The sequence below is a fragment of the Sorangium sp. So ce124 genome (genome assembly GCF_051525235.1).
GTDB classification, from domain to species: Bacteria; Myxococcota_A; Polyangia; order Polyangiales; family Polyangiaceae; genus Sorangium; species Sorangium atrum.
In genome coordinates this window covers 5,035,368-5,150,710 of sequence record NZ_CP150312.1, presented here as the reverse complement: position 1 = coordinate 5,150,710, position 115,343 = coordinate 5,035,368, and the positions used below count along the sequence as shown (strand labels likewise).

75 protein-coding genes (2 of these 75 cut by a window edge) are annotated in these 115,343 nt (G+C 70.6%); 41 read left to right on the top strand and 34 right to left on the bottom strand.

The genetic code is table 11. The annotated features are described in order from the left end of the window. The 4 genes from WMF19_RS19225 to WMF19_RS19210 all read left to right on the top strand — a co-directional run. On the top strand, nt 1-953 hold the 3' portion of the coding sequence (locus tag WMF19_RS19225; protein WP_437900429.1) for an ABC transporter permease. 106 nt of this gene lie to the left of the window's left edge; only the last 953 of its 1,059 coding nucleotides appear in the window; its start codon lies beyond the left edge, outside the window; it ends in the stop codon at nt 951-953. Then, nucleotides 950-1,999 (top strand): galactofuranose ABC transporter, permease protein YjfF, encoded by a 1,050-nt coding sequence (yjfF, locus tag WMF19_RS19220; protein WP_437900428.1) that lies wholly within the window; start codon nt 950-952, stop codon nt 1,997-1,999. The genes WMF19_RS19225 and yjfF overlap by 4 nt, the downstream gene beginning before the upstream one ends. A gap of 172 nt (nt 2,000-2,171) precedes the next feature. Next, the gene (locus WMF19_RS19215) at nt 2,172-4,547 is read left to right on the top strand and encodes a family 43 glycosylhydrolase (protein WP_437900427.1); all 2,376 of its coding nucleotides are present in this window, start codon (nt 2,172-2,174) and stop codon (nt 4,545-4,547) included. Between the two features lie 424 nt (nt 4,548-4,971). Beyond that, the gene (locus WMF19_RS19210; protein WP_437900426.1) at nt 4,972-6,204 is read left to right on the top strand and encodes a zinc-binding metallopeptidase family protein; all 1,233 of its coding nucleotides are present in this window, start codon (nt 4,972-4,974) and stop codon (nt 6,202-6,204) included. Here the strand turns inward: WMF19_RS19210 and WMF19_RS19205 are convergent. Continuing rightward, nucleotides 6,158-6,976 carry a hypothetical protein gene (locus tag WMF19_RS19205; protein ID WP_437900425.1) on the bottom strand — a complete coding sequence of 273 codons (819 nt, stop codon included), beginning with the start codon at nt 6,974-6,976 and terminating at the stop codon, nt 6,158-6,160. The genes WMF19_RS19210 and WMF19_RS19205 overlap by 47 nt on opposite strands. A 451-nt stretch (nt 6,977-7,427) precedes the next feature. Between WMF19_RS19205 and WMF19_RS19200 the strand changes: the two genes are divergently transcribed. Then, on the top strand, nt 7,428-8,348 hold the full coding sequence (locus WMF19_RS19200) for an SGNH/GDSL hydrolase family protein (protein ID WP_437900424.1): 921 nt from the start codon (nt 7,428-7,430) through the stop codon (nt 8,346-8,348). Between the two features lie 45 nt (nt 8,349-8,393). Here the strand turns inward: WMF19_RS19200 and WMF19_RS19195 are convergent, their stop codons facing one another. The 3 genes from WMF19_RS19195 to WMF19_RS19185 form a co-directional block, all read right to left on the bottom strand. After that, nucleotides 8,394-9,536: an aromatic ring-hydroxylating oxygenase subunit alpha gene (locus WMF19_RS19195; protein ID WP_437900423.1), complete on the bottom strand. Its 1,143-nt coding sequence runs from the start codon at nt 9,534-9,536 to the stop codon at nt 8,394-8,396. An 11-nt stretch (nt 9,537-9,547) separates the two neighbouring features. Continuing rightward, complete coding sequence (locus WMF19_RS19190; protein ID WP_437900422.1) at nt 9,548-9,688, bottom strand: hypothetical protein; 141 nt, start codon at nt 9,686-9,688, stop codon at nt 9,548-9,550. Between the two features lie 79 nt (nt 9,689-9,767). Further along, a complete protein-coding gene (locus WMF19_RS19185; RefSeq protein WP_437900421.1) occupies nt 9,768-10,763 on the bottom strand; it encodes a latent transforming growth factor beta-binding protein in 996 nt (331 codons plus the stop codon). A 793-nt stretch (nt 10,764-11,556) separates the two neighbouring features. Between WMF19_RS19185 and WMF19_RS19180 the strand changes: the two genes are divergently transcribed. Next, nucleotides 11,557-13,218, top strand: coding sequence for a hypothetical protein (locus tag WMF19_RS19180; protein ID WP_437900420.1), 1,662 nt, complete (start codon nt 11,557-11,559; stop codon nt 13,216-13,218). A 215-nt stretch (nt 13,219-13,433) separates the two neighbouring features. Here WMF19_RS19180 and WMF19_RS19175 read toward each other — a convergent pair whose 3' ends face one another. Together WMF19_RS19175 and WMF19_RS19170 are read right to left on the bottom strand one after the other, a co-directional pair. Further along, nucleotides 13,434-14,732: a sialate O-acetylesterase gene (locus WMF19_RS19175; RefSeq protein ID WP_437900419.1), complete on the bottom strand. Its 1,299-nt coding sequence runs from the start codon at nt 14,730-14,732 to the stop codon at nt 13,434-13,436. Between the two features lie 231 nt (nt 14,733-14,963). Continuing rightward, a complete protein-coding gene (locus WMF19_RS19170) occupies nt 14,964-15,638 on the bottom strand; it encodes a universal stress protein (protein ID WP_437330029.1) in 675 nt (224 codons plus the stop codon). Nucleotides 15,639-16,045: 407 nt separating this feature from the next. Here WMF19_RS19170 and WMF19_RS19165 point away from each other — a divergent pair, with 407 nt between their 5' ends. After that, nucleotides 16,046-16,837 (top strand): CBS domain-containing protein, encoded by a 792-nt coding sequence (locus WMF19_RS19165; protein WP_437900418.1) that lies wholly within the window; start codon nt 16,046-16,048, stop codon nt 16,835-16,837. Nucleotides 16,838-17,740: 903 nt separating this feature from the next. Here WMF19_RS19165 and WMF19_RS19160 read toward each other — a convergent pair. The 3 genes from WMF19_RS19160 to WMF19_RS19150 form a co-directional block, all read right to left on the bottom strand. Continuing rightward, entirely contained in the window at nt 17,741-18,487 is a 747-nt protein-coding gene (locus tag WMF19_RS19160) for a hypothetical protein (protein WP_437900417.1), read from the bottom strand. Between the two features lie 95 nt (nt 18,488-18,582). After that, nucleotides 18,583-19,953 (bottom strand): hypothetical protein, encoded by a 1,371-nt coding sequence (locus WMF19_RS19155; protein ID WP_437900416.1) that lies wholly within the window; start codon nt 19,951-19,953, stop codon nt 18,583-18,585. Then, nucleotides 19,953-21,392, bottom strand: a complete 1,440-nt coding sequence (locus WMF19_RS19150) for a LysM peptidoglycan-binding domain-containing protein (RefSeq protein ID WP_437900415.1) — start codon at nt 21,390-21,392, stop codon at nt 19,953-19,955. Before WMF19_RS19150 ends, WMF19_RS19155 begins: the two co-directional genes overlap by 1 nt. A gap of 567 nt (nt 21,393-21,959) precedes the next feature. Between WMF19_RS19150 and WMF19_RS19145 the strand changes: the two genes are divergently transcribed. From WMF19_RS19145 to WMF19_RS19135, 3 genes are all read left to right on the top strand, one after another. Beyond that, nucleotides 21,960-22,370: a CBS domain-containing protein gene (locus tag WMF19_RS19145; protein ID WP_437900414.1), complete on the top strand. Its 411-nt coding sequence runs from the start codon at nt 21,960-21,962 to the stop codon at nt 22,368-22,370. Nucleotides 22,371-22,569: 199 nt separating this feature from the next. Then, nucleotides 22,570-24,303 (top strand): acyl-CoA carboxylase subunit beta, encoded by a 1,734-nt coding sequence (locus WMF19_RS19140; protein ID WP_437900413.1) that lies wholly within the window; start codon nt 22,570-22,572, stop codon nt 24,301-24,303. A gap of 2 nt (nt 24,304-24,305) precedes the next feature. Further along, entirely contained in the window at nt 24,306-27,218 is a 2,913-nt protein-coding gene (locus WMF19_RS19135; RefSeq protein WP_437900412.1) for a biotin/lipoyl-containing protein, read from the top strand. Nucleotides 27,219-27,243: 25 nt separating this feature from the next. On the opposite strand, the gene WMF19_RS19130 is transcribed toward WMF19_RS19135, so the two are convergent. Beyond that, nucleotides 27,244-32,925, bottom strand: coding sequence for an AAA family ATPase (locus tag WMF19_RS19130; RefSeq protein WP_437900411.1), 5,682 nt, complete (start codon nt 32,923-32,925; stop codon nt 27,244-27,246). A 640-nt stretch (nt 32,926-33,565) separates the two neighbouring features. Here WMF19_RS19130 and WMF19_RS19125 point away from each other — a divergent pair. The 3 genes from WMF19_RS19125 to WMF19_RS19115 all read left to right on the top strand — a co-directional run bounded on the left by WMF19_RS19125 (nt 33,566) and on the right by WMF19_RS19115 (nt 36,515). Continuing rightward, entirely contained in the window at nt 33,566-34,687 is a 1,122-nt protein-coding gene (locus tag WMF19_RS19125) for an ATP-binding protein (protein ID WP_437900410.1), read from the top strand. Nucleotides 34,688-34,870: 183 nt separating this feature from the next. After that, nucleotides 34,871-35,437 carry a hypothetical protein gene (locus WMF19_RS19120; protein WP_437900409.1) on the top strand — a complete coding sequence of 189 codons (567 nt, stop codon included), beginning with the start codon at nt 34,871-34,873 and terminating at the stop codon, nt 35,435-35,437. Between the two features lie 160 nt (nt 35,438-35,597). After that, a complete protein-coding gene (locus WMF19_RS19115) occupies nt 35,598-36,515 on the top strand; it encodes a fibro-slime domain-containing protein (RefSeq protein WP_437900408.1) in 918 nt (305 codons plus the stop codon). A 243-nt stretch (nt 36,516-36,758) separates the two neighbouring features. Here the strand turns inward: WMF19_RS19115 and WMF19_RS19110 are convergent, their stop codons facing one another. Then, entirely contained in the window at nt 36,759-37,118 is a 360-nt protein-coding gene (locus tag WMF19_RS19110) for a hypothetical protein (protein WP_437900407.1), read from the bottom strand. A gap of 328 nt (nt 37,119-37,446) precedes the next feature. On the opposite strand from WMF19_RS19110, the gene WMF19_RS19105 reads away from it, so the two are divergent. Then, complete coding sequence (locus WMF19_RS19105) at nt 37,447-38,967, top strand: hypothetical protein (protein ID WP_437900406.1); 1,521 nt, start codon at nt 37,447-37,449, stop codon at nt 38,965-38,967. An 88-nt stretch (nt 38,968-39,055) separates the two neighbouring features. On the opposite strand, the gene WMF19_RS19100 is transcribed toward WMF19_RS19105, so the two are convergent. Continuing rightward, nucleotides 39,056-39,922 carry a hypothetical protein gene (locus WMF19_RS19100; RefSeq protein WP_437900405.1) on the bottom strand — a complete coding sequence of 289 codons (867 nt, stop codon included), beginning with the start codon at nt 39,920-39,922 and terminating at the stop codon, nt 39,056-39,058. A gap of 454 nt (nt 39,923-40,376) precedes the next feature. On the opposite strand from WMF19_RS19100, the gene WMF19_RS19095 reads away from it, so the two are divergent. Continuing rightward, entirely contained in the window at nt 40,377-40,769 is a 393-nt protein-coding gene (locus WMF19_RS19095) for a hypothetical protein (protein ID WP_437330015.1), read from the top strand. Here WMF19_RS19095 and WMF19_RS19090 read toward each other — a convergent pair. Next, nucleotides 40,766-42,256 carry a flavin-containing monooxygenase gene (locus WMF19_RS19090; protein WP_437900404.1) on the bottom strand — a complete coding sequence of 497 codons (1,491 nt, stop codon included), beginning with the start codon at nt 42,254-42,256 and terminating at the stop codon, nt 40,766-40,768. The two genes, WMF19_RS19095 and WMF19_RS19090, sit on opposite strands and share 4 nt — an antisense overlap. 164 nt (nt 42,257-42,420) lie before the next feature. Beyond that, on the bottom strand, nt 42,421-44,739 hold the full coding sequence (locus tag WMF19_RS19085; protein ID WP_437900403.1) for a nitric-oxide reductase large subunit: 2,319 nt from the start codon (nt 44,737-44,739) through the stop codon (nt 42,421-42,423). A gap of 96 nt (nt 44,740-44,835) precedes the next feature. Between WMF19_RS19085 and WMF19_RS19080 the strand changes: the two genes are divergently transcribed. Further along, on the top strand, nt 44,836-45,591 hold the full coding sequence (locus tag WMF19_RS19080; protein WP_437900402.1) for a VOC family protein: 756 nt from the start codon (nt 44,836-44,838) through the stop codon (nt 45,589-45,591). A 155-nt stretch (nt 45,592-45,746) separates the two neighbouring features. Further along, nucleotides 45,747-47,108 (top strand): PQQ-dependent sugar dehydrogenase, encoded by a 1,362-nt coding sequence (locus WMF19_RS19075; protein ID WP_437900401.1) that lies wholly within the window; start codon nt 45,747-45,749, stop codon nt 47,106-47,108. A gap of 72 nt (nt 47,109-47,180) precedes the next feature. Here the strand turns inward: WMF19_RS19075 and WMF19_RS19070 are convergent, their stop codons facing one another. From WMF19_RS19070 to WMF19_RS19055, 4 genes are all read right to left on the bottom strand, one after another. Next, nucleotides 47,181-48,284 (bottom strand): alpha/beta hydrolase family esterase, encoded by a 1,104-nt coding sequence (locus WMF19_RS19070; RefSeq protein WP_437900400.1) that lies wholly within the window; start codon nt 48,282-48,284, stop codon nt 47,181-47,183. A gap of 457 nt (nt 48,285-48,741) precedes the next feature. After that, on the bottom strand, nt 48,742-51,654 hold the full coding sequence (locus tag WMF19_RS19065; RefSeq protein ID WP_437900399.1) for a TIM-barrel domain-containing protein: 2,913 nt from the start codon (nt 51,652-51,654) through the stop codon (nt 48,742-48,744). 434 nt (nt 51,655-52,088) lie between these two features. Then, nucleotides 52,089-53,192 (bottom strand): glycoside hydrolase family protein, encoded by a 1,104-nt coding sequence (locus WMF19_RS19060; RefSeq protein WP_437900398.1) that lies wholly within the window; start codon nt 53,190-53,192, stop codon nt 52,089-52,091. Nucleotides 53,193-53,215: 23 nt separating this feature from the next. Then, nucleotides 53,216-54,544 (bottom strand): DUF2403 domain-containing lipoprotein, encoded by a 1,329-nt coding sequence (locus WMF19_RS19055; RefSeq protein ID WP_437900397.1) that lies wholly within the window; start codon nt 54,542-54,544, stop codon nt 53,216-53,218. 820 nt (nt 54,545-55,364) lie between these two features. Here WMF19_RS19055 and WMF19_RS19050 point away from each other — a divergent pair. Next, nucleotides 55,365-56,891 (top strand): hypothetical protein, encoded by a 1,527-nt coding sequence (locus WMF19_RS19050; RefSeq protein WP_437900396.1) that lies wholly within the window; start codon nt 55,365-55,367, stop codon nt 56,889-56,891. A gap of 59 nt (nt 56,892-56,950) precedes the next feature. Here the strand turns inward: WMF19_RS19050 and WMF19_RS19045 are convergent, their stop codons facing one another. The 6 genes from WMF19_RS19045 to WMF19_RS19020 form a co-directional block, all read right to left on the bottom strand. Further along, entirely contained in the window at nt 56,951-58,222 is a 1,272-nt protein-coding gene (locus WMF19_RS19045; RefSeq protein WP_437900395.1) for a PEGA domain-containing protein, read from the bottom strand. Between the two features lie 8 nt (nt 58,223-58,230). Next, the gene (locus WMF19_RS19040; protein WP_437900394.1) at nt 58,231-60,996 is read right to left on the bottom strand and encodes an FG-GAP repeat domain-containing protein; all 2,766 of its coding nucleotides are present in this window, start codon (nt 60,994-60,996) and stop codon (nt 58,231-58,233) included. A 2-nt stretch (nt 60,997-60,998) separates the two neighbouring features. After that, the gene (locus WMF19_RS19035; protein ID WP_437900393.1) at nt 60,999-62,768 is read right to left on the bottom strand and encodes a serine/threonine-protein kinase; all 1,770 of its coding nucleotides are present in this window, start codon (nt 62,766-62,768) and stop codon (nt 60,999-61,001) included. A gap of 125 nt (nt 62,769-62,893) precedes the next feature. Beyond that, nucleotides 62,894-66,214 carry a protein kinase domain-containing protein gene (locus WMF19_RS19030; RefSeq protein WP_437900392.1) on the bottom strand — a complete coding sequence of 1,107 codons (3,321 nt, stop codon included), beginning with the start codon at nt 66,212-66,214 and terminating at the stop codon, nt 62,894-62,896. A 30-nt stretch (nt 66,215-66,244) separates the two neighbouring features. Further along, nucleotides 66,245-67,699, bottom strand: coding sequence for a sigma 54-interacting transcriptional regulator (locus WMF19_RS19025; RefSeq protein WP_437900391.1), 1,455 nt, complete (start codon nt 67,697-67,699; stop codon nt 66,245-66,247). Between the two features lie 63 nt (nt 67,700-67,762). Further along, nucleotides 67,763-69,190 carry a hypothetical protein gene (locus WMF19_RS19020; protein WP_437900390.1) on the bottom strand — a complete coding sequence of 476 codons (1,428 nt, stop codon included), beginning with the start codon at nt 69,188-69,190 and terminating at the stop codon, nt 67,763-67,765. A 482-nt stretch (nt 69,191-69,672) separates the two neighbouring features. Here WMF19_RS19020 and WMF19_RS19015 point away from each other — a divergent pair, with 482 nt between their 5' ends. Next, nucleotides 69,673-70,320: a histidine phosphatase family protein gene (locus WMF19_RS19015; protein ID WP_437802689.1), complete on the top strand. Its 648-nt coding sequence runs from the start codon at nt 69,673-69,675 to the stop codon at nt 70,318-70,320. Here WMF19_RS19015 and WMF19_RS19010 read toward each other — a convergent pair. Further along, nucleotides 70,289-71,299, bottom strand: a complete 1,011-nt coding sequence (locus WMF19_RS19010; protein ID WP_437900389.1) for a phosphotransferase family protein — start codon at nt 71,297-71,299, stop codon at nt 70,289-70,291. The two genes, WMF19_RS19015 and WMF19_RS19010, sit on opposite strands and share 32 nt — an antisense overlap. A 252-nt stretch (nt 71,300-71,551) precedes the next feature. Between WMF19_RS19010 and nhaA the strand changes: the two genes are divergently transcribed. Then, nucleotides 71,552-72,961, top strand: a complete 1,410-nt coding sequence (gene nhaA, locus WMF19_RS19005) for a Na+/H+ antiporter NhaA (RefSeq protein ID WP_437900388.1) — start codon at nt 71,552-71,554, stop codon at nt 72,959-72,961. A gap of 31 nt (nt 72,962-72,992) precedes the next feature. On the opposite strand, the gene WMF19_RS19000 is transcribed toward nhaA, so the two are convergent. Beyond that, nucleotides 72,993-74,732 carry a DUF389 domain-containing protein gene (locus WMF19_RS19000; protein WP_437900387.1) on the bottom strand — a complete coding sequence of 580 codons (1,740 nt, stop codon included), beginning with the start codon at nt 74,730-74,732 and terminating at the stop codon, nt 72,993-72,995. 136 nt (nt 74,733-74,868) lie between these two features. Next, nucleotides 74,869-77,148, bottom strand: a complete 2,280-nt coding sequence (locus WMF19_RS18995; protein WP_437900386.1) for a bifunctional alpha,alpha-trehalose-phosphate synthase (UDP-forming)/trehalose-phosphatase — start codon at nt 77,146-77,148, stop codon at nt 74,869-74,871. A gap of 479 nt (nt 77,149-77,627) precedes the next feature. Here WMF19_RS18995 and WMF19_RS18990 point away from each other — a divergent pair, with 479 nt between their 5' ends. Then, nucleotides 77,628-78,086, top strand: a complete 459-nt coding sequence (locus WMF19_RS18990; protein WP_437329989.1) for a hypothetical protein — start codon at nt 77,628-77,630, stop codon at nt 78,084-78,086. Nucleotides 78,087-78,104: 18 nt separating this feature from the next. On the opposite strand, the gene WMF19_RS18985 is transcribed toward WMF19_RS18990, so the two are convergent. Beyond that, nucleotides 78,105-79,415: a hypothetical protein gene (locus WMF19_RS18985; RefSeq protein ID WP_437900385.1), complete on the bottom strand. Its 1,311-nt coding sequence runs from the start codon at nt 79,413-79,415 to the stop codon at nt 78,105-78,107. A 233-nt stretch (nt 79,416-79,648) separates the two neighbouring features. On the opposite strand from WMF19_RS18985, the gene WMF19_RS18980 reads away from it, so the two are divergent. From WMF19_RS18980 to WMF19_RS18950, 7 genes are all read left to right on the top strand, one after another. Next, the gene (locus WMF19_RS18980; RefSeq protein WP_437900384.1) at nt 79,649-81,226 is read left to right on the top strand and encodes a CotH kinase family protein; all 1,578 of its coding nucleotides are present in this window, start codon (nt 79,649-79,651) and stop codon (nt 81,224-81,226) included. 223 nt (nt 81,227-81,449) lie between these two features. Then, the gene (locus tag WMF19_RS18975; protein WP_437900383.1) at nt 81,450-84,191 is read left to right on the top strand and encodes a TonB-dependent receptor domain-containing protein; all 2,742 of its coding nucleotides are present in this window, start codon (nt 81,450-81,452) and stop codon (nt 84,189-84,191) included. After that, a complete protein-coding gene (locus WMF19_RS18970) occupies nt 84,191-85,534 on the top strand; it encodes a hypothetical protein (protein WP_437900382.1) in 1,344 nt (447 codons plus the stop codon). Before WMF19_RS18975 ends, WMF19_RS18970 begins: the two co-directional genes overlap by 1 nt. A gap of 2 nt (nt 85,535-85,536) precedes the next feature. Further along, nucleotides 85,537-86,625, top strand: coding sequence for a TRAFAC clade GTPase domain-containing protein (locus WMF19_RS18965; RefSeq protein WP_437900381.1), 1,089 nt, complete (start codon nt 85,537-85,539; stop codon nt 86,623-86,625). A gap of 7 nt (nt 86,626-86,632) precedes the next feature. Next, on the top strand, nt 86,633-87,355 hold the full coding sequence (locus WMF19_RS18960) for a hypothetical protein (protein ID WP_437900380.1): 723 nt from the start codon (nt 86,633-86,635) through the stop codon (nt 87,353-87,355). Nucleotides 87,356-87,587: 232 nt separating this feature from the next. Then, nucleotides 87,588-88,448 (top strand): SDR family NAD(P)-dependent oxidoreductase, encoded by an 861-nt coding sequence (locus WMF19_RS18955; RefSeq protein ID WP_437900379.1) that lies wholly within the window; start codon nt 87,588-87,590, stop codon nt 88,446-88,448. A gap of 267 nt (nt 88,449-88,715) precedes the next feature. After that, complete coding sequence (locus WMF19_RS18950) at nt 88,716-89,144, top strand: hypothetical protein (protein ID WP_437329976.1); 429 nt, start codon at nt 88,716-88,718, stop codon at nt 89,142-89,144. Nucleotides 89,145-89,176: 32 nt separating this feature from the next. On the opposite strand, the gene WMF19_RS18945 is transcribed toward WMF19_RS18950, so the two are convergent. Next, nucleotides 89,177-89,761, bottom strand: a complete 585-nt coding sequence (locus WMF19_RS18945) for a histidine phosphatase family protein (RefSeq protein ID WP_437900378.1) — start codon at nt 89,759-89,761, stop codon at nt 89,177-89,179. Between the two features lie 331 nt (nt 89,762-90,092). On the opposite strand from WMF19_RS18945, the gene WMF19_RS18940 reads away from it, so the two are divergent. Further along, complete coding sequence (locus WMF19_RS18940) at nt 90,093-91,412, top strand: hypothetical protein (protein WP_437900377.1); 1,320 nt, start codon at nt 90,093-90,095, stop codon at nt 91,410-91,412. Nucleotides 91,413-91,441: 29 nt separating this feature from the next. Here WMF19_RS18940 and WMF19_RS18935 read toward each other — a convergent pair whose 3' ends face one another. Then, the gene (locus WMF19_RS18935) at nt 91,442-92,377 is read right to left on the bottom strand and encodes a LysR family transcriptional regulator (protein WP_437900376.1); all 936 of its coding nucleotides are present in this window, start codon (nt 92,375-92,377) and stop codon (nt 91,442-91,444) included. A 104-nt stretch (nt 92,378-92,481) separates the two neighbouring features. Between WMF19_RS18935 and WMF19_RS18930 the strand changes: the two genes are divergently transcribed. The 6 genes from WMF19_RS18930 (at nt 92,482) to WMF19_RS18905 (ending at nt 98,102) form a co-directional block, all read left to right on the top strand. Continuing rightward, nucleotides 92,482-93,504 carry a zinc-dependent alcohol dehydrogenase family protein gene (locus WMF19_RS18930; protein WP_437900375.1) on the top strand — a complete coding sequence of 341 codons (1,023 nt, stop codon included), beginning with the start codon at nt 92,482-92,484 and terminating at the stop codon, nt 93,502-93,504. 738 nt (nt 93,505-94,242) lie between these two features. Next, nucleotides 94,243-95,442, top strand: coding sequence for an AAA family ATPase (locus WMF19_RS18925; RefSeq protein ID WP_437900374.1), 1,200 nt, complete (start codon nt 94,243-94,245; stop codon nt 95,440-95,442). Beyond that, the gene (locus tag WMF19_RS18920; protein WP_437900373.1) at nt 95,439-96,197 is read left to right on the top strand and encodes a hypothetical protein; all 759 of its coding nucleotides are present in this window, start codon (nt 95,439-95,441) and stop codon (nt 96,195-96,197) included. The genes WMF19_RS18925 and WMF19_RS18920 overlap by 4 nt, the downstream gene beginning before the upstream one ends. A gap of 241 nt (nt 96,198-96,438) precedes the next feature. Further along, the gene (locus tag WMF19_RS18915; protein WP_437900372.1) at nt 96,439-97,536 is read left to right on the top strand and encodes an AAA family ATPase; all 1,098 of its coding nucleotides are present in this window, start codon (nt 96,439-96,441) and stop codon (nt 97,534-97,536) included. A gap of 18 nt (nt 97,537-97,554) precedes the next feature. Next, nucleotides 97,555-97,788: a hypothetical protein gene (locus WMF19_RS18910; RefSeq protein ID WP_437900371.1), complete on the top strand. Its 234-nt coding sequence runs from the start codon at nt 97,555-97,557 to the stop codon at nt 97,786-97,788. Beyond that, the gene (locus WMF19_RS18905; protein WP_437900370.1) at nt 97,785-98,102 is read left to right on the top strand and encodes a hypothetical protein; all 318 of its coding nucleotides are present in this window, start codon (nt 97,785-97,787) and stop codon (nt 98,100-98,102) included. The genes WMF19_RS18910 and WMF19_RS18905 overlap by 4 nt, the downstream gene beginning before the upstream one ends. Nucleotides 98,103-98,630: 528 nt before the next feature. On the opposite strand, the gene WMF19_RS18900 is transcribed toward WMF19_RS18905, so the two are convergent. Both WMF19_RS18900 and WMF19_RS18895 read right to left on the bottom strand, forming a co-directional pair. Beyond that, on the bottom strand, nt 98,631-99,245 hold the full coding sequence (locus WMF19_RS18900; RefSeq protein ID WP_437900369.1) for a hypothetical protein: 615 nt from the start codon (nt 99,243-99,245) through the stop codon (nt 98,631-98,633). After that, nucleotides 99,242-100,012, bottom strand: coding sequence for a hypothetical protein (locus WMF19_RS18895; protein WP_437900368.1), 771 nt, complete (start codon nt 100,010-100,012; stop codon nt 99,242-99,244). Before WMF19_RS18895 ends, WMF19_RS18900 begins: the two co-directional genes overlap by 4 nt. 644 nt (nt 100,013-100,656) lie before the next feature. Here WMF19_RS18895 and WMF19_RS18890 point away from each other — a divergent pair. From WMF19_RS18890 to WMF19_RS18880, 3 genes are all read left to right on the top strand, one after another. Beyond that, nucleotides 100,657-102,498, top strand: a complete 1,842-nt coding sequence (locus WMF19_RS18890) for a tetratricopeptide repeat protein (RefSeq protein ID WP_437900367.1) — start codon at nt 100,657-100,659, stop codon at nt 102,496-102,498. A 312-nt stretch (nt 102,499-102,810) separates the two neighbouring features. Further along, nucleotides 102,811-106,455, top strand: coding sequence for a DISARM system SNF2-like helicase DrmD (gene drmD, locus WMF19_RS18885; RefSeq protein ID WP_437900366.1), 3,645 nt, complete (start codon nt 102,811-102,813; stop codon nt 106,453-106,455). Further along, nucleotides 106,452-110,624, top strand: a complete 4,173-nt coding sequence (locus tag WMF19_RS18880; RefSeq protein WP_437900365.1) for an Eco57I restriction-modification methylase domain-containing protein — start codon at nt 106,452-106,454, stop codon at nt 110,622-110,624. Before drmD ends, WMF19_RS18880 begins: the two co-directional genes overlap by 4 nt. A gap of 24 nt (nt 110,625-110,648) precedes the next feature. On the opposite strand, the gene WMF19_RS18875 is transcribed toward WMF19_RS18880, so the two are convergent. Further along, the gene (locus tag WMF19_RS18875) at nt 110,649-111,152 is read right to left on the bottom strand and encodes a hypothetical protein (RefSeq protein ID WP_437900364.1); all 504 of its coding nucleotides are present in this window, start codon (nt 111,150-111,152) and stop codon (nt 110,649-110,651) included. Nucleotides 111,153-111,162: 10 nt separating this feature from the next. Then, the gene (locus tag WMF19_RS18870; RefSeq protein ID WP_437900363.1) at nt 111,163-111,888 is read right to left on the bottom strand and encodes a hypothetical protein; all 726 of its coding nucleotides are present in this window, start codon (nt 111,886-111,888) and stop codon (nt 111,163-111,165) included. Between the two features lie 238 nt (nt 111,889-112,126). Here WMF19_RS18870 and WMF19_RS18865 point away from each other — a divergent pair, with 238 nt between their 5' ends. The 3 genes in view from WMF19_RS18865 to drmA are tightly spaced (at most 49 nt apart) and all read left to right on the top strand, a layout consistent with a single transcriptional unit that may run on beyond the window. Further along, nucleotides 112,127-113,398 carry an AAA family ATPase gene (locus tag WMF19_RS18865; RefSeq protein ID WP_437900362.1) on the top strand — a complete coding sequence of 424 codons (1,272 nt, stop codon included), beginning with the start codon at nt 112,127-112,129 and terminating at the stop codon, nt 113,396-113,398. Continuing rightward, the gene (locus WMF19_RS18860; RefSeq protein ID WP_437900361.1) at nt 113,395-114,069 is read left to right on the top strand and encodes a hypothetical protein; all 675 of its coding nucleotides are present in this window, start codon (nt 113,395-113,397) and stop codon (nt 114,067-114,069) included. Before WMF19_RS18865 ends, WMF19_RS18860 begins: the two co-directional genes overlap by 4 nt. Before the next feature lie 49 nt (nt 114,070-114,118). Beyond that, nucleotides 114,119-115,343: the 5' portion of a DISARM system helicase DrmA gene (gene drmA / locus WMF19_RS18855; protein WP_437900360.1), read on the top strand. Its footprint extends 2,150 nt past the window's final position; 1,225 of the gene's 3,375 nt are visible here — the first part of the coding sequence; the start codon lies at nt 114,119-114,121; its stop codon lies off the right edge, out of view.

Below are 115,343 nucleotides of genomic sequence, written 5' to 3'. Positions count from 1 at the left end.
AGTTCTTCGCGATCACGGTCAAGGACGGCCACCTCTACGGCAGCGTCATCGACATCCTGAACCGCGCATCGCCGCTCATGATCATCGCCATGGGGCTCACCCTGGTGATCGCCACCCGCGGCATCGACATCTCCGTCGGCGCGGTCGTGGCCATCTCCGGCGCGGTCGCGGCGGTGCTGATCGGCGGCGAGCTCTCGCCGAGCGGCGGGACCGGCATGGCGGACGCGACGCGTGTTCCGCTGCCGATCGTCGTCTGGAGCGCGCTGGGCGTGGCGCTGGCGCTCGGCATGTGGAACGGAGCGCTGGTGTCGCTCTTCGGCATGCAGCCGATCATCGCGACCCTGATCCTCCTCGTCACGGGGCGAGGCATCGCCCAGCTCATCACGGGCGGCCAGATCATCACGATCTACTACAGCCCGTATCACTTCATCGGGAACGGCTTCCTCCTGGGGATCCCGGTCTCGCTGTTCATCGTGGCGGCCGTGAGCGCCGTCGTCTGGCTGCTGACCCGCAAGACCGCGCTCGGCATGTTCATCGAGGCGATCGGCGTGAACCCGGTCGCCTCGCGGCTGGCCGGGATCCGCGCGCGCACGATCACCTTCGCCTGTTACGCCGTGTGCGGCCTGTGCGCCGGCATCGCCGGGCTCATCGTGAGCTCGAACGTCAAGAGCGCCGACGGGAACAACGCGGGCCTCCTCTTCGAGCTGGACGCCATCCTGGCCGTGGTCCTTGGCGGGACGTCGCTCTCCGGGGGCAAGTTCACGCTGGCGGGGAGCGTCATCGGCGCCCTGATCATCCAGACGCTCACCACCACCATCTACTCCGCCGGTGTGCCGCCGGAGGTCAACCTGGTGGTGAAGGCGCTCGTCGTCTTCCTGATCACCATCGTGCAATCGCAGAAGGTCAGGGATCTCATCGCAAAGCAACGGACGAGGAGGGTGGTCACACCATGATCGACACCGCCGCCGTGACCGGACGGAGCGGCACCATCGCCGCGACCGGAGGGAGCGGCACCACCACTGCGACCGGGCGCTCCGTCCGGATCGACCCGAGGCACCTGCCGCTCGCGGTCACCTGCAGCCTGTTCGTGCTCATGTTCTTGGCCGGGTCGTACCTGTTCAAGGGCTTCTTCTCGCTGCAGGTGTTCCTCAACTTCTTCATCGACAATGCGTTTCTCTTGATCAGCGCCATCGGGATGACCTTCGTCATCCTCTCCGGCGGGATCGACCTCTCGGTCGGCTCGGTCATCGCGCTGACAACGATGATCTCGGCGTCGCTCGTCGAGAAGCACGGCTTGAGCCCTGCGGTGGTCATCCCGCTCGTGCTGGCGATGGGCTCGGGCATCGGCCTCGTCATGGGGGTCGTCATCCAGTACTTCAAGGTGCAGCCCTTCATCGTCACCCTGGCGGGCATGTTCCTTGCGCGCGGGCTCTGTTACCTCATCAGCATCGACTCCATCACGATCCACAACGGTTTCTACGTCGACGCCTCGTCGCACCGCATCCCGTTCCTGTTCGACACCTCGATCACCTGGAACGTGGTCATCGCGCTCGCGCTGTTCGCCGCGGCCATCTACATCGCCCACTACACGAGCTTCGGCCGCACCGTCTATGCGATCGGCGGCAGCGAACAATCCGCCCTGCTCATGGGCCTGCCGGTGCCGCGGACCAAGGTGCTCATCTATACCTGGAGCGGATTCTGCTCGGCGCTCGCGGGCGTCGCCTTCACGTTCTACATGGTGTCCGGCTACGCGCTGCACGCCGGCGGAATGGAGATGGACGCCATCGCCGCCGTCGTCATCGGAGGGACCCTGCTGACCGGCGGCCATGGTACGGTCGTCGGCACCCTGTTCGGTGTGCTCATCTACGGCACCATCCAGACCCTCATCATGTTCGAGGGCACGCTCAGCTCCTGGTGGACCAAGATCGTCATCGGCCTGCTCCTCCTGGTCGCCTGCCTGCTCCAGCGCATCTTCGAGCGACGCGCCCGTACGGCGTGACAAGAGGGGGATGAAGGGCGTTCCTTCCGCCAGGGTCCGTGTGGCGCCGATAGGCACTTTCGTGCCCGTTCATTGATCATTTCGGCAGCCCCCGGGAATTCAAGGGTCCACAACAAGGAACTGAGAGGTCATCGTGCGCTCTTATGCAGCAGGGATTATCACTTTCGTTGGATTGATCGCGATCGGGTGCGGCTCGGACGAGCCCAATCCCAGCCCGGCGGGATCTAGCACCTCGTCCGGGCCAACCTCGACAAGCTCCGGGGGTCAGGGCGGAGCCGGAGGTGGAACCGGCGGCGACGGCGGCGGCGACGGCGGCTCCGGGGGCACGGGTGGCTCTCCGAACGCCGGCGGCGGTGGGGCGGGCGGCGACGGCGACGCGGCCTTCGAGGTGACGACCTACCAGAACCCCGTTCTGCCCGGTGATCACCCGGACATGAACATCTACCGGGAAGGCGACGACTTCTACCTGGTCGGGTCGAACTTCCACATGATGCCCGCCTTCGAGATCCTGCACTCGACGGATCTCCTCCACTGGGAGCGCATGAACCGGGTGGTCCACTCCACGGCTCCCGCGCTGGAGGCGCAGCTCGGCCCGGGCCAGGGCACCTGGGGCGGCTTCATCGTCAAGGCCGGCGATGTGTACCGGGTCTATTACTCCATCGGGGCCACCCAGCATTTCTCCTCGGCGCCGAGCCTCGAGGGCCCGTGGTCAGAGCCCACCAAGGTCGACATCTTCCCCTACACACCGCCCGGCAGCGAGACCTCGTACGAACGAGGGACCGGCTCCGACAATTCGGTGTTCGTCGATCCCGACAGCGGCAAGACGTACATGATCATCAAGAATGGTCTGTGCAAGTGGGACGCGGAGCACCCCAACGACTTCGGCATCAACCTGGTCACGGAGATCGATCCCAAGACCGGGATGCTGCTGCCCGAGTCGAGCGTCGACATGAGCTTCGTCAACTGGGACCAGGCGACCGGCGGCTGCGGCGACTTCACCAATGCTGACTGGAGCAAGTGGGCCGAAGGGCCGACGATGGCCAAGCGCGGCGACTGGTACTACTACTTCGTCTCGACGCACACGGCCTGCGGCGGCCAGCTGCACGCCTGGGCGTCGAAGAAGCTTGTCGGCAGCACCCCCGAGGACTGGACGTGGCTCGGCTATGTCCTTACCGGCGAGGAGCCGTACGCCGGCGTCCAGCACATCACGTCGCCCATCGGGCTGGAGGACGGCTCGTGGTGGGCCTTTGCCCACTCGTACGACTGCAGCAACGTGGGCACCGACGACACCAAGACCTCGAAGAACGGCGACTGGCAGGGGCTTGGCCGCGAGGGGCTGCTGCTGGAGGTGACCTGGGTCGACAAAGAGGTGAACGGGAAGACGATCCCGGTCCCGCGATTCCCGACCAAGAAGGGCGATCTGTCCGCGCCCAAGCTGCCGCAGAGCGGCGTGCCCTTCCTGCTGCCCGTGAACGACGATTTCTCGTCGGCCACGATCAACTCCGCGTGGACCACCTACGGCGCGTCGGAGGACAAGTACTCGGTGGTGGATCGCCCGGGGTGGCTGCGGATCACGCCGGGGACCGGAGGGACCACGTTGGTCGTTCAGAAGGACACGCTGCACTCGAGCAGCATGGTCGCGAAGGTCGAGTTCACGCCCGCGGCCGACGGGGACGCGGCCGGCATCCGCGTGGGCAACGGCTACTGGCAGGACGAGCAGGTGCTTTCCTGCCCGACGTGGATGACCGACAGCGAGAAGTTCAGGCTCCCCGCCATCATGGACGTCTCGGTGGCGCGGGTCATGGAGGGCGAGGAAGACAGGATTCGCTTCTCCTTCCGGTCGCGCTCGGTGCAGGCCCCGGCCGAGGCGGGGGCCGCGTACAGCGAGCTCGCCGAGCCGGTCGTGGTGGGCGCGTCGGTCCCCGCACCCGCCGGGAAAGCGGTCTGGCTGAAGCTGGTCCGCTCCGAGCACAAGGCCACGGGCTGGTTCAGCACGGATGGAGTCGAATGGACCCAGGTAGGCGCGGAGATCGACATCTCCGCGCTCGACGGGTTCTATGCCATGGCTCACACCTGGATTGGCAACCAGGCCGGCATGTTCGCGACCAACAACCGTGCCTACTTCGACCTGTTCACCTACCGTGACGGATTCACCCCGATCCCGGCGGCGGAGGCGGACCAGCAGTCCGGCGCCCAGGTCGTGTCGAGCACGTCGGCGGGATCGGTGCTCGGTGATCTGGAGAGCGGCGATTGGGCCATGTTCGGGAGCGTCGACCTCGGCAGCGGGGGTGTAAAGTCGAAGGCGATCGCGCTGGAGGCCTCGAGCGCCGGGGCCGGCGGCACCGTGGAGGTCTGGATCGATCCGCTGGCAGGCGGCTCGATGATCGGCACCTGCGCCCTCCCCGGTACCGACGGCTGGGAGAAGTGGAAGACGACGACGTGCAACGTGGCGCCCACGTCGGGCACGCACGAGGTCTACTTGAAGGTGAAGGGCGGCCAGGGCGAGCTCGTGCGCCTCGCATCCCTGCGGTTCGTTCCCACCAAGTGACCTGTCCACCACGGGTGGCAAAAGGCCATCGGCGGCGTCGTCGACGGCGGCCCCCTCCCCGGCTGGCCTGACGCCAGGGGCAGCGACGGAGCTGCCCCTGGACCTCACCTCCAAGACATGTGGCGCGGTCCTGTGCGCCTTCGGGAGCCGGCAAGGGGCGGGCTCAAGCCGAGCTACCTGGGTCCGCCGGAGAGCTACCGCGCGACGCGGTAGCGCGGCCCTGGCCAACCTGGGTCGGGCCCACGGCATTCTTGCCACACTGAGACACTCCGCGACGTCCTCGACGTTCGCACGTTCGCGCACGGCTCGACAGCGCGCTGAGCTGCGCTCGTGGCGCGAGCGTCGGGCCGCACGCCTGGCATACGGCTTGCGACCCTTGCGATCGCGAGCCGGGGCCGACACGATCGAGGCCGCTCGACCCACCATGACCAATCGCTTCGACAGTCTGATCGCGCGCCTGCGCAGCGCATGGAAGCGGACCAAGCAGCCCACCGCGCCGCGCGCTTACCGCTGCCAGTGCGAAAGGCCGGTGTTCTTCCGCAACAGCGAATGCCTGGCCTGCAAGACGCCGCTCGGTTACGAGCCCGAGCGCGCCCAGGTCGTGCCGCTCAAGGCCGGCCCGACCGAGGGCGCCTGGCAGATCTGGCACGACACGGCGGACCCGCCGCGGCTCTACAGGCGCTGCGGCAACTTCGACCTGGCGTCGGGCTGCAACTGGCTGATCCCGGCGGGGGCGGAGGCGCCCGCGCTCTGCGCCGCGTGCCGGCTCAACCGCACCATTCCAGATCTCTCCGTCGCCGAGCACCAGACGCAGTGGCGCCTGCTCGAGACGGCCAAGCGGCGGCTCGTGTCGCAGCTCCTGGCGCTGAACCTGCCGGTGAAGTCCAAGATCGGCGAGGACCCGGAGCGCGGCCTCTGCTTCGACTTCCTCGCCTCGCCGCCCGACGGGCCCAGGGTGATGACCGGCCACGCCGACGGCGTGATCACGCTGAACATCGAGGAGGCGGACGACGCCACGCGCGAGCGCACCCGCGCCGCGATGCGCGAGCCCTACCGCACGCTGCTCGGGCACTTCCGGCACGAGGTCGGCCATTATTACTGGGACCGCCTGGTGCGCGACACCGGGTGGCTGGCGCCGTTCAGGGAGCTGTTCGGCGACGAGCAGCAGGACTACGCCGCCGCGCTGAAGGCCAACTACGAGCAGGGACCGCCGGCCGACTGGCAGCAACGCTTCGTCAGCGCCTACGCCAGCATGCACCCGTGGGAAGACTGGGCCGAGACCTGGGCCCACTATCTCCACATGGTCGACACCGTCGATACGGCGCTCAGCTTCGGCATCGACGCCGACGAGGTGGAGCTCGACGTCGAGCCATGGGGCGCGGACGCGCTGTGGCGCCCGGACGACCGAGGGGCCGAGACCTTCCTGGGCTTCTTGAACGCCTGGGTAGAGCTGACGGCCGTGCTCAACGAGATGTCACGCAGCATGGGCCAGCACGACTTCTACCCGTTCGTGCTGCCGCGCCCCGCCGTGGCGAAGCTGCAGTTCATTCACCTGGTGGTGAACGGGGCCTCGCCGGCGGAGGACTCACCGGCAGAGCGCTCGCCCGCGCCTACCGTCCGTACAGGCGCTGGAGCCGCTTCACGAACTCCGGCTTGAACACGCCGTCCACGCGGATCGAGTACCGGAAGAACGGGTCCGGCTCGACCCCGTGGTAATCCATGTCGTTGAACCAGTAGATGGGCGCGCGCACGACCGTGCGCTCCTCCCCCTCCCTGTCGCAGAGATAGAACCGCTTGTCGCCGCGCGGGTCGAACGAGATGGACTGCGCCGCGCCGATCGCGCTCCCCGGCTCGGTGTCCCGGTGCGCGGGCGCGTGATCGTTCGCCTCGAGGCCGAAGATCACGCACCGCCCGATCTCGACGAACGGCAGGCCCCGGATGAACTCGACCGTCCGGGGAAACACCGTTCTGGCCTCCGCCGAGAAGTCCTTGCCCGCGCCCGAGTGCTTGTCTTCCCAGCGGTCGTTCTCGAGGAGGTGATAGCAGACCTTCCAGGGAAAATAGACGCCGTAGCGGTACTTCAGGTACAGCATCTGCGCCCGCGTGAGCGGATGATCGGTCTCGTCTCCGAACGTGTACTCGCCCCGCCGGTCGGGATCGAAGGCGGACGGGTCGTCGCCGAGCGCGATGAAATCGCAGAACTCGTCGCGCGAGAAGCCTTCGATGACCTCCCCGTAATCCACGTACGGATCGTCGTGCACCCAGGGCGCGACCACGCCCATCCACTTCAGGCTGCCGCCGGTGTACGAGGGCTCGACGCGGCAGAGGCCGCGCACGATCTCGCGATCGAGCTCGGGGAAGCACGCCGTGTCGAGCAGCGGCGACAGGTCGATGTACGGGCGGCCCCACAGGCCGCAGAGCTTGCTCATGCCGTCCTCGCTCCGAGCGGTACCTGCGCGCGACCATGCCGTCAAACGTCTGGCGGCCGTGCACGTTCGCGAGCGGGCCGCCGATCCACGGCCGCGGTCGACCGCCGGACGGCATGGACGCGTGGCGCGGGCGGGAGGCCGAGCGCTCGGGCGTGAAGCGCTCGGGATCGAACGCCGCGGGAGCCTCCCAGGAGGATGGGCCGTGGCGCAGACATCGAGTTCGACTCTCGCCCGAATTGTTCAGTCCACCGACATGAACGTGACGTCTCGGATCGAGGCATAGGCGAGTATGCCTATACATCGAGTCAGCTGGCTTGGGTACGAAGTCGTGGCAGTCACCTGCATCGGGCGAACGCGGCTCCTTCGATGCACGGATGAATCGTCAACACAAGGCAACGCGAGTCCTTCGCCGCTTGAAACCTCGGCGCCAAGCGGACACTGGAGAAATAAAATGAGATCGACACGTCGTCACATCGCTACGAAACTGAGCGTTCTCGGTCTCCTGAGCATCGGCATCTGGGCCTGTGGTGAGGCGAACGACGGTGGTACGTCCTCGACCGGCGGAGGCGGCCCTGACGGGGCCACCGGCGGCGCGGGGGCCACGGTCACGGTCGGCACGGGCGATACGGGCACTGGCGGCGCCGCAAGCTCGGCAGCCGTGAGCACCTCGAGCAGCAGCAGCAGCAACAGCAGCAGCAGCGCGAGCACCGGGGAGGCCAGCAGCACGGCCGCCGGCGGAGAGACGGGCGCCACGAGCGGGGGCTCGGACCCGGGTGAGTGCGTCAAGGGCCAGACCAAGGGAAATCAGGTCGCGGTCATCGGAGAATCATTCATCGCCGCGACTCACGGCATCACGCAGCAGATCGAAAAGCAGGCCAAGGCCAACGGCTCCCTCGGCGCGAACGAGCGCTATATCGACAACTCGGTCAGCGGCACGACGTTGGCCAACGATCAGATTCCCAGCCAGTACCGCAAAGCCGCGGAGAACGGCATGATCAAGTACGTGCTGATGGATGGGGGCGGGAACGACTGCTTGTTGAGAGGGGACGGCGACGCAGCCCTCGCGGCGGCGGAGTCGCTGTTCGAGACCATGGAGAAGGACAACGTCGAAAAGGTCCTCTATTTCTTCTATCCAGACCCCATCGGAAACCAGTACGCGTCGCTCAAGACCTGCCTCGATGCGCTCCGGCCGAAGATGAAGGCACTGTGCGACGGGCTCACGGCGCCGAAGTGCTACTGGTTGGACCTTCGTCCGACCTGGAACGGACACAACGAGTATACGCAAGACGGAATCCACCCCACCGCTGCCGGTAGCGTCGCCACCGGAGATGCGGTTTGGGAAGCGATGAAGACCAGCTGCGTCGCGCAGTGACGAGCGATCGACGTACGGGCGATCCCTCCAGGCCGCAGAGCCTGCTCATGCCGTCTTCGCGCGGAGCGCCGCGAGGTACCTCCGCGCGACCATGCCGTCGAAGGCGTGGACGCCGTCTTCCACCATGGCGTACGTCGAAGGGGCGTAGCCCGGCGCGCGGATCCCGCGCTGCTGGCGCTCGCAGATGGCGCGGTCTTCCCGGTTCACGGCGTCCCAGAAGGCGAACACGTCGCCCGGATCGAAGCCTGGCGTGAACGCCGCTGGGTGGAAGTGCGTGTCGGCGATCACGAGCGTCCGCTCGGGCGCGCGCGGGGCGAGCCGGTACGTGAGCAGGTAGTCGGGCTGGAGGCTCGTGAGCAGGCTCGGAAAGAGCATGGCGTCGCGCACGCGCCGCCGCTCCGCCTCGGGGACGATGAGCGGCCGCGCGCCGGGCGTGGCGCCGACCGAGACCGTGTCGGCGCCGGGCGCGAGGTCCATGATGCCGCCTAGCCACGGGCCGCCCCGGCCCCAGGACACGGCGTCGTCACACGGGGTCAGCCGCTCGAGCGCGGGGTGCACGCGCGGGAAATGGTGGGACTCCTGGAAGTTCTCCACGCAGAGCTTCCAGTTCGCGGCGACCTCGTACTCCACCCGCCTGCCCCGCCGGAGCGAGCGCAGCCCGGGGCGCGAGAGCCACGGCGGCGCCTCGCCGATCGCGCTCTCGAGCGGCGGCGCGCCGGGATCGAGCGTCACGAAGAGGAAGCCGAAGAGGGCGCCGGCGCGCGCCGGGAGGAGCCCGTGCGCGCTGCGGTCGAAGCCGGGCGGCGCGTGGGGCGCGGCGCGCAGCGCGCCGGAGAGCTCGTAGGTCCAGCCGTGGTACGGGCACTCGAGGTGCGAGAGGCGGCCGCACGGGCCGTCGAGCAGCGTCGCCGCCCGGTGGCGGCAGACGTTGTGGAACGCGCGGATCTCCAGATCGGCGCCGCGGACGACGACGACGCCCGCCGGCGTGAGGGGGGCGACCAGCCACTCTCCGGGGCGGGCGATCTCGTCCTCGCGGCCGACGCAGAGCCAGGAGCGTCCGAAGATCTCGGCCTGCTCGAAGGCGAAGACGTCCTCGTCCCAGTACGCGCGCGCGGGCAGCGGCCGGGCGCTCTGGAGCGGCGCGAGCACCGCGTCGAGATCGGCAGGGGCGAGAGGGAGCTCCGGCAAGGCGGGCGATGCTACCAGAACGAGGGCGCGGATCGCGCCGCCCGGGCGCGGTTCAGGGGGAACGGCTGCGCGTCGATGCCGAAGGCCAGACGCGCGGCGCCGAGGTCGACGACGCAGATCTGGCCTTCAGCGTCGACGCAGGGCGGGCGCATGTCGCCCGCGCACGTCTCGGTGATCCCGCGCGTGGCGACGCCGCTGACCGTCTCATTGCCTCCGCGGCGACGGGACAGATCATGGATTGCACCCGAAGATGCTGGCGTTGCCGCAGGAGTAATAACACTCATTGCAGTTCACGCACCGGTCGTAGTTGGCATACAAATTCCTCCCGGCCGGATGGGCGTCCATGCACGCGCGGAAGCAAGCGTCGTCGTCGTCCGCGCAGGTGACGACGCACCTGGTGAACCCGATGCAGTCGTCGTCGAGGATGCATGTGTCGAGCTCATCGGCGCAGCTCCCCGCGTTCGCGCACCCGATACACCCCTTCGAGTCGTCCCCGCACTCGTCGAGGTCGTCACAGGTGAGGGGGGCACTGCAGTCGGCGGTGTCCGTGCCCGCCTCGCAGAGTCCGGTGCCTCCGGGCTCGTCGCACTCGCCGTTGTCCGTGGTAGCGCACGGCTCGTCTACCGCGCAGTCCGCGACGTCCGTGCCCTCCGCGCAGAGCCCGGTGCCCTCGGGCTCATCGCAGGTGCCGTTGTTCGTCCGGGAGCAGGTCGTGGCCGCGCAGTCCACGACGTCCGTGCCCTCCGCGCAGAGCCCGGTGCCCTCGGGCTCATCGCAGGTGCCGTCGCCGGTCGAGGGACAGGAAGAGAGGCAGTCGGCTCGATCGGTCCCAGCAGGGCATTTGCCGGTGCCCTGGGGCTCGTCGCAGATGCCGTCACCCGCGCTGGGACAGCGATCCGTGGAATCGAGACAGTCCAGGAGGGCCTCCTCATGGACGTCGCAGACCTCGGCCAGGTGATGACCGTCCACGCACCGGCCTTCCAGCCGGACACAGTCGATGTACGCCGTATACTCGTCCTGGCAGCGCTCCTCGGACCGCTCGGCGATGGCGCCCTGCTCGGCCTCGCACAGGCCCTCTTGGTCGTCGGAGCAGCCCTCGCAGGCGCAGCGGGCCTCGCAGACCGTCCCGTGGACCGGCTCGGTCTTGCCACCGTCGCCCCCCGAGCTGGCGCAGGCCGCGAATAGACCGGCGATCGCTGCTGTGATCATCACGTGTCGGACACGCATGGGGTCTCCTCATCCTCTGGCTGAAACGAGAGGTCGTCCGCCGAGGCGCAGGGCGTCGACGCGACGCAGCAAGAGCGAGATGACATCGCTGGCACGGAAAGCACCAGGGCACCCTTCACTTGCGCACACCGCGCACGACCGCCTTTCTCTTTGGCTGTGACTGTAAAATTCAATTCCGAAGAAAACGGCTACCTATACCAGCTTCGATGGCGGCCGGTCAATCACATGGCGAGGCGACGCTCGGACCTGCAGCGGGCGGAGCAGCGGCCGCCACTGCGCTCGGGGCGATAGGGGCGGAACGACCGGAGCCTCGCGAAGCTCGGAGGTGCGCTCAGGCTCGCTGACGAGCTGAGGAGCAGCCACCCGAAACTTCACGGACATCGGGAGGCGCGCTCTGGCTCGGCGAGGCGGTGAGGAGAGGAGAAAGGCGCTGGGTGGCAAGGAGGGCTCGTCAGAGGGGTGGAACGGGTAGAAACGAGTGGAGATGAGGGCGTCGCGACCTCCAAAACGCGCTCCACAAGCGTGTAGCGGACGCGACAATCGCGCGCGATCGCCCGTCGAAAAGCTGCTGCGCTCGTCGTTGACCCGGGGCGAGGATGAGCGTGGACGAGGTAGGATGGGGAGAGAGCGCGGGCGCCCTTCGCCCGAAAGCGCCGAAAGGGAGTAAAGAGGCGTTGGCATCCGCGCCGTTTCGACAGAAGATGCGTGCGCGCTTATCGCGCTGCGGCACCTCGCCTCCGACGGCCGGCGCCGCGTCACTGGACCCCTACCGGCTGGAGAGCAGCGGATGAAGATGCGATCTTTGGTGTGTCTCTTCGTTCTTGGCCTGATGACGACGACGGCGTGCGGCGATGACGAGTCGCCGGTCATCGGGACTGGGGGCGGCGGGGGTGCAGGCGGCACGGGCGGCGAAGGCGCCACCTCGGCCAGCAGCACGACAGGAACCGGCGGCAACGATACAGGCGGCGGCGGTGCGGGCGGCACCGGCGGCAGCGACACGGGCGGCGGCGGTGCAGGCGGCACCGGCGGCAGCGACACGGGCGGCGGCGGTGCAGGCGGCACCGGCGGCGGCGACACGGGCGGCGGCGGTACGGGCGGGGCCACCACCTCGACCTCGGCCTCATCGAGCAGCGCCTCCACGACGTCGGCCTCGGCCACCACCGGCGCTGGCGGCGACGGCGGCGGCAGCGTCTCCTCGACCTCGGCCGCATCCACCACCGGCGCTGGCGGCGACGGCGGCGGCAGCGTCTCCTCGACCTCGGCCGCATCCACCACCGGCGCTGGTGGCGACGGCGGCGGCAGCGTCTCCTCCACGACCTCGGTCAGCGCGGGCGCTGGCGGCGACGGCGGCGGCAGCGTCTCCTCCACGACCTCGGTCACCACGGGCGCTGGCGGCGGCGGCGTCACCTCCACGACCTCGGTCACCACGGGCGCCGGCGGCGACGGCGGCGGCGGCGTCACCTCCACGACCTCGGTCACCACGGGCGCCGGCGGCGACGGCGGCGGCAGCGTCTCCTCCACGACCTCGGTCACCACCTCGACGACCTCCGTCACCACCGGGGGCGGCGGCGGCGAGCCCGGCGCCGACGGCGCTGCCTGCGCCACCGACACCGAGTGCGCCAGCGGCTTCTGCCTCAATGAGACGGAGTTCGGGTTCCCTTCCGGGCACTGTACCGCCGAGTGCGAGGCGGACAGCGACTGTGCCGGCGGCGGCGTCTGCATCTACATCAACGCATCCCTCAGCCTCTGCGTCGCCGAGTGCGAGACAGCGGCCGACTGCCGCGACGGCTACATGTGCGACGTCGACTCCACCTGCTGGCCGAACTGCACCAGCGACGCGCAGTGCCCGGAGGTGGGCACGTGCGACACGGAGTCGGGCGGCTGCTACCCCCCGCTCGAGACGAGCCCGGACGGCAGCGCTTGCACGCTCGACAGCGAGTGCACCGGCGACTTCTGCATCACCGAGGCCCTGAACGGCTGGCCGGGCGGCGCCTGCTCGGGCGTCTGCGACACGGACAGCGACTGCAACGGCGGTGCCTGCATCGAGAACACCAGCGGCTTCCGTTTCTGCGTCGCCGACTGCGCCACGTCCGCAGACTGCCGAAGCAGCTATTCGTGCCGGGGTGGCCTCTGCATTCCGGAATGCACCAGCGACGATGAGTGCACGGAGCCGGGCTTCACCTGCAGGGTGGAGGTGGGCAGCTGCGCGCCGCCGCCCGGCGAGGGCGCCGACGGCGCCCCTTGCACCACCGACGGCGACTGCGCCGGCGGCTACTGCTCCCCCGAGGAGGCCGGCTGGCCTGGCGGCTACTGCTGGGGCCTCTGTGACGACGCGACCCCCTGCGCCGGCGGCGGGGTCTGCACAGTGGACGGCTACTGCAACAGCGATTGCGCGACGTCGGCCGACTGCCGCGACGGCTATGAGTGCACGGCGGACGGTTGCTTCCCGCAATGACTCGTCGACCCGGGGTGATCGCAGGCTGGTCCGCACGATGTGACGACGGACCCCTGCGGCTCCCCTGAAGCGATGAACCTCCGCGCCGCCATGAGGCGACGACGAGGCCTCTCCCACGAAGCGCGGCGCGGCTGCTCCACCACGGTGGCGCAGCCGGCGCGCGCGCTCTCTCCACCGCTCTACCTGTTTCCACGAGGCGCCGTTCGGTGCTCAGCTCAGCCCTGCCCGCGCGAGCGGCGCAGGCGCAGGCGCGCGAGCGCGACGAGCGCAAGCGCTGCCGCTGCTCCGGGGCCCTGGCCGGCGGTGGTCCGGCAGCCGCAGCCGCCGCTCCCGCCGGTGATCCCGGGCGCGACTCCGCCCGAGCTGGCCGCGGCCTCGGCGCTGCCCGTCGCCGCGGTGCTCCCGCTCGATCCGGTCGTGGCGCCCCTTCCCCCCTCGCCTGCGCCCCCGGCGCCGCCCGCCGCTGCCGTGCTCCCGCTCGATCCGGCCGTGGCGCCCCCTCCCGTGGCGCCCTCTCCCGTGGCGCCCCCTCCCCCTGCGGCCGCGCTCCCGGCGCTGCTCGCCGATGACGCGCTCGACGAGCCCTCCTCGCGGACCAGCGCGAGGTACGCCTCGGCGAAGCGCTCGCCGAGCAGCTGGTACGAGGCCGAGTCGAAGTGATACGCGTCGTCGGGGGCTCGCACGGCGAGGTCGTCGGTGTCGACCCACGCGACCCGCGGGTCCTCCTCGGCCACGGTCACCTGCGCCGCGCGCACGGCGTCGATGTTGGCCTCTTTGCCTGCGGCGATGGGCCCGCCGTTCGCGGGGTAGAGGTTGTCGCTGACCCTGCCGAGCACGACAGGGAGCCCGGGGACGCCGAGGTCCTCGCGGATCGCCCGGATGAAGCCGCGCAGCGTGTCGCCGTACGTGAACGCGGCCGACCACCCCGCCTCGTTCTCGCCCTGCATCCAGACGAGCGCGGCGATCTCGTACGGTTGCCCCTCCGACTCGAGCCGCGCCAGGGCGCCGTCGAGGCGCGTCACCTCCTCGGGGTAACGGAGGGCGCGGTCGCCCTCGTAGGTCGCGGAGTCCAGCTTGCCGAGGAGCGCGTGGTAGAGCTGGGATTTGTAGAGCACTTCGGGGTCCGGCGCGAGGCCGCGACCCCAGTGATCGACGAGGTTGGTGCCCCCCTGCGCCATCTTCACGATCGCGATCCGGTGCTCCGGGTACGCCGCGGCCATCGCGCGGCCGAACGTGATCTCGGGCCCGTAGCGGCGGGCCTCGCCCTTCGGCTCGAGCGGCCCCCAGTCGGCGCTCGTCGCCTCGGCGTACGCCCCTCCCTCGCGCGCGTCCGGATTGTAGTGGTCGTACCAGATGTCCGGCTGGCTCTGGAGCTCGACCGGGAGCTGGCGGCCCACGCCGTAGCCGACCATGTTCGACTGGCCCGCGAGGACGAACACCTTCACTGGCTGCGCGATCGCCGGAGCGGAGAGGGACAGCACGAAAGCCGCCAGGGCGATGCAAGACCGCTTCATGGCGCTGTCTATCCCCCGCGCGCGGTGGAACGTCAACACGGCGGGATCGCGATCGACCGGAGAGAGCGCGCCGCGCGCCGGCGCCGAGGTGATCGAGGAGCGAGCGCGGCGAGACCGCGACTCACGAGGATGGAAGCCTCGTTTGGCAGGCGCACGCCTGCCCTCCTCAGGATACGTGTCGGGCGTTTGTGTGCCTGACGGACGCGCGGTCTCGTCGAGCTCGCCTCGCGGTCACGCCCCTTCGGGCGTCGCCTGATAAGCCGCGCTCGACGGCGCGTAGACCCCGTTGGTCGCATACGAGTAGCGGTGCGGCCGGATGTGGTGCTCGGCGTGGCGCGCGCACCAGAGCGCTGCGCCGCCCGTCTCTTGCCGGTGCTTCACGCACTCCGGGCAGGGCGGCTCGATCTCGGGGACCCGGCCGGCGGTCGCGTGATCCTTCGGCCGGACGATCCACACGGGGCAGCGCGCGAGCCTGGAGACGCGCTCCGCGACCGAGCCGAGGAGCAGCCGTTCGAGCCCGCGGTAGCCGTGCGAGCCGACGACCACGAGGTCGGCGTCCAGGTCGGCGGCGAGCTGGGCGATGTTCTCGGCGGCATCGCCGCGGCGGAAGTGGACGACGACGCGCTTCAGCCGCCCGCCGTCGAGCTTGTTGCCCATGGCGCTCACGCGCTCGCTCGCGCGCTGCTGGAGCTGCTGGAGCGCCACGTCGGGCTTGGTGGCCACCACGGGCACCCGCGAGAGCCCGACGCCGACCCAGCTCTCGGGCTCGACGTAGACCGCGTGCACCTCGGCGTTCTCGCGACAGCAAGCGGACTCGAGCGCCTGATCAAGCGCGCGGTTGCTCGGCTCCGAGAAGTCGATCCCGACGACGACGATGAACCGATTCGTTGCGTTTGCGCTCGACATGACAGCCTCCTCAGCCTCCATGCGAGGCCCGACCAGCGGTCGCCTCGCTCTACCCAACTGCCCTTCTGCGCAATGTCCAGCACACCGCATGCCAGGCGCGCCGGGCGCCGGAGAGAAGGGTTTCGCGCGCGCCGGATCCCTCGCACGAGCTGGGCTCTTCCCGCGAGCTGGGCGCTCCGCGCGAGCCGAGAGCGAGCTCCTCTCGCCGCGAGCGCTGCGGGCGGGCGCCCCGCGAGGCAGCCCGCGGCCGTTTGCGCCGCGGCGCAAACGGCGCGCGGAGGCGCAGACGTGACCGCGGCGTACCAGGGCCGCCGCCGCCCGCAGGCGATCTCGCGTGCGTGGCACGAACGGTGCTCATCCCACAGCACACCTCGAGCGAGGGACGCAGAGGCGAACGGGAGACGACGATGACAACCCTTGGACCCACCGGCGGAGAGCACCAGCTCCGGCACCACACGATCCGCAGCGCGCACATCGTTGGAGACGACGGCGAGGAATCGGTCGTGGCGACCGTCTACTGTCCGTTGCGGGAGCGTTCGACGACGGCGCGAGAGTGCGAGTCGTGCCGTCGCTTCCACGCGCTGCACTTCGACAAGAGCTCGCGCACGACGTCGGTCGTCTGCCATACCAGCCACGCGGCGCCTGGCACGGCGGAAGCGGATCCGCTGCGCAGCGTTGGCGTGGACGTGCCCGTGAATCCGGAGGCGCCGCTCGCCGAGATCATGACCAAGGACGTCATCTGCATCCGATCGGAGGTCTCCCTCGACGACATCACGGCCCTGCTCGTCCGCCACGAGATCAGCGGGATGCCGGTCGTGGACGCGGCGGGCAGGCCGGTCGGCATGGTGTCGCGGGCCGACGTGCTCCGTGCAGCAGAGGAGCGCGGCGACACCGAGGAGTCGCGGCCGGTGACCTCGCGGTCGGGCGAGGTCGCGCCGCTCGAGATGAGCCAGGGCTTCCATGTCTACGAGCCCATCAGGGTCACGGCGCGCGACGTGATGACGCCCGTGGTGGTGCAGCTGCACGAGAGCGCCAGCATCCGGCAGGCCGCGTCGCTCATGGCCTACGAGGGCGTGCACCGGCTGCCGGTCGTCTCGGACGACGGCAAGGTCGTCGGCATCCTGTCGTCGCTCGACGTGCTGCGGTGGTTCGGGCGGTGCTGCGGGTACCTGATCCCTTCGGCGCGCAAGCGGGCCTGAGGGGCGAACGCAAGGCGCTGGAGGAGGCCGTCTGTCGAGCACTCTGTTCAGCTGGAGAATGTCCAGTTCGCCGCACGAGGCTCACGAGCGATTGTCCCGGCGTGACGACAGTTCCGGGGCGGCTCAGCCCCTTATCTCCAGTGCAGGCATCCAGGGCCTCTCCACGAGCCTGTGCGCCAGAAACCTGAGCTCCAGCTCCTCCGGCAGGCACGGCTGAAATTTCGACGGCGGCTCTCGAGCGCACGAGGCCGCCTGCCGTACCGCGTCCGCCTCGCTGATGGCGCCGGGCGCGAGCAGCTCACGGGCGGTGAGCGCGCGATCGCGAACCGTGGACGCTATCACGGGGTCGGGAGGGCCCAGGGACGGCCGCGTCAAAGCGGCCGGCGAGCGCCTCGGTCGACCGCGCAGCGGACGCCTGAGCTCGCCTGACCCTGGCATTGAGCCGCGCGCGACCTCGCTGGACGCGAGGCTCCTCTCTCTCTCCACGCGCGCGAGCGTCGCCGCGGTCGTCATCGTGACGAGCTCCGCGACGGCACCAGGAAGCGCGCCGCCATGCTGCAGGGCCTGCCTGGTCACGCCTGAAAGCGAAGAATCATACAGGAGTGCCTGCGGGGGTGCTGTCGGAGTAGAAAATCAACCACATCAGTCAACGGAATCGGCCTCGATCGTTGTGCAACATACAGCACTGCGTACGCTGGGGCACCTTTTTGTAGCTCGGCGTACAATCTTCTGTCCCGCGGAGCTCCCGCGCCTCCCCGCGCACGCGAGACTGCCTGATTTCCCGCGCCGGGGTCCAGCGCCGCAGGGCGACTGGGCGCGTGGCTGAGGTTGCAGGTGGCTCCGGCAACCAGAACTGGATTCGGATGACGGGATTGCCCGGCGCGGCCGGGCTACTCGAACCCATCACGGCACGCGGCGGAGCGCGCCGCGCTGCCAGACGTACCGGCCGCGGGTGTTGCAGATACGCCGGTAGGTGGCACGCGCGCGCTGCAAGGAGGCGCTATTCCAGCCGGAGGCGCCCGGGAGTGGCTTGTTCACGGCGATCGAGGGGTGGTCGCACGAGGGGGTCGTCCCCGCCGTATCATCGAATCGGATCGAGCTTCCCTCGACGCGAAGATCGAGCACCACCGAGCAGGGGATCGGGGCGCCCGGCGCGCACTCGTCGAGCATCGCGCCGGTGGGGACGTCGATCACAGCCTGGAGCACGCCGCCTCGCGCTGCGTAGAGGACCGTGTGCGTCACGACGGGCGCCGCTTCGGATTCCGGCTCGCGCGCGCGAGAGCACACCATCAGCTCGACCTCCGACAGGCTGAGCGCCTGGTGGCACGAGCACACGTTGAGGCGCTGAGGCGGGCTCGTGGCGAGGGTCGACCAGCACGAGGCATCGGGACGCCACGCGGCGCCGCGGGCCGCCAGCCAGGCATCCTGGTCGAACGGCCTGCCAGCCGGCGCGCTCGGGCCGGCGGCGGCCGCAGGAGCGGGCGAGACCGACCCTGCATCGCCGAGCGACGACGGCGGCGATCCCGATCGAGGAGCCCCGGTGGTGCCGGGGCCTGCAGCATCGAGGTCGTTCAGCCCACCGCCGCCCGCCGACGCGGCTCCAGAGGGCGAGGCCGGCGCCGCCAGCGCGCTCGCCGACGAGGGGAGCACCCCCGCCGAAGCATCGCCCTGGGGAAGGCGCTCTCGATGGCAACCCAGCTGCCCCGGCGCGAGCGCAGCGACAACGAGCGAAACGAGGGCGCGCTTCAAAACAGGGAGTCCTGCAAGAACTGTTGCAGAAAGGTCAGGGCGAAGGGACCGGGGAGAGCGACGTAGCCGCCGAAGACCGCAAACTGATGCCATACGTCGGCCCTCTCGCGCAAGTGTGGGTAGGCGGTGATCACATGATCCCAGAGCGGGTTGCTGCCGGCCTCGTAGGCCTTCTTGTTCGGTGGCGTCGCGGTGACCCGCGGCACAGGACCACCTGCGAGCTTCTCGATGCTGATCCGGATCCCCTCGTTCGCCGTGAGCTGATAGCCCCCGGTCATCCGCAGCACCGTGTCGCTCCGCGAGTTGAACCACTGGATCGCGGCGCCTGCGCTGGAGGGTGTACCCCGCGCATCGAACGCGTACACCTCCGAGACGCGCTGCTTGTTGCTGGCGAGGGCGGCCCACATGGACAGCCCGCCGGCGCTGTAGCCCGCAACGCCGAGGCGGCCGAGCCGGATGGCCCCACGGCTTCTCCCGAGGCGTTGCTCAGCCCAGAGCAGGCGGAGCGCGCCACCGGCGAGGACAGGAAGCGACGCGCCGGTCGCGGCGCCAAAGTCGGAGCCGCTCGGCCAGGGGTGAAGGATCACCACGGGCTTCCCACTCCGGGAGAGTGCGTCCTCGAAGCCTGCGCGCAGCCATACATAGGGTCTGTTGCCGTCGCTGGGGTCGGGGCGAAACACGTCGCGCCTCCAAACATCCGCGTGCGGTTCATCCACCGGCTTGAGCAGATAGCGGTTGAGCCCGAACATCTCGTGATCGGCCTCGTCGACGCGGGTATACTCGTAGCTCTCGGGCCGGAAGAACACGACGCAGCCGACCCCGGGCGCAGGCGGCGCTGCGCACGCGGCGGGGACGGTGGCAAACCAGATGAGCGGCTTGCCACCGGTGTATCCGAGGGCGACGAGCTCGGGATCGCCCGGCTGATGCTCGGCCGCGTACTCGGACGCGAACCCGGCGTACGCCATCCAGAACGGCGTGATGTTCACGAACTCCGTCCGGATCTGCGCCAGCGCGGCGCCATTCACGTTCGCCATCACCTTCGTGTCCACGAGAGGGTGGCTCTTGACGTACGCGGGGATGTTCGCCGCCTCCAGCATCGTTCCCCCCGCGACCACATCGTAAGGCTGCTCCACCTGGAGCACGGGGTGGCTCATCGGGCCCACGCGCCCGACCGCGCCGAACGAGGCCGTGAACGTGGCCTTCAGGACGACCCGCGCCGTCCCATCGGGGATGTCGAACTCGCGCACGCCCCGGGACATGGACGCGAGCGGCAGCGGCGTCCCGCCGGCCTCGAGCCGCACGTCGGCCCCCGCCTCGGGCAGTAGCGCGTGCCCCGCGTTCGGCCAGATGACCCTGAGCTTCAGCATCAGACCTGCTCCGTCTCCTGGAACACGGGATCCACCTTCCCCTCGATGGCCAGCTCGACCATGGTCGACCGGTAGACGAGTTCTTCGACGAACGGCGGCGGCGCGTCCAGGCTCGGCGCAGGCAGGTCCAGCGGGATGCTCTCGAGGAAGCGCCATACCGCGTCCAGGCGCGCCAGGAACAGCGCCTCATGGAGCGTATCGATCGCCGCGCGGAGCCACTCCGGTGGAGCTGGCGCGGCGGGCGCCGACGCATCCGGCGGCGGCGCAGGGCTGGCCGGCAGCGCGACCCACTCCGGGATCGCCTCGGCCGGCATGACGAGCGTGTCCCCGGGGAATATCACGTCGGGCGATCGCCCTGCGTAGCGCTCCTGGTTGAGCGCCCAGATCTCCCTCCAGCGGGCGCCGTCCCCGAGGTAGCGGGCCGCGATCCGCACCAGCGTGTCACCGCTCTGGACGACGTACACGTCGGGCGCGATCCACAGCCCGGCATCGATCGGCGGCGGGGGGATCGGCGGCGGCGGTGCTGGCGAGGGCTCCGGTGCTATCCCCTGCACGACGGCCTGAGCGCCCGTCGCGGCGGAGTGGAGCGCGAGCATCGCGCGCTCCTCGGCGACGGTGAGCTGCCATGGCCCCGCCGGGTCGACCAGGGACAGCGCGGCCCACGGGGATGCCTGGGCGATATGAACGAGGTCGGTGCGCGTCACGAGCAGGAGCTTCTGGGGCTCGGCATCCGGCAGGCTCACGGCGTCGCCGATGCGGCTCGTGACGCGCACGTGCCACGTGTCCCCCTCGGGCAACGGCGCTGTCCGGCGCAGGCCCTGCTCCCGACCGGCAAGCGCCATGACGAGCTCATCGGCGCTGGCGATGGCGGCGCTTCCCCAGCCCGCCGGCACGCCGTCGACGCGCACGCGCCCGCTTTCGTCCGTTCTACGCACGACCTCCCCTGCGGGTGTGCTCACCCGCATGCTCACATCAGCGATCGGGGTCTCGAGCTCGTCCAGCAGGACGATCTCGTAGAATGAGAGCTCGGTCCCCGCCCCGGGAGGTGGGGCCGGCCGTGACCTTGCCGGTCCACCGTGCGGCGCGCGGGCTTCCCGGCCTCGGGGCGCGGCGGACACCGGGGCGCGAATCTCGCGCAGCGCGACGAGCTCTCCGTACTCCAGCGCCCGGCATACCCGCGCGGAGATCCGATCGCGGAGCGCTCGCTGGTCCTCCTGGTGCAGGCTGGACCAACCGCCGAGGGTGAGCTCGCAGTATACCTCCTGAAGGACATAGAGGTTCTCGTTCAGCCGAGCCTCGATGGCGGACGACGCAGCCAGGGGCGGGACGGGCTCGAGATGGTCCCTCGATGGATCGTCGGGCGCGTGATGCGCGCGCACGAGGTAGATTCGCCGGCCGAAGTCCGAGACCGGCCATCTCCTGAGCCAGGAATTCGTCATAATCGGGGGCGATGAGGTGCCTAGTATGGCTTCTATCAAGCTGTCAGGAATATGTCGAGCTCTGTGAGCCCGGTCAGGAGAGACGGTGGCGCGCCGGCAGGCCGGCCTTCTGCGCGATAGAGCGCCAGCAGGTCGCGCGTCCACGTTGATCGTGCCGGCTTCAGGCGCTCCTGGACAAGGAGGATCACGGAGAGCAACTGTCGGAGGATGAGGCCATCGAAGCAGAGAGGCTCGTCGATTTTGCCGAGTTGCTCGAGCTGCTGCGGCTCCGCGCGATCCAGCCGAGCTCCCCTGGCGCGACGGTGGCCCGCCCTGCGGCGTCGTCTGGCCTGGCGAACGCCCTGCGCTCGCGCGCAATCGCCGCAAGCGCGCCCTCGCCGGCGGCCGAGAGGCCCGCATGTCGCCGGCGCGGCGCAGGCGGTGCATCCAGCCAGGGCAGCTCGCCGGCCGCGCTGACGACCGCAGCGAGACGCCGAGCTCCGCCCGGTGGTCCGCGTCTTGCTAACGATCTCGCGGACGCCCAAAGTGCTGGGATCGTCACGGACGTCCAGCTCCAGGGGAGGCACCATGAGCTCTTCCACCATTCGCATCCAGGACTGCATGACCCAGAGCCCCCACTCGATCGGCGCCGAGCAGAAGGTCGGCCTCGCCCGCGCGCTCATGCGCGGACATCGCATCCGGCACCTGCCGGTGCTGAGCGGCGGCCGGCTGGTCGGCATCCTCTCCGAGCGGGACATCTACTGGATAGAGACGCTCAAGGAGCAAGAGGGCGATGAGCTCGCCGTCAGCGAGGCCATGTCGCCGTGCCCCTACGCCGTCGCGCCGAGCGCGCCGCTCTCCGAGGTGGTCCGCGAGATGGCCGAGCACAAGTACGGATCGGCGGTGGTGCTGAACGGCGCGCAGGTCGTCGGCGTCTTCACGACGACCGACGCGCTCGCCGTGCTGGCCGCGCTGCTCACCGAGAAAGCGATCTCCTGACGGCGAGCCGGTCGAGCTGGGCGCGGGCTGCCCGTGCGGGGTGAACCCGCATCGCAGCGTGGGGTTGCAGACCCGGACCGCGCAGCGCCGCGGGGCGTGCCCCGTGCCGCGCCCCACATGCCGGCGCCGGGGCGCGCCTCGCCGGGCTCGCGAGGTGCGCCTCCCGATCCTGCCATGATATAGAGCGCCTCGCCCGTCCATGAGCCCTCTTGATCACAACGATGTCGCCGTGAAGCCCTCCGCCCTCGTGCCCTCGCTCGACGATCCGCTCGACGAGGGAGCCGGGGCGCCGGCCGCGCCCGCGTCGGCGTACGACGCGGCGCTGCGGGAGGCCGAGGAGCTCCGCAGGCGCCCCTATGTCTCCGCGGGCCCCGAGAACATCATCCGGCAGCACAGCAAAGGCCGGATGACGATCTGGGAGCGCATCCGGGTGCTCACGCCCGAGCCGCCGCGGGTCGTCTTCGAGAACTGGGGCCCCAACCTGGACGGCGCCTCGCTGGTCACCGCGATCCTGCGCATCGGCAGCCGCGACGTGGCGCTGTACGGCCACGATTTCACCGTCCGCGCCGGGTCCATGGACGCGACGAACGGCCGCAAGCTCGCGCGGCTGTTCCAGCTCGCGGGAGAGCGGGGGATCCCGCTCATCGGCCTCAACGACAGCGCCGGCGCCTACGTCCCCGCGGGCGTGGGCGGGCTCGACGGCTACGCCGAGGCGTTCGCGGCGCTGCGCAAGATCAGCGGCGTGGTCCCGAGCATCATGTGCATGTTCGGGTTCAACGCGGGCGGCGGCTCCTACTTGCCGCGGCAGGGCAGCTTCGTCATCCAGCCGGGCGGCACGTTCTTCGGCCTGACCGGGGCGGCGGTCGTCAAATCGGTCCTCGGCGAGGTGGTGTCGCCCGACGACCTCGGCGGCCCGTGCGTCCACGGCGCCTCGGGGGTGGCCGATCTCACGGTGCCAGACGAGGTGGGCGCGCTGCGCACCACCGTCCGGCTGCTCGGTTACCTGCCGAGCAACAACCGCGAGAGCGCGCCTTTCCAGCGGACGAGCGATCCGGTGGGCCGGGAGACGACCGAGATCGACACGCTCCTCCGCAGGACGATCTCGTCGCCGACGGGATACAACACGCCGCTCGATATCAACATCATCATCCAGCGCATCTGCGATCACGGCGACTACTTCGAGGTGCAGCCGCAGCGCGCGCGCAACACGATCACCGCGTTCGGGCGGGTCGGCGGGCGCGTCGTCGGCTTCGTGGCGAACAACAGCGCGGTGGCGTCGGGCCAGATCGACGTGGCGGCCGCTTACAAGAACGCTCGCTTCATCCGCTTCTGCAACCTCTACAACATCCCGCTCCTCTTCATGGAGGACACCACGGGGTTCCTCCCGGGCAGGGAGCAAGAGGCGATGGGCATCGTGCAGGCCGGCCGGGCCATGCTCGACGCGATCATCGACGTGCGCACCCCGCGCATCCTGCTGCTCGTGCGCAACGCGTTCGGCGGCGCCTATGCCTCGTTCAACAACTACGCGACCGGCGCGGACGTCGTGCTCGCGCTCCCCACGACGCGCGTCGCGGTGATGGGCCCTGCCGGCAAGGAGTTCGTCTACAAGGACGAGCTCCGCAAGGTGCGCGCGCAGGCGAGCGCCAGGGAGAAGGCCGGCGTCAAGGAGCGGCTCGGCCGCGGCCTCGACGAGGCGAAGGCGAAGGCCGAGGCCCGCGACGAGGCCGCGGCGTGGCTGAAGGCGAGAGAGGCCGAGTTCGGCGCGCGGTACGAGCGGGAGCTCATGAACCCGCGCGAGGGGCTCAGCCTGGGATCCATCTCGCGGCTCGTGATGCCGCGCGAGCTCCGCTCGGTGATCGCAGAGAACCTCGAGTTCCTGCTGCGGCACTACCAGCCAGGGCCGTTCACCGGTGTTCAGCGGGAGTTCCATTGATCATGGATGGATTCGAGACCAGGCGAGGTTACGACCGCAACCCGAGGGTGGCGCGCGACCGCAGGCTCCGCCGCTCGGGCTCGGCGTGGGCGCGCTCCTTCGCCGCCGACGACGTGCGGCCGCTGATCGTCTGCCGGGGCCCGATCCGGAAAGAGGCGATGGATGTCTTCGCCCAGATGGGGATCGAGCATTACGGCATCCTCCTGTCGGAGAAGGACTCGATCGTCTACACGCACGCCCTGGCGCCGGAGCTGCGCTGCATCCACCCGGCGCACGTGCACCGGGTGAAGGACTATACCGGCGCCACCAAGGACGAGCGCGTCAAGCTGATGCAGGAGATCGTCGCGATCGCCCGGGCCGGCGGCTATACGCACGTGTTCGCTGGCTACGGCTTCATGGCCGAGGACGAGGAGTTCGTGCGCACGCTCGAGCAGGCGGGGCTCGTCTTCATCGGCCCGCGCTCGTCGGTGCAGCGCGCCGCCGGACTCAAGGACGAGGCGAAGCGGACGGCGCTCGCGACCGCGGTCAGCGTGACGCCCGGCATCGACGACGCGACCCGGCGGATCGTGCTCCGCAAGTGGCCCGATCACGCGGCGCTGCGCGCGGCCGCGGCAGACCGCGGGCTGCTCGGCGAGGGCGCCGCGGGCGCGCGGCTCTCCGACGGGGTCCCGCTCGCCGAGGCGGCGGACGCGCTGCTCGCGGCGGCGTACGCGCGGCGCGTGGATCTCTACACGACCGACGAGCTCTGCGAGGAGCTCGAGCGGGGCGCGGCCGAGCTGCTCGCTCGCCACCCGGGGCGGCGGATCCGGCTCAAGGCCATCGGCGGCGGCGGCGGCAAGGGGCAGCGGCTCCTCGCCGGCATCGCGCCCGACGCGGCGGCCCCCGAGGCCGCGGCGCGGGCGGCCGAGGTCCCAGCGCTGGCGCGGGAGGTCCTCGCGGAGGTGAAGGCCGCGGGCGTCGGCGACAACAAGAACATCCTGCTCGAGCTCAACGTCGAGGAGACGCGGCACAACGAGATCCAGCTGATCGGCAACGGCGCGTGGTGCGTCGCGCTGGGCGGGCGCGATTGCTCGCTGCAGATGCACGAGCAGAAGCTGCTCGAGGTCGCGATGACGCAGGAGGGGCTGCTCGAGGCGATCGAGCGGGCGCGCGCGGCCGGCGAGGCTCCGCTCGCGGCGTCGCTCGAGCGCGAGCTCGCGTCGCTCGCCCGGATGGAGGCCGAGGCGGAGCGGTTCGGGCAGGCGGTCGGGCTGAACTCGGCCTCGACGTTCGAGTGCATCGTCGAGGGGGATCATCACTACTTCATGGAGGTCAACACCCGCATCCAGGTCGAGCACCGGGTGTCGGAGCTCTGTTATGCCCTCCGCTTCGAGAACCCGGCCGATCCGGCCGACGCGTTCGAGGTGACCTCGCTCGTCGAGTGCATGGTCCTCCTCGCGCGCCACGGCGAGCGGCTGCCCCGGCCGATCCGCGTCCGGCGGGAAGGGTCCGCGGTGGAGGCGCGCCTCAACGCGACGAACGGCGCGCTGGAGCCCCACGCGGCCGGCATCATCGTGTCCTGGAGCGATCCGCACCCGCACGAGATCCGCGACGATCAGGGCATCTGCGTGAAGAACCCCGACACGGGGGTGTTCATGCATTACCGGGTCGCAGGCGCCTACGACAGCAACATCGCGCTCCTCGTGACCTACGGCGCCTCGCGCGAGGAGGCCTACCAGCGGATCTGCGAGATCCTGCGCACGACGACGCTGCGCGGCAGCGATCTCCACACGAACCTCCAGTTTCATTACGGGCTCGTGCACTGGTTCCTCGCGCGGAGCGTGTGGGCGAAGCCGACGACGCGCTTCGTGGTCCCGTACCTCACGCAGGTCGGCCTGCTCGCGGTGGAGCTCGGGGGGCTCGACTTCGACGCGATGTGGGCCGAGCTCGGCGCCCGTCACGAGCGCCGCCTCGCGGCGCGGGCCGGGGCCACGGACGCGGCCGGCGGAGGAGCGTTGAAGAAGGTCTTCACGCTGAAGGACACGCTGGTGCGCCGCCCCGTGGAGAAGATCTGCGCGGAGCCGCACCTCCTGTCGGCGTGGCTCAGCCGGAACATGGGGTCGTTCGAGATCCGGTCTGGGCGGGTGCGCTGGCTCAAGAACCCGATCGAGGTGCTCGCGGACACGTACTGGCTGCTCAACATGACGCCGCAGCCGCAGGCGCCCGCGGCCCATGTGATCTGGGATCACGACCAGGAGGTGCTCTCGCGGGCGCTCGGCTTCTACCGGCGCGTCGGCGAGCGGATGGGCCAGGCGGGCGGCGCGCCTCCGTGGCCCGAGCTGCGAGCGCACCTGTCCCGGGACACCGCGCCTCACGGCCACGACGCCGAGCTCTGGCGGCGGGTCCGCGGCTCCCACCTCGGCTTCCAGGCGGGCCTGGAGCTCCTCGACGCGCTGGTCCTCGCGGGGGATGCCGCGCGCTTCTTCGAGCTCCGCGCGCGGGAGGACGGCACGGTCGCCATCCCCGAGCGCCTGCTCGATCGCGAGCTCTCGGCCCGCATGCGCAAGGTCCTCGCGCCGCCGCCCGCCATGCGGGCCAACGAGATCGTCGCGGTCACCGGCGGCATGTTCTACGCGCAGGAGGCGCCGGACCGGCCTCCGTTCGTGACCAAGGGCAGCCATTTCGCTGCCGGCGATCCGCTCTACGTGATCGAGGTCATGAAGATGTTCAACAAGGTGCTCGCGCCGTGCTCCGGCACCGTCGAGGAGGTGCTCATCGACGGCGGCGAGGGGACGATCGTGCAGAAGGGCCAGCCGCTCTTCCGCGTGAAGCCCGACGAGGTGCTCGTGGAGGAGGACTCGGCCGAGCGCGCCCGCCGCCGGCGCGAGGCGACGCTGCGGTACGTCGACGCGATCTTCGACGCCGAGGGCACCTGAGGCCGCTGCGAGCAGGACAGCCTGCTCACGCCGCGGGAGGCGGGGGCAGCGGCCCTGCGCAGGGGAGCTCGACGATGAAGGTGGCTCCGGCGCCGGGCTCGCAGTCGCACCGGATCGAGCCGCCGTGGTCCTCCACGATCTTGCGGCTGATGTACAGGCCGAGGCCCAGCCCGCCGTAGTGCCGCTCCGAGACGGCGCGCTCGAAGCGCTCGAAGATGCGGCTGCGCTGCGCCGGATCGACGCCGATGCCGTGGTCCCGGACCGCGAGCCGGGCCACGCCGTCCGCGGCGCCCACGGCCATCTCGATGGGCTTGCCGGCGCCGAACTTGATCGCGTTGCCGAGGAGGTTGGTGACGACCTGGTCGAGGCGCGACCGATCCCAGCGCCCCACGACCGGCGCATCGGCGCGGATCGAGATCGAGCAGCGCGCCCTCGCCAGATCGGCCTCGAAGCGCGCAGCCACCGCGCGGACGAGGGCCGCGAGGTCGACGTCGCCGAGCTCCAGCGCGCGCGGCCTCGACTCGATGCGCGAGACGTCGAGCAGATCGTCGATGAGCCGGGTCAGCCGGGTGGTCTGCCGCGAGATGCGCTCGAGCCGCTGATCCATGACCTCAGGATCCACGGGGCGCCCCGCGCTGACCGCGCGGCGAAGGGACTGCACCGAGAGCGTGAGCGAGGTCAGCGGCGTATTCAGCTCGTGGGACGCGACGGAGAGGAACTCGCTGCGGGCGCGGACGGCCTCCTGGGAGGCGCGGTAGAGCCGGGCGTTGTCGATCGCGATCGCCGCGCGGTGCGCGACCTCCTGCGCCAGCTCGAGGTCGGCGCGCCCGTAGCGGCGCCCCGGCGCGCCCGAGGCGAGGGTGAGCGCCCCGAGCCTCTGCCCGCGCACCGCGAGCGGCACCGAGAGCCTGGTCCGCGTACCGAGCTCCCGGAGCAGCCGAAAGTGCTCGTCGTCGACGCACATCGTTCGCAGGATCTCGTCGGGAAGCTCCGGCATGAGGAGCGGCTCGCCGGTGCGGAGGACCGTGACCGACGGGTGGGGTGAGCCCCAGCGCGGCGGATATCGGAGGTGAAGCTCCTCGAGGACAGGCGCCTTCTCGAGATCCCCATGCGCGCAGGCCAGGCGGCGGAGCTCTCCGTCTTCCACGATATCGATCGCGCACCAGTCGGCCAGGCCCTGGACGCAGATCTCGCCGAGTCGGGCGAAGGTCACCTCGTAGTCGAGCGATTCCGACAGGACGACGCCCGCCTCGGCGAGGAACGCGGATCGGCGCTCGGCCTCCTCGGCAGCCGCCCTCGCCGTCCGCTCCTTGGCGAGGAGCCGCGCGTTCTCCAGGGAAATCGCCGCTTGCGTGGCGAGCAGCTCCAGGGCGGCGAGCCGATCGGGGGTGAAGGCGCCGGCGAGCAGGTTGTTCTCGAGGTAAAGCAGCCCGACCACCTCGGCCTGCCTGAGGATGGGCATGCAGAGGACCGACCTGGGCCGGCTCCGAGCGAAGTAGCCGTCGCTCGCGAACTTGCGCGCGTGGGCGGCGGCGTCGCTCAGGATGACCCGCTCCTTGGTCCGGTTCGCGTAGTGGATGAGCGACGCGGGGACGCGCAGAGAGCCGTCCAGCGGCTCCGGGCCGAGGAGGGTCGTCGTCGCCCCGCGCTCGCCGAGGCTCGCCTCCGCTTCGATCGAGAGGCCGTGGTCCTGGCACAGGAGGAGGCAGGCCCTCTCCGCGCCGCCCTGCTCGAGCACGATCCGGAGCAGCGTGCGCAGGAGCTCGCCGAGCACGATCTCACCGGAGATGGTCTGCGAGGCCTTGGTCACCGAGGAGAGATCGAGCTGATCGGAGTCCACCGCGACGGTGGCGGTGGGCGGGGGAGACCGCCGCTCGACGAGGTGGGGATTCTGCCGATCGAGCTGCCTCACCTTGCCGTGGGCGCCCCAGCGGGCGTAACAGGCACGGGCATTGCCGAGGTACAGCTCGGCGAACTCATCGAGCCCTCGCGCCCGGTAGAACCGGGACGCGACCTCGTAGGCCACCGCTTCGTTGTGCACCAGGCCATTGTCGCGCGCCGAGCGGATGGCCTCCTCGAAGAGGCGCTCGGCGTCGAGGTGGCGGCCCTCGATCCGGGCGACCTCCGCCTGAACGAGGGCGTAACGGTCCTGGAAGTTCTCTGCGCAGTGCTCTGCCCAGAAGGACAACTTCCGCAATTGCACCTCGAGCAGCGCTGCGAATTGCCGTTGTTCCACGGCAGGCGCGTCTGCGTACATCGCCGTCAGCGTGAGCGCGTAGTAGAAGTGGTGCGTCGCCTCGTTCGCCAGGGCCATCACCTCGCGCAGCATCGGCGCAGCGAGGGCCGCGGCCTGCCGCGCCTCGGCATATCGTCCATCGATGAACGCCGCGACCTGCTTCATGATGTGAAAGAAGGCGACCCCGATCCCGAAGCCAGCCCTCTCCATCGCGAGGACACACTCCACCTCGTCATAGGTATCGTCGTTGAAGCTCGTGGGCGCTCGTGTCGCCCCCTTCAGGCTCGCTGCGAATTGCTCCTCGGTCCGGAGGAGGCGGCGCGCCAGGTCGTGGTGGCTCTTCTCGGCCAACGACGCGTACTTCCGCGAGGCCTCGATGAGTTGCTCGATCGAGCCGCCGCTCTCCACGACGAGCCACACCAGGTTGAAGGAGGCATAGCCAGCAAAAACGAAATCCCCAACATCGACACAAGCAACATAAGCCTGCTCCATCATGGGGAGGAGCGTCGCGAAGCGCATGCGCCAGACGCAGGCGAGCGCCGCGTGGTGAAAGAGCAGCCTCCCCTTCAGCGCCAGGCCGTTGAACCTCTCGTTCAGCCTGAGCGCCATCTCGGAGAATTGACACCCCCATGAGATGTCGCCGTACCTCGACACCAGCAGGGCGGCATAACAACTGTAGACGAAAGCGGACTCTTCGCAGTTTCCGTGCTGCAAGGAGAAGCTCAATGCCTTGGCGATGACCAGGGGCCAGTACGCCGGTCGCGTGCTGTACGTCGGAGCCATCGCCTCGACGAGCAATCCGATGATGGCCCGCACGCGCTCGTCGGTGGTCGTCGGTGCGAGCGCGAGGTCGGCGATGGCGCGGCCGCGCAGGAGGATGGGGACCCTCTGGAGCTCGGCCTCCACCGCGGCCTGGATCTCGTCTTCGGACTCCGGGAAGGTCACCCCGAAGAGGCGCACCGCCTCGAACATGGTGCTCACGGCGTCGCCGAGCCGCCCGGCGATCTGATAGAGGCGTAGACGGAGCCGATGGGCCTTGGCGCGGTCGAGCGGTGAGCGTGCGCGCACGAGGATCAGGTCGAACAGAGCGTCGGCCCGCTGGAAGTCACCGATGAGGCACTCGCATTCGGCGAGATCCAGGTGGATCGCGAGCGTCTCTTCGTACTGCCTGCTCCAGGCGTCCTCGGGCAAGAGGGATGAAGCCTGGGCGAGGTAGCTCCGCGCACACGCATAGGCGATCGCGGCCTTCGCCTTCGTACCTGCCAGGAAGTCGAGCCGGCAGAGCGCCTCCTTTTCGCGTGGATCGGTGATGAGATGGGCGCCGCGGTTCCACTGGTTCGCGACGTCGAAGATCCGCTCCGCGATCGCGTCCTCGGGCAACCGCGACGCGAGGAGCCGGCCGATCCGGAGGTGCTCTGCGGCCCGTTGCTCCTCCGGCACCAGCGAGTAGGCCGCCTCCTGGACGCGGTCGTGGAGGAACTTGCAGGTGCCGTCCAGGTCGAGGACCAGCCCCGCCCGGATGGCCTCCCAGAGGTCCGCCCGCGTGCCCTCTTCCAGTCCGCCGTGGACCATCGCGAGGAGCGCGATCTCCGCGGTGTTCCCCAGACATGCGAGCTGTTTCAACGCCTCCTGCGTCGCGGGGGGCAGCCGCCGGAGCTTTGCGACCATCAGGTCGACCACGTTGTCGGTGAAGCCCTTCTCGCGGATCCTCGCGACGTCCCACCGGAACCGGCCGCTCCGCTCGTCGCGCTCGATCAGGCGCTCTTCGTGGAGCGCGGTGAGGAACTGGATGGCAAAGAAGGGATTGCCCGCCGTCTTGTCCTGGATCAGCTCGGCGAGCGGCGCGGCGTCCTCGGCGGCGCAGTGGAGGGCCTCGCCGACGAACGTGGCGAGCGCCGCGGGCGGGATGGGACCGAGCACGATGTCCGAGACGCGGGCGCCCGCCCGCCGCACCTCGGAGAGGCTCCGCAGGAGCGGGTGAGAGGCGGACACCTCGTTGTCGCGGTACGCGCCGATGACGAGGACGTCCCGCACCTCCGCGCGCGTCAAGATCTCCTGGAGCAGCCCGAGGCTGGCCGAGTCGGCCCACTGCAGGTCATCGAGGAACAGCGCGAGGGGGTGCTCGTGCCGGGCGAACACCCCGATGAAGCGCTGGAACACCCTGCGGAACCGGTTCTGCGCTTCGACCGGCGGCAGATCCGGGGCAGGCGGCGGCCGCCCGATGGCGAGCGCGATCTCCGGGATCACGTCGACGATGAGCTGGGCGTGGATTCCCAAGGCCTCGATGAGCCGCCGCCTCCAGGCGGCGATCTGCGCCTCGCTCCCCGCGAGGATCCAGCGCACGAGCTCCCGGAAGGCCTGGATGAGCGTTGCATAGGGGATGTCGGGCTTGTGCTGGTCGAACTTCCCCGAGATGAAGAAGCCCCCCTGCCGCACGACCGGCGCCTCGACCTCGTGGACGAGCCCGCTCTTGCCGATGCCGGAGTACCCCGAGACGAGCGCGAGCTCCGGTGTCCCCGACGCCGCCACGCGGTCGAACGCCCCCTTCAGGACGGCGATCTCCGCGTCCCGCCCGTAGAGCTTCTGGGGGATCTGAAGCTGATCGGACACGTCGCGCTCCCCCGGTGTGAACGGCTCGATCGTCCCGCTCTGGGTCCACTCGGCGAGGCACCGCTCCAGATCGCGCAGGAGGCCGCGGGCGCTCTGATAGCGGTCCTCGGGCGTCTTGGAGAGGAGCTTGAGGACGATCCGAGCGACGGCGTCGGGCACCTCGGGGGCGACCTCCGAGGCGCTCGGCGGGGCGTGCGCGACGTGACAGTGGACCCACTCGACGGGGTCATTCGCCTCGAAGGGGAGCCTCCCGGTGAGCATCTGAAAGAAGGTGACGCCGAGCGAGTAGAGATCGGCGCGGCGGTCGATCGCCCGGTTGGTCCGCCCCGTCCGCTCCGGCGCGAGATAGGGCAGCGAGCCCTCGATGAGGCGCGCCGGCTGCGTGGGCCGGTGCTCCCGGGGGAGACGGGACGCGAGGCCGAAGCCGGTGATCTTCACCTCGCCGCTCGCAGGGATCACAAGGATGTTCTGGGGCTTCAGGTCCTTGTGGAGGATGTCCTTTCCGTGGATCTCCGCGACCGCGCCGGCGATTCGGACGGCGACCGGGAGGAACCGAGCCATCGGCATCGGCTCGCCGAGCAGGCCATCGAGGGAGTCAGCGCCGTCGTCCTCAAGGACGAGGGCGAGCATCCCCTGGTACGTCTCGAGGGCAAGCGGCCGGACGACGGCGGGGGTGTCGAACAGCGCTCCGATCTCGTACTCGCGCCTGAGCTGCTCGATCTCCTTCGGTCCGCTGCGCCGCGGGTCGAGCGCCTTGAGGAGGACCAGGTGGCCGTCGGCGTCCCTCCGCGCGCGATGAACGACCGCCCTCCCCCCGCCGAAGAGCGTCTCGAGGATCGTGTACTGTGCGGCCGGAGTCATGGGTGAGGACCTGAGGGGCGAAGCTCCACGTCGCTCGGGGCCCGTGCGGGGTCATGGCTGCGGCCGCCGGCCCTCTGAACTCCTCTCCGGCAGGGTGGCCCGGTTGGGCGGGGCCATCCGCAAGGCACGCCGCGCGAAGATCGAGCGGCTCGGGCTGCACCATGTAGGAGGCGATTGTACTCTTCAATGCAGGTGAGGGAGGGCAACAAAAAAAATGGACATGCCAGCCGGCCTACGCTGCTGCACGGCGCTCGTGCCGGCGCCCCGGCGACGAGCCGACCAAGAGGTCACGGTTGTCAGCCGCCTCTCAGCGACGACAAGTTCGGCGAGCCCAACGAGGCTGGTGGCTTCACCGATCGTCGCAAGGCCGCCAAACCGCCGCGCGAGCGCCCGCGAGCGTGCCCGGCCGGTTACAGGGTCCCCTGCCTCCCCTGCGCACCAGCGTGCCATACCGCCCTCGGTCGAGACGCGGTAGTCATCATGCCGATGTTCGCCGCTCGACCAGGCCTACCAATGCTCAGGCCGCCAGGCCGCCCCCGGACACTCGGCCGTTCATGTCGCCCGAGCACGCCGGGCAGCTCGGCTTGCCGCTCGATGATCCCTCCGACCGGCGCTCCCTGAAGAGATGATGCGCCCCTCTGTGTCATTGCTCAAAGCGACGCTCGAGTCGGCGGCGGATGGGATACTGGCCGTCGATCTCTCTCGGCGCATCGTGCTCTTCAACCGCCGTTTTGCGGAAATTTTCCTCATTCCGGACGAGGTCCTGGCCCGCCGGGGCGACGCGTACGCGTTGGATTTCGTGCGCGATATCATGCGAGATCCCGATGGGTTTCGGAGCAGGATCGAAGCCATCTACGCTCGCCCGGACGCGACCAGCTTCGATGTCTTCGAGCTCAAGGACGGGCGGCTCATCGAGTGCTACTCGCTGCCCCAGTACCTAGCCCGGGCCGTGGTCGGGCGGGTCTGGAGCCACCGCGACGTGACGGCGCGAGTGCGCGCGGAGCGGCAACGCGACCGGCTCCTCTTGGAGGAGCGGCGGGCGCGCGCCGAGGCGGAGGAGGCGGTCCGCCTGCGCGACGAGTTTGTCGCCATTGCCTCTCACGAGCTCCGAACACCGCTCACGAGCCTGCAGCTCGTCGTGCAGGGCCTGGAGCGATGGCTCGCGCCAGGGATGGACGTCGAGCGCGCGCGCTCGGCGCTGCTCCGATGCAAGCGGCAGATCCGGCGCCTCGCAGCCCTCGTCGACGGGCTCCTCGATGTCTCCTGCATCCAGGCGGGGGGGCTCGATCTCAAGCTGAGCGAGGTCGATCTGCGCGAGGTGATCCGCGATGCCGCCGCGCAAGTCGCGGACCAGCTCGCGCAGGAAGGCATTGAGCTGATCGTGCAGGCGGAGCGGCCAGTGGTCGGCCGCTGGGACGGCGACCGGCTGGAGCGGGTGGTCACCAGCCTGCTGGCCAACGCCATCAAGTTCGGCGGAGGGAGGCCGATCCAGATCGCGCTCGCGTCGGATGGTCGAATCGCCCGCCTGTCGATGACCGACCATGGGATCGGCATGGATCAAGAGACGCAGTCGAAGCTGTTCGAGCGATTCGGGCGCGGCGTTTCGGTGAGGCACTACGGAGGGCTGGGGCTCGGCCTCTACATCGCTCGCACCGCCGTCGAAGCGCACGGTGGTCGGATGTACGTGGAGAGCGAGCTAGGGCAAGGAGCGACCTTCACGGTCGAGCTGCCGCTGCCGCAAGCTGCGCCTGAGTCACCCTGAGGCGGGTGGGTCACCGCAGCGTCCCCCGAGGCCGCGCGCGCCGAGGCGCCGCGCCCGGGGCCGCCGGTCAAGGAGCCCGAAGCCGCGGCTCGCGCCTGGCCGGGCCCGTCGCTGCCGCCCAGGGCGCTGGCCTGCCCCCGCGGCATGCGGTACCCTTATTGCCGAGGGGGCTCGCGCGATGGGATGACCGACGAACCCAGGGTGAAGGGGGTGGCGTTTCGCTCCGTCTATGCGAGCTTTGGCAAGCTGCGCGGCGAACCTGTCCAGAAGCTCAGCCTCGATGCGATGTGTGAACCGCTGCGCGACGGCATCCGCTATGGCAGCCTCGTCTCCACCGGATGGTACCCGATCGCCTGGTACAAGGACCTGTTCCAGGCCATCCGGCGCGCCAGCGGCGAAGGCAAAGAGCTCATCCACCAGATTGGCCGCCAGTGCACCCACGACGACATGAGCGGCATCTACAAGGTCATCGCGGGCCTCATCTCCCCTTCCACCCTCTTCTCCCTCGGCCAGCGCGTCTTCTCCAACTACTACTCCGCCGGCCACGTCCGGGTCCTCGAATCCCGCCGCGGCTTCACCCGCGCTCTCTGGATCCGCTGCCAGGGCTTCGATGAGAACATGTGGACCGAAGTCATCGGCTCCTGCGAGCAGCTCCTCGTGATCGGCGGCGCCAACCACGTCCGCCAGCGCATCATCGCCGGCGGCGGCGACAACGACGATCACCTCGAGTTGACAGCACACTGGAGCTGAGGCTCGCGTCCAGAGCGTCCGTGAAGCGATCACGGCCACGCAAGCGCGACGTCGCCGAGCGGGGGCGCCGCCTCGTCGGCAGGGCCCCTGCAGGCAGCGCCCCATGAAACGACGCGTTCACATGAGTTTGCCTGAAGGATCGGCAAGCTCGGAGGCATCCATGCGACAGGAGACGATCTCGATGAAGCTAGCCCAGCCCACGGCGGCCACCCGCGCGAGCACCCCTCGATTCCTGGCCGTCCTTCTCTCGACGGGCACGGCGCTCGCGGGGTGCACCACCGAGATCGCCGTCATCGGTCGCGACCTCGGCGCCACGACCTCGTCGTCGCCCGCCTCGTCCTCGTCCAGCGCCGGCGGGGCTGATCCCGGCATCCTCGATCCCGGCGCCGGCGGCGACTCCGCCCAGGGCAGCGCCGGCGCTGGTGGGGACGAGCGTTGCGAGCCGAAGCTCGCGGGGGTGGTGCGCGACTTCAAGGCCTTCGACTCGGACGGCGGGCACCCCGACTTCGAGTACTTCGCGGGCGACGGCCTGAAAGGCATCGTCAAGCCCGAGCTCGGCCCCGACGACAAGCCGGTCTATGCGCATGAGGGCGGCACGGAGCACACGACCGGGCCCGAGGCGTTTTATCAGTGGTATCACGACGACCCGACGGTGAACGTACGGATTCCGTACGTCGTCCCTCTCACAGTGAGCGAACGAGGCCTCGGAGAATTCGCGGGATCGCAGTTCTTCCCGATCGACGATCAGGGGTGGGGTAACGAGGGGCGGGAACACAACTACGGCTTCACCTACGAGCTCCACATGACGTTCGAGTACCGACCGGGCGGCGTCTTCTGGTTCATCGGCGACGACGATCTCTGGGTGTTCGTCAACAGGCGCCTCGCGATCGACCTGGGCGGGCTCCACGTCTCGACCCCGGCGCAGCTCGATCTCGACGCGAACGCCGAGGAGCTCGGCATCGAGCCCGGCAAGGAGTATCCGCTCGACTTCTTCTACGCGGAGCGCCGCGGCGGCGGGTCGAGCTTCACGATCATGACGTCGTTCAAGTTCACGAACTGCGATCCGATCCTGAGGTAGCGCCGAGAGCGCGCTGCGCGCCGCGCGCCAGCTCAGGAGCTCGTCCGGGCCTGGGATCGGGTCGATCATTAGATCTCTCGGCGGGGCTCCCCTCCTCACCGTGAAGCTCTGATGATGGCACCATGAAGTTCGCGGACCTCTGTCGGCGCAGGCGACCGGCGCGAGCGCCTCCAGGGCGGCGACCCCCCCTCGCCGGCCGCCCTGTGCACCTAGCCGGGATCGATCAGGAAGACCCCACGCTCGTCACCATGTCGCGTAGACCGGGCTCGAATCCGTATAGCAGCCGTCGCCGTGATTGTAGCAGGCCGCGACCCAGTTCTGGCAGGCCCAGAGGGCGTCGGATCGCGTATGACCCCACCAGATCGTGACACGGCCGACTTCCTTCCAATACCCCCACCACTGCTTGCAAACCCATGTGGATTCAAGCGCTTGTTGCGCGGCTCCAACCGCCTCCGCCGCGTCGGGGTCGATCGCGTCCGCTGACTCGGGCTGGGTCTCCTGCTCTCCATCGCCTTCGAGGGGAGCCTCGCCGACGCAGCCGCCGAGCACGGCGGCGGCGCCTAGGAGCGTGAGCGAGAGGACCACCTTGCTGAACAAGCTCATCTTTTCATTCTCCTGGGAGTTTTTTCTGGAGGGGACCGTTCGCATCCAGGTCTCCCTCGCGTCTGGTGGATGCTCCGGTGGCGGGCCGTCCTTCACCAAATCGTCTGCGGTCGTCTCTTCATCGCCAGTCCCCCTCCCTCTCCGCCCAATGCACCGCTCGATCCGGCGCCGGCCGGCGACGATGGCTCAGAGTCATGAGGTTGGATGACACCTGCGTCTCTCGCCTCCTACGTCGGCGTGATGGGCCCGTGACGATGCGGAAAATTGCGCGGCTCAGGGCTTGACCTCGCGGCCGACCCTCCGGCAGACTGCCGCGCCTCGAGCACCTATGCCGCACAAAGTCTGCGTCGCCGCGCCGTTCGCGCTGGCGTCCGCCTTGCTCCTCCATGCCGAGGCCGTCCGCGCGTCGGGCGCGCTGGAGATCACCGGCGCTCCCACGAGCGCCAACGGGCTGAACGCACGGGTGCTCGCGCGGGGACCCGAGGCCGCGTTCTTCAACCCGGCGCTCCTGCCGTACGCGGCGGCGACGACGCAAGCGGGCTTCTTCGTGCTCGTCACGCACGGCGACATCACCCTCGCCCCGCGCCCCCCTGGCGTCGACGTGCCCGAGTCGGTCTACGATGGCCAGATCCGGAATCCGGACGGCTCGACCTCTCGTCTCACCCACCGGCCCATGCCGGGGTCGAAGCTCCCGAGCCCGCGGGCTGACACGCGCGACCGGCAGACCAACACGTACGCGACCCTCGGGTTCGTGAGGCCGCTCTACGAGGACCGCCTCGTCCTGGGCTTCTACGCCCTGCTGCCGCTCAGGAGCTTCCAGGAGCAGCGGGCCTTCTTCGCCGACGAGCGCGCGCAGTACTTCTCGAATCGGCTGGAGTTCGAGCTGCTGGGAGATCGGTTGTCGGTCACCAGCCTGGCCGTGTCGATGGCGGGCCGGATCACCCGCTGGTTATCCGTGGGGGCGGGGGTCGACGTCACGATCGGCACCAGCGCGCGGACCGCCGTCCACGTGCCCGACGCGAGCGACCAGCGGACCGCCCTCATCAACCCCGACGTGGAGGTCGAGAGCGTCTTCGCTCCTTACTTCGCCTTCGCGACCAGCCCAGCCCCCTGGCTGCGCCTCTCGGCCACGCTCCACCTCGCCTCGGCGTCGGACACCGACGGCGAGAACAGGATCCGCTTCTGGAACTACACGTATCCCGAGGGCGAGAGCTCGGTCCCGCAGGCCTATCGCTTGACGCTCGGCCACCAGCCGACGCGCGTCAGCGTCGGGGCCTCGGTCACGGGCCCGCCGAGCGAAGACCGAGGGGGCGAGCGCGCCGCGCGCTCGAAGGGCCCGGCGCTGCCCTCCTGGGAGATCGGCGGGCACGCGCTCCTGACGCGGTGGTCGGAGTACCGCGATCGGCACGCCGAGGCCCCGCCCGACCCGTGGTCGAGCACGGTGTCCGTGGGGCTCGGCGGCGCGGTCGTGCTGGGGAGCCGCAGGCTCTCTGCCGACGTGGCCTTCACGCCGTCTCCGGTGCCGGACCAGACCGGCAGGACCAACTACGTCGACAACGCGCGCCTCGCGGTCGCCGCCTCGTTCGAGACGCCGGTGTCGCTCTTCGGCGCCGACTTCGGGGTGGGCGCGTTCCTGCACGGCCAGCTGCTCGTGCCGCGGGAGGTGTCGAAGAGCCCGTCCGCCAGGAATCCCGTGTTCGACGAGGTCCCCGACAACCTGGTCGACATCGTGAGCGGCGAGCCGCTCGACGGCATCGACGGGCTGCAGACGAACAACCCAGGTTATCCCGGCTTCTCCAGCGGCGGGTGGCTGGCCGGCGCCGGCTTCATGCTGCGGTTGCCCGAGTGAGCCACACAGCGAAGCCGGCGTCCTCTTGATGGATCGGTGACCCGGCGGCGCTGGGTCACGAGGCGCGCCGCGACCGCCGGGAGGGGCTTTACTGGAAGAGCGTGTCGCCCCTTTCCTTGATCCAGGCGCAGTCCGCGTCGTCAGGGGTACGGACCATCACGAAGGTGCTGCTGCACTCCTCCGGATCGGGATACGTCCTCGAGGCGGCCATGGTCGCCTTGAGGCTCGCAGGATCCGTTTCGAGCACGCTCTGCTCCGACACGAACCCGAGTCGACCCTCGATGCGGTAGGTCGCGACCGCCACGCCGTCGAGCTCGGTCCGCGCCCGCTCGGCCACGTACACCGACCCGTCGATGAGCCCCTGGAGCTGAACCGTCATGCCCGGGTGTCCATCCTCGTCCTGATCGACGACGCGAGCGTCCGCCGGATCCGTGGGCAGCTCGTCCTGAGCCGGGTCGTCGAGCGCCGCGCCGATCACCTCGTGGAGGGGCCCAAGCTTGTAGCGGAGCCCCCCTTCGCCCGCCGCGAACGTGCCCTCGCGGGTCACCGGCGCGAGCGCCCCGCGGAAGCTGTCCGGGATGACGGCGTGCACGATCGCGTCCGGGTCCTCGGTGTAATGGTCGCAATACGTGCCCTGCAAGGAAATGGCGTCTCCGCGCTGCTGCTGCGTGATGAGCATCACGCTGACGATGCGCGTCTGGAACGGCGGGAGCCCCTGCGCCTGCGTGAGCTGCGACCCGATGGCGCGGTACGCCCACGTGCCGGAGACATCCGTGACGTCCGGCGCCGCGGTCGGAGCGCAGCCCGGCGATTCCCCGCCCGCACCACCTCCCGTCCCCGCGGAGCCCGTGCTCGTCGTGGCGCCCGTCGTCGTGGCGCCCGTGTCGTCAGCAGGATCCGATCCACAACCCAGGAGGGGCAAGGCAAGCAATCCAACGAACAGGTTGTACCTCATTCAAAGCTCCATCCATCGCTGGCCCGCGCGTCGAGGCGGCCGTGAGGATGGCCGCTTTCGGTCGTCCATGGCCAGCTCGTCTGCGTTCGGACGACCGGCGCGGTTGTTAGCATGAGCGCGCGCGCTGGAGGTGCGCCGACGCGCCTGCTCCGCATTTTTTCCGCCGCATCCCGATGCGCTCTTCGGTGGGGCCTGGGTCGGGTTTTCACTCGGCGCCGCCGGGCGTCATGGCTCTCCGTCTTCAGCTCTCTTTCCCGATTCCATTCTCCACTTCACGGATGTCTATCACACGATGAGGGTCGCGATCGATCGCGTATGTGCGCGGCATGTGGACGGATCGGATCCGGATATTATATGATGAGCGTCGGCGTGGCCTCGCCGGCGCGAGTGGACGCCTGCGTGGTCCTGCGCCCATCTCGACTCGATTGCACCAGTACCACATCGGGGGGACGATATGACGTACATCAGGAGACACACGGCGCTGCTGGCAATATCGGCCACGACCGGGATCATGGGCTGCATCACGACATCCGGATCGAGCGACGAAGCGACGGGGGCGAACGAGGAGATCGTCGAAGAAGCCTCGAGCGCCCTCACCCGGGCGCCCATCTACGTGGGGCCGAATGTCTTTGTCCGGCGTGTCTTTCTGCGCTTCACCCCCAACGCCGACGGCCCGGTGGCCATGGCCGTTCAGGTCGGCGCCATGGTCAGCCTCGTCTGCCACACGAGAGGCGATTATGTGAATGGCAACAACCTCTGGTACAAGCTCGACAATGGCTACTACGTCCCCGACGCGGCGGTATGGACGGGCACCAACTACCCTGTCGAAGCGCCCTGTGCAGACTAGAACAGCGTTCCCCAAGTTCGTTCCTGGTCCCCTCGCCTAGAGAAGACCATGGTGCCGTCGTCCACCGGACCGAGCTTCATCGCGAGCAGATCGAGGACGTAGTTCTGGCGGAAGTACCACGGCGCCTTCGATCCCTGCTTGGGCAGGTGGTCCGCCGAGCGCTGCACGTAGCCCGACGTCAGGCCGAGCAGCGGCCGAGGATCGGGGACGGATTCGTCATGGCGCGGCAAGCACTGCCGGTAGCCGTGGCGATCCATGTGGTTGAGCAGCCGGCAGACGTACGTCGAGGCCAGCTCCGCGCGGAGCGTCCACGAGGCGTTCGTGTAACCGAGGCAGAGCGCGAAGTTCGGGACGCCGCCCAGCATCAACCCCTTGTAGATGAACGACCTGCCGGGATCGAGGACGTCGCCGTCGACGTCGATGCGTATACCGCCGCAGAGCAGGAGCTCCAGGCCCGTCGCCGTCACGATGATGTCCGCCTGGAGCTCCTTGCCCGACTCGAGCAGGACGCCGTTCTTCGTGAACGTCCGGATGCTGTCGGTGACCACCGAGGCGCGCCCCTCCGTCACCGCACGGAAGAGATCGGCGTCCGGCACGAGGCAGAGGCGCTGATCCCACGGATCGTAGTGAGGATTGAAGTGTGTATCGATGTCGAAGTCGGGCGGCAGATGCCTGGCGACGCCGCCGCGGAGCATCCGCCTGGCCAGCCCCGGCGCGCGTTGACAGATCTGGTAGATGAGCAGGCTGAGCGCGACGTTCTTCCAGCGGGCGACGCGGTGGGCCATCCGCTCCGGCAGGTGCTCGCGGATCGCGTTCGCCATGGGATCCTCCGAGGGCAATGAGGCGATGTAGCTCGGTGAGCGCTGGAGCATCGTCACATGCGCTGCGTCGGCGGCCATCGCGGGCACAAGCGTCACGGCCGTGGCGCCGCTGCCGATGACGACGACGCGCTTGCCCCGGTAGTCGAGATCCTCCGGCCACTGCTGGGGGTGCACGAGCTGTCCCTGGAAGTCGTCGCGGCCGGGAAAGCTGGGCGTATACCCGCTCTCGTAGCGGTAGTAGCCGCTGCAGATATAAAGGAAGCTGCAGGAGTAGCGGACGAGCTCCTCGCCTGGGCCGACGTCCACCTCGACGGTCCACCGCGCGTGCTCCGAGGACCATGACGCGGATCGAACGCGGTGATTGAACCGGATGTGCCGGTCGATGCCGAGCTCCCGGGCCGTGTCGCGCACGTAGTCGCGGATCGACCGCCCGTCCGCGATCGCCTTGGCCTCCTTCCAGGGGCGGAAGGAATAGCCGAGCGTGAACATGTCCGAGTCCGAGCGGACTCCAGGGTAGCGGAAGAGGTCCCAGGTACCGCCGATCGCGCTGCGCCCCTCGAGGATCGCATACCGCTTGCCCGGGCAGCGCGTCTGGAGGTGGTAGCCGGCGCCGATGCCGGAGAGGCCGGCGCCTACGATCAGGACGTCGAAGTGCTCGGTGGACATGCTGGGTTCCCGGAGGCGAGCGCCGTGGCGCTCCAGGACCCGAGCATAGCGTGGCGGTTCACGGCTGAGCTCGGCGCCACGCGCACATTTCGGGGCGCCGCGCGGCGGCGGCGCGGCGGTGAGGAGGCGCGTCAGCGCGCAGGCGGGCGCTGGCGCGCGGTTGATCAGGCCGCCGGTACGCCGCTCGCGGCCGGCGTGGCCATCCCTGCCGCCTCACCTTCCGACGCGGGCTTAGCCGAGGCAGCGCCCGCCGGCCGCCGGATGAAGAGCCCCGCGACGAACGCCACGAAGGCCGCGACGCCGACGATGAACAGGCTGTCTCCGACGAACCGCATCCAGCGCAGGGCCTCGAGGACCGGCTGCTGCAAGAACTCCGCGCTCCGCGCGTACCACAGCCCGCGCTCGACGCTGGCCCACGCCTGCGCGAGCCCGATCGGCAAGAGGCTCAGGAGGATCATGAGGCCGAGGCCGCCGTTCATCCCCCAGAACGCCACCCGGAGCCGCGCCTCGTTCCACACCGCATCGGGGCGCAGGCGGCGGAGCATCACCAGCACGAGGCCGAGGGACAACAGCCCGTAGACGCCGAAGAGGGCGGCGTGCGCGTGCACGGGGGTCGTGTTGAGGCCCTGCATGTAATAGAGGGCGATCGGCGGGTTGATGAGGAAGCCGAACACGCCCGCGCCCACGAAGTTCCAGAACGCGACCGCGACGAAGAACTGGATGGGCCAGCGATAGGCCTGCATCCACCCGCTCCGGTGCTGCATCTGCCAGGTCTCGCGCGCCTCCATCCCGACGAGGACGAGGGGCACCACCTCGAGGGCGCTGAAGCTCGCGCCGACCGCCATCACCGAGACCGGCGTGCCGCTGAAGTAGAGGTGGTGGAACGTGCCGGGGATGCCCGAGATGAGGAAGATGCAGGTCGACAGGATCGCCGCCCGCGCCGCGCTGTCCGGACGCACGAGGCCGAGCCGGGTGAACAGGAACGCGATCGCCGCGGTGGCGAACACCTCCATGAACCCCTCGACCCAGAGGTGGACGACCCACCAGCGCCAGTACTCCATGACCGACAGGTGGGTCTTCGCGCCGTAGAAGAGCCCCACGCCGTAGAACATCCCGATGGCGACGGTGGCGCCGGTGAAGAGCAGCACGATGTGCCGGCTCATGTCGCGCCGGGCGAGCGCGGGCCAGAGCGCGCGCAGCATCAGGAAGAGCCAGAGCGCGAGCCCGCCGAAGAGCGCAATCTGGAAGGCGCGGCCGAGGTCGACGTACTCGTACCCCTGGTGCCCGAACCAGAACGAGGTCTCGAGCGAGAAGCGCTGCTTGATCGCCAGCCACTCTCCCGCGAGCGAGCCGAAGACCACGAGGACGAGCGCCCCGAAGAGGACGTTCACGCCGAGCCGCTGCCCCCTCGGCTCACGCCCGCCCACCGCCGGCGCGAGGAACAGCCCCGTCGCGAGGAACGCGGTCGCGATCCAGAAGACGCCGAGCTGGACGTGCCAGGTGCGCGTCACCGCGTACGGCAGGATCTCCCCGAGCGGCAGCCCGAAGACCTCGTTCCCCTCGACGGTGTAGTGCGCGGTCAGCACGCCGAGCGCGACCTGGAGCACGAGCAGCGCGACCACCACGACGCAGTACTTCCCGACGGCCCGCATCGACGGGGTGAGCACCCACCCCGCGAGCGGATCGCGCGCCGGCGCAGGGTCGGACGGCTCCTCGCTACGGCGGAACGCGTGGTACCAGACGAGCGCGCCGATCCCGGCGAGCAGCAGGACGATGCTCACGATCGACCAGATCACGTTGGCGCTCGTGGGGACGTTGCCGACGAGCGGCTCGTGAGGCCAGTTGTTGGTGTAGCTGGCGCCGGTGCCAGGGCGCTCCGCGGCCGCGGCCCACGAGGTCCAGAAGAAGAACGCCGTCAGCTTGTCGCGCCGCCCGGCGTCGGGGACCGCGGCCGTGTGCAGCGCGTAGCTCTCGCGCAGGCCGGCGAGGCTCGGCTCGTCGCCGAAGAGCGCGCGGTAGTGCGCCGCGGTCTCCTCGATCGCCAGCGCGCGATCCTCGGAGACCGTGAGCGCGCCGGTCGCGGCGTCATAGCCATTCTGGCGCATCGTCCGCTGGAGCCGCGCCTTGAGGGCGGCCTGCGCCTCGTCCGGGAGCGACGCGAACGGCGCGCCGTGCTCTCGCTGGCTCCAGAGCGCGAGCTGCGCCTCGGCCTCGCGATGGAGCCAGTCCGCCGACCAGTCCGGCGCCTGGTAAGCGCCGTGCCCCCAGACGCTGCCGACCTGCTGTCCGCCGATGCTCTGATAGACCAGCTGCCCGTCCAGGATGTCGTCCTTCGTGAGCAGCACCCGGCCGGACGGCGTCTCCACCCGCTCGGGGATCGGCGGGGCCTTGCGGTACACCTCCCGGCCCGTGAAGCCGAGTATCAAGAAGCCAGCGGTGATGACGGCGGCGAGCGCCAGCCAGAGTCGTCGTAGGTTATGCATAGCGACCTCGTTGTTCGCGTGAGCCCCGGCGCGCCCGCGCCTCCGCGGCGCGACATCGGGAGCTCCGGCCGTGACGCCGGCCATGAAGCAGGCGGCGTGCCTCGCGCGTGCCCCGTTGTTTTCGCGGCGCGCGGCCATGCGCCGGAGGCGGTGGGGCGCACCGTTTGCACGAAGGCGCACCCGCGGCTCGACCTCCTCTGCCAGGCCGAGGCGCCAGGAAGCGTCGCCCCGGACACCGCGGCGGCGCGCGCGAGCCGGCTCATCAGCGCGCGCGAGCCCAGCGCCGAGCGGCTCGGCCTGGTCGCCGCCGCTCGCCGGCGGGCGGCGTCGCGGGCGCCGGGCGCGAGCCTGGGCCTACCGTCGCGCCGGGGCCTCCGGCTGGGGTATCCTCGGCCGCGCGCGCCGCTCCCCTACCCCGGCGCCGTCGCGGAGGCCCTCCCCATGTTCAAACGCATCGCGCACGTCTGTCTCAACGTGAGAGATCTGCAGCGCTCGGTCGATTTCTACGGCAAGCTCGGGTTCGCCACCAAGTTCAGCTTCACCCGCGAAGGCGCGCCGTTCGGCGCGTACCTCGAGATCGCCGACGGCAACTATGTGGAGATGTTCGAAGACCGGAACCTCGGCGAGGTGGTCAATACCGGGATCGCCCACTTCTGCCTCGAGACCGACGACATGGACGCCGTGATGGCGACGCTGAAGAGCCGCGGCGTCCCGTTCACCGAGAAGAAGCTCGGCTGCGACAACACGTACCAGATCTGGCTGGCGGACCCCGACGGCAACAAGTTCGAGGTGCACCAGTACACGCCGACCAGCACGCAGTACACCGGAGGGGTGATCGAGGCGGACTGGTAGCCGCCGGCCACAGGGCGGCAGCCGGGGTTGGATGGGGGGGCGCTCCCTCGCGTGCGCGTGGCGAGGAGCGAGGAGCGAGGAGATCGGCGGGCTCATCGGTGCAGAGGAGCGGTGGAGCGGTGGACAGAGGAGCAGCCGAATGGCAACCAGAGTCCATGGACAACCGACGATCATGCCGCCGGTGGGCCCGGCGCGGCGCGGCTCAGGTGCTCCTGGTCGGCGCCGGCGCGGGCGCGCTGGCCTCCTGCTCCCCCAAGCGAGCCGAGGTCACACCGCAGCCAGCGCCCACCGACAGGATCCTCACGGGCGCCGACGCGCTGGGCGACTGGACAACGGACGCGCCAGGCGTAAAGCGCAAGATCACCGTCGCCGACCTCCCCGCGCCCAACGAGGGCGAGTCGGCGAACAACAGTCCGAGCAAGGCAGATCGTCCAGCCGGTGTGTTCCCCAAAGTCCCGTCGGGATTCACCGTCACCGAGCTCGCCACGGGTCTGGAGAAGCCGCGCGTCGTGCAGGTGGCGCCGAACGGCGACGTGTTCGTCGCCGAGAGCGCGGCGGACCGGGTGCAGGTGCTCCGGGACACGGACGGCGACGGCAAGGCCGACCTCCGCAGCGTCTACGCCGAGGACCTCAACCGCCCCTTCGGCATCGCCTTCTATCCGAGCGGCACCGAGGCGCCGACGCACGTCTACATCGCGAACACCGACAGCGTGGTGCGGTTCCCTTACAAGGCGGGCGACACCAGGGCCAGCGGCCCGGCCGAGGCGCTTGTCACCAACATCCCCTCGGGCAAGGAGGCCGTGGGCGGCGGCGGCCACTGGACCCGCGATATCGCGTTCAGCAAGGACAACCAGCGAATGTTCGTGTCCGTGGGCTCCCGCTCCAACGTCGATGACGACGACGACGAGATCCGGCGCGCGTGCATCCTGGCCTTCACGCCCGGCGGCAAGAACGAGGCGCTCTTTGCGTCAGGCATCCGCAACCCGGTCGGCCTGGCCATCGAGCCGGCGACGGGCGCGCTCTGGACCAGCGTGAACGAGCGCGACGAGCTGGGCGACAACCTGGTCCCCGATTACGTGACGCGCGTGCAAGAGGGCGGCTTCTACGGCTGGCCCTGGTACTACCTCGGCGCGCACCAGGATCCGCGGCACGAGGGCAAGCACCCCGAGCTCCGGGACAAGGTCATCGTGCCGGACGTGCTGATCCAGTCGCACTCGGCCTCCCTCGACCTGTGCTTCTACACGGGCCAGCAGTTCCCTGCCGACTACCAGGGACACATCTTCGCGGCGGAGCACGGCTCGTGGAACCGCTCGCGGCGCACCGGGTACAAGGTGATCCGCATCCCGGTCAAGGATGGCAAGGCAGCGGGGTATTACGAAGACTTCATGACAGGCTTCGTCACGAGCACCGGCGACGTGTGGGGTCGCCCGGTCGGCGTCGCGGTGGCCAAGGACGGCGCGCTGCTGGTGACCGACGACCAGAGCAACACCGTGTGGCGGGTGGCCTACGGCAAGTGAGACCGTGATGTGGTGCGGCCGGCGGGCACCGGCCAGGGTCAGAAATCGTGAAGAGGCAAATTCGACTAGCAATCAGAATTGCGTGATGAATTTCCACGCCTCGGGGGCGTTCCAGCTCGTCGATTGCCCGGGGTCCTTCGGCTCCCAGCCGTGCGGGCCGTCGAACACGCAGTACTTGGTGGGGTGACCTGCGGAGCAGCCCTTGTACTCGGTACACCTGTGGGGCTGGCCAGCTGCCGGGAAGGTGGTCGCCGACGGCTCCTCCATGCAGCCGTTGACCTTCGCGAATTCGGCTTGTTTGACGCGACCGCTGGTCGGCATGGGGGGGCCGCTGCTGTCACCGCTGGCTTGCGACGCGTAGTAGGCGATCGGCTTGGTCAACGTCGCCGTGCAGGAGCCCGTGAGATCTGCTCCCGAAAAGAAGGCGACGCCTCGGAACACGTCCGCGCGGGTGCAGGCGAGAGCCAACGACATCGCTCCCCCGAAGCTGAAGCCGGTGGCGAAGATCCGAGTTTTGTCGATGCAGAGATCTCCCTCGATCTCCTCCAGGATCGCGTCCGTCAGCTCCACGTCCGACTTGCTCCAGGAACCGGCGCCGTTCGCGGCGTCCGGCGCGACGAAAATGGTGGTCGCTCCAGTGTCGAGCGTCGCCATCGTGAAGTAGTTCCGGTTCGCCACCGACATGGCGGAGGATCCGGACTCCGCGAAGGCGAACACGAGCCGATACGGCGTGTCCTTGTCGTAATCGCTCGGCACGCGAAGGATGTACTTGCGAGAGGCGCCGCCGAACGAGATGTCGATCGTGCCGTTTTGCAGAGTCTTCGCTTTGCCGCAGCCAGCGCTCTTGACCGCGTCCGTTCCTGTCGCGCCGCCTGCGCTGCCGCCGGCTTGACCGCCACCACCGCTCGCCCCCCCCATGCCCGCGCCACTCGCGCTGCCGCCCGCGCCGCCGCTGGCACCGCCGGAATCGGAGCCACCCGCGCCCGCGGAGCCGGGCTGGCCACCGCCCGAGGTGCTGCCCGCGCTCGCGGCGTTACCACCGGCGCCCGCCTGCGCTTGGCCGCCCGCGCCTGCGACCCCCGGTTCTTCCGACGGAGGGGTGCTGCTCGACGAACAAGCAACACCCGAGAGTGAGAACAGGGCGAGGACCAGGGAGGAGCAACGGGCACTTGTCATCGGTAACTCCGCGCGCGCGAAGGGCGCGACTAGGACTCGACACTAGCTCATGGCCTCGCGACCAGCAATGGATTGAGGCGCGCCGGTTCATTTATGAAGCGACAGCTCAAAATAGGCGCGTCACCATATCGGCCGCGAGCGCGCAGGTATAAAGAAGCCGGATCGCTGCGCGAGGAAGCGTAGCGCGGCAGAGCGAAAGGGTGGGACCGCGAGCGTCGTGATGGCTCGGTCCTGGGTCGAATGAGCGTGGTCCGGGCGGCGCCGCGCGCGTTAAGCGGCGCATCGGCGTGCCGTGGGCACACGTGTCCGTCCGGGCCTTCGATGGCGCCGATCCCCTGGCCATTCATTGCCAAGGCAGCGCCAGGGGGCGTCGCAGGGCTCGAGTCTGCACAATCGAAGTTGTTGTGCATCCCCTCCCCTTGATCGTGGAAGCGGCGACTCCGCGCTTGCCAGCGGCTCACAAACGAACGGTGACCGCCTTCCCGTCGTACGTCACGGTGGAATCGGGCGTGGGCGTGTCCGTCGTCGAGAAGCCGACCGCCTTGCCATCGGTGACGAGCACCACCTGGAACGTGCGCTTCGCCGGCATGCCCTCCCACGCGCCCTGGCGCGCCCCGATGGTCAGCGCTCGCGCCGCGTCGTCCCAGGTCAGCTGGATGAGCGAGAATGCACCGCGCTCGTAATCGGTGCTCGTCCCCTGGTCCTCGTACAGCGTGAAGGTGCCGCCAGCGCCGCCATAGACCAGCAACGTGATGGGATCGGCCGCCTGCTGATCGACGTATTCCTGGACCGGTCCGATGGGGACGATCGAGCCCGCGCGCGCGTAGACGGGAATGGCGTCGATGGGCGCGGGGGCGGCGGCGATCGTCGTGCCTCCCGCGTAACGCATGCCCGTCCAGAAGTCGTACCAGGCCGGCGCCTGCGGCAGGTACACGGACCGGCTGGTGGCGCGGTAGGTGGTCACCGGTGACACGAGCAAGGCCGGCCCGAACATGTACTGATCGGCGATCGCGCGCGCCCGCGTGTCGGCACGGAAGTCCATCACCAGCGGGCGCATGATCGTCCCCCCCCGCTGGGTCGCCATGCCAGCGAGCGCGTAGACGTACGGCAAGAGCCGGTAGCGAAGGCGATCGAACTTGAGCTCCGCGAGGTACGCCGGCGCGTTGGTGTCGGCGCCCATGCTGTAGATCTCGCGCCGGGCGGCCCGCTGAGTGCCGGAGACGAGCGGCGCCTGGCCGTGGACCCGCAGGATCGGCGCGAAGGTCGCCATCTCGAACCAGCGCGCGTTCAGCTCGCGCCACTCGGCGAGATCGGCGGCCGCCGGCGTGCCGGCGGTGAAGCGCGCCGGCGGGGCGTACCCGCCCGCGTCCATGGTCCAGTAGGGAAGCCCCGAGATCGAGATCCCCAGCCCGGCCGCGATCTGCTTGCGCATCGCCGTCCAGGTAGAGGTGATGTCCCCCGACCAGACGACCGCACCATAGCGCTGCTGCCCCGCGAAGGCGCTGCGGGTGAGGATCAGCGGGCGCCTGTCGGGGGCAGCCGCGCGCTGCCCCTCGTAGATCCCCTGGCTGTGCATCAGCGAATAGGCGTTCAGCACAGCCGCGCCCTGACCGAGCGCCGTCGGGGTCATGCGGCTCTGGGCGCTCGCGAGGTGGGTGGCCGGGCTGGTCTTGCCCTCGACGTCTTCGTCGATGTCGGGCTCGGAGCCGTCGGCCCACCAGCCGTCGACCCCCTTCGAGAACAGGGCGTCGTTCACCTGGGACCAATAGGCGGCGCGCGCCTCCGCGCTGAAGGCGTCGTAGTAGGTGAAGACGTTCCCCTGGAAGTCGCGCTTGCCGTCGGTGATGTTCCGCTTGTAGAGCGCCCCCATGCCGTCGAGCTCGGCGTAGTTCGCCGTGCCGGTCACGAACTTGGGCCACGCGGAGATCAGCAGGTGGGCGTGGTGCTGATCGTGAATCGCGGCTGTCCAGGCGGCGGGATCGGGGAAGCGCGTCCGGTCGAACTGGTGCGACCCCCAGGTGCCGTCCGGCCAGTACTGCCAGTCCTGCACGATCACATCGATGGGGATGTGCCGGGACCGGTACTGCTGGAGGACGTCCAGGCTCTCTTGCTGCGACTGATAGCGATCGCACGACTGCCAGAACCCGAAGGCCCACTTGGGCAAGAGCGCCGCCGGCCCCGTCAGCGTGCGGTAGCCCGCGATCACGCCGTCGAGCTCGGGGCCGTAGACGAAGGTGTAATCGATGCCGTCGCCGACCTCCGACCAGAGCGAGATGTCGCGCGACGCGGGCGGCGGCTTCCAGAGCAGGCTGGCGATGCCGACGTCGATGTCCGCGGTCCACTGCAGGTGCACGGTGACCTTCTGACCGGCGTCGAGGTGCACGCGCGCCACGTCCGTCGACGGCAGCCACCCCTGACGCCAGTGGTCGATCACCCGCTGGCCATCGACGTCGAGGCGGATCGCCCCCGATGAATACGTGTAGAACAGGTAATCGCCCGCCGTCGTCGCCTGCACGGTCGTGGTGATGTCGGCGCTCTTGCTGGCGGCGGCGGCGAGCAGGTCGTCGTGATCGGCGTAGGCCACGCCCGGAACGTGCTGGGCGCGGTCGAGGTCGCCGAAGCGCGTGAACGAGGTGTTGTCCCAGAGGATCCCCCAACCGCGGCTCGACACCAGGAAGGGAATGAACACCTCGGTGTTGTACTGGTGGAAGTCGAGGTCGTAGCCCTTGATGTCCACGAGCCCCTGCTGGTGCTGGCCAAGGCCGTGGAGGGACTCGTCCGCCGCCGGCGTCCACCTCTGGTGCACGTTGTGGGTCGCCTGCCCTTGCACGGTCGCGGTCGTCACCGCGCGCCCGTTCGGCACCTCTGCCAGCAGCGACGCGCCCGAGGGATCGGTGAACGACACCGCGCCGGTCGCCTTGTCGACGCGGGCCGAGAGGGCGCTGGTGGAGAGGACGGTTTCGACCGCGGTCGACGTCACCTCGACGGCGGTCTTCTCGCAGCGGCGCGGGCCCGTCGCCGGGGTGGACCGCGAGAAGAAGGCGGTGTCGCCCGTGGGGGAGAAGGCCACCCGCACGATGTTCGGCGCGCAGGCCTCGAGCCGCAGAAGCCCAGCGCCCACCGGGACAGTGACCTGCTGCTCGGCGGGCGCGCCGCCGTCGCCGGCGCCGCCTTCCCCCCCGGCGCCCCCGTCTGAACCCGCGGGACCACCGACGCCGTCGCCGCCCCCCGGCGCCCCGGCGCCGCCACCACCGCCGCCGCCTCCGCCACCACCACTGCTGCTGCTACTGCCACTGCTGAGGGCGCCGTCCGCGCCGTCCGCGCCGCATCCCGCAGCCCCGGCGCCGAGGAGCAGGATGACCGCCGCCACCAGGCAGCGGGGGCGAACGCACCGTGCACGGCGCTCGTCACTCGAGCTGAAGGGCGCAAGAAATATCATAAATACGTGGATTGTTTCACGTTTGGCAGCACCCAGCGAACGATGGATCCGGTTCAGACGCTCTGACGCGCCAGCCGATCGGCGCGTCAGAGGCCCTGAGCTCAAGCCCCCGCGGCCGCCCTCGTCGCCCTCCTCGGTGAGGTCGTGGGCCGAATGTGAACGTTCACAAATCGGATGTCAATTCCAAACGGCGCGCCAGCGACCAGCCACGCGCCGATGGCAGACAAGCCCCCTCCGGAGCATCGCGTCAAGACAGGCGGGCACCGGCACGCGTGCAGCCAGCGGCAAGCTGCACATCGGCAACCACAACGGCTGCGGGAAATCGCCACCGACGCAGCGACCGTGGCCTGCCCGCCGCATCACTCTCACTCCGTCGAGGCCTCGCACGCGCGCTGCGGCGCGCTCACGTAGGCCTGACCGAGCTCGTTGAGCTCGCCGTCGTCGCCGAGCAGGCTCGCGTGCCGCACGTTGTCGGCGCGGCCCGAGAACCACGCGTACCTCGCGATCCGAGGCTCGTTCTCGAGGTACGCCAGCGCGTCGACGAGGAACTCCTTCTGCTCGGCGAGGGAGCCCGCGCTGTCGCACGCGAACTCCGTGAGCCAGAGGGGCTTGTCGAACCGCGACTTGTACGTCTCGACGTGGTTGATGAGCCACTGGGCCTGGTTGTCGCCTTCTCCCTTGCAGCCGGTGTAGATGTGGATGCCGATGTAATCGACACGGCACCCGCTGCACGCGGCGAAGAAGTCGTCCAGGTACTTGAATGGATCGGTCTCCTGGCAATCGCCGCCGCAGAAGTTCACGGCCGGCGACACGAGCGCGAGGCCGCGGGCGTCGGCCACCGCTTCGACGTGCGGCCAGAGCGCCGCGGCCTCGGCCGCGGAAAGATTGGCCTGAGCCCCGAAGTTCGGCTCGTTGAACCCGAGCAGGAACCTCGCCCCCTCCGGGATCTCGGAGGCGATGCGGTCGGCGGCGGCGCTGTCGAGGTTGCCCCCGCCCCACACCATCGGTACGTACTCGACGCCAAGCGTCCTGTAATAGTCGGGCCGGACACCCTCGTCCGGCACATGGGTCCAGTTGTACCACCAGGACACCGCCGGAGAGAGGACATCCATGTCGGCCTTCGAGTGATAGCCATACGCGAGGCCGCGCTTGCAGCCCGTCGGCTGAGCGCCGCCGCTGCCGCTCGAACTGCCCGCGCCGTTGCCGCTCGAGCTGCCCGCGCCGGCGCCGCTCGAGCTGCCCGCACCGCTGCTGCTCGCGCTGCCCGCGCCGGCGCCGCTCGCGCTTGCTCCACCGCTGCCGCTCGCGCTGCCCACGCCGGCGCCGCTCGCGCTGCCCACGCCGGCGCCGTTCGACCCCGACGACGCCTGTGTCTCGTCGTCGCTGCCAGAGCACGCCGGCACGCCGGCGAAGGACGCGAGCGCGGCGATGACGATCCACCGCACCGGAAGCTGACGGAAATTGTGCATGGTGTTCCTCGGTTCCATGGGGCTCACTCCGGCAGGCGCATCGAGAGCATGGCGTCGATCGCGCCGCGCGAGAGCCCGCCCGGCAGAGCGGGGAGCATCTCGGCAGCGGCGGAGGGGATCCTCTCGGGGTGAATGACCGCGACCTGGATCGTGCGCTGCGCCTCATCGAGCAGGATCATGAAGTAGCGATCGCCGATGGGCCGGCGCCACGTCGGGCAGCCGTCCGATGCCCCGCCGGCCTCGATGACGGGCCCCTCGTCGTAGGCCTTTTGCGCGCACGCATCCACGACCTCCACGTCCTCGGCGAGCTCGTCGCGATCACAGCCGCTCCCGCAGACGCTGCCGCCGACGTGCCCCTCCTGGTACGAGCGGACACCGGTGCTCATGAACTCGCGGTTGCTGTACTCGTTGTTGTCCATCACGACCTCGAACACGTTGATCTCGCCGCAGCCGTCGCCGACCGTGCCCGTCTTCGAGTAGCAGTTGCAGAGCCCGTTCCACTTGCGGCCACCGTCGCGGATGAGCTCGGACGCGACGAACGCGACCCACGGACCGGAATGGCCCTGCCCTCCGCCGTCGCATTTCTCGACGCCCGCGTCGTCGAACGTCATCGACGCCAGGAAGACGACGAGCTTCGAGCCCGCCCAGCCGAGGTGCATGACGCCCGGATCGTCGGGACAGTAATAGTCCTTGCCGTCACCGCACGCGAAGGGCCTGTCCTGCGTGAAGTACGTGACACAGTCCTTCTTCGTCAAATCACCCGTGAAGTCGGCGGACGTGGCCTGCCCTTCCGTGACGAGCAGGTTGGAGCCAACGCCGTCCTTCGCGTCCCACGACGAGACCATCTGCCAGGCGGCCGGGTCGCTGCCGGGCTGGTAGACGGCGAGCTGCTTCACGCGGATGGCCTTCATGATGAGGGTCATCTCCTCATCGAACGGGGCGAGCTTGTCGCTCGTCGCGTGATGCTCTGTCATGCAGCAGTGCCCGCCCCAGGTGTCGTCGCCGTCCTTGTAGTCGCACGCGGGGTCGCCCGGCTCGCGGTCGATGCGGCGGGGCCACCAGCCGGGCGCGCCGATGTTCGTGAACGTCATCGTCCCGCCGCGCGTCGGCGTGCTCGGCTCGGGCACGTGGGGTCCGAGACCCCCGCCGGCGCCCGTCGTGCCGGTGGACGGGCCTGCACCGGAGCCCGTCGTGCCGGTGGACGGGCCTGCGCCGGCGCCCGTTGGGCCGGTGGACGAACCTCCGCTCGCCTGGCCACCCTCGCCGCCCTGTCCTCCGGCATCACCTCCGTCACCGCAGGCGCACGCGAGGAGGACGAGGGCAGCCTGCACGAACGACGACGAGCGCTTCATGCCCGTGACTGTCTCCGGCGCGCGCGCGTTCCGTGATGGAAAACGGAGGGGTCAGCGCCGATAGGTCATCGAGAGGCCCACATGGGCGCCGTTCGGGCCCGATCTGCGCAGATCGCACGCAGTCGAGCCATGACCCATCCTGGAGCGAGGCCGCTCGAGCAGACATCCGCATGGGCTCCGCCCTCGCGTCCGTGCTCCACGAAAGCCCGCCTGACGCTACGCAGCGCCCTGGTGCGCCTCGACGCTGGCGCGCTCGTCGAGCTCACGCTCAGAGCCTCGCTGCCGACGCACGCAGACGCTCGTCGAGCTCGATGAACTCGCACGCTCGCACACAGGGCTCATGAAAAGAGATTGGCTCGAGTCGCCTCTCGCAAACCCGCCCGACGGGGGGGGGGCGGAGACAGCAAAGTCGACTCCGAACATCTCCCGCGAGAGGGGCCATCCGGTGGTGGAGCACGTTGGCCGAAGGCGGGATCTCTTGAACCGCCAGGACGCCAAGAGACGCCAAGAGACGCCAAGAAACCACAAAGTTTGGCGTCTCATGGCGTCCTTTCGATTCCATTGTTCGGGCAGGGTGGGGTATAAGCACCTCACCACCGGCCATTGCTCCCCCCTGCCTGGTCAATGCGGCCCGGGCGGCGAAGCCCATCGCGCCGGGCTCATCGGTCCCGTTGATTCGAGAACGTTCGATCGTCGGACTTTTTACCTGCTAGAGTGCGCGCGGGAATATCGGTCTCGCAATCCATCCGGCTCGGGCAGCAGGGGGGGAAGCGAGGACGGAATTCTTGTGTTGTGATTTTTCTTGCTGAGCAGGAGGCCCATGAACCAGCATGTCCGATGCGCCCTTTCGGCGTTGCTTGCGACGGTGTCGGTGAGCGTGCCAGTGCCGCTCCGGGCGGATGTGACCATCTCGGATGATGTGTCGCCCGCGAGCGCGGCGGATCCGTGGGACCTCGGCGATAGCCCTCTGCTGGTCGGCGGCACGATACCGGGGATGCCCCGCTCGGGGAGCGTGCTCGTCTCCAACAAAGGGCGGGTGCTCAGCCCCAGCGCCATCATCGGTGGGCCTTACGAGGGCTCCGGTACGGTCGAGGTGGTCGGGTACGGATCGCGGTGGACCAACAATGGCTCTCTCGCGATCGGCGCAGGCCACTTCGCCTGGGGCTCACTCATTGTACGTAGGGGCGCCAGGGTGATCACCGACGATCTCCGGGTCAGCGGGCCGTACTTCCACGCCTACGGCGACGTGCTCGTCGAGGGGTACGACGCGACCCTGACGAGCCGAACCAACGCCTACATCGGTGACCTGTGGGGCGGCAGGATCGAGATCCGGAAAGGAGCGAGCTTCTTCTCGCACAACGTCTATTTCGGTGCCAGCGCCCTGCCGGACCCTTTCCTCCCGATCGAGGCGTTCGTCACAGGCTCCGCGACGAGGTGGGTGAGCACGGGGGAGTTCGTCGTCGGCGCGGGCAGGGCCGCGCAGCTGACCGTCTACCGGGGCGAGCTCTCCACCGTGAACGCGCGGGTCCTCGGCAACGGGCGCGAGAACAGCGTTGTCCGCGTGAGCGGCTGGGACGGCACCTGGACGAACGCGGGGCTGCTGTCGGTGGGGGGAGACCATGGAATCGGCGGGATCGTCCTCGGAGCGCTGGGGACCCTGGCCACAGAGGAGGCCGAGATCCGGTCGCGAGGCGGCGCGGCGTACATCTACGTGACCGACGTCTATGCATCGTGGATCAACAGCGGTGACGTCACGATCCTCGCGTCCATGGACTCGCCGGTCTATCCGGCGCTGCACATCGACGGGGGAGGGTCCGTCCGCATCGACGGCCTCCTCCGGCTCGCGCCGCTGCCCGGCGCTCCCGGCGGCCCGAGGTGGGCGGTGCGGCTCGCGGACGGCGAGCTCACCGCGGCAGAGATCGAGGTCCAGGCCAGCGACAACATCGATCTTTACCGGGGGCGCCTCGAGACCAGCAGCTTCACGGGCGATCTCGCGAACCCCGCGCTCGGCACGCTGGTCGTGGGCGAGGTGTACCCCTCGACGAGCGTCGCCGGGAGCTACAGCCAGGGCTCGTTCGCGACGTTGAGCTTGACGGTCGCCGGGCCGAGCGCCGCGCCGCTCCTGTTCGTGGACGGGGACGCGAGCCTCGACGGGGCGCTGGAGATCCACGCGGATGATGAGGCCATGCCCTTCCAGGCCGGCGACACCATCGCCGTGCTCGGCTGGAGCGGCGCCCTCCTGGGGACGTTCTCCGAGGTGACGATCGACGTGCCGCTCGCCCCCGGGCTCGCCTGGGACACCTCCGCGCTGTACACGACCGGCGAGATCGTCGTCGTGCCTGGTTGATCGCGGCCTGGCTGATCGCGGTCCGAGCTCGCGGGGACGACCTGCGGCGAGACGGAAATCTAGAAGCGCCCTCGGACACCGGCCGACAGAACTCCCACCGTGAACTCCGCCCCCACCCCGGGATCCCGCGGCGGCGGCGCGGCGGGAGCGGCGGAGCCAAGGCCCTTCGGCTCGTCGAACGCGAAGAGGCCGAACCCCACAGCGGCGGCCAGGAACGACACCCCGCCCGCGACGGCCGCCGCCGCGCCGAGACCGCCGCGCGCGTCGACCGCGGCGTTGTAGCGATCCCGCTCCGACGGCGTGAGCGAGCCCGCGTCCTTCCTGTCCCGCAGCTCGACCGCCTCGCTCTGGCTCGCGAGGGTGAGGCCCCCGAGCACGCCGGTCGCGACGGCGCCCGCCGCGCCCACGCCGAGCGCCGTCCACGCGGCGACTCGGCGGGAGGTCATGCGGAGATCGGCGTCGAGCGCCACCGCCTGCTCGCGCGTCACGCGGAGCTCCCGCCGGAAGAGCTCGTATCCGGGCAGCGAGACCTCGACGACATGAACCCCCGGCTCGATCGCGATCGCGCCCGCCGTCGGCGCCGTCCCCCTCACCTGCCCGTCCACCACGATGCGCGCGCCGCCCGTGCCGGTCACCCGCAGCTGCGCGGGCTTCACCCGCAGCACGACGTGCCGCGGCATCAGCTCGCCGGCGACCGCGACGACCGTGAGATCTTCGTCGTAGTGCCCCGTCGCCTGCACCCGCACGCGGTGCGGGCCAGGAGCGACAGGCGCCACGAGCGGCGCCGCGACGAACGGCTGGCCGTCCACCGACACCCGCGCCCCCTCGGCCGGTGACGACAGCAAGAGCCGCGTCCCGCCCGCGGCCTGCCTCGCGGCGGTCGCGGGGCCGCCGCCCTCTGCCGTCGAGCCCTCGCCGCCCGCAGGCGCCGCGCCCTCGCCGGCGATCCGCGCCTCCAGCGGCACGAGCGATCCGAGGGCCGTCACCGCCTCCTCGCGGCGCGTCGCCTTCGGATCCTGGCGCAGGTACTCGCGGTAGAGGGAGATCGCGCGGCGCAGCGCGTCCGGCGACGGCTCCGTGAGGTACTGCCGCCGGAAGGCCTGCGCCGCCGAGAACAGGAGCGACGGGCTCGGCACGCGCTCGTGAGCCTCCAGGAACGCCTCCGCGGCGACCTGGTACTGGCCCGCCTCGTACGCCTGCGCGCCGGCGTTGAAGTAGTTCTCCGCCTGCGCCACCTGCTCGGGCGTCGGGCGCGCGTCCGCCTGGGCCGCGGCGGGCGCCGCGGCGAGGCTCAGCGACGCCCAGAGGAGCAACGGACGGAAGGGACGCACCGCCGCCCTCATTGCAGCACCGGCTTGCCGCGGAACACCTTCAGGAACGCGGAGCTCATCGCCACCGCGAGATCGTCGACGCCATCCCCGTCGACGTCGCCCGCGACCAGCGCGACGAAATCGCTGCCAGCCTCCGGCGGAGGGCCGGGAAAGGTGGTCTCGAGAGGGCGAAGCGCCCGCGCGCCGGCGTCGAGGTCGTAGAGCTCGAGCCGCCCGGGGCCGGCCACGGCGACCTCGAGCGCGACGTCGGCGTCGGCGTTGAGCAGCGCCACCGCGAGGCCCGCGCAGGCCCGGTCGCCCTCGCAGGGCTCCGGGGCGACGAGCGCCGTCTCGTCGAAGCCCCCGCCGGCGCGGCCCCAGAGCGCGACGATCTCGCCGCTGTCCGCGCGCGCGAGGAGATCTTGCTGCCCGTCGCCGTCCAGATCCGCGACGAGGGGGCGCGGCGCGTACTTCGGCGGGTTCACGTCCTCGACGATGGCCTTGAACACGTGCGCCGTCTCCTGCCGGGCCGCCTCGACGAGCTTCTCGCCGTCGGCCGCATAGAGCGCGAGCTCGCCGTCGTTCAGCCACACGAGCTCGTCGCGGCGGTCGCCGTCGGTGTCGATCGGCGCGAGCACGCACGCGTCGCACGGCGGCGCCCCCTCGCCGGGCCGGCCGGACGCCTCGGCGCGCAGGTTGTCTCCCTCCGGCGAGACGGAGATCAACCAGAGCTGCGTGCCTTCGGGCACGGGCCCCGGCCCGCCCTCGACGGCGAGCTCCGTGATCGCGGCAAGGCGCTGCTGGGGTTCGCCGTCGGCCCCGGCCGCGAACATGCCGCCCGCGACCGCGAGGAGCCTCACGGGCAGGATGGAGCTCGACGCGCCGCTACCAGGCGGCATGCCAGGACCAGGCGGCATGCCTCCCGGCGCTCCGGGAGGCGCGGCGAAGTAAAACGGCGCGCGGATGAGGCGATCGCGGCCCCCCTCGATGAGCGCGAGCCCGGAGCCGGAGCCCACAGGCGCGTCGGGCGGCCGCGGGAGGCCGCGCAGGGCGAAGAGCTGCACGCCCGTGGCCTCCTGGAGCACGCGGCCCGCGACGAGGCCGCTGGCGAGATCGAGGCGGCCGTGCCCGGCCGGCGCGGAGGGCGCGGCGAAGGCGTTGCCGTAGGCGATGTCGAGCCGCGTGGAGGGCTGCGGCGACGAAGGCCGCGCCTGCTGATCGAAGTAGGCGATGTCGTTCACCCGATCGCCGTCGAAGTCGCCGACGGCGACATAGTGAGGCGGGCACTGCGTCGCGACGCGCTGCGTGTAGAACGTGCCGTCCGAGGCGCCGGTGTAGACCGTGATGTCGGGCAGCTGCGTCTCGGTGGCGACGATATCGAGGTGGCCGTCGGCGTTCACGTCGGCGGCGATCGCCTCGCACCCTCCGCCGATGGAGCCGCAGACCGGCGACTGGAACGGCGCGCCGGGGCGGCAGTCGAGCGGCACGAGCTCGGGCCCGGGGCGGTCTGCATCGAATTCGCCGGCGACGAAGATCCGGTCCGGATCGGCGAGCGCGGCCTCGAGCTCCGCGTCGTCGAGCGAGAGCGCGCCCGTGCGCTGATCGGGCGAGCCGGAGGACGGGAGGCTCGGGGTCGAATGGAAGCGCCCGTCGCCGAGGCCGTACGCGACGTGGATCTCGCCGAGATCGCCGTGGATGGCGTTCACGACGATGTCGAGGAAGCGGTCGCCGTTCTGCTCGTGCACGGCGAGCGACGCGTTGACGTCGCGGATCCTCGCGCCGCCGCCGAGCTGCACCTCGGGCAGCGCCGCGAGCGCGTTCGAGCCCGCGGGGCCGCACACGGCGTAGATGCGGATCCGATCGTCGCCCCGCTTCGCCACGATCGCCTCGTCGCACGGCTCGGTCTCCGCGGCGGCGTCCCCGTCCAGATCGGCGGCGACAGCGGCCGCGATGTCGCCGGGGGCCACGACGTCGCCGTCGAGCGTCTGCGGTGTCGCGGCCGGGTCCGACATGACGGCGAGACGGCCGGGGCCGGCGCTCGCCGGCGGCTCGCCGCCCGCACCGCCGCCGTTCGCGCCGCCGGTCGCGGCGGCTGCTCCCAGGAAGATCAGCGCGGCGTCGCGGCCGCGCAGCCGCGCCGACAGGAGGCGCGCGGCCTCGCTGTCGAGGCGCGTGGTCGCGTAGAGCGTGGGCGCCATGGCCGCGCTCTCGGAGGCGGAGAACACGAAGAGGCCGTTCGCGGCGCCCCCCTGCGCGGCGACCACGTCCCCGCGCCCTGCGACGATGAGCTCGAGCTGACCGTCGCTCGTGAGATCGCGCAGGATCGGGGCGGGTGACGTCTCCTCGCTCGACGCCGCCCGGGCGATCGGGAGCGCCTGCTCCGCCTGTGTGCACAGGCCAGGGGCCTGGCTCGGGAGCGCCGTGATCGTGGTGCTCTCGAGCGTCGTGTGCACGAGCTCGTCGCAGCCGTCGGCGTTGATATCGCCGGCCGAGAGCTCCATCGCCGTGACCATGGTGCGCGCCGAGAGCTCCTCGAACACGCCCGTGGGCCGCCGGCAGACGCCGTCCGCGCCGCACCCGTAGCCGCCGGGGCACACGAGCCCTTCGGCGCCCCCGCAGAGGTAGCGGCACTGGTGCGCGCTCCCGGGCGCGCCGCAGCCTTCCTGCCCGTCGCAGGCCTCGTCAGGCGCCTCGACGACGCGGTTGCCGCAGACGTCCTCCTCGAGCAGCGAGAGGTTCGCGCAGCCGGCCGCCGCGATCGCCAGGACGACCGACACTCCGTGAGATGCCTTCATGGTCAGGGGGCTCCGCGGAAGCTGTCGAACGCCGGCTTCTCCAGATCGGTGTGGAGCTTGCGCGGACGGCTCGCCCGGACGCCCGACGACGCCGTGGTCGGCGCCGCGCTGGCTGCCCCGGCGGCCGGTGCGGGCGGCGCCGATCCATCCGCGGCTGCGCCCGGAGCCGCCTGAAGACCGGGCGCGGCGCCTGCGACGGGCGGCGCGCCCGAAGGCTCCGCGGCGCCGGACGGCGCGCCGGTGGCGCCCGCGCCGGCCAGCGGCGCGCCGAGGGGGCCCACGGCGCTGGAAGGCGCGCCCGTGACCTCGGCGGCGCCGGGCGGCGCGCCCGTGGCCGCTGTCGGGGCGGCGTCGCGGGTCGAGGCACCTTCGCCGCCGGGGCGGAGCCACGCGATGGCCCCGGCCATGGCGCCGCCGAGGACCAGCACCGCGAGCACCCCGGCGCGGCGGGCACGGGTCCTCGGCGCCTGGACGGCTTCGGGGAGCGGTGCGAACGCCGCCGTCCGGGCGGGCTCGGCGAGCGGGGCGAGCGCCACCGTGCGGCCGACCTCGGCAGGCGCCACCGAGCCCGGCGCCATGGGCTGCGTCCGCCCCACCGCGACGGCCCCGCTCCCGCCAGGGCTGCGCAGCGTTCCGGAGGAGCCGCCGTTCCCGGAGGCGCCGCTCCGGGACGCGCCGCCTCCGGCAGCGCCGCTGCCCTCCGGATCGAGCGCGTCGACCACGGCGGTCGCCGCCTCGGAGCTGACGTCCTGCGACCCGACGGACACCACGCGCGCGCTGCTCCGGGGCCGCGAGGCGCCCGCGCCGTCGAGCCCCTCGAGGCCGAGCTTGCGCACCTGCTCGACGAACGCCTGGACCGCTGCGCCTGCCGACGGCGGGCGATCCTCGGCGCGCTTCGCCAGCATCGCCGTCACCGGGGCGTCGAGCTCGGGCGGGAGATCCGCGCAGACCTCCGACGCCCGCGGCGGCTCCTGGAGGAGGTGCATCATCATCACCTCCATCATCGACTCGCCCTGGAAGACGAGCGTTCCCGTGAGCACCTCGTGGGCGATCACGCCGAGGGCGTAGATGTCCGAACGATGGTCGACGCCCTTGCCGCGGACCTGCTCGGGCGACATGTACGCGGGCGTTCCGACCGCGACCCCCGTGGCCGTCTTGTGGGCGAGCGCCTCGTCTGCGAGCTTCGCCACGCCGAAATCGAGCAGCTTGGGGAAGTAGCGGCCGCCCTTCTCGATCGCCACGAAGATGTTCTCGGGCTTCAGATCGCGGTGCGTGATCCCCGCCGCGTGCGCCGCGTCGAGCGCGTCGGCGATGCCCTCGAGGATGGAGACGGCGCGGCCCGGGGAGAGGCGCCCCTCGCGCCGGATCAGCGCGCCGAGCGTGAGCCCGTCGAGCAGCTCCATGACGAAGTAGTGCCGCCCGTCGACGACGCCGAAGGAGAAGATGTCGATGATGTTGCGGTGCCGGATGCGGTTCACCGCGCGCGCCTCGCCGACGAAGCGCGAGACGACGGTCGGGTCGGACGCGAACCGCCGGTTCAGCACCTTGATCGCGACCCGCTTGCCGATGAGGGGCTGCTCTCCCGCGTAGACGTCGCCGAACGTGCCCGCGCCGAGCAGCCGCTCGACGCGGTACTCGCCGAGCATCGCGCCGGGCGGAAGCTGCGCGTCCTCCTCGGAGAAGGCCTCGTCCGGCAGCAGCGCGTCCCCGTGCTCCGGGCAGGTCGCGACATCCTCCGGATAGACCGAGCGACACGCGGGGCAGGTGGCCATCGACCGTCACGCCAGTGTAGGCGCCATCGCCAGCCATGAACAGCGCGGCGAGCGGGAGGAAGCGCGCCGCGCCGCAGGGTTTCCCGATGCAGCGTGGCCTGAGCGCATCCCCGCGGCGAGCTGCCCTACCGCGGCCCCGCGAGCCGCCGCATGTCGTCGAGCGCCGGCACGGGCTCATCCGCGATGGCCCACGCCTCGATCACCTGCCTCGCCAGCGCGCGCGCCTCGTCCACCTTGCCTCGTCGCGCGGCCCGGCGCGCGGCGCGCACCGTGGCGAGGCTCGCTCCGCCGAGGTGGCGCTCGCCCGCCGGAACGGCCTTCTCCAGCCGCTCGACGAGCTCCATCTCGCCCGCCCGCTCGAACACCGCGGCCATGGCGTCGGCCATCACCGCCGCGAACGGCCCCGGGTCCCGCAGCAGCGGCCGCCACGCCCTCGCCGCCCCGGCGTGGTCCGCCCGCGCGACCCGCTCGGCGCCGTCGATGAACGCGTCGGTGCCCGGCAGGATGCCGCCCGAGAGCCTCGGCCGCAGGGCGCGGAGCCGCGCGAAGCACCGCCGCGACGCCGCCGCCGTGGCGTGGGCGCAGAGGGCCGCGATCCGCAGCGGGACGTCGATGTGGTGGGCGCCGTCGAGCGGCGTCGGCTCCGGATCGAGGAAGCGCTCCACGGCGCGATCGGCGACCTCGCCGGCCCGGCCCAGGATCAGGCCGATCTCCAGCGCGCGCCACGCGATCTCGAGCCGCTGGACGCGCACCCATCCGGCGTCCTCGGCGGAGGGGATCATCGCCCGCGTCGCCCGCGCGAGCGCGGCGCCGAAGCGGGCCTCGCTCGCCTCGACCCGGAGGAGCAGGAGCTCGCTCTCGACCCGCTGGCTCGGGTATCCGCCCGCGGCGAGCGCGAGCGCGATGCCGCGCGCCTCGCTGCGCGCTCCGATCGCGAGCAGCCGGCCGGCGAGGACGTCGGCCACGTAGGCGTCGAGCGGCGACAGCGCGTGAGCGCGCCGGGCGAACGCGAGCGCCCGCCCGGCGTCGTCGGGCAGAGGCTCCTCGAGCAGCCACGCATAGCCGTCCCAGGGCGCCCACGCCTGCATCGCGCGCAGCGCGCTCTCCGCGCTCGCCGTGCCCCGCGTGACGGTGGCGAGCTGCACCCAGGGCGCGCAGAACTCTCCGGTCGGGTTCTTCGGCTCGATCTGCACCGAGAGGAGCGAGAGCTCGGCGGCGCGGCCCGCGTCGAACGGCTGGAGCAGGCACGACGCGGTCGAGGCCAGCGTCGACCGCCCCCACGACGACGGCTCCTGCTCGAACCGCCGCACGAGCTCCGCGGCGAGCGCCGGGTCGTCCACGCGATGGGCGAGCTGGTCGATGCGCGCCCGCGCCGCGAACGCGCCGGGCGAGGCCGCCTCGGCCGGCGGGAGCGCGATCGCGGGCGCGGGCAGGCCGAGGACGAAGGCGCACCTGTAGCGCTCTCCCGGCCCCATCTCCGCGAGCGCGCCGCCCTGCGCCTCGACCCGGGCGCACTCCTCCGCGAGCCCTCCGGCGTTGTGCACCATCGCCATCGAGAGATCGAGCAGGGCGAGGGCTCCGTCGACGTCCCCGGCCCGCGAGAACTCCGCGACCGCGGGGTCGAGGCGCGCCGCCCTGGGCAGGTGCCCTGCCCGCACCATCGGGGTCATGGCCTCGCGGACCGCCTCGAACAGGGCCCGTCCGGCGCCCTGCGCGCGGGTGATCTCCGCGCCGTCCGGTCCGTGCAGCCGCAGGGCGACCCGGAAGGCCGCGCCGTCGCGGACGACCTCGCCGTCGATGTGCGCCGCGGCGCGGCGGCGCGCCGCCTCCACCGAGCGCGCGCGGGCCTCAGGCGCCGCGTAGGGATCGACAGGGAACCGATCCACCGGCGGGTGCGAGAGCGAGAGCAGCTCGGCCGGCACCAGGGTGCGCGCCGGGCTGCCGCCGAGGAGGATCCGCGCTCGCTCGCACACGGTCGCCGCCGCGGCGGCGCCGAGCCAGCCCGAGGGCGCGTCGACGCCCGCGGCGTCGAGCACTGGGCAAGCGAGCACAGCGTCCGGCGCGTCGAGCGGCGAGCGCGGCGTGGTGTGGGGTGACGCCGCCTCCGGTGGTGCCCCGGGCGGCGCCTCGAGCGCCGCGGCAAGCGCGAAGGCGCCCAGCGCCGCGGCGGCGCCGCCGAGCCCGATCTGCCAGCGCGCCCGCCCGCCAGACCGAGGCGGCGTCGCAGGGACGGCTCCGGGTGCGATCGAGACGGCCCCGGGCGCGATCGGGATGGCTCCGGGTGCGATCGGGATGGCTCCGGGTGCGATCGGGATGGCTCCGGGTGCGATCGGGATGGCTCCCGGAGCGATCGGGATGGCTCCCGGAGCGATCGGGATGGCTCCCGGAGCGATCGGGATGGCTCCGGGGGCGACGGAGACAGTCCTGGTCGCGCCGTCGCGCCCCGCCATCGCGCCCTCGCCCTCCCCGATGGTCCTGGTCCCGCCATCGCCTCCCGCGTCAGCCACCAGCGCGCGCTCGCGCCCTTCGGCTGGCGCCTGCGGGGCGGACCAGGTCGCTTCGAGCGGAAGCGCCGCGCCGGGTTCGCCCAGCGCTCCGGCCAGCGCCTCCACCGCGGCGACCGCGCTCGCGAACCGCGCGGCAGGATCGGCCGCCGTCGCTCGCGCGAACCACGCATCGATCCCGGGCGGCAGCGAGACGCCCCGGCGCGCGGCGCGCGCCGTCGCGGGCTCCAGGGGGCCGGAAGACGCGGCCAGCGCGAAGGCGATCGGGTCCTGGCTGCGCGCCGCCTCGTCCTGCCAGTAAGCGCTCCCGACGAGCAGCGTGAAGGCGATCATCCCCAGCGCATGGATGTCGGCGGCCGGCGTGAGCTTGCCGCCGCGGAGCTGCTCCGGCGCCATGTAGACCGGCGTGCCCGCCGCGGCCGTCGACTCGAGGCCGGCGCCGGCGTCGAGGACCTTGGCGACGCCGAGATCGAGGATCTTGAGGCGGGGCGCCTCGTGCTCGCGCCGCTCCAGGAAGAGGTTGCTGGGCTTCAGGTCGCGATGGACGATCCCGAGGCGGTGCATCTTGTCGAGCCCGAGCGCCGCCTGCCCGAGCCAGCGGAGCGCGTCGGCGGGCGAGCAGCGCCCCTTGCGCGCGAGCCGCTGGGCCAGCGTCTCGCCCTCCAGGAGCTCCATCACGAGGAAGGGCGTCGACGTCTCCCGGTCGACCCCCGCGTCGACGACGTCGACGAGGAACGGGCTGTCGACCCGGCCCGCGACCCGCGCCTCCAGCGCGAACCGCCGCCGGAGATCGGCGCGCTCGATCGTGTGCGCGTGCATCACCTTGAGCGCGCGCCGGCGGTCGGTCTCGATGTCGACGGCCTCGTACACGGCGCCCATCGCGCCCGCGCCGAGGCGCCGCACGACGCGGTAGCGATCGGCGATGAGCGTCCCTCGGACCAAAGCGCCCGCACCTCCGGCCGAGACCGCGATCTAGCGCCGGAACTGCTCGGGGTCGATCCTGTATCGCTTCAGCCAGCGCTGGATCTGCATCCGGGCCTTGCCCATGGCGCGCGCCACCGCGGTGACGTTCCCCCGGTGCTCGACGAGCAGCGCCACGAGCTCCGCCCGGCGCGCGTCGCCCTCTCCACCCGCGTCGCCCTCTCCCTGCGCGTCGCTCTCGCCTTCGCCCTCCCCCTCGTCCCCGCTGTCGCCGCCGTCGCGGCCTGCCGCGCGCGCGACCTCGTCGGGCAGGTGCCGGGGCTCGATCGCGCCGTCCTGCGCCAGCACGGCCGCGGTCGTCACGCACTGCGCCAGCTCGCGCACGTTGGCGGGCCACCGGTACATCAGCATCGCGCGCGCCGCGTCCGGGTGGATCTGCACGCACGCCGCGCGCTCCGGCGCAGCGCGCCCAAGGAGCTCCCCGAGGATCAGGCCCAGGTCCTCGCGGCGAGCGCGGAGCGGCGGCAGCTCGATGACGTACCCCGAGAGCCGCGCGAGCAGGTCGGCGCGGAACTCGCCCAGCGCAGCGAGGCGCTGGAGGGGGCGGTGCGTCGCCGCGAGCACGCGCAGGTCCACGCGGACGGGTCGCGTCGCGCCCACGGGGCGCACCTCCTGCTCCTGCAGCACGCGCAGCAGGGCGGCCTGCGCGGCCGCGGGAAGGTCGCCGATCTCGTCGAGGAAGAGCGTCCCGCGGTCGGCGCTGCGCACGAGCCCCGGGCGGTCCTCCGTGGCGCCGGAGAACGCGCCCTTCCGGTGCCCGAACAGCTCTGCTTCGACGAGCTCGCGGGGCAGCGCGCCGCAGTTGACGGCCACGAGATCGCCCGCCCGCCCCGAGAGCGCGTGGATCGCGCGCGCCATCACCTCCTTGCCCGTGCCGGTCTCCCCCTGGAGCAGGACCGGGATCGCGGAGCGCGCCACGACCGCGAGCTGCTCGAACGCGTCGAGCAGGGCAGGCAGGAGCGAGGCGAGGCCGGGCGCCGGCGCCGCATCGGGCGCGCCATCGAGGAGCGCCGGAGCGCCGGGCGGGTGCGGCAGGGCGTCGCGAAAGACGAAGAAGGTGCGGCCGAGCTCGATGAGGTCGCCGTCTTCGAGCTGCGCGTGCTGGAGCGGGGCCCCGTTGACGAGGCTGCCGTTCTTCGAGCCGCTGTCCTCGACCACCCAGCGGCCGAGGAGCCGGACGATGCGCGCGTGCCTCGAGGAGAGCCACGGATCGTCGAGACGGAGGTCGAGCCGCCGGATCGAGCCGTCCCGCGCGGGCTCGATCTTCCGGGCCGCGCCGCGCCCGATCGTCACCTCGTCCACCTCGTGGAGCGCGACGCGCGCCGGCGGCGCGAGCGGCCGGTGGCTCTCCAGGACGAGGAACAGGAACGGGCTGCTGCGCCCTCCAGCCGGGGCCCCCGGCCCCCTGCTCACGGAGAGGGTGCTGCTCTCGAGCCCGCCTGACACGGATCCTGGGTACAGAGCCCGACCGGCGCGGTCAATCCTCGCGCGCGGCCCGCGCGGCGCGGCTCAAGGCCCGGGGGGCGAGAGCTGCGCGAACGCGTCCTGACAGCGGATCAGGTCGCCGGCGAGATCGCACGGGTGGTTGAGGAACACGGTGATCACGTGGTTCCAGGGCGTCCGTCCCGCAGCGGCGGCGCAACCGTAGTAGCTCCCGTTGCCCTCTCCCTTGCAGACCCGGGCGAGATCGGGCCGGGGCGGCGCCGCGGGGCTGGAGAGGCAGGCGCCGGGCGGGTTCCCGAAGCAGCCGGCGTCCCTGCCGGCGCACAGCCTGTCGGTGAAGTGCGCCATCGGACGGGACCAGACGTTGCTGTAACAAGCGTGCTGGCCGTTCGGGAGCATCTCCCCCGGCGGACCCGGGTTCGCGGCCCCGAAGAGGTTTCCGTAGAACGCGCCTTCCCGGAACGTGAACACCTTGTCCTCGGGCGCGGGGTAGATCGCCGCCGCCCCGGCGGCGATCACGTCCGCCGTCGCGGGGGGAGCCTCCGCGGGATGGGGCGAGGCCACCATCACCGCGAACGACGACGGGCCGGGGACGCCCGGCTCAGGACAGGTGAAGCTCACCTCACGGGTGGTCCCAGAGCGCCCGTCCACGCTCAGGACCCCCTCGGCGATGAGGCCCGAGTACCACGGACGCGGCGCCATCGTCCGATGATCGCAGCCGTGGATGCCGTTGCATACGCGCACCATGAAGTGGCGAGTGGAGGCTCTGGCGGCGCCGCCCGGCTTCAGCACGACCCGCGCCTTGGGCGTGCACGTGCCGACGTGGCGCCCGGCCCAGCCGCAGTCGCGAGCGGGATCCCCCGCGGCGGCGCCTGCGGCGCAGGGGGCATTGAGGCTCTTGATCGGCGGGTCGCCCGCGTCGCGGTACTCCGTCTCCACGGGCACGACCGGCAGGAGCGGAAAGAGCGCGCTGTCCTCGTCGCTGCGCGTGGAGAGGCGCACCTTCCTCCCGAGGGCGTTCGTGCGCGCGAGGACGCAGGCCGACACGACCTCCTGGCACGCCGCGCTCGGCGGGCGCTCGAACCAGTCCCCGTGAGGCGAGGCGGCCCCGCAGAGGCCGAGCTCGCCCTCCCACGCCGAGACGCGCCGGCCTGGATCGAGCGCGCAGGAGACGACGTACTTGAGCAGCGATCTCGCGTTGGCGTTCAACTGGGGAGACGCGAGGTCGTCGGCCAGCGAAGGGTCGCCGAGGGCGCTGGAGCGGAGCAGGTCGAGGAGGGGTCGGTCCTCCAGGAGCGCGCCGGCGGCGAGCGCCTGGGCAGGCAGGCTGTTCCGGGGCATCAGCGCTTCGAGCGCCTCGGAGACGAGCTCGGGCGGCGCGTCGCCGCCGGTCCAGTCGGCGCCGGGATCCCAGGAGGCGCAGCCGGCCGCGCCCGCGGCGGCGCACAGCGAAGATAGCCAGACGATGCTCATGCGCGACGTGCGGGTGTTCATTGCGACCTCCATCTCATCGGCTTCCTCGGCTCGACGGTGAGCGCGCCGGAGAAGACGCCAGAACAACCCCGGTCACGGCAGGGCCATTCGCCGATTCGCAACCGCCGTGCCACCTGCCCCGCCCGGGGCCCAGGAGCGCCGAGCCCTGGAGAGCGGACTCGGAGCTTCGTCTCTCGCGCCGCTGCGGCGTTTCCAGGGGACGGCGCCAGCGCGAGCCTCCGACAGTCCTGTTGCACCTGTTGCGCTGCCTGTTGCACCCGCTCTGTGGCGCCCTCACCCCCCGGGGCTACCAGATCGAGCTCTGACGACGTTTCGGCCCGACCTGGTTCCCCCGGTCGGAAGCTCAACCACCCCGCGCCGGCCCGCGCTCGATCGCCCGCCTGGCGACCGCGGCCCCGGGGTGAGCCCGTCGCGCGCGGCGCTCGATCGGGCCGCGGCTCACGCTAACCTCCGGGCCGAGCACCCCAGCTCCGATCCGAGCCATGCGCCCCTGTCTCCTGGTTCTCGCGCGCCACGGCCGCACCGCCGGTAACCGCGGCGGCCCCGCGACGCCGATGAGCGGATGGACCGACACGCCGCTCGACGCGCGAGGGCGCGAGGAGGCCGAGGCGCTGCGCCGCCGCCTCGCCGGAGGCCCGGCGTTCGACGCCGTGTACGCCAGCCCGCTGAGCCGCGCGCTCGAGACGGCGCGGATCGCGGCCGGCGCGTGGGGCCCGGTCCGCCCCCACGACGGGCTGCGCGAGATCTGCTGCGGCGACGTGGACGGCCTCCCGATCGAGGAGGTCAAGGCGCGCCACGCCCCGCTCTGGGAGGCGCACCTGCGCCAGGATGACGACGATTTCCGCTGGCCAGGCGGGGAGAGCTACCGCGAGCTCCGCGCGCGCTGCCTCGCGGCGATCCGGACGATCGCCGCGGCGCACCCGGGGCAACGCGTGCTCGTCGTCACGCACGCGGGCGTCATCGGCCAGATCCTCGGGGCGCTGCACGGCGTCCCGCCCGCGCGCTGGGAGCCGTTCCGCCCGGGCAACGCCAGCCTCACGTCGCTCTCGTGGCAGGGCGAGCGCGGCGTCCTCTTGCGCTTCGACGACCGCGAGCACCTCAGCTCCAGCACGCGTCGGCCCGGCGGATGACGCGCAGCCAATCCGCCGCGTTCCGCGCCGCGGCCGCGTGCGCGCCGGGCGCGCTCGCGCGGCAGGCCATCGCGAGGTGGTGCCCGAGCGCGCCGGCGAGCGCGTTGGACGCGGCCGCGAACCAGTAGACGTCGCGCAGCGGCCGGGTCAGCGCGGGGGCGAGCCCGCGCGCCGAGAGGTAGCCTGCGAGCAACGTATCGTGGCGGCGCCGCGCCTCCGGCTCCCAGTACCCGAGGGCCTGGAGCCACGAGCTCACGTCCTCCAGCGGCGAGCCGAGCCGCGCGCGCGCCCAGTCGAGCAGCACCGGCTCCACGACGCCGTCGCGCCGGCGGACCATGACGTTGCCTGGGTGCACATCGCCGTGGATCACCGCGCGGCCGAGCGGCTGGAACGCGAGGAGCTGCCGGCGCATCACGGGCAGCGCCGAGACGACCCGCCGCAGGGCGGGCAGCGTCCGGGCGAGCGCCGGGACCTCGCTGCGGGGAAGGCGCTCGGCCAGCGAGAGGGTGTCCCGCGCCATGGCCAGGTTCTCGGCCTCGTAGTCCCACGCCGGCAGCGCGGCGCCCTGCGCCGTCTCCTCGTGGAGGCGCGCCAGCCGCTCGAGCACCCGGGCCGTGTGCCCGCTGTCGGCCCAGGGCCAGGCGTGCGCCGGCTCGATCCGCTCGAGGCAGAGCAGCCAGCGTCCGCGCCCGAGCCGTTCCGCGCCGAGCAGCTCGGGCGAGAAGCGCCGCCCGACGGACCTCGAGAGCCGCCGGTAGACGGCCGCCTCGCGCGCGGCCGCGCCGTGCACGAGCTTGGCCACGAGCGTGACCTGGCGAGCCCCCGCGCAGCCGCGCAGCCGCGCCGTGACGAGCGCGACCTCCGAGCAGAGCCCGCCGGGGAGCGGGCGTATCTCGATGGCCGAATCGCAGACAGCATCGCCGTGGCGGGCGACCAGAAAGGCCGTCACCGCGGCGCGATCCAGGGCATCTCGCGTCATCCGTCGCCTCCCGGCCCCACGATGCGCCGAGTCCAGCTCACGATCCACCCTGCGCCTCGGATCCGATCCATGCGCCCGGCCGCGCCGGAGCGACGCCCCCGGCCCGGCGCGCCCGTTCGCGCTGGATCCCATCGCCTGAACGAGTATTCTCCCGTGCGGGTGTCGCGGCGGTGGAGCGCCGCGACAGGTCTTCATGGGACGGTCGGGCCGCCTTCCCCCCTCGCGCGATGTCGCTCGCGCCTCGGTGGTCCATTGCGTCGATCCCCCTCTCACGAGCTTGCCCCCGGAACCTGGGCCCCTGCGCGCCGCATCGCCGAGCGCGTCCTCGGCCCGATCGAGCGCTTCCTGCACGTCGAGGCCGCCAGCGGGATCGTCCTGCTGATCGCGTCCGCCGTCGCCCTCGCTTGGGCGAACTCGCCGTGGGGCGACGCCTACGAGCACCTCTGGCACGTCCCGATCACGCTCAGCGCCGGCTCGCTGGCGTTCACGCAGCCCCTCCACTTCTGGATCAACGAAGGGCTGATGACGATCTTCTTCTTCGTCGTCGGCCTGGAGATCCGGCGGGAGATCCACGAGGGCGAGCTCTCGGACGTCAAGCGCGCGGCGCTGCCTGTCGCAGCGGCCGTGGGCGGCATGATCGCGCCCGCGCTCCTCTACCTGTCGCTCAACGCTTCGCCGACCTCGCGGCACGGCTGGGGCGTCCCCACGGCGACCGACATCGCCTTCGCGGTGGGCGTCCTGGCCTTGCTCGGCAAGCGCGTGCCCCCTGCCCTGCGCGTGCTCCTGCTCGCGCTCGCGATCATCGACGACATCGGCGCCATCATCGTCATCGCGCTGTTCTACTCGTCGGGCGTCGCGTGGGGCGGCCTGCTCGTCGCAGGCGGCGGGGTGCTCGCGGTGCTGCTGCTCCAGCGCCTCGGCGTCCGCTCGCCCGCCGCCTACGTGGCCCCAGGCGCCGTCGTCTGGTGGGGCATGCTCCGCGCCGGCGTCCATCCCACGATCGCCGGGGTCGTCATCGGGCTGCTGACGCCGGTGCGCTCCTGGTTCGGCAGCCACGGGTTCGTCGCCGCGGCGCGCGACGCGGTGGACAGGGTCGCCGCGCTCACCGAGCGCGACGGCCACCGCGCGGACGAGCTGCTCAAGCCCCTCGGGCGGATCCGGCAGGCCCAGCGCGAGGCGCTGCCGCCCGTGGTCTCGCTCCAGGCGGCGCTCCACCCGTGGGTCGCGTACGGCATCATGCCGCTGTTCGCCTTGGCCAACGCCGGCGTCCGCGTCGACGCTTCCTCGCTCGGCCACGCGGCCGCGGGGACGATCCTGCTCGGGGTCGCGCTCGGCCTGGTCGTCGGCAAGCCGCTCGGGGTCTTCCTCGCGAGCTTCGCGATGATCCGGCTCGGCGTCTGCGCCCTGCCGCGCGGCGTCGGCTGGCGCGGGATCGCGGTGGTGGGCTGCGTCGCGGGCATCGGCTTCACGATGGCGATCTTCATCGCGGGCCTCGCGTTCGGCGACGCCGCGATGCTCGCCGCGGCGAAGCTCGGCATCCTGCTCGCCTCGACCGTGGCGGCCGTGGTGGGCCTCCTCGTCGGCAGGCTCGCGCTGTCCGGGGCGCCGGCGCCCGGCGCGGCGCTGACGCTCGAGGAAGCCGAGACGTCGACGGAGCAGTAGCCGCCGCCCGCGATCGCCCGCGCCGCCGGCCTCAGCGAGCGCCGGCGTCGGCGGCGGCGCTGGCGTCCACCGGGGCGCCGGCGTCGGCGGGCGCGGTCTCCGGCGGCGCGCACGGCGTGGCTGAGACGACCGCCCCCCACCGCGCGCCCTCGCGGACGCGGACCCGATCCGATCCGAGGGCCGGCAGAGACCGGAGCGCCGCGAGGACCGCCGCGATTTCCCCGCCCGGCTTCTCCCCGGGGGTCGTGGGCACCTCGACGCACCCGTGGAGCGCGTCCACGTCGTCCACCCAGGCGAGCGCGGGCCGGGCCTCCTGGAGCCAGGACCACCCGTCTGCCGGCTCGGCGACGATCGGATCGCGCGGGATGGCGCGGTCCTGCACTGCGACCTCTGCGCCGAGCTCCCGAGAGAGAGCGCGCCCGAGCAGGTCCGCCGCCGGGGCGCCGAGCGCGGGGCCGACGTGCACGACCTCCACGACGGCCGGCTCGTTCTCGGGGAACCGGAGCCGCCACGCGACGAGCGGCCCGGCCGCGTGCGGCCACGCGCCCGCGAGCGACCTGGTGAGCTCCTGGCGCAGGAGCACGAGATCGGGCTCCTTGGGCACCACGTCGATGGGCGTCGAGCTCGCCCTGATCGACGCCGCCACCTCCTCCAGCGTGCTCGCGTCGAGGACCGCGATCACGTCGACCTTCGGGGTGATACCCGCGACGGCGGCGATCTTGTCGCGCAGGTCGTGCTCGATCCGCTCCGCCTCGTCGGCTCGCCCGAGGGTCACCAGGCGCACGGCGACGCTGCCGTGGTCGACCGAGACGCTCGACCGCACCGTGCTCTCGGGCAGCGCGTCCAGCATGCGCAGGATCGACGTGCGGACGCGCACCTGCCACGACACCCGCGCGAGCGCCTCGCGGAGCGGCAAGTACACGGCCCCGAGGAGCACGAGCGGCATCAGCACGCGGAAGATCCACCCGTGTCGCAGCTCGAAGAAGACCTGCAGCGCGCGCGCCACGCGGCGGATCGCCCCCGGCTTCTGCTTTGCGAGCTCCGCGTGCTCGAGCTCCGCGGTGCTGACGGCGCTGTAACCGAGGACCAGGAAGCAGAGGATGGCGAACAGGAGGATGGCGCAGAGGTTCGCCGTGAAGAGGAGCGCGGCGCCGCTCGCGATGCTCTTCACCCGCGTGCCGATCCCGTAGCCGACCACGCAGAGCGGGGGCACGAGCGCGATGCCGATGGCCGTGCCCGCGGCCGTCGAGGTCGTGTCCGAGCCGGGCCGCGCGGTGCTGTAGGCAGCCGCGATCGCGCAGAAGATCGCGATGAGCAGATCGAGCGCCGTCGGCGAGGTGCGCGCGGCGATCTCCGAGGTCACCTCGTAGAACGGCAGCGTCAGCGTGAGGACCGCGGCGCTCGTCACGACCATGACGACGCTGAAGGCGACGCGCGTGAAGGAGCGCAGCGCCAGGAACGGCGAGCCGATCGCGAGGCCCATCCCGAGCTCGACGATGGGCCCCATGAGCGGCGAGATCAGCATCGCGCCGATGACGACCGCCCCGCTGCCGAGGACGAGCCCGAGCGAGGCGATGCCCATGGCGAGGAAGAGCTGGAGCCAGTAGCCCGCGGCCCCCCGGGCGCTCCGCTCCAGCATGCTCCGGACGAGGGCCTCGCGGGCCTCGGGCTCGATGCCGAGCGCGGCCGCGATGCGGTCCTGCAAGGCCGCCCCTGCGGGCCGCCCGGACGGCCTTTCTTCGGGCGGTTCACGGCCGGGATCTTGATCCATGGCGCGCCTTATAACGCGCCTCTCCGCCGCGCTCGCCCCGGGAAACGCGGGCCGCTCGTGGACGGCGTCGCGCCGCGAGCGGCGGCGGCTTCGGGCCGGGAAGAAAGGCATGATCGGGCGTGGCCCCCGGCGCGGATCAGGCGTGGATCCCGGCGTCGAGCCCCGCGCGGCCGGCGTCGAGCCCTGCGTCGCCAGCGTGGCCAGCGTGGCCAGCGTGGCCAGCGTGGCCAGCGTGGCCAGCGTGGATCGAGCGCAGGAGGCGCCGCACCGCGCCGGCGTCGGGCAGCCGGTAGGCGGCGCGGCTGCTCTCGTTGCCGACGTGGATGGTGTACGCGGACGGCGGCAGCGCCGCGAAGATGTCTTCGTCCGTGCGGTCGTCGCCGATCGCGATCACCGCCGCCTTCGCCGGGACGTCGTCCAGGATGAGCGGCACCACCCTGCCCTTGTGGACGACGCGCGGCCGGATCTCGACCACCTTCGCGCCGGCGAGGAGCTCCAGGGTATCCATGGGGAGGCGCTCCTCGAGGCGCGCGCGCATCTCGCGCACGTGCTGGCTCGCCAGCTCGGGCTCGGCCGTGCGGTAGTGCCACGCCAGGGTCACCGTCTTCTCCTCGATGAAGCTGCCCGGGGTGCGCCGGGTGAAGCCCTCGAGGATCGCCCGCGCCTCGCCCTTCCAGGCGGCGGTGTCCGGCTCGAGCGCGACCCAGTCGCCGCTCGCCTTGGGCCGCGACCAGAAGCCGTGCTCGGCGTGCAGGTGGAGCGGCAGCGCGCCGAGCCAGCGCTCGAGGTCGGCGCGCCGGCGGCCGCTCACGACGTGCACGCGGTCGCGCTCGGACAGCGCCCCGAGCAGCGCGAGCAGGTCCTCGTCCGGCGCGGCGAGATCAGGCACCGGCGCGAACGGGACCAGCGTGCCGTCGTAGTCGAGGATCCACACGCGCTGGGGCGCGAGGCGCATGCGCTCGACGACGCCCTCGGGCATCCCTCGGCGCGACGGCGCGGCGGCCCCCGCGGGCTCCGGCGCCGCGGCGCGGTCGAGCTCGTCGAGGAACGCCTGCGCCCAGGTGTGGACGTCGTGCGTCGCCACGCGGCGGCGCAGCGCCGCCATCCGGCGCCGCTGCTCGGCGGGCGGCATGGCGATCGCCTGCTTCACGGCAGCGGCGACCGAGCCGATGTCGTACGGGTTGACGGAGATCGCCTCCGCGAGCTCGGAGGAAGCGCCCGCGAACTCGCTCAGGATCAGGGCGCCGTCGTCGTCGCCCCGCGCGGCGACGTACTCCTTCGCGACGAGGTTCATGCCGTCGCGCAGCGGGGTCACGAGCATCACGTCGGCGGCGAGGTAGAGCGCGACCACCTGCTCGAACGGCAGCGAGCGGTGCATGTAGTGGATCGGCGTCGCGAACGTCGTACCGTACTGCCCGTTGATGCGGCCGACCATCTCGTGCACGACCCGCCGGAAGTCGGCGTATGCACCGGCCATCTCGCGCGTGGGCACGGCGAGCTGGAGGAAGCGGACCTGATCGCGCAGCTCCGGCTCGCGCTCGAGGAACCGCTCGATCGCGAGCAGGCGGCGCGGGATCCCCTTCGTGTAATCGAGCCGGTCGATCCCGAGCACGATCTTGCGGTCGCGCGCCTCGGCGCGGATGCGCGCCGCCTCCTCCCGCACGCCGGGGTGGCCCGCGAGCCGCTCGATCTCGGCGGCGTCGATGCTGATGGGGTGGACCCCCAGCGCGACCGTGCGCCCGTCGTGCTCGATCATCGCCTCGCCCGGGTCGACGCCGAGCACGTGCGCCGCCGACGCCGCGAAGTTCCTGCGGTAGGCGGCCGTGTGGAAGCCGATCATGTCCGCGCCGAGCAGGCCCCGGACGATCTGCTCCCGCCACGGGAGGATGCGGAAGACCTCGGCGGACGGGAACGGGACGTGGAGGAAGAAGCCGATCCGGGCCCCGGGGAGGCGCCGCCGGAGGAGCGCCGGGAGGAGCAGGAGCTGGTAGTCGTGCACCCAGATCGCGTCGCCCGGCGTGTACTGCGCGGCGACGACGTCGGCGAAGCGCTCGTTGACGCGCTGGTAGGCCTCCCAGTCGAGCTCGGCGTCGAGGTTCACCTTGTCGAGCAGGTAATGGAGCAGGGGCCAGAGGACGCCGTTCGAGAAGCCGTCGTAGAAGCGGTGCTGCTCCGTGGCGCCGAGGTGCACGGGCACGGCGCGCATCCCGGCGAGCGCCACGTCGGCGTCCCTTCGCTGCTCCGGGGAGAGGCTCGCGACGCTGCCCGGCCAGCCTATCCAGATCGCGCAGTGCCGCTCGTGGGGGCCGCGCATGGCGGCGGCGAGGCCGCCCGAGGAGCGCGTGAGGCAGAGCGCGCCGCGGTCGACGCGCACGCTGATCGGGAGACGGTTGGAGACGATGAGCAGTCGGGCCATGGAACTCCCCTCCTCGACGGCGACGAGGCGCCGGGCGCGAGGCGCGGCACCTCCCTCGTCCGCCGGGCCCGAGGCGCGCCGGCGCAGGGACGAGCCGCGCGCCGCGTGGCGCGGTGCCGCGAGCCGTCGGAAACAAACAGGGCGCGACGCCCACCGCGGGATCGCCGCGGGCGAGCGGCCGAACGAATACTTTGAACTCAAAACATACCGCGCGGCGTCGCGCAAGCTGATCCGGCACGCCGGAGGGCGTCGCGCGTCGATTGATCCCCGACGTCGCGGCGCGTCGAGCGCCGATGGAGGGCGACGCGGGTTGTTGGACCGACAGGTACGCGGGCAGGTCGAGCGCGAGCTGGAGGCCCCCCGCTCGCGCGCGCGGGGCGCTACGCGCGCACCTCTCGCTGAGAGCTCGAGCTCAGCAGCGCTGATGCCCTGCCGAAATTATTTTGATCTCAAACAATGAGCAGGCTAGAAATTCTGTCATGAGCCTGTCCTTCTCCGGGCCGAAGGGGTGGATTGAGCAGCGCTGGATCGTGTATGCGCTGATGCGCGACAGCATCCAGCACCACCTCGAGGACGGGCGGCCGAGCGCGGAGTTCGCGACGATCCATGGCGCTGCCGGGGCGCTCGGCGGGCAACGCGTGGTGCTCCCTGCGCGAAGGCTCCACGACGAGCTCAGGCGCGCGCGGGCCGAGCTCGCGGGCCGCCCGATCGACGACCTGGCGATCAGCGGCCGGACCCGCTCGGTCCTCAGCCTGCGCTGGCCGCCGCCGGAGGAGATCGAGACGATGCTCGTCACGGACTGGGGGGACTCGGTGCCGCTGCTCGGCGCGCCATGCGGCGACAGCCTCGACGACGTCTTCGGCCACCTGCTCGATGGCCTCTTGCGCATCACGGAGGGGGCATCCGAGTCGGATCACGTCGAGATCATGGACCTGTAAGCGCAGCCTCGCCGGAGATCACTCCTTCGACAGATAAGCGATGATGAAGCACATCTCCTGATTCGTCCCTTCCCCCCAGGGCACGTCCTGCGGCGGGAGGGAGAACTGCCCCTCGCTGTCCACCGTGTTGTCCCATGTGCACTCGGTGACGAAGCGATCTCCAGACGCCCAGCGCATCGGCTCGTCGAACATGTAGAGCGCCTGGTGGTGGAACTCGAACTCGCCGCGCGCGGCGCACTCGCTCGCCCCGCCGTCGCGCTCGATCCAGGCCCGGTAGGAGCGGCCGAGCACGTGCATGTGCGGCATGACGCCATACACGAGCAGCGGCGGGCCCTCGTTCGGCGCGGCGCTCCGCTCGGTGTGCGACTCGGCGCCCGCGGGGATCGTGAAGGGGACCGGGCCGAACACATCCATGTAGACCTCGGCGCGGGGCGCCTCGCGCGAGAGCTCCAGGCGGTAGCCGGATCGATCGCGCGCGTCCGAGTTCCTGCGCCCGAAATAGTGCATCTGCATCACGAGCTGCTCGCCGGGCTCGACGCGGACCCCGGCGCCCTCCGGCAGCCGCGTCACCCCGACGCCGGGCGCCCAGCTGTGGAGCAGCTGCCAGTCGAGCTCGATGACCGGATCGCGGCACGGGAATGCGCGCGTCCCCGGCGGGACGCCGTAGCCGATGCCCGCGTCGCCGCCGAGATCCCGGTACACGGCCATGTGGTGCACCACGGCCGGATTGCCGACCTCCGCCTCGAACGCCGTGATCCAGGCCGGCTCGGAGAAGGGGTTGTCGATGATCGTGCAGAAGTACTCGTTGCCGTCGTCGTCGAGGGAGACGTCGTGGTCCTCGGGCATCTCGAGCGTGGCGTCGGGCGCATCGATGGTGTCCGCCCGGCCCCGCGGCGGCGGCGCATCGACCGGATCGCCGAGCGGAGCGCCGCCGCGCGCCCACGCCTCGAAGAGGAGGCGCTCCTCCTGGCTGAGGCTCATCCTCTCCGCGCCTTCGTAGCTGCGGCAGCTCGGGTCCAGCACCGGCGGCGGCATGTCCCCCGCGCTCACCCGCAGCGACATGAGCGCGGCCAGCCGCTGCGCCGTCGCCGCGTCCGTCAGCGCCACCCCGCCGACGCCCGCGCCGTCGTGGCAGGAGGCGCACGAGCGCTCCACGAGCGGCTGGATGTCCCGGAACCACGTCACCTCCGGCCCCGGCGACGCGGGCGCCTCCCCGTCGCCCCCACACCCCATCGCCCCCATCGCCCCCATCGCCCCCATCGCCCCCACCGCCCCGAGCACGAACACCACCACGCTCCGCGCCCTGCGCACAGCTTCGCCCCTCGTCATCCCACGCCTCCTGTCGTCGGCCGGCTCAGGAGCCGCATCTCCGCGAGAGCTCCTATCAATCGACCGTTTCAAACACTTGTTTAATAGCCAGTCGGCGATGTGTCAAGGACCGAGCTCGACGACCGCGGCATCGATGTTGAGGACGGAGCGGCGCGTGTCGGCGCGCGTGCTGATACCGGCGCACATCCAGGACGGGGGGGCCGCGCCGCGCGCGCTCGGCTAGGATTGCCGCCATGCGCACCCCCCGCCCTCTCCTGCCGCTGGCGACGGCCCTGGTCCTCGGATCCTTGCAAGGTGCCGGCTGCTCCGGCGAGTCGCCCGCTGACGCGGGCGCGACCGCCGGCGGGTCGTCGGGCCCCGAAGGGCCGCGCTGCGAGCCTTCGGGCGGCGGGCCGCACTGGCTCCTCGAGGGCGAGACAGTGACGTTCCCCGTGACGTGCGCGACCGGCCTCGCGCTCCCCGACGGCGCGATCGAGGTCGGCCCGCTCCCCGACGGCGCCACCTACGACGCGGTCGCGCGCGAGGTGACGTTCTCACCCGGGCTCGACCAGGCCGCCGTCTACGAGATCGAGATCCGCGTCGCGCAGACGTCCGAGGTCGGGCGCGTCAAGATCGGCGTCGCCGACGACTGGGCCGATCCGGCGAACGTGCCTGTCGTCGATCCGGCCCGCTATCCCGAGGAGTACGGCCTTCCGGTGCTCTTCCTCTCACCGACCCCCGAGACGAAGGAGTACGCGCCGGCCACGGTCGTCTACCGCGGCCACACGTACGCCGCCGAGGCGGAGCTCCGCGGCGAGAGCTCGCTCGCGTATCCGAAGAACAGCTTCACCCTCAAGTTCCCCAAGGAAGACAAGTTCAACGAGCCCGACGAGGCCGGCGGGTTCACCGATCGCCGCAAGGTCGTGCTCGTCAGCACGTTCGACGACAACTCCTATGTCCGGCAGCGCCTTGCGTACGACCTCTGGAACCGCATCGATCCGGAGCACATCCAGATCAAGACGTACAGCGCGGTGGTGTACCTCGAGGGGCAGTACGTGGGGCTCTACACCGTCGCCGATCACGTCGACGGCTACCTGATGGAGGACCACGGGTATCCGCAGGACGGCAACCTCTACAAGGCGGTCAGCCACGACGCGAACTTCGCGCTGACCGCGCGCGACGAGCCGAAGGAGACGCTGCACGACGGCTTCGAGAAGAAAGAGGGGACGCCGCCGGAGGGCGAGCCGGACGCGTTCGCGGACCTGGAGGACCTCGTGAGCTTCGTCGCCACGTCCGATCAGGCCACGTTCGCCGCCGAGATCGGGTCGCGGATCGATCTGCGCGATTACGAGGACTGGTGGATCTTCGCCACGTTCATCATGGCCGACGACTCGGCCGGAAAGAACAGCTACCACTACCACGATCCGGCCGGAGGCGGCGTCTTCCGCTACGCGCCGTGGGACTTCAACGCGAGCTTCGGCCAGACGTGGGAGACGGAGCGCCAGCCGGCCTCGGATCGCGTCGAGTACTTCAACGTGAACCTCCTCTTCCAGCGCCTCCTGGAGGAGCCCTCGATCGGCGATCCGCTGCGCGCCCGGTACGGAGAGGTCCTGCGCGGCGCGCTCGACGACGCCGAGATCCAGGCGATCGTGGACGGCTACGTGGCGCGCATCGACGCGAGCGCGCGCCGGGACGAGGCGAGGTGGGGCGAGGCGTACCGGAGCTACGAGGGCTGGAGCTGGCGCGACGACTTCACGACGTACGAGGAGGAGATCGCGTACCTGAAGGCGTGGCTCTCGGAGCGGTGGCAGCACCAGGACGCGCTCTACTGAGCGCCGGCGGCGCGCCTCGGCCCGGGCTGCGAACCACGGGTGGCTGAGCCGCGAACCACGTTACCCGGAGCGCGCCCGGCGGTCACGGCGCGCGCTCGCCCCGGCGCCTCGTGGAGCCGAGGCACGCACATGCGGGAGCACACTCCCGTCCCGGATGCATATTTCTCTCTTCGTCCGCATCATGCGAGAGTGCGCGCGCATGCCTTCCACAGCGCCCTCTGCGATGCGCCTCGCTGTTTCGGAAGCGCTGCTGCTCGCGGTCGCGATGACCGCCAGCGCAGCGCGCGCGCAGCCCGCCGACGCGCCGCCGCCCGAGCCTCCGCCCGAGGGAGACGTGGGCGGGGCCTCCGTCCCTCGCGGCGGGGCCGGCGCGGTCGTCGTCCCCCAGCCGGGCACGGCCCAGCCGGCGCCGCCCACCGCCATCACCCCGCCGAAGCTGATCACGTACGCCCCGCCGGCGTATCCGGTCGAAGCCCAGCAGGCCGGCGTCGAGGGGAGCGTCATCCTCAAGCTCGACATCGACAAGACCGGGCGCGTCACCAAGGCCGAGGTCCAGACGCCGGGCGGGCACGGCTTCGACGAGGCCGCGCTCGCGGCCGCGCCCGGCCTCGTGTTCGAGCCGGCGCGGCGCCCGGACGGCACGCCGGCGCCGGCGCGCATCCTCTACCGGTACGCGTTCACGCTCACGCCCAAGCCCGCCGACACGAAGGCGCCGGCCCCGCCCGCCGACGTCGAGACGGTCGTCGGGACCGTCCTGTCGGCGAGCACCGGCGAGGGGCTCCCGGACATCTCGGTCAGCCTCCTCCGGCCCGACGGCGGCCGCGAGGACGTGAAGACCGACCAGCGCGGCAAGTTCCGCTTCAAGAACCTCCCTCCCGGCAAGTACCGCGTCGAGGTCGCCGCCGCGGGGTTCGAGCCGTTCACGGCCGAGGAGGACATCGCGGAGGGCGAGGCGATCGAGGTGCGCTACCGCATCTCGCTCGCGGCGCCCAAGGACGGCGCGGCGCCGGGCATCGAGGTGACCGTGCAGGGCGAGCGCCCGCCGCGCGAGGTGACCCGGAGGACGCTCGAGCGCCGCGAGATCGACCGCATCCCGGGGACCGGCGGCGACGCGCTGCGCTCGCTGCAGAGCCTGCCCGGCGTCGCGCGCAGCGGGTTCGGGCTGCTCATCGTGCGCGGGTCCGCGCCGCAGGACACGCTCACGTTCATCGATCGCACCCCGGTGCCGATCATCTACCACTTCGGCGGCCTCTCCTCGGTCGTGCCGACCGAGATGCTCGAGAAGATCGACTTCTACCCGGGCAATTTCAGCGCCGTGTACGGCCGCGCCATGGGCGGCATCGTCGACGTCGGGCTCCGCTCGCCGAAGCAGGACGGCAAGTACCACGGCGTCGTCCAGCTCGATCTGATCGACGGGCGCGTGCTCCTCGAGGGGCCCGTCCCGTACCTCAAGGACTGGAAGTTCATCGCGGCGGGCCGGCGGAGCTGGGTCGACGCGTGGCTCGGGCCCGTGCTCAAGGAGGCGGGCTCCAGCGTGACGCAGGCGCCCGTCTACTACGACTACCAGTTCGTCCTCGAGGGCCGCCCCTCCCCCAGCGAGCGCGTGCGCGCGAGCTTCTACGGCTCGGACGACGCCTTCAAGATCACCCTGGACAAGCCGCCGGAGGACGAGCCGGCGCTGACGGGCGACTTCGGGCTGCACACCGCCTTCCAGCGCCTCCAGCTCAGCTACGAGAACCGCCTGGGAAACCGGGACAGGATCCTCTGGTCGCTGGCCCTCGGCAGGGACGTCTTCGACTTCGGGGTCGCTCCCCTCGCCTTCAACATCACCACGGCCTCGCTCGACCTGCGGCTGGAGTACTCGCACCGGTTCGCCAGGTTCCTCACGATGAACGTCGGGACCGACCTCTCGAGCGGCATCGCGACGGTCAACCTCCACGCGCCGACGAGGCTGCCTGCAGGCCATCCGTCGAACCAGCCGTTCTCGACGCTCCCCGCGCAGGACCAGTCGTTCGACGGCCCGTACTCCCGGCCGGCCGCCTACGCCGAGTTCGAGGTGGTCCCCTCGCCGCGCGCGCGGATCGTCCCCGGGGTGCGCGTCGACTACGCGCTCGACACGCACACGCTCGACGTGAGCCCGCGGATCAACGCGCGCTACGACATCCGGAGCGGCTTCCCGCGGACGACGGCGAAGGGCGGCGTGGGCCTCTACTACCAGGCGCCCCAGTTCCAGGAGAGCGTCGAGCCGTTCGGAAACCCGGATATCAAGTCGAACCGATCCATCCACTACGGCCTCGGGGTGGAGCAGGAGATCACGCCGCAGATCGACGTGACGTTGGACGGGTTCTACAAGCAGCTCGATCGGCAGGTCGTCTTCTCGGCCGAGAAGGACGGATATGCCAACGACGGCACCGGGTACGCGGTGGGCGGCGAGGTGCTCTTGAAGTACAAGCCGGACGACCGCTTCTTCGGCTGGGCGGCGTACACCCTCTCGCGGTCGGTGCGCACGGACGGCCCCGGCGAGGAGGAGCACCCCACGCCGTGGGACCAGACGCACGTGCTGACCGTGCTCGGGAACCTGCAGCTCGGCCGGGGCTGGGAGGTCGGCGCGCGCTTCCGCCTCGTGTCAGGCAACCTGCAGACACCCTATGTCTGCGATCCGGAGCAGAAGGGGTGTGATCCGAACCGGGTGAACGCGATCTACCATGCTTCCTCGGGCAAGTACTCGCCCTTCCCGCTCGGCGGCGACTACAGCGAGAGGATGCCGCTGTTCCATCAGCTCGACGTCCGCGTCGACAAGACGTGGCGATTCAAGAGGTGGCAGCTCGGGCTCTACCTGGACGTGCAGAACGTCTACAACTACCAGGCTGCGGAGGGCATCAGCTACAACTTCAACTACACGAAGCGGGAGTACGTGACGGGGCTCCCCTTCCTGCCCACGCTCGGGCTGCGAGGAGACTTCTGATGAAACGGACCCGACTGCCCGCTCGCCGCGCGCTGCTCGCCGCGCTCTCGACCCTGGCCCTCGGCATCCCCTGCTGCGCAGGGAGCGACCTGGCTCCGTCGTCCGAGGTGGAGGCGCTCCGCGTCCTGACCGTGACGGCGGACAAGCCGTACGCGGCGCCGGGCGAGCGCGTGACATTTCAGATGACGTACGCCGACGCGCTGGGCGACGCCGACGGCAATCCGCGCAAGGTCGAGGTCGCGTGGATCGGGGGGTGCGTGAACCCGCCTGTCGGGGTGGATGAGCATCTCGGGTGCCTCCCGCAGTGGCTGGGCACCTACATCGCGGGGATGAGCCCGCAGCCGGGAGGAGCAGGCGGCGGCACCAACGACGGCGGCGGCGGTGGCGGCAGCGGCGGCATCGGTGACGGTGGTGGTGGCGGCACCAACGACGGCGGCAGCGGCGGCGACGGTGGTGGCGGCGGCACCAACGACGGCGGCAGCGGCGGTATCGGTGGTGGCGGCGGCAACGGCGGGCAGGAGGAGCCGACCGCACTCTTCGAGCGGCAGGAGATCGAGCCAGGGCTGAGCGGCAAGCCCAACGCGGTCTCGTTCACGTGGGCGCTCCCCGACGACATCCTCAGGCGCAAGGACGCAGGGCGCACCGCGACCGGCACGAGGTACTCGTCGGCCTACGTGCTGTTCGCCTTGTGCGCCGGCAAGACGCGGCCGTCCCCGGCGCTGTCCGCAGCGCTGGCGGCGGTGCTGTCAGGCGCCGAGCCGTCCGCGGCGCTGCTGGACGACCTGTCGGTTCCACTGGAGTGCGTCGACGAGGACGGGAAGGTGCTCGGTCCGGACAGCTTCGTCGTGGGCTACACGCAGGTGTATGTCTTCCAGGACCAGCGACCCAACACGAACCCGCCCCTCGACGGCCTCACGCTGAAGCTGGACGACAAGGAGGTCGCGCTCGGCGAGAGCGGCCTGCCCCTCGTGGAGCCGTGCGTCCGGCCGGAAGCGAAGGCCCAGGGATGCAGCCCGGCAGAGCCGGACGCCGACGACTGCACGAGCTACGACATCGACGTGATCGTGCCGCCGGGCGCCGCCGACGAGGACGTGGAGGCCACGGGGCTCGGCGGACCGCCGGCGCGCGAGGCGATCTGGGTCGACTACTACACGGACGGGGGCGAGTTCGACGGGGCGCGGCGCCTCGTGAGCGACGCGGTGACGGGACCCGGCGAGCGCCACGGGACCACCTGGACGCCGCCCTCGAAGCCGGGGCGCGCGTCGCTGTGGGCGGTCGTCCACGACAGCCGGGGCGGCTCGAGCGTGAAGCAGATGGAAGTCGAGGTGAAGGAGAAGAAGTAGCCATGCCGCCGCTCGATCTGCACGTCGCCCTGTTCGGCGCCTCCGGCGCAGGCAAGACGGTCCTCCTGGCGGCCTTCTACCGGGCGCAGACGCAGCCCTCGTTTCAGCAGGAGCACGCGTACAAGATCCAGGCGGTCAACAAGGCGCAGGGCAACCAGCTCCTCGGGCGCTTCTACCGCCTCGAAGAGGGCAGGTTCCCGGACGGCAGCACGCGCTTCGACGCGTACGAGTTCGACTTCTTCCCCAGGGACCTGCCGGACGCGGCGGTCCGCATCCACTGGTACGACTACCCCGGGCGCTGGTGGGAGGACGAGCCGATCGACGCGGACGAGCGGGAGGCGATGCGCCAGGGCCTGCTCAAGCTCGGCATGAGCCACGTCGGGATCCTCCTTGCGGACGGCGCGAAGTACCGCAGCGAGGGGACCGGCTACATCCGGTGGCTCTTCGAGCACTTCGCCGACGAGTGCGACCGGCTGCGCCGGACCAGCGCCGCCGCGGGCGACGAGGTGAGCTTCCCGCGCGAGTGGATCCTCGCCCTCAGCAAGGCCGACCTGTTCCCGCCGGAGTACAGCGCGAGCGACTTCGAGCGCGAGGTCTGCCGCGACGCCGACGATCAGCTCGCGAAGCTCTGCGCCGTGCTCCGCGCCGAGAGCGCGTTCGGCCACCGCTTCATGCTGCTCTCGTCGGTCGCCGCGCCGGTCGACGCCGACGCGCAGGTCGACCCGGGCACCTCGCTCGGCGTGCGCACGCTCGCCCCCGCGATCCTGGTGAGCACCGTCGAGGGCGCGGTCCGCGAGGCGCAGGCCACGAGGAAGGAGAGGTCGGCCGGAGAGACGTTCTTCCAGGGCCTGCGCGATCTTGTGACGTTCGTCGACTCCCTCGACGACTTCCTCCCGAAGCGATACCAGATCGTGAGCAAGATCCTGCGGTTCGTCTCGATCAAGGACTTCGCGACCACGCGGCTCGACAGGCTCCAGAAGACCCGCGAGGGCGCGATCCGGAGGGGCGACGCGTTCACGGCGGTCCTGACAGCGATGGCCGCGGCCCTGCGCAACGACGAGGGAGCGCGGGCCTACCACCAGAACCAGTAGGACAGCCATGCTCGCGCCCGCGCCAGCGCCCGTCGTCGAGACATCGCGCCTCCTCTGGAGGACGCGCGGCGAGCACTGGGACTACGAGTTCATCTGCGTGCCCGAGATCCCGGCGCTCCCCGCCTGGCTCACGACGCTCGAGGCCATGATCGGCGACGCCGACGCGAGCGCAGGAGAGCTCCGTTATGGCCTGCTCGAGATCGACGAGCCCGGGCCGAGAGGGTCTCTCGTGTTTCCCTACGTGGCGACGCGGTTCCTCGATCCGGCGCGGAAGGACTGGACCGGAAGGCGGGTCCAGCACTTCGCCGTGTGGTTCCCGCCGATCCCGGAGGAGGCGATCGAGGGGCTGCCCGGGGCGATCCCCGCCGACTGGCACCTTCGCGTGCTCGCCGGGCTCGCTGGGACGTACGGCTCCGGCGAGGTGTTCGGGCTGCCCGAGGCGGCGATCCGCGCGTCGAGGCGGGGTGATCGGGAGAGCCGGGCGGCGCGCGCGATGGCGATCGTGAAGCGCACGCCCCCGGTGGCGCTGCTCGAAGGCGAAGCCGCGCCGGCGCGGTGGAAGCGGTTGCCCACGCTAAAAAAAAAGCGCCTGGATCCTCCGGGCGCGGTGAGCCTGCAGGTGGCGGGAGCAGGCGATAACGGCAAGCGCCCGGGACTCGGCTGCTTCGCGGCCTGTCTGCTGGTGATCGTCGCCGTCGGTCGACTGATGATCGGATGGGTGGGGGGTTGAGGCTGAGGTATCCCTCAAATTCTCCGGAAAATTCAATCGCTCATGCGCACCTGCGCGGCTGTCCGCCAGCGCGCATGGTGGGGGCGGCTGCGGTGACATGCAAGCCATCCCTGGACGTGGCCACTCACGCCGGATGTCGGATGATCGTGGCTCGACCCGCCGGCGCCTACTATGCTCGCCCCGATCGCCGCGCCAAAGGCGGCGCGCCATCAACGCATGACGGAGATCCGCAGTGAATGACCATCCCGCATTGACATCTGGCCGTGCCGCCGTCGTGACCGGCGCCGCCAGCGGCATCGGCCTCGCGGCCGCCGAGCGCTTCGCGCGCATGGGCCTGAAGGTCTGTCTCGCCGACCTGGACGGACCGGCGCTGCACGAGGCCGCCGGGCGCGTCGCCGCCGCCGCGCCCGGCGGCAAGGCCGACGTGCGCGCGGTGCCGACCGACGTCGCCAGGCTCGAGGACGTGCAACGGTTGAAGGAGGTCGCCTACGACGCGTTCGGCGAGGTGGCGGTCCTGATGAACAACGCCGGAGTCGGCGGCGGCGGCAAGCCGTGGAAGGACGTCGACCGCTGGCGGCGGCTCATCGAGGTCAATCTGTGGGGCGTGATCCACGGCGTGCAGGCGTTCACCGAGGCGATGATCGCGCAGGGCACCCCCTGCGCCATCGTGAACACGGGCTCGAAGCAGGGCATCACCACCCCGCCCGGCGACGCTGCCTACAACGTCTCGAAGGCCGGCGTGAAGGTGCTGACAGAGCAGCTCGCCCACGAGCTGCGCAACGTGGCGGGCTGCAAGATCACCGCCCATCTCCTGATCCCGGGCTACACATTCACCGGGATGACCGCGAGGGGCCCGGAGAAGCCCGCGGAGGCCTGGACCGCGGATCAGGTGATCGATCTGATGATCGACGGCATGGCCCGCGGCGACTTCTATCTGCTCTGTCCCGACAACGCGGTGACGCGCGAGATGGACGAGCGCCGCGTGCAGTGGGCGGCGGACGACCTGATCCGGAACCGACCTGCGCTGTCGCGCTGGCATCCAGAGTACGCCGAGGCGTTCGCCGCCTTCATGGCGGGCGCGGCGAAGCCCTGACGGGGCAGGCTGCCCGGAGCGCGCGCCGCGCGCAGGCGAGGCGGGCTCGGCCCCGGGCAGCATAAAGATCCGTCGCTGTAACAGGAGAGCTGCACAGGTTGTTTTCAGCCGCCCGAATTGAATGTTTCACTTCGTGTGATGGTCGGGCCCCTCACAACACGACATCGCAGAGATCTGGCGTGTCGCGCGGCTCCTCATGTTGACGCAGATCGTGCGACGAGGTCCTCGACGAACGGTCGCCCGCGGCCCAGTCTACCCGCCAGCTGTATGGTCTCGCTCCCTGCCCGCCCCCTTCAGACCCACTGGTGCAACGAGGGCACGGTAAAGATCTGGTGTCCCGCGCCGGCGCTGATGGTCACGTGTGTCACCGGAGTGCTGGTGGAGGCGGGCGCCGCGGCGATCGAGGAGGCGATGTTGCGGCGCGTCGCCGAGGAGGGCCGAGTGCTGGTCTTCAACGACTGGGAGGCGATGACCGATTACGAGCACGTGACGCGCACGCGGCTGACCGAGGCGACGGTTTCCGTCCTCCATGCGATCGAGGGAGGTCACTTTCTGCTCCAATCCAGGGTGGTCATCTTCGGGGTTCAGATCGCGAATACCGCCATCCGCAAGCTGACCGTCCATCCATCGCGCGCGGTGTTCGAGCGCGCGCTGGAGGACGCGCTCCGCCAGCGCGCGCCGGAGGGCACGGGGTAGTGCTCGGGTCGGCCCGCACGGCTGGCGGGAAGCTACGATCCGGATGGATGCTTGTCTGTCAGCGTCCACGCGCTCCAGTGGGCGTAACGCGCGGAGGCGTGCACGCGCCGCCACCCGCGATCGGCGAGCGCCTGCACCAGCACCTCGCGGAGCCAGGCGTGGGTGACCGCGAGCACGCTGCCGCGCTGGGCCGCGAGCTCGACCAACCACTCGGCCGCCTCCCCCGCGCGGCGCTGCACCGCAGCGGGCGGCGCCTCGCCGCGGAGCGCCCCGTAGGCCTTCCTGAGCCCGATCGCGAGCGCCCAGACCGCGAGCGGCGCCCGCGCGTCGCCGAAGGGCGGCGCCGGCTGTTCCACCTCGCGCAGGAGCGCCGACGTGGCGATCTCGGCGCCGGGGACGAGCAGCTCGGCCGAGGCGCGGGCGCGCGGTAGATCGCTCGCGACCACCGCGCCCGCCTGCGTCGCCAGGCGCTGGAGCGCCGGCGGCGGGAGCTCCCCGGGCGCCAGGCCCGCGGCGTCGTAGGCGTCGCGCCAGCGCTGGAACCCGGCGGCGTCGATCCAGCCAGTGTGGACGTGCCCCGAGCGGCCGTGACGGACCAGGATGATGCGCGCGCTCAACGTCGGTCCTCGCGAGGTCCGTCCAGGGGAATCGCAGAGCCCCTCCTGGCTGTCAAGACGCGGACCGCCGAGCTCTCGCCGCGTGGAGCCCCCTCAGTCTCGGGCGTGTTTTTTGGCATCCCGACGGATCGGTAATAGGGTGTCTCGTCATTCCCAGGCCACAACAGAATTATCGATTCATTGAAAACCACGTTGCGCGGACCGTGCTCTCGGGAGACCCACGTGAACACCCAAATGACAAGTGGCGTGGTCGACGGCGGCGCCGATGCAGCCCTCGTGGATGTCGGAACGTGAACCCGCGTGTCCGATTCACCGCCGGAGAAGATTGATCATGAGCACTTGGAAGACGCCCAGCGCAACCCTCGTCGTCTCTCTCTCGCTGGCCGGAGTCGCTGCACCGGCCACGAGCAACGCTCAGCAGGCTGCGCCGGGCGCGGCCGCGGCGCAGCCCGTGGAGGAGCCCCGTCCTGCGCCTCCTCCGCCGGTCGAGCAGAAGAAGGCCGATGACAAGCCTCTCGTACGTGTCTACGGGATCGTCAAGCCCACGGTCGTCGTGGGGAACGGCCTCGAGTCCTTCGGCAACCCGAACTACACCGCCCCGACGGCCGCGGTGAACCCGCTGTTCCTCGCCGATCCAGACGCCGTCGGCCTCACCTTCCAGGCGCAGCAGACGCGCCTCGGCGTGGCCGTCGGGGAGGGCACGCCCGTGAAGGGGCAGGTCGAGGTCGATTTCGTCGATTTCGGCAAGTCCTCGCCGGCTCAGGGGACGAGCCTTCGCGTGCGTCAGGCGTTCCTGGAATGGACTCCCGGCGACGGGCACAAGCTCACGCTCGGCCAGACCTGGGATCTGTTCTCGCCGCTGAACACGCACACGTACAACCTCGTGGGTGGGATGTTTCAGTCCGGGAACTCGGGCTTCGTGCGCCACCAGTTCATCTACCTGGCGAACCTCGGCAGCGTCGAAGTGGGCGCCGCGCTCGGCCTGGTCAGCCAGAACGTCACGGCCATCCTCAACAACGTCGAGTATTCGCGCACGCCGACCGTCGCGCTGCGCGCGAGCTATCGCGCCGAGAAGACCGCATGGGTGGGCGCCTCGGTGATCGGCACGCGGCTCGCCTTCGACGCGAACCTGCCGACCGAAGAGGGGCGGCTGGCGCTCGGCGGCAACCTGTTCGGCGAGATCACGGCCGGCTCGCTGAACGTGCGGGCCGAAGCGTACGGCGGGAAGAACCTCGCCAACCTGGGTCTCCTGACGCTCGGGCAGGGCTATCGCACGAACGACGTCGCCGAGGTGGGCGGCTGGGTGTCGGGGAAGGTCACGTTCCTGGACAAGCATTCTTTGCACCTCGTCGCCGGGACCGCGGTGGTGCTCAGCACCGACGAGATGCAGCTCGGCTACACGCCCGGAACCCCTGCGGCGGGCGGCGCGCCGGCCACCGCGCCCGCGCGCGTCGCCGCCAATGGTCCCGGCATCGAGCGCAACGTGACCCTGCGCGCGGGGTATGCGTTCGCGCCCATGAAGGGGCTCTCGATCGTGCTCGAGCCTTCTCTGTTGCTCACGCGCCACAAGCTCGATCCGGCGGCCGCAGCGCAGGAGGACGCCGATCGCACGGGCTGGGGCGTCGAGGCGGGCGGGCTCTACCAGTTCTGACGGCGCTGACGGCCCCCGCGGCGGAGCGCTCAACGTCGCCCGCTCCGCCGGCGCTCTCCCCGGCGTTCAGGCGAGGATGGAGCGAAGATCTCCGCGAGGAAATCGACGAACACGCGCACCTTCGGCAAGAGGTGGCGATTCTTCGGATACAGCGCGTGAATCGGCCAGGTCGTCGTCGGGAATTCGTCGAGCACGGTCACGAGCGTCCCCGCGGCCAGCGCGTCTTTCGCGAGGAAGTCGAACATCGCGATGATCCCGCTCCCGGCGATCGCGAGGCGCCTCAGGACATCCACGTCGTTCGCGTGGAACGGCCCGGAGATGGGCACCTCGAGCACGGCGTCGCCGTCTCCGGTCAGGAAGCGGAACCCTGAGGGCCGCCCGTCGCGCAGGTACCCCACGCAGTCGTGGTGCGCGAGATCGGCCGGCGCCGCGGGCGCGCCGCGCCGCGCGATGTACGACGGCGCCGCGCAGTGGACGATGCGGCTCGCGCCGAGCCGGCGGGCGACGAGGCTCGAGTCACCGAGCGGGCCGATGCGCACGAGCAGGTCGAGCCCCTCGGCCACGGGGTCGACGTGCTGATCGCGCAGCGTCAGGTTGACCCGCACGTCGGGGTAGCGCGCCGCGAAGCGCGGCAGGCCCGGCGCGATCACGTCCCGTCCGAGCGCCACCGGCGCGTCGACGCGCAGGAGCCCCACCGGCTTCTTGCTCGCGCGCGCGATCGCCTCGGTCGCCTCCCCGAGCTCCTCGACGATGCGGACGCAGCGCGCGTAGAAGGCCTGCCCGTCGTCCGTCAGGCGGAGCGAGCGCGTCGTGCGCGCCAGCAGCGCCACGCCGAGCTCCTGCTCGAGGCGCATCACGCGCCGGCTCACCGCGGACGGCGTGACGCCGAGCCGGCGCGCGGCGCGCGAGAAGCTGCCGGTCTCGACGGTGGCGACGAGCAGCTCGATCGCGGCGAGCGAGATCATGATCTGTGCTGAAATAGCACAGGTGACGTTCCCTCGCGCGGACTACTGCGCGCGGAGGAACGGATCTACGGATGGGGTGTCCAGGGAAGATTGGAGGACACGCCATGAAGACTGTCATCATTCGGAAGAACGCTTCGGAGTCGGACGCGTGGACGCTCGCCGAGCGCCCCGCGCCCAAGCCCGGTCCGGGGCAGGTGCTCGTGCGCGTCCGCGCCGCGTCGATCAACTACCGTGACCTCATGGTCGTGCGCGGCCGGTACGGCGGGGAGCGCAAGGAGGACCTCGTCCCGCTGGGCGACGCGGCGGGCGAGGTGGTCGCGATCGGGGCCGGGGTGCGGCGCTGGAAGGAGGGCGATCGCGTGATCTCGACGTTCTTCCCGACGTGGGCTTCGGGGCCGTTCCGCGGGGAGTACCGTGCCACGGCGCTCGGAGCGGGCGGGAACGACGGGGTGCTCGCGGAGCTGGTGGTATTCGGGGAGGACGCGATCGTCCGCGCGCCGGCGCACCTCGGCTTCAACGAGGCGTCGACGCTGACGTGCGCCGGGGTGACGGCGTGGACGGCGCTGTTCGAGTCGGGGCCGCGGCCGGCGCCTGGGGCGACGGTGCTCGTGCAGGGGACCGGCGGGGTGTCGCTGTTCGCGGCGCAGCTGGCGCGGGCGGCGGGGCTGCGGGTGATCGCCACGTCGTCCAGCGCGGCGAAGATCGAGCGGCTGCGCGCGCTCGGCGTGACCGAGGCGATCGACTACCGGAAGCAGCCGGAGTGGCACGAGGAGGTGCTGCGGCTGACGGGGGGCGAAGGGGTGGATCGGGTGATCGAGGTGGGCGGCGCGGGGACGCTGCCGCGATCGCTGCAGGCGGTGAAGACCGGGGGCGTGGTGAGCCTGATTGGGCTGCTGAGCGGGGTTGGGAGCCAGATCGATCCGATGCCGATCCTGTTCCGCGCGATCCGCGTCGAGGGGGCGGTGGTCGGGTCGCGGCAGGCGACCGTGGAGCTCGTGGCGGCGCTCGAGCTGCATGGGATCCGGCCGGTGGTCGATGAGGTCTTTCCGATCGAGCGGGCGAACGAGGCGCTCGCGAAGCTCGCGGCGGGCAAGCACTTCGGCAAGGTGGTGATCGGGCTCGACTGAGGCGAGGCGGCGGCAAGGAGGCGGTGCTCGCGAGCGAGCGCGGCACGGCACGGCGCCGCGCGGTGAGCAGGCGCCGGACACGACGGGCTGACAGCGGCGCGGCCGGAGCTGCGCGACGTGGCGTGCACGGCGACGTTCCCCGCGAGAGCGGATCACCCGTCCGGCATGTGTGGGAGGGATGTGCCAGCCGGCCGTGATCTGTGCCAAGTGAGGGGGGGCCGGCACCGGCACAACCGCAATGCATTGCGACACACCGGGTGCCGGACCCCCATGAAATGCTCCGTGGAGCGTTTTCGGGTGTGAATTTGTGCCAAAGAACGCTCAGTTTTGCGCAATTTCGTGCCATTCACCCCCCGGAAGCGCGGGATTTTGTGCCAGAAGGGGGGTCCGGGACCCTCCGGACCGCAATCCATTGCGCTTGTCCGGGTCCCGGACCCCTCCAGGGCGCAGTCCACTGCGCTTGCCCGGGTCCCGGACCCCCTCCGGGCGCAGTCCACTGCGCCCTGTGCCTGCCCGGGTTCGGGACCCCTTCCGGCCCGCGATCCGGCGCCTGCGCCGGGGCACGGCCTCCTCCGCCGTTTGCGGCACGTATCCTCTCGACGGCGCAGCGCACATCCGTCGGCTTCTTCCGCTCTCGACCTCGACGCCGAGCTCGGCGACTGGAGCTGCGCCCGCCGGAGCCGCCCCGCGCCCTTGACCCTCGCGCCCCCGGGCGACGATGATCCCGGATGACCAGCGATGATCCGCACCCTCTGGATCGAATCCTTCAAAGCCTTTCTGGACGACCCAGGGCGCACCGCGCCGGGGATCCCGCTCCAGCCGTTCACGGTCCTTGTCGGCCCGAATGGATCGGGCAAGTCGACGATCCTCCAGGCGATCGACACGCTCGGCTGGTTGTCTGCGGGCACCATCAAGGAGATGCTCGATGCCCATAGCTGGGAGTACGCCGATCTCGCGCACCTGCGCGCCGAGCGCTCACAGATCTCGATGCGGGCAGAGATCGATCTGCCGAATGCGGCCCGAGTACAGTGGCACCTGACCCTGGGCTCACGGCGCGCCCCCGGCGTCGCGTCGGAGTGGATCAAGAGAGCCGAAGAGGATGCCTGGCGGTCCGTTCTCCTCCGGAGCGGTAGAAACGTCGCGCAATTTCCGGAGCTCGCCGACGCCGGCGAGGAGAAGACGACGCTGTCGCTCCCCTCCTCCTGGCTCTCCACGATCGACCTCAAGGCCGATCGCGCTCGCTTCCCTACCCTCGTCGCGCTGGCGCAGTGGGCGCGGCGCATCCGGGCCTATTACTTCCTCGATCCGGTCGCCCTCCGGGCGTCGTCCCGCGGCAAGGGCGAGAAATTCGACGAGCTCGGCCTCCACGGCGAAAACTTCGCCTCGTTTCTCGGGCGCATCAAGGCCCGACCCAAGGACTTCGCGCGGCTCATCGAGCGCGTCCGCGCCCACTACCCGCGCCTCGTCGATATCCACGTCCGGCGCAAGAGCTACGGCTGGACTCACCTCGAGATCACAGAGAAGTGGAACGGCGAACAGGCGACCTTCAACGCCCGCCAGGTGAGCGACGGCCTACTCCGCCTCATCGCCGTGGCCGCCATGCACGAGATGCGCGAGCCGCCCAGCGTGCTGCTCCTCGACGAGATCGAGAACGGCCTGCACCCGCGCCTCCTCGGCGGCCTGGTGGCCATGCTGGAGGAGCTTACCAGGACAGGGCTGACCCAGGTGATCGTCACGACCCACAGCCCCATCACCATCAACTACGTCTCGTCTCCCGAGTCCGTGCTCCTGGTCACCCGCGGCAAGGGCGGCGGCGTGCAGGTGACCCCGATGAACGAGACCAAGAGTTTTCAGGAGCTGCGGGAGCACTTCGAGCTCGGGGAGCTCTGGTACAACGCGGGCGAGGAGCGGCTGGTGCCGGGGAAAAAGGGACGATGAGCGGGCGCAAGAAGGCTGCGTACACCGTGTTCATCGCAGCCGAGGGACCTTCGGAGCTGGGCGAGCTCGCCGGGGCCCCACAGTGGCGCTCGCCCGGGACGCCGCGCGAAGGCTACTTCCAGCCCACGCTCCGCAAGCTGCTGGGCGAGGACGTGGCGTTCGAAGGGCAGAAGATCACACTGCTCGGCCGGTTCGACGCGAAGCAGAAGCTCAAGGGACACGCCGATCGAGCGGCCAAGGCCCTCCGCCTCGCGAGCACGCTCGTCGAGGGCTGCCGTGTCCTGGTGTTTGCGCACGACGTCGACAAGGTATCCGGCGAGAAGCGGAACGCCACCGAGCGCGCCCGCCGGGTGAAGGCGCTGCACGAGGAGATCGAGGCAGGCTTCGCGGCCGTGGACGGCGCCGAGCATGTGCTGCGGGTGAAGGCGACGCCGCTTCGGATGATCGAGGCGTGGGCGCTCGGTGACGCGGCGGCGGTGCAGGCAGTCGCGGGGAAAGACGGCGACCCGGCGGCCATCCCGAGGCATCCGGAGGAGACGTGGGGCGACGAGCGCGACCGCGCTTCGGGGCACCCGAAATGCGTGCTCCGGCGCGCGCTGGGCCGCGAGCCGACGCCGGAAGACTTCGCCGAGGTGGCCCGAGGGGCCGACATCGATGTGCTGCGGGCGTCGTGCCCGGCGAGCTTCGCGCCGTTCGCGGATGAGGCCGAGAGAGCGGGGAAGGAGGCTCGGGCGGCTGGGATGCTCGAGCAGTAGCGATCAGCATCGATGAGCAAGAGCCGAAATGATCCTATGAACAGCCAGGCCACCCCCGACGGCTCGCGGGGCTGCTTCTCCTGGACTGGCTCTCCGGCTTCTACGAGCGCGCCCGCGGGGGCAAGCACGGCCTGGTGGTGCTCGCGGTGCCCGGCGGCATCCACGAGGACCGGGTGTGCCTCAACGAGAAGTACAACCTGCCGTACACGCCCGACATGGCTGCGGTGTACCTGGAGACGTCGTGATCACCCGCATCTACATCGACAACTTCCGCACGCTCGTCAATTTCGAATGGAAGCCGGGGAAGCTCGCGCTGCTGCTCGGCGAGAACGGGTCCGGCAAGTCCTCGGTGATCGATGCCTTGTGGGGCATCCGCGCGCTGGTCGCGGAGCAGGGTGAGCTCCGGCGCTGGTTTCCCGGTGTCTCTCGCGCGCGGTGGGAGAAGAGGTTCGACCTGAGCATCGAGCTCGACGTGCAGATCGAGCAGCAGGCTTATACCTACAAGCTGACGATCGAACACAGCCCACACGAACCGAACAAGAGCCGCGTGAAACACGAAACCCTCCAGCTGGGGGACCGGCTCCTCATGGATTTCGCCATGGGGGAACTGCAGCTCTTCGATGACGACGGCGCCCGCGGCCCCCGCGTCAACGGTGACTGGGCCCGCTCCGGGCTGGGCGCCATCGCGGCCGGAAAGGACAACAAGCACCTCACGGCGTTCAAGCGATGGCTGCGTGACGATCTGTGGTTTCTTCGACCGGATCCGCGCGCGATGTCCTCACGCACGGACGAAGAGGCGGACGAGCTCACCCCGGACCTGTCCAACTTCGCTTCCTGGCTTCCTCGATGGATAGCACAGGATTTCAGCGGGGCGATGCACGCCACCCAGGCTCTCCAGCAGGTGCTGGATGGCTTCCAGGCGCTGCAAGTCAGTCGAACGGCGCCGAAGCTCGAGGCGACCTTCCTTCTGGAGGACAGCAGCCCGTACGTGGTGGACTTCTCCGAGCTCTCCGAGGGGCAGCGGCAGCTCTGCAGCCTGTACTTCCTGAGACACGCCGTCCTGCAGCCGGGCAGGCTCGTCATCTTCGATGAGCCCGACAATTACGTCGCGCTTCGAGAGGTCCAGCCCTGGCTGAGCGAGGTGCTCGAGCTCTCGTTGTCGGCGAGCGGGCCGCAAGTATGGTTCATCAGCCACCACCCGGAGCTGCTCAACCAGCTCGCTCCGTCGCACGGGACGAGGTTCTTCCGCGGTCGAGGGCCCACGCGCGTCGCGCCGTTCGCCGGCGCCGAAGGATTGACTGCTGCCGAGACGGTCGCGCGCGGGTGGGACGGTGAGTGATCCCGCGCAGTTCGGCTGGTGCCGAAGCGCAACATCGAGACATGGATCTACGCGCTGGACATGTCGCGGTCTGTTCCTGAAGGGCAGCCGCTCGATGAGGTCGAGGCGTACCCCAAACTCCCTTTCGAGAGCGAATGCGCCGGCGCTGCCGAGGCGTTTGCGGACCACGCTCGCCTGAGCACCGTTCCGCAGAGGGCGGGTTCGGTCCCGTCGCTGCTCGACGGCATCGCCGAGTTCCGGAGGCTCCCGTGAAACCCGAGACCTGCAGCGCGCGGCTGAAGGATCTGCAGAAGCTTCAAGAGGCGATGGTGGCCGCGCAGATCGAGGTGGTGCGGCGCTATCCGGCCATCTCCGGGAAGCTCGCTCGCCTGCACGCCGAGGCCGAGGTCGGCGGGCGGCTCGACGATTTCGTGGGCACCGCCGTGCGCAAGAGCACCGTGCTCTTCCTCCTGCGCACGGTGTTCGTGCGGGTGCTCGAGGACCTTGGTATCCTCGGCGTGAAGCGCCTCGTCGACGACTGGGGGTTCGCGGCGTTCCGCGAGGTCGCGCCGACGCTGGGTTCCTGATCGGAGCGTTCCACCGTACCCGTCCAGTAAAGGACGTCTTGTTCCTCTGTTGCTGGCGGACGCATGGTGCGACCGCACCATGCGTTGCGGGTCAAGAGCAAATGGCAGCGAGAGCGACGGCTCGACGACCGAATCGGCGAGCGGCGACCGGCGGCGACTGGCGCGAAGCAGCTGGAGCGAGGCCGCCTGCGCTCGGCGCGGGTGCCGGCAGTGAACGGTGAACGCTGCCGATCATGGGGCCGCGGTCTTCACCGATCGGACGCGGGACGCGATGATCACCGACATTCCAGAGCTTCCTCTGCGCAGCTTCGGTCCGCAGCTCGGACTCCGGAGGCGTTGCGCAGCCAGGAGAGGAAGTCGAGGTAGTCTCTTCGCCACTTCGCCCACCCGGCAGGTGGGGTGAAGCCCTTCCAGACGGTGGTGAGCTGTTCGTCGGTCAGCATGACGATGCGCGGCGATGGTAGCGGACCGTGGAAAGGTCACGCAAGATCCCGGACCTATCCGAGACGCTGCGCTTGCCGAGATGGATCACGCCCCCAGCCGCCACCTGTCGAGCGGAAGGAGCAGCTTCTCGTTGATGGCACCCTCGTCCCCGAGCGCGGCGAAATTCAGATCGAAGTAACGATACGCGTATTCATCTCCGCCGACCCTGACCTTGTGCTCGGCCCCATTCTTCCTGTTGGCGGAGCGCGAGAGCTGGCTCCAGGCGGAGCTCCAATCGGGCTTCTTGGCTCGTGTGCGGTGCAAGCCGATCCGGAGCTCGGAGGCCGCCATCTCGGCGGGCTTGAGGCTGGCAGGGTCAGGTTCGCCGTCGCAGGAGTCATCGTATCCCGTATCCGCGATGGCATGGATGTGGACCTTGCAATGAGCTCCGTTGCCAGATGCCTGCCAGACGCACTCGACCTGGTAGGCCGGCGTCAGGTCCCATGCCCAGTGTTCAGGCCGGAAGAACGGCTTCGTCGACTGGGGGAGCCTCGCGACGTTGATGGGAGCCCATCGTTCGAATTCGAAGCCCCGCTCGGCTAGAAATTCGTCTGTCAGTTGCAGCAGATCGCACAGCCGCCGATGGTAGGCGTGCAGGAGCCTGTACGCGCGACGCACATCGACGAGCGCCCCAGCCAGATCGACGTTCTTCTCGCTCACCGGATCCTCCACCGCTGGATCATGCACACCGAGCCTTCGCTCCCGAGTCGTTCTGTGGCCGTCGGCAACGACGAGAACCAGGTTTTCCTACGATACCCCCACGCTTCGAGCGCCGCAGCCATGTCGCGCAGGATCGCCGCTTGCGGTGATGCGCGCGCCGAGGCCTCGATCGGATAGAGCACCTCGCGCAGATCCTCCCATCGGATCGTGAGCACCCCGGCGACATCGCTCGCGACCTCGCGCCGAACACGAGCAAGGTAGGCATGCCCCTCCTGCATCACGAGCCCTCCCACCGCGATGAGCCATAGCTGCTTCTTTGAGTGCGCTGGAGTCGCCCGCGCCGCGCGAATCTGCTCCACCCACTGTGCCGGGTCCTGGAATCCTCGATGCTTGGCCTCGATCAGGAGCAGCGTGTCGCCCCACGAGACGAGCACATCGGGCTCGACCCGCACCTTGTTCCGCCCTCCATCGCCTGGCCGGAGGCTGGGCCAGAACGACCACGAGGGCACCTCTACGGGAGGGATCGCGGGCATCGGCGGACCATCGCCCAGGGGCTTGCTCGCGCCACGCAGGATGGTCCACGCGAGCTCGGCCGGCAGGTACTCCAGCCGCTCGAACACCATCGACGTGAGCGGGTCCTCGAGCTCCGTCAGCCCGTCCGCCGCCGTCTCCTGGGTGTTTCCCTCCTCCAGCGTGTCTCCGTCGCTTTCCTCGTCGACGCCGACCGCCACCCGGCCGAGCTTCCCGTGCAGGAGCGCCTTCAGCATGCACGACGAGGCTACAGTCTTGCTGTGCCCGCTGTCATGCGTGACAGCGTGCTCGCCACCTACGCCGTGCCATCGCACGTGCCTCGTGGTCGTCGCCGAGCATGCGCTCCTCCGGGGGGCGTCGGGACGGCCTCGGGCTTCTTCGCGCCGGGTGGAGCCAGAGAGGAGGTGCGTGCCGTGTGGTACGATGGCGAACCGAACCTACATCGGCGACCCAGAGACCTCCTCCTTTCGCGGCTGCGAACCGGCACGGCCATGCACGAGCCCTATGCCCCGGCGGGCGAGCGGCCCCCGACCCGCTCACGCCTCATGAGCCCGGTTTTCACCCTGCCACCGTGCCGCGGGCGGAAGCATGGTTCTCCTGCGGCCGGCCCTCACGGACGGCCGCCATCCCAGAGAACCGAAAGGAAGCGCCCATGTCCAAGAGTAAGCCCACCCCAACGATCAGCGGTCCGTCACCAAGAATCCCACCAGCGACGCCTACCGGGCCGACCGGGACAACAGGATCGCCCAGGGCCACCCCAACCCGCCGCCCCCTCCTGCGCCGCAGCCCGAGGCGTCGCAGCCCACGAAGAGATGATGGCCGCGGAGGCGCCCTCGTGCTCCATGCCGGGGCGCCTCCCTGGTTCTCGAAGTCGCGACCTATGTCCAAGGCCAAAGCGATGAACCCCCCTGTCATCCCCGGGCCCTTGCCGATGCGCGGGGGCCTCCTAGCCCTGCTGGCCTCGGCCTTCCGGCTGCGCGAGCGCATCCAGGATCGGCCTGGCGGCATGTCCACGACCACCGCCAAGCGCGTCCTCGGAGACGAGCCGCAGGTTCGCTCCGAAAAGCGGGCCGCCCTTGTCCGCGTGCTGCTCGAAGCCCTCTTCACCCCTGACTACCTCGCCGCGCGAGGTCTCACGAGGAAAGAGATATACATCCACAATGAGCTCGTGGCCGCCGCACTGGAAGATGTGCTCGATCGATGGGACGAGCTCGCACGGCTGTTGAATCCCAGCGCGCTCCCGGCCGACTCCTTCTTCTTCTCGTCGCTCCTGCAATCCACCGGGCTGCTCGCGGACGTCCTCGTACGGTGCGCCGCGTACCTCGTCCTATACCGAGACATACATTCCGTTCTCGAGGCGATCCCGGCGTGGTACCAGCAACCTGGTCTCCAAGGCGTTTACGACGATCTGGTCCGCCGGGCGCGCAGAGGCGTCCCATCCCAGGAACGCCTCCGCCGAGACACCCGCCTGGACAAGCGCACCTTGCAGGCCATTCGGAGGGGCACGGGCGAGCTGCCCCAGGGCGAAACCCTCGTGCAGCTCGCCAGCGCGTTCGCGACGTACGACGTGGCGAGCCACACCGGCGGCCGGCTATCAGCCGCCGAGATCGAGCTCGAGCTACGCGTTGCCTGTGCCGTCGCCCGCGTGCGCGCTCACGCACAGACCGATCCATCGCTGAGCGTCATCCTCGGCGAGCACTTCGCGCACCTCCGGCGGCTGCGCTCAGAGCTGCGAGCATATACACGCGACGAGCTTGCGGTGATCGTCGTTCGAGGCATGCGTTCGCCGTATGCCGATGCGCTACGGCGCGTCGCCCAGACGCACGCAATCGAAAGCATCTTCAGCTTGGTCATGCAGGAAGAACAGCGTGCAGCGCGCATCCATGCTCTCATCAACACGCAACCCGAAAAGGCGATGCGTGAGATAGCCGCAGAGATGTCGGACATGGCGCAGCGGGTACGACGCGATCTGGAGCAGCACGAATTCCTGGAGACGTCCAAGGTACCACGGCTGCTGGTACGGATCCTGGAACAGGGCACCGCACTCGTCACCGAGCTCACCAAGTCGCCGGCGGAGCGTTCTACGGCGACGGAGGCAGCCTTCAGGAGCTTGTACGAGAGCAACGATGAGCTCGAGGCGGAGTCGCTGGTTCTTCGAGCGCTTGCTCCGTGGGAGCACCTCACCGCGGCTGCGCGCGAGGCGCTCCTCCGCGAGGCGGTCGCGCGTTCGCCCTCTTCTGTGTTCGCTCGTGGCTATCTGGCCGACCATCTTGTTCGCCACGGCAGGATCGACGAGGCCATCGCGCACCTCTACGCTATCCTGGGCGAGAGACCAGACGATCACGAGACTCGGGAGCACTTGGCCCTGCTGCTGGTCGAAGCAGCGCCTCGCGAAGCGCTCGCCGAGGCCGAGGCCGCGCTTGAGCATGGTGGCCGGACAGCCGCGTCCCACTATGTACACGGCGAGTGTCTCATCAAGCTCAACCGTCCATCTGACGCCGAAGCTTCTTTTCAGCGAGCATTGAAGATGAACCCCCATCACTCCCCGTCCCTGGACGGCTTGTCGAGGTGCCGCCGCGCCCTGGGCGACGAGCGCGAAGCGCGCAGGCTGGAGCAACAAGCGGCCTTCTACGGCGGCGCAGCAGGGGGATTTTACCAATCAATAGCACATCGAGACCACAAGACGCCCGCCACGGTCTCGAAGGAGGGCGGCCCCTCTTGACTCAGCCAAGAACGAAGATCCTTGCCCACTTCGGCCGGGTGACGACGATCGTTGAGCTCGTCCGCCAGGGGGCCATGTGCGCCCGGACTGGGCCGCCGCACGAGCAGCCGCCGGGTCCGGCTTCGCGAGCCCTTCAACAGCGAACCCATGGCCTCATCAGGCCCGAGCTCGTCGTGCCGGGCCCGGAGCCACGCGGCCACCAGGGTGGGTAGATCGAGTACCCGACTCGCGACCCAACACCTCGCGCGATCCCCTGATATGCTCCGGCCCCTTGAGGCCGTTGCCCGCGCTCGGGCACCGCCGGAGGCAGGAATGCCCGCGAGACGATCGCTCAAAGCGCCCGACACCACCGCTACCCTTCAGTCCTTCGGCCCCCCCGCGGATCCATCGACGCCCACCGTCCCCTCGGTCCTCGCCGTCATCTCCGCAGGACGGCTCCTCGACCTCTGCCGGCTGCTCGGCTGCGACGTGCGCGACATCGTCGGCAACAAGGACCGCCTCGCCTCCAGGCTCTCCGAGCACCTGGGCGGGCGGCTCCCTACCCTTCTCCGTGAGCTCGGGCGCGACGAGCTCCGCGCCGTCTGCCGCCGGCACTGCCTCGATCCATCCGCCCGGGCGCGCGGTGATCTCCAGGCGCTCGTGCTCGAGGCCGCCGGGTTCGATCCGCGTGCGGCGACGGTACGGCCGCCCGCTGCCAGCGCGGACAGCCTGCCGGCCAAGGGCCAGATCGTGCACGCCCGGCACCGCCAGTGGCTCGTCGACGACGTCGTCCTGGGCGCGGGGGATGAGTCACCGCTTGTCCGCCTCGTCTGCCTGGACGACGACGATCCCGGACGCCAGCTCGACGTGCTCTGGAACCTCGAGCTCGGCGCGCGCGTCGTCGAGCCGGAGACCCACGGCCTCGGCGACGCCTCGCGGCTCGATCCCCCCGCGCACTTCGGCGCCTACCTGCACGCCCTCAAGTGGAGCGCGGTGAGCGCCGCGGACGCCACCCGCTTCCAGTCCCCCTTCCGGGCGGGCATCAAGCTGATGGCCCACCAGCTCACGCCGCTCATGAAGGCGCTGGAGCTGCCGCGGGCCAACCTGTTCATCGCCGACGACGTCGGCCTCGGCAAGACCATCGAGGCGGGCCTCGTGCTCCAGGAGCTGCTCCTGCGCCAGCAGGCGAGCTTCGTCCTCGTCGTGTGCCCCGCCTCGGTCTGCCTCCAATGGCAGGGCGAGATGCAGCGCCGCTTCGGCCTGCGCTTCGAGGTCATGACCCGGCAGTTCGTCGCCTACAGGCGGCAGGAGCACGGGTTCGGTATCAACCCCTGGAGCACCCACAACCGCTTCATCGTCTCGCACGCCCTCCTGCGCCGGAGCGAGTACCGCGAGCCGCTCCTTCACCACCTCGGCGAGCGGGCACGCAAGGGCCTGCTCATCCTCGACGAGGCCCACGTCGCCGCACCGGCCTCCGCCAGCAAGTACGCGACCGACACGGACATCACGCGCACGATCCGCGACCTTGCCCCCCGCTTCGACAACCGCATGTTCCTCAGCGCCACGCCGCACAACGGCCACTCGAACAGCTTCAGCGCGCTGCTCGAGATCCTCGACCCGGTGCGCTTCACGCGCGGCGTCCCGGTCGAGGGGAAGAAGGATCTCGATCCGGTCATGGTGCGCCGGCTCAAGCGCGATCTCCGCCAGCTCGGCGTCGAGCGGTTTCCCCGCCGCCTCCTCGTTCAGCTCGCCCTCTCGAACCGCGGCGGGACGTGGCGCCTCGAGCGGACGAGCTACGACGCCGAGACCGGGGAGGAGAGCAAGACGGTGGCGAGCGACATCGGCCAGGGGCAGCCGATCGAGCTCTCGCTCAGCGAGAAGCTCCAGCGTTACATGGAGCTCTGCGCGCCGGAGTCCGGGCAGGGCCGGCTCCCGTTCATCCACATGCAGCAGCGGCTCCTCTCGAGCCCCGAGGCGTTCGCGCGCACGCTCGAGGTCCATGCGCAGGGCCTCGCGAAGAAGGGCGGCCCGGTCGCCGCGCCGCAGCAGCAGAAGCTCTCCCTCAAGGCGCGGGCGGCCAGAGGCTCGGCCGCGACCGACGTCGAGGCCGACCCGGAGACGCACGGCCTCTCCGACGACGCGCTCGCCGAGGAGAGCGACGCGGCCGTCCGTCGCGCCAGCGCGGCGCTCCCTAGCCCGACCGACGAGGCCCGCGCGCTCCTCGCCGAGATGCGCGCGCTCGCCGAGAAGGCCCGCGGGGAGCCCGACGCCCGGTCGCTGGCGCTGCTCGGCTGGATGCGGGAGCACCTGTGCCCGGCCATCGGCCTCGGCGCGGACGCGCGCGCGAGCCGCGCCTGGACGCCGCGCCGGGTCATCCTCTTCACCGAGTACGCCGACACGAAGCGCTACCTCGTCGAGCTCCTCACCGCGGCGGTCGCGCACACCGACGAGGGCGACCAGCGGATCATGCAGTTCCACGGCGGCATGGGCGACGACGCCCGCGACGAGGTGCAGCGGGCGTTCAACAGCGCGCCCGACGAGCACCCCGTGCGCATCCTGGTCGCGACCGACGCCGCGCGCGAGGGCGTCAACCTGCAGGCGCACTGCGCCGACCTCTTCCACATCGACATTCCCTGGAACCCGGGCCGCATGGAGCAGCGCAACGGCCGCATCGACCGCACGCTCCAGCCGGCCGCGGAGGTCCGCTGTCACTACTTCGTCTACCCGCAGCGGAGCGAGGATCAGGTGCTCGAGACCGTCGTGCGCAAGATCGCCACGGTGCAGCGCGAGCTCGGCTCCCTCGGGGCGGTGCTGCTCGGCCAGATCGAGGCGGCGCTCGCGAACGGCATCACGCGCAAGGCGCGCGCCAGTGTGGAGAAGGTCGGATCCGACACGAAGACCGCCACGGTCGACGCCGAGCTCGAGGCGCGGCGCACCGATCTGGAGGCCGTGCGCGCCGAGGTCGAGCGCGCCGGCCGGCGCCTGGAGAGCTCCCGGCGCACGCTCGAGGTGGAGCCCGAGTCGCTGCGGGGCGTCGTCGAGATCGGGCTGCGGCTCGCGGGCGCCTCGTCGCTGAAGGACGCGGGCAAGACCAGCGACGGCCGCGCGACGTACGAGCTGCCGGCGCTCGACCGCTCCTGGGAGGCGACGCTCGACACGCTGAGGCCGCCCCGCGCGCGCACCGAGGACTTCTGGGAGTGGCGTCAGAAACCTCCGCGGCCGGTGACCTTCCACCCGCTGGCGAGCCTCTCCGAGGGGGCCGAGCAGATCCACCTCGCGCACCCGCTCGTGAAGCGCATCCTCGATCGCTTCCTCGCGCAGGGCTTCGGCGCGCACGACCTCACCCGGGTGAGCGCCGTGGTCGCGCCGGGCGAGAGCGTCGTACGCGTGATCGGGTTCGCCCGCCTCACGCTCTTCGGCATCGGGGCGGCGAGGCTCCACGACCAGCTCGTCCCGGTCGCGGCCGCGTGGTCCGGCGAGGCGAGCGATATCAAGCCGTACAAGGACCGCGCCACGTCGGTGAACGCGATCACCTCGACCGAGCGGCTCCTGGCGGGCTCGGGCCACGCGCCCAGCGCGACGATCGGAAAGCGCATCCAGCAGCACGCCGACGCGCTCTTTCGGGCCCTCTGGCCGCACCTGGAGGCCGAGGCCGACGCGCTGGCGGTCGAGGCGCGCCAGGGCCTCGCCGAGCGCGCGCGGCGCGAGGTCGACGACCTGCGCGGCCTGCTCGCACGGCAGCGTACGGCGATCGACAAGGCGGAGGCACGCCTCCGCCAGCCGGACCTCTTCAACCTGCAGGACAAGGAGCAGAAGCGCCAGGTGGACCTCGATCTCCGGCACCTCGAGCGGCGGCGCGCGGCGGCCGCGGGCGAGATGGAGTCCGAGCCGGCCGCGATCGAGGCGCTCTACGACGTTCGCATGTCGCGCCTCACGCCGGTGGGGCTCGTCGTCGCATGGCCGGAGTCGATGACATGAAGGATCGCGACGTTCTCTTTCACAAGAAGTGGCTCGGCCTCGCGCAGCCCATCGAGGGCCTCGTCTTCAGCGTGCCCGCGCTCGCCGACGCGCAGATCGCCCCCGAGGAGCGGCCGGAGCTCTCGGCGGCCTTCGAGGCGCAGCTCACGGGCGATCCGCCGCGCATCCGGAGCCTCGAGGCGTTCTTCCGCGACTTCCTCGGCTACGCGTCGCCGGCGATGCTGGTGCCGCGCGCCGAGCTGCCGGCCGACCTGTCGTTCTACGCCGCCGAGGGCGGGCAGGAGATCCGGCCGAGCTTCGCCCTCGGCCGCGGCCCGTTCGCCGCCGACGACCCGTTCGCCGCGTTCGACGAGGCGCCGAGCGCCTCGCAGGGCGGGGCGGCGAGCGACGGCGGGTCGCGGGCCTCCTCGGAGCCCGCCGCGCAGCCGGGCGCCTCCGACGCGAAGAAGCCGTGGTTCGCGCTCCTGTGGGACCTCACCGAGACCGGCGCCGGCCTCGACCTCGACGAGCCGGAGAGCGAGACCGGGCCGTGGCGCTACCCGCCGACGGCGAAGCTCGAGCGCCTCCTTCGGCACGCCGGCGTCCCCGTCGGTTTCCTCTTCAACGGCGCGCACCTGCGCCTCGTCTACGCGCCGGCCGGCGAGTCGGCGGCGCACCTCACGTTCCGGGTCGAGCACCTGCGCGGCTCGGAGGGCCGCCCGCTCCTCACGGCGCTCGACCTGCTGCTCCACGCGCGGCGGGCGTACAGCGCCTCGCCCGAGCACACGCTCGAGGGGCTGCTCGCCGAGAGCCGGCGCCGGCAGGCCGACGTCACCGAGGAGCTGGCGAAGCAGGTCTTCGAGGCGGTCGAGACCCTCGTCGCCGGCTTCGAGGCCGCGGCCGCGCGCGACTACGGGCGCGACCAGCTCGACTGGCTGAGGGCGGCGATCGAGGCCGAGGGCGACCACTTCTACCAGGGCGTGCTCTCGGTCGTGCTGCGGCTCGTCTTCCTGCTCTACGCGGAGGACCAGGCGCTCCTGCCGGTGGAGCACCGCACGTACGCCGAGCACCTGAGCCTCGGCGGCCTGTACGCGCGGCTCAGCCACGACGCCGGCGCCCACCCCGAGAGCATGCACCACCGCTTCGGCGCGTACGGGCAGCTCCTTGCGCTCTTCCGGGCCGTCTTCTTCGGCGTGAAGCACGGCACGATCGAGCTCCCGCCGCGGCGAGGCCGCCTGTTCGACCCGAACACGTACCCGTTCCTCGAGGGCGGTTTGCCGGGCTGGACGGCCGCGGTGACCGACCCGGGGGCGCGCGCGCAGGCGCGGCCGCCGAGCATCGACGACGGCACGGTCTACAAGGTGCTGCACCGGCTGGTTGTCTTTGGCGGGCAGCGGCTCAGCTACCGCACGCTGGACGTCGAGCAGATCGGCAGCGTCTACGAGTCGTTGATGGGCTACCACGTGCTCCGGATCGAGAGCCCCGCGGTGCGGCTCGGCAAGTTCGGCGTATGGGCCGAGACCCGGGCCCTCCGCGCGATGAGCCCGACCGACCGGGCGCGCTTTCTCAAGGAGACCTGCGGCCTGAATCCGGGGCCGGTCCAGGCGATCGAGAAGGCGGTGAAGGAGGCCGGCACGGAGGACGGCGCGCTCGTGGAGGCGCTTGCTGCGCAAGCGGGCGTCCGTCGTGGCGATGAGAGCCGCCATCGCGCAAGTACCGGCCGGCTGGTGCTGCAGCCCGGCGAGGAGCGCCGCCGTACCGGCAGCCACTACACGCCGCGCTCGCTCACCGAGAAGGTCGTGCGGCGCACGGTGGAGCCGCTCCTCGCGTGCCTGGGCGAGGCGCGCACGCCGGAGCAGATCCTCCAGCTCAAGATCTGCGACCCGGCCATGGGTTCCGGGGCGTTCCTGGTCGCCGCGTGCCGTGAGCTGGCCGGGGAGATCGTCGCCGCCTGGACGCGGCAGGGCGAGCTCGCACGCGTCATCGAGCAGCACGGCGATGCGCACCTCCACGCGCGGCGGCTCGTGGCGCAGCAGTGCCTTTATGGCGTCGACAAGAACGCTGCGGCCGTCGAGCTGGCGAAGCTGTCGCTGTGGCTGGTGACGTTGAGCCGTACGCTGCCGTTCACATTCGTGGATCACGCGCTACGGCATGGAGACAGCCTCGTAGGGCTCGACTTCAGGCAGATCGAGGCATTCCACTGGGCGCCTTCGGGACAGACGGAGACGGTCCGGGTGCTGTTGCGGGACGCGCTCGACCAGGCGGTGGAGCTGCGGCAGCAGATTCTAGCACTGGCCGATCACGAGGATCCGGTTTCGCAGGGCGAGAAGCGGCGCCTGTTCGAGTTCTCGCAGCAGGCGATCGAGCGGGTGCGGGTCGTGGCGGATGCGTGCGTGGGGGCGTTCTTCGCCGAGACGAAGGACGCGGCGCGGGAGAAGGAGCGGAAGCGAAGGCTTGCGCTGGTGGAAACGTGGCTCGGGCGGGAGAGAGGCGCGCTGGACGAGATGCGCGCGGAGAAAGAGCGGGCGGCGGACCTCGCGGCGGCAACGGCGGCGCGCGAGGAGCTGGAGGCGCTTTCGGCCGAGGCGCGCGACAAGCTTCCGCCGTTCCATTGGTGGATCGAGTTCCCCGAGGTGTTCTTCGAGGAGCGGCCGGACCCCCTGCAAAGGGGCGAGGTCACCGGCGCCGTGCTGATGGAGGGAGTTGTCGGAAATCCGCCGTTCGGCGGCAAGAATAACATTATCGACGGAAATCCAGGCGGCTACCTCGACTGGCTCAAATGCGTCTCCCCGGCTGCACACGGCAACAGCGACCTATCAGCACATTTTTTCCGCCGTGGGGCGACCCTCCTCGGCGAGAACGGGACATTCGGTCTCATCGCGACCAACACGATAGCGCAGGGCGACACACGCACCACCGGGCTCGCCGAGCTAGTACGCCGCAACTGGACACTCTACGACGCAACGGACTCAATGCCGTGGCCCGGTGCTGCGGCGGTGACGGTGTCACTTGTGCACGGAGCGCACGGTCGCGCGATACCGCATGCTCGACCAGCACTCAATGGGACGCCCGTTCCGGTCATCAACTCGCGCTTGCGACCCAAACCCGAGCGTCTCGATCCGGAAGCACTGAGCGCAAACGCCAACAGTAGCTTCCAGGGCAGCATCGTACTTGGCATGGGGTTCATACTTACACCGGCCGAACGAGATGCCCTCGTAAAGAAGAGCCCGAAGAACGCTGAACGCATTTTCCCTTACCTCGGCGGTGAAGAGCTCAACACCAGCCCCACCCAGTCGATCGATCGACATGTCATTAGCTTCGGGCAGATGGAGCTTGCGGAGGCGGAGCGATGGCCAGATCTCATCCGCATCGTGCGCGAGAAAGTAAAGCCCGAGCGGGATAAAAACAACCGCGAGGTCCGACGCAAATACTGGTGGCGCTTCGGCGAGACGGCCCCTGCGCTCTACGCGACCATCGCCCCGCTCGACCGATGCCTGGCAACGTCCGGCATAAGCAAACACCGGGTATTCGCACTCGTCCCGTCGACTTGGATCTTCAGCCATAATCTTTACGTTTTTCCGCTACAGGACTTCAGCACATTTGCGGTGCTTCAATCTCGCACTCACATTCCTTGGGCATCCCTACTCTCTTCTGGCCTCGAAGACCGCGGCGGCTATCGCCCCTCCGACTGCTTCGAAACCTTCCCCTTTCCAAGATCCGACCCGCGAACGGTCATCCCCGAGCTTGGGTTAGTCGGAGAGCACCTCTATGACACCCGGGCTCGTTTCATGATCGACACCAACCAGGGTCTCACGAAGATCTACAACGCGATTAAGGACCCGGCCTGCAACGATCAGCGCATCCTCGAACTGCGCCGCCTCCACGAGGAGATGGACCGCGCCGTCCTCGCCGCCTACGGATGGAGCGACATCGCCGTGCCGCCCTACTGTCCCCTGACGCATACGGACTGCGAGGCGCTCCAGGCGTTCGAGGACGAGGTCATCGACCGCCTCTACGTGCTGAACGCCGAGCGCGCGCGCGAGGAGCAGCGGCTCGGACTCGCAGGCAAGAAGAAGGGCCGCGCGGCGAGAGACGACGACGACGCGAACGATGCGCCGAAGGAAGTCTCGGCAGAGAAGAAGCCGGGCAAGGGCAAGAAACCTGCGACCGCGCAGGGAAAGCTCTTCTGAACCGAGCCTGCGCGCATGCTCCAGCTACGATCTCCCATGCTTCGGTGGCCATTGACCCTTGAGAATGGCCGGCACGCCTTCTGGCCACAGGAGCGCGTCCTCGAACTTGATCCCACCTTCCTCCGGATCCCCGTACGCATCCCACCCGCAGGCGGGTGGCTTGATGCCTTCATGCTCCATGAGAGCCCGCGAAATCTCGATGACCTCCTGAGGCGGCTCAGATTGTGTCCATGACTCGAAGAGCTCCCGCAGCCGTGTCGCGAGTGGCAGGCGGCGTTCGTAGTGCACCGGCTGAAACTGCGGCGCCATATAGTGAGCCCCCTTCGTCACGTACGCAATATAGATATCCAGCAAGCGCAGAATGTGCTCGCGTGGCGGCACACGGCTGAACGTCCGGTAGACACGCGGGGCAGCAAACGCCGACAGCCAGTAGATGACATTGATGACATCCGTCGTGTCCTCGATGTCCTCTCTTCCCTCGCCGCTCGTAAATGTGAGGGTGTTCCCGTCCTCGAACGTGACTTTCATTGCTCCTCCCTCACCAGTACGTACACTGACGTTTTCCGGGACCCCAGCCGTTCGTGATCAGAATGTAGGCTCCAGCAACGAGGCTACCGTGCCTGAGGCAGCCGTAGGCGCACCATGACTTGAAAAGGAGGTTCCCGAGCCCCCACGGGCACCAGGGACATTCACCTGTTCCACAGTGTGTCACCATGCAGAACGCCTGCTCGCCGCTGCTCAACGGACATTCGGTCGTCTGAGGGCACCCATACGGCTCATTGAAGCACGCGAAATCGGGGTAGATGCCGTCGGTCGAGGCCAGCGTGGTCGCCTCGGGCGTCTCGATCCAGAGGCGCGCCGAGTCCCACCCGGCCGGTGCGTGCTGCTCGATCAGCGCGTCGAGCGCCTCGAAATCGAGCGCCGCTGGATCGACGACCCGCGTTTCCACGAGGCTCGCAACCATCACCGCCGCGTAGGAAGTCGCCATCGTTTTGAGCGCGACCTCTTGGGGGTCGATGCTCATGAGCTCGTCGTAGGCTGCCTCGGCCTCGGCCGACATCATCTCGCTCTCCTGATCGTCCTCCACGTCGTCGTCCGTCTCGCTGGCGTCGTCGGGGTGCGCCGGCGGCGGGTGCTCCGCGGATTCGTTCTCGATCTCGTCTCCATCGGATGGACGTAGATGGATCGTGCACGCCGGAACCAGCACAGCGACCATGCCCCCCGTCAACACGAGCGCACCCACGCGACGCATCCATGCCTGCATGATGCCCTCCTTGACGCGGCGCACCGTACGCAGGCTCGCCGGCGACGTCCATGCGGCCGTCGCAGGGTGTGAACGTAGGGGCATGCCTGACCCTTTCCCTTCGCGAGGTCGACCAACCCGTGACCGCGCACGGAGAGCTCTCCTGAGCCGAGCCTGCGCGCGTGCTTGGCGACCTCGACCGCGCCCTCCGGGCTCGCCACGCGTTCGTTCTCCGGTATAGGGTCACGCCGTCCGCACCATGAAGATCACCCGCCTCTCCCTCCGCGACTTCCGGGGCTTCAGGAGCCTCGACCTCGATTTTTCGCCGGACGTCACCGCGCTCGTCGGCGTCAACGGCGCTGGCAAGACCTCGATCCTCGACGCGCTCGCGCTCCTGCTCTCGTGCCTCGTGGAGAGCATCCGCTCGGGAGAGCCCGAAACCATCGCGCCAAGTGCGAGCGACGTCCGGGTTGGAGCGTCGACGGCGCAGCTCTCGCTGACCGCGGACATCAGTGTGCAGCCTACCCACTGGAGCATCGCGAAGACGCTGCCGGGGCACCCACCTGGAGCGTCGAGCGCGCTCGACGCGCTGCATGAGCCCGTCGCGGCCGCGCAGACCACGATCGCGCTCGGCTCCCCTTTCCTCCCGCTCGTCGTCTACTTCCCCACGAACCGGAGCGCGCTCGATATCCCGGAGCGGATCCGCACCCCCCACGCCTTCGATGCGCTGAGCGCCTACGACGGCGCACTCGAGGGCGGGGCGAGCAACTTCCGGGGCTTCTTCGAATGGTTTCGCCAGGAAGAAGACATCCTCAACGAGCAGCAGGTCCTCGAGATCTTGCACGAGGAGCAAGGCCTCGACGGTTCCTCCACGCCGTCGCCGTTGCCGGTCGTCCGCAGGGCGATCGAGGCGCTCCTGCCCGGCGCGCGTAGGGTCCGTATCGAGCGTCGGCCGCAACGCATGACCGTCGAGCTGAACGGCACGCGCCTCGACGTCGCCCAGCTCTCGGACGGCGAGAAGTGTCTCCTCGCCATGGCGGGGGACCTCGCGCGGCGTATGGCGCTCGCGGCGCCGACGCTAGAGAACCCGCTCGAGCACCCCGCGGTCGTCCTGATCGACGAGATCGAGCTCCACCTCCATCCTGGGCTCCAGCGGGTGATCCTGCCGCGGCTCCAGAAGGTGTTCCCGCGGGCCCAGTTCATCATCACCACGCACTCTCCCCAGGTGCTCTCCTCGCTGCACGCGGCGAACGTCCGCGTCCTGGAGCGCTTCGAGCTCCGAACGCTCGACCGCGGCACCTGGCGGCGCGACACAAACCGCATCCTGGAGGCGGCCTTCGGCGATCCAGGGCGGCCTCCCGAGGTGGCGGCCAAGCTGAACCTGTTGCGCGACGCCGTCGATGCCGACCGCTACGACGAAGCGCGCCAGCTCATCCGTGAGCTGTCCACCATGATCGAGGGGGACGACCCCGACGTCTTCTTCTACCAGCAGCTCCTGCCGCCTGAAGACACCACCGAGGCCGCTTCGTGAGGCACATCGTGAAGGGCGCCGAGCCGGCGACGGTCACGGAGACACGCACCGCATCGACGACCGACCTCTCCACGGTGGCTCGGGCTCGCACAGCGTTCGATCAGATCGACAAGGGTCGCGTGCGCGCCAATCTCGCGCACGAGCAGGGCTGGCTCTGCGCCTTCTGCATGCGCCGTATCGCCCCTGACGCCGCCGACGCTCGTGGTGAGCGCACGATGAAGATCGCCCACCGCACGCCGATAGACGTCGATCCAGCGCAGGCCCTCTCGTGGAGGAACCTCCTGGGCTCATGCGACGGCGGGCAGCGCTCGGGATGGCGGACGAGGAGCTGCGACGCCGCGCAGGGATCGACGGCGTTGACCGTCGACCCGACGGTGCAAGCCTCCTGCATTCAGCTTCGGTACGAGCGCCGCGACACCCACGAGGGGCTCTTCATCACATCGGATCACCCCGCTCTCAGCGCCGATGTCGACCAGACGCTCGGCCTGAACTCTGGAGACCTCCCCCTGCTGCGGGAGCAGGCGTGGAAGGCCTTTTGCGCGCTCCAGCAGAAGCACGCGCCGAAGCAGTACGGCCGCCCCGCGCGGGCCGCGTTCTTCCAGACGTGGATGAAGCAGCAGCCCGCGCGCCTCCCCGAGATGCTCGGCGTCATCGAGGAGCGCATCCGGTGAGCACGCCAAAGGGTTGCCTTCACGCCGGCATGGACGCGATCCTGCTGCGGTGACCCCTGCCGACGTCCGCCGTCACCTCGTCGAAGCCCTCGAAGCCGATCTCGTCGGCCCCTTCGTGCCCGACAGCCACGCGCAGGGCGGCCAGGAGATCCTGCCGATCCCGCCGTCGCGCTGGTACCTGACCGGCTTCCTCGCGCCGCAAGGCGGCCGCGTCCCCGATCCGGAGGATCGCGACTCCACCGACACCGGATTCGCCGCCGGCAGCGAGAGTCAGGCCGAGGACGCCGGCACCGAGGAGCCGGAGCCCAAGCGGCCGGTCCGCTTCCCCGCCTCGATGGGGCTGTCCGTGTTCCTGCCCCCGGGCAAGGACGACACGATCCACATCGATGTCTGGTACGCGGACTACGACAAGATCGAGGTCGCGCTCGACCACACCGACAAGAAAGTCCCCGGCTGGAAGCGGGTGCCGTACGGTCCGGTCCGCGTCGCGGTACCGCTCGACCCGAGCGTCCTCCAGCAGAAGGACGGGATCCCCGTCCCCGGCTCGCGCAACCTCATCCTGAAAGGCGAGCTCCGCACGACGGCCATGGACGGCCTCGATCCCGGCACGCGCGTGCTGAGCCTGTTCCTGGTCAACGACCGCACCGCCGAGGAGCAGGACCGCGACAAGCAGTTCGCCTTCCAGGTGCGGATGGAGCTCACCTACGAGCGCGGCTTCGTCTCCCGCCCGAACCGGCGCGGCGAGGAAGGCGACGAGGATCAGCGCGCGCTCGCGCTCGCCTTCCGCGACCACAGGGAGTGGGCCGTCGGCCACAACACGAGCGTCGAGCGCCCGGTGGAGAAGAACGGCAAGGTCCTCCGCCTCCGCACGACGCAGCTCCCCTGCTTCGAGGTGCCGCGCGTCGGTCACCGGAAGATCGATGACGCCGCGCTGGGCATGATGGACCTCGGCAAGCTCGACGCCAAGGGCATCGCGAACGCGCTCTCGCCCCTCATCGATGCTTACGGCGCATGGATTGACAAGCAGCGTTACACACCGCTCGATCGGCTCGAGGGCACGCGCGATGAGCTGATGAACAAGGCGGCGCGGGCCAAGGAACGCATCGCCGCGGGCATCGCCCTGCTGGGCGAGAAAGACGAGGTGCTGAAGGCCTTCAAGTACATGAACCAGGCGATGCACGTCGCGGCGATGCAAGCGGACAGAACCCGCGAGGATCGCCGCTACACCGGCGGCAGGCAGCCGGAGTGGCGCCCGTTCCAGCTCGCCTTTATCC

Coding starts and splice junctions, on each gene's coding strand:
- yjfF (WP_437900428.1), top strand. CDS start 950: ATGATCGACACCGCCGCCGTGACCGGACGGAGCGGCACCATCGCCGCG.
- WMF19_RS19210 (WP_437900426.1), top strand. CDS start 4,972: ATGACCAATCGCTTCGACAGTCTGATCGCGCGCCTGCGCAGCGCATGG.
- WMF19_RS19205 (WP_437900425.1), bottom strand. CDS start 6,976: ATGAGCAAGCTCTGCGGCCTGTGGGGCCGCCCGTACATCGACCTGTCG.
- WMF19_RS19200 (WP_437900424.1), top strand. CDS start 7,428: ATGAGATCGACACGTCGTCACATCGCTACGAAACTGAGCGTTCTCGGT.
- WMF19_RS19190 (WP_437900422.1), bottom strand. CDS start 9,688: ATGCGCCCGCCCTGCGTCGACGCTGAAGGCCAGATCTGCGTCGTCGAC.
- WMF19_RS19185 (WP_437900421.1), bottom strand. CDS start 10,763: ATGCGTGTCCGACACGTGATGATCACAGCAGCGATCGCCGGTCTATTC.
- WMF19_RS19180 (WP_437900420.1), top strand. CDS start 11,557: ATGCGATCTTTGGTGTGTCTCTTCGTTCTTGGCCTGATGACGACGACG.
- WMF19_RS19175 (WP_437900419.1), bottom strand. CDS start 14,732: ATGAAGCGGTCTTGCATCGCCCTGGCGGCTTTCGTGCTGTCCCTCTCC.
- WMF19_RS19170 (WP_437330029.1), bottom strand. CDS start 15,638: ATGTCGAGCGCAAACGCAACGAATCGGTTCATCGTCGTCGTCGGGATC.
- WMF19_RS19165 (WP_437900418.1), top strand. CDS start 16,046: ATGACAACCCTTGGACCCACCGGCGGAGAGCACCAGCTCCGGCACCAC.
- WMF19_RS19155 (WP_437900416.1), bottom strand. CDS start 19,953: ATGCTGAAGCTCAGGGTCATCTGGCCGAACGCGGGGCACGCGCTACTG.
- WMF19_RS19150 (WP_437900415.1), bottom strand. CDS start 21,392: ATGACGAATTCCTGGCTCAGGAGATGGCCGGTCTCGGACTTCGGCCGG.
- WMF19_RS19145 (WP_437900414.1), top strand. CDS start 21,960: ATGAGCTCTTCCACCATTCGCATCCAGGACTGCATGACCCAGAGCCCC.
- WMF19_RS19140 (WP_437900413.1), top strand. CDS start 22,570: ATGAGCCCTCTTGATCACAACGATGTCGCCGTGAAGCCCTCCGCCCTC.
- WMF19_RS19135 (WP_437900412.1), top strand. CDS start 24,306: ATGGATGGATTCGAGACCAGGCGAGGTTACGACCGCAACCCGAGGGTG.
- WMF19_RS19130 (WP_437900411.1), bottom strand. CDS start 32,925: ATGACTCCGGCCGCACAGTACACGATCCTCGAGACGCTCTTCGGCGGG.
- WMF19_RS19120 (WP_437900409.1), top strand. CDS start 34,871: ATGACCGACGAACCCAGGGTGAAGGGGGTGGCGTTTCGCTCCGTCTAT.
- WMF19_RS19115 (WP_437900408.1), top strand. CDS start 35,598: ATGCGACAGGAGACGATCTCGATGAAGCTAGCCCAGCCCACGGCGGCC.
- WMF19_RS19110 (WP_437900407.1), bottom strand. CDS start 37,118: ATGAGCTTGTTCAGCAAGGTGGTCCTCTCGCTCACGCTCCTAGGCGCC.
- WMF19_RS19105 (WP_437900406.1), top strand. CDS start 37,447: ATGCCGCACAAAGTCTGCGTCGCCGCGCCGTTCGCGCTGGCGTCCGCC.
- WMF19_RS19100 (WP_437900405.1), bottom strand. CDS start 39,922: ATGAGGTACAACCTGTTCGTTGGATTGCTTGCCTTGCCCCTCCTGGGT.
- WMF19_RS19095 (WP_437330015.1), top strand. CDS start 40,377: ATGACGTACATCAGGAGACACACGGCGCTGCTGGCAATATCGGCCACG.
- WMF19_RS19090 (WP_437900404.1), bottom strand. CDS start 42,256: ATGTCCACCGAGCACTTCGACGTCCTGATCGTAGGCGCCGGCCTCTCC.
- WMF19_RS19085 (WP_437900403.1), bottom strand. CDS start 44,739: ATGCATAACCTACGACGACTCTGGCTGGCGCTCGCCGCCGTCATCACC.
- WMF19_RS19075 (WP_437900401.1), top strand. CDS start 45,747: ATGGACAACCGACGATCATGCCGCCGGTGGGCCCGGCGCGGCGCGGCT.
- WMF19_RS19070 (WP_437900400.1), bottom strand. CDS start 48,284: ATGACAAGTGCCCGTTGCTCCTCCCTGGTCCTCGCCCTGTTCTCACTC.
- WMF19_RS19060 (WP_437900398.1), bottom strand. CDS start 53,192: ATGCACAATTTCCGTCAGCTTCCGGTGCGGTGGATCGTCATCGCCGCG.
- WMF19_RS19055 (WP_437900397.1), bottom strand. CDS start 54,544: ATGAAGCGCTCGTCGTCGTTCGTGCAGGCTGCCCTCGTCCTCCTCGCG.
- WMF19_RS19050 (WP_437900396.1), top strand. CDS start 55,365: ATGAACCAGCATGTCCGATGCGCCCTTTCGGCGTTGCTTGCGACGGTG.
- WMF19_RS19040 (WP_437900394.1), bottom strand. CDS start 60,996: ATGAAGGCATCTCACGGAGTGTCGGTCGTCCTGGCGATCGCGGCGGCC.
- WMF19_RS19035 (WP_437900393.1), bottom strand. CDS start 62,768: ATGGCCACCTGCCCCGCGTGTCGCTCGGTCTATCCGGAGGATGTCGCG.
- WMF19_RS19020 (WP_437900390.1), bottom strand. CDS start 69,190: ATGAACACCCGCACGTCGCGCATGAGCATCGTCTGGCTATCTTCGCTG.
- WMF19_RS19015 (WP_437802689.1), top strand. CDS start 69,673: ATGCGCCCCTGTCTCCTGGTTCTCGCGCGCCACGGCCGCACCGCCGGT.
- WMF19_RS19010 (WP_437900389.1), bottom strand. CDS start 71,299: ATGACGCGAGATGCCCTGGATCGCGCCGCGGTGACGGCCTTTCTGGTC.
- WMF19_RS19000 (WP_437900387.1), bottom strand. CDS start 74,732: ATGGATCAAGATCCCGGCCGTGAACCGCCCGAAGAAAGGCCGTCCGGG.
- WMF19_RS18995 (WP_437900386.1), bottom strand. CDS start 77,148: ATGGCCCGACTGCTCATCGTCTCCAACCGTCTCCCGATCAGCGTGCGC.
- WMF19_RS18990 (WP_437329989.1), top strand. CDS start 77,628: ATGAGCCTGTCCTTCTCCGGGCCGAAGGGGTGGATTGAGCAGCGCTGG.
- WMF19_RS18985 (WP_437900385.1), bottom strand. CDS start 79,415: ATGACGAGGGGCGAAGCTGTGCGCAGGGCGCGGAGCGTGGTGGTGTTC.
- WMF19_RS18980 (WP_437900384.1), top strand. CDS start 79,649: ATGCGCACCCCCCGCCCTCTCCTGCCGCTGGCGACGGCCCTGGTCCTC.
- WMF19_RS18975 (WP_437900383.1), top strand. CDS start 81,450: ATGCGCCTCGCTGTTTCGGAAGCGCTGCTGCTCGCGGTCGCGATGACC.
- WMF19_RS18970 (WP_437900382.1), top strand. CDS start 84,191: ATGAAACGGACCCGACTGCCCGCTCGCCGCGCGCTGCTCGCCGCGCTC.
- WMF19_RS18965 (WP_437900381.1), top strand. CDS start 85,537: ATGCCGCCGCTCGATCTGCACGTCGCCCTGTTCGGCGCCTCCGGCGCA.
- WMF19_RS18960 (WP_437900380.1), top strand. CDS start 86,633: ATGCTCGCGCCCGCGCCAGCGCCCGTCGTCGAGACATCGCGCCTCCTC.
- WMF19_RS18950 (WP_437329976.1), top strand. CDS start 88,716: ATGGTCTCGCTCCCTGCCCGCCCCCTTCAGACCCACTGGTGCAACGAG.
- WMF19_RS18940 (WP_437900377.1), top strand. CDS start 90,093: ATGAGCACTTGGAAGACGCCCAGCGCAACCCTCGTCGTCTCTCTCTCG.
- WMF19_RS18935 (WP_437900376.1), bottom strand. CDS start 92,377: ATGATCTCGCTCGCCGCGATCGAGCTGCTCGTCGCCACCGTCGAGACC.
- WMF19_RS18930 (WP_437900375.1), top strand. CDS start 92,482: ATGAAGACTGTCATCATTCGGAAGAACGCTTCGGAGTCGGACGCGTGG.
- WMF19_RS18925 (WP_437900374.1), top strand. CDS start 94,243: ATGATCCGCACCCTCTGGATCGAATCCTTCAAAGCCTTTCTGGACGAC.
- WMF19_RS18920 (WP_437900373.1), top strand. CDS start 95,439: ATGAGCGGGCGCAAGAAGGCTGCGTACACCGTGTTCATCGCAGCCGAG.
- WMF19_RS18895 (WP_437900368.1), bottom strand. CDS start 100,012: ATGCTGAAGGCGCTCCTGCACGGGAAGCTCGGCCGGGTGGCGGTCGGC.
- WMF19_RS18890 (WP_437900367.1), top strand. CDS start 100,657: ATGTCCAAGGCCAAAGCGATGAACCCCCCTGTCATCCCCGGGCCCTTG.
- drmD (WP_437900366.1), top strand. CDS start 102,811: ATGCCCGCGAGACGATCGCTCAAAGCGCCCGACACCACCGCTACCCTT.
- WMF19_RS18880 (WP_437900365.1), top strand. CDS start 106,452: ATGAAGGATCGCGACGTTCTCTTTCACAAGAAGTGGCTCGGCCTCGCG.
- WMF19_RS18875 (WP_437900364.1), bottom strand. CDS start 111,152: ATGAAAGTCACGTTCGAGGACGGGAACACCCTCACATTTACGAGCGGC.
- WMF19_RS18870 (WP_437900363.1), bottom strand. CDS start 111,888: ATGCAGGCATGGATGCGTCGCGTGGGTGCGCTCGTGTTGACGGGGGGC.
- WMF19_RS18865 (WP_437900362.1), top strand. CDS start 112,127: ATGAAGATCACCCGCCTCTCCCTCCGCGACTTCCGGGGCTTCAGGAGC.